Source organism: Devosia sp. Root685, assembly GCF_001427875.1.
Lineage (GTDB): Bacteria > Pseudomonadota > Alphaproteobacteria > Rhizobiales > Devosiaceae > Devosia.
Genome location: NZ_LMHK01000002.1, coordinates 339,335 through 454,677 on the forward strand (window position 1 = coordinate 339,335; position 115,343 = coordinate 454,677).

At 61.8% G+C, this 115,343-nt stretch carries 86 protein-coding genes, 1 pseudogene and 1 riboswitch (2 of these 88 running past the window's edge); of the genes and pseudogenes, 37 read left to right on the forward strand and 50 right to left on the reverse strand.

Annotation, left to right across the window (positions count from 1 at the left end; genetic code table 11):
* The 3 genes in view from ASD83_RS10355 to ASD83_RS10365 are tightly spaced (at most 13 nt apart) and all read left to right on the forward strand, a layout consistent with a single transcriptional unit that may run on beyond the window.
* On the forward strand, nucleotides 1–213 hold the 3' end of the coding sequence (locus ASD83_RS10355; RefSeq protein ID WP_156385915.1) for an ABC transporter ATP-binding protein. Its footprint begins 837 nt before the window's first position; 213 of the gene's 1,050 nt are visible here — the last part of the coding sequence; its start codon lies off the left edge, out of view; the stop codon is at nucleotides 211–213.
* Complete coding sequence (locus tag ASD83_RS21175; protein WP_200946497.1) at nucleotides 210–1,535, forward strand: HAD family hydrolase; 1,326 nt, start codon at nucleotides 210–212, stop codon at nucleotides 1,533–1,535. Before ASD83_RS10355 ends, ASD83_RS21175 begins: the two co-directional genes overlap by 4 nt.
* Nucleotides 1,536–1,548: 13 nt before the next feature.
* Entirely contained in the window at nucleotides 1,549–4,002 is a 2,454-nt protein-coding gene (locus ASD83_RS10365) for a hypothetical protein (protein ID WP_056310591.1), read from the forward strand.
* A gap of 2 nt (nucleotides 4,003–4,004) precedes the next feature.
* Here ASD83_RS10365 and ASD83_RS10370 read toward each other — a convergent pair whose 3' ends face one another.
* From ASD83_RS10370 to ASD83_RS10395, 6 genes are all read right to left on the reverse strand, one after another.
* Complete coding sequence (locus ASD83_RS10370; RefSeq protein WP_056310593.1) at nucleotides 4,005–5,072, reverse strand: ABC transporter ATP-binding protein; 1,068 nt, start codon at nucleotides 5,070–5,072, stop codon at nucleotides 4,005–4,007.
* A gap of 11 nt (nucleotides 5,073–5,083) precedes the next feature.
* Nucleotides 5,084–5,932, reverse strand: a complete 849-nt coding sequence (locus ASD83_RS10375) for a carbohydrate ABC transporter permease (RefSeq protein WP_056310595.1) — start codon at nucleotides 5,930–5,932, stop codon at nucleotides 5,084–5,086.
* Nucleotides 5,922–6,866, reverse strand: coding sequence for a carbohydrate ABC transporter permease (locus ASD83_RS10380; protein ID WP_413813494.1), 945 nt, complete (start codon nucleotides 6,864–6,866; stop codon nucleotides 5,922–5,924). The genes ASD83_RS10375 and ASD83_RS10380 overlap by 11 nt, the downstream gene beginning before the upstream one ends.
* A gap of 60 nt (nucleotides 6,867–6,926) precedes the next feature.
* On the reverse strand, nucleotides 6,927–8,141 hold the full coding sequence (locus ASD83_RS10385) for an ABC transporter substrate-binding protein (RefSeq protein ID WP_056310597.1): 1,215 nt from the start codon (nucleotides 8,139–8,141) through the stop codon (nucleotides 6,927–6,929).
* A gap of 64 nt (nucleotides 8,142–8,205) precedes the next feature.
* Nucleotides 8,206–8,991 (reverse strand): DUF4037 domain-containing protein, encoded by a 786-nt coding sequence (locus ASD83_RS10390; RefSeq protein WP_056310599.1) that lies wholly within the window; start codon nucleotides 8,989–8,991, stop codon nucleotides 8,206–8,208.
* Between the two features lie 32 nt (nucleotides 8,992–9,023).
* Entirely contained in the window at nucleotides 9,024–10,346 is a 1,323-nt protein-coding gene (locus tag ASD83_RS10395) for an alpha-L-fucosidase (protein ID WP_056310602.1), read from the reverse strand.
* A 210-nt stretch (nucleotides 10,347–10,556) separates the two neighbouring features.
* Here ASD83_RS10395 and ASD83_RS10400 point away from each other — a divergent pair, with 210 nt between their 5' ends.
* Complete coding sequence (locus tag ASD83_RS10400; RefSeq protein WP_056310604.1) at nucleotides 10,557–11,564, forward strand: LacI family DNA-binding transcriptional regulator; 1,008 nt, start codon at nucleotides 10,557–10,559, stop codon at nucleotides 11,562–11,564.
* Here the strand turns inward: ASD83_RS10400 and ASD83_RS10405 are convergent.
* From ASD83_RS10405 to ASD83_RS10435, 7 genes are all read right to left on the reverse strand, one after another.
* Complete coding sequence (locus ASD83_RS10405; RefSeq protein WP_056310606.1) at nucleotides 11,561–13,147, reverse strand: FGGY-family carbohydrate kinase; 1,587 nt, start codon at nucleotides 13,145–13,147, stop codon at nucleotides 11,561–11,563. The two genes, ASD83_RS10400 and ASD83_RS10405, sit on opposite strands and share 4 nt — an antisense overlap.
* Nucleotides 13,148–13,203: 56 nt before the next feature.
* Nucleotides 13,204–14,679: a mannitol dehydrogenase family protein gene (locus tag ASD83_RS10410; RefSeq protein ID WP_056312296.1), complete on the reverse strand. Its 1,476-nt coding sequence runs from the start codon at nucleotides 14,677–14,679 to the stop codon at nucleotides 13,204–13,206.
* A 155-nt stretch (nucleotides 14,680–14,834) separates the two neighbouring features.
* Nucleotides 14,835–15,833, reverse strand: a complete 999-nt coding sequence (locus ASD83_RS10415) for an ABC transporter ATP-binding protein (RefSeq protein WP_056310608.1) — start codon at nucleotides 15,831–15,833, stop codon at nucleotides 14,835–14,837.
* Nucleotides 15,834–16,115: 282 nt separating this feature from the next.
* On the reverse strand, nucleotides 16,116–16,946 hold the full coding sequence (locus ASD83_RS10420; protein ID WP_056310610.1) for a carbohydrate ABC transporter permease: 831 nt from the start codon (nucleotides 16,944–16,946) through the stop codon (nucleotides 16,116–16,118).
* A 186-nt stretch (nucleotides 16,947–17,132) separates the two neighbouring features.
* On the reverse strand, nucleotides 17,133–18,005 hold the full coding sequence (locus ASD83_RS10425; RefSeq protein WP_056310612.1) for a carbohydrate ABC transporter permease: 873 nt from the start codon (nucleotides 18,003–18,005) through the stop codon (nucleotides 17,133–17,135).
* Nucleotides 18,006–18,200: 195 nt separating this feature from the next.
* The gene (locus ASD83_RS10430) at nucleotides 18,201–19,511 is read right to left on the reverse strand and encodes an ABC transporter substrate-binding protein (RefSeq protein ID WP_056310614.1); all 1,311 of its coding nucleotides are present in this window, start codon (nucleotides 19,509–19,511) and stop codon (nucleotides 18,201–18,203) included.
* Between the two features lie 314 nt (nucleotides 19,512–19,825).
* On the reverse strand, nucleotides 19,826–20,779 hold the full coding sequence (locus tag ASD83_RS10435) for a sugar-binding transcriptional regulator (protein ID WP_056310616.1): 954 nt from the start codon (nucleotides 20,777–20,779) through the stop codon (nucleotides 19,826–19,828).
* Between the two features lie 173 nt (nucleotides 20,780–20,952).
* On the opposite strand from ASD83_RS10435, the gene ASD83_RS10440 reads away from it, so the two are divergent.
* From ASD83_RS10440 to ASD83_RS10470, 7 genes are all read left to right on the forward strand, one after another.
* Nucleotides 20,953–21,435, forward strand: coding sequence for an NUDIX hydrolase (locus tag ASD83_RS10440; RefSeq protein ID WP_082561106.1), 483 nt, complete (start codon nucleotides 20,953–20,955; stop codon nucleotides 21,433–21,435).
* Nucleotides 21,436–21,790: 355 nt separating this feature from the next.
* Complete coding sequence (locus ASD83_RS10445; RefSeq protein ID WP_056310618.1) at nucleotides 21,791–22,153, forward strand: hypothetical protein; 363 nt, start codon at nucleotides 21,791–21,793, stop codon at nucleotides 22,151–22,153.
* Between the two features lie 28 nt (nucleotides 22,154–22,181).
* A complete protein-coding gene (locus ASD83_RS10450; protein ID WP_056310620.1) occupies nucleotides 22,182–23,585 on the forward strand; it encodes a TolC family protein in 1,404 nt (467 codons plus the stop codon).
* Nucleotides 23,586–23,692: 107 nt separating this feature from the next.
* Nucleotides 23,693–25,837: a type I secretion system permease/ATPase gene (locus ASD83_RS10455; protein WP_082561107.1), complete on the forward strand. Its 2,145-nt coding sequence runs from the start codon at nucleotides 23,693–23,695 to the stop codon at nucleotides 25,835–25,837.
* 2 nt (nucleotides 25,838–25,839) lie between these two features.
* Entirely contained in the window at nucleotides 25,840–27,162 is a 1,323-nt protein-coding gene (locus tag ASD83_RS10460; RefSeq protein WP_056310624.1) for an HlyD family type I secretion periplasmic adaptor subunit, read from the forward strand.
* On the forward strand, nucleotides 27,152–27,775 hold the full coding sequence (locus ASD83_RS10465; RefSeq protein ID WP_056310626.1) for a ribbon-helix-helix domain-containing protein: 624 nt from the start codon (nucleotides 27,152–27,154) through the stop codon (nucleotides 27,773–27,775). Before ASD83_RS10460 ends, ASD83_RS10465 begins: the two co-directional genes overlap by 11 nt.
* Nucleotides 27,776–27,950: 175 nt before the next feature.
* Nucleotides 27,951–42,008, forward strand: a complete 14,058-nt coding sequence (locus tag ASD83_RS10470) for a DUF5801 repeats-in-toxin domain-containing protein (protein WP_056310628.1) — start codon at nucleotides 27,951–27,953, stop codon at nucleotides 42,006–42,008.
* Between the two features lie 48 nt (nucleotides 42,009–42,056).
* On the opposite strand, the gene ASD83_RS10475 is transcribed toward ASD83_RS10470, so the two are convergent.
* Entirely contained in the window at nucleotides 42,057–42,881 is an 825-nt protein-coding gene (locus ASD83_RS10475) for a transglutaminase-like cysteine peptidase (RefSeq protein ID WP_156385916.1), read from the reverse strand.
* A 223-nt stretch (nucleotides 42,882–43,104) separates the two neighbouring features.
* On the opposite strand from ASD83_RS10475, the gene ASD83_RS10480 reads away from it, so the two are divergent.
* Nucleotides 43,105–43,659 carry a diguanylate cyclase domain-containing protein gene (locus ASD83_RS10480; RefSeq protein ID WP_056310632.1) on the forward strand — a complete coding sequence of 185 codons (555 nt, stop codon included), beginning with the start codon at nucleotides 43,105–43,107 and terminating at the stop codon, nucleotides 43,657–43,659.
* A gap of 33 nt (nucleotides 43,660–43,692) precedes the next feature.
* On the opposite strand, the gene ASD83_RS10485 is transcribed toward ASD83_RS10480, so the two are convergent.
* Nucleotides 43,693–45,357 carry a Na/Pi cotransporter family protein gene (locus ASD83_RS10485; protein WP_056310634.1) on the reverse strand — a complete coding sequence of 555 codons (1,665 nt, stop codon included), beginning with the start codon at nucleotides 45,355–45,357 and terminating at the stop codon, nucleotides 43,693–43,695.
* A gap of 285 nt (nucleotides 45,358–45,642) precedes the next feature.
* Here ASD83_RS10485 and ugpB point away from each other — a divergent pair, with 285 nt between their 5' ends.
* The 14 genes from ugpB to ASD83_RS10555 all read left to right on the forward strand — a co-directional run bounded on the left by ugpB (nucleotide 45,643) and on the right by ASD83_RS10555 (nucleotide 61,117).
* Nucleotides 45,643–46,968 carry a sn-glycerol-3-phosphate ABC transporter substrate-binding protein UgpB gene (gene ugpB / locus ASD83_RS10490; RefSeq protein ID WP_056310636.1) on the forward strand — a complete coding sequence of 442 codons (1,326 nt, stop codon included), beginning with the start codon at nucleotides 45,643–45,645 and terminating at the stop codon, nucleotides 46,966–46,968.
* Between the two features lie 93 nt (nucleotides 46,969–47,061).
* On the forward strand, nucleotides 47,062–47,946 hold the full coding sequence (gene ugpA, locus ASD83_RS10495; RefSeq protein ID WP_056310638.1) for a sn-glycerol-3-phosphate ABC transporter permease UgpA: 885 nt from the start codon (nucleotides 47,062–47,064) through the stop codon (nucleotides 47,944–47,946).
* Nucleotides 47,947–47,960: 14 nt separating this feature from the next.
* The gene (gene ugpE, locus ASD83_RS10500) at nucleotides 47,961–48,809 is read left to right on the forward strand and encodes a sn-glycerol-3-phosphate ABC transporter permease UgpE (RefSeq protein WP_056310640.1); all 849 of its coding nucleotides are present in this window, start codon (nucleotides 47,961–47,963) and stop codon (nucleotides 48,807–48,809) included.
* Between the two features lie 3 nt (nucleotides 48,810–48,812).
* Complete coding sequence (locus ASD83_RS10505; protein ID WP_056310642.1) at nucleotides 48,813–49,880, forward strand: sn-glycerol-3-phosphate import ATP-binding protein UgpC; 1,068 nt, start codon at nucleotides 48,813–48,815, stop codon at nucleotides 49,878–49,880.
* A gap of 39 nt (nucleotides 49,881–49,919) precedes the next feature.
* Nucleotides 49,920–50,666, forward strand: coding sequence for a glycerophosphodiester phosphodiesterase family protein (locus ASD83_RS10510; protein ID WP_056310644.1), 747 nt, complete (start codon nucleotides 49,920–49,922; stop codon nucleotides 50,664–50,666).
* Between the two features lie 19 nt (nucleotides 50,667–50,685).
* The gene (locus ASD83_RS10515; protein ID WP_056310646.1) at nucleotides 50,686–51,459 is read left to right on the forward strand and encodes a DeoR/GlpR family DNA-binding transcription regulator; all 774 of its coding nucleotides are present in this window, start codon (nucleotides 50,686–50,688) and stop codon (nucleotides 51,457–51,459) included.
* Complete coding sequence (locus ASD83_RS10520) at nucleotides 51,456–52,247, forward strand: HAD family hydrolase (RefSeq protein WP_056310648.1); 792 nt, start codon at nucleotides 51,456–51,458, stop codon at nucleotides 52,245–52,247. Before ASD83_RS10515 ends, ASD83_RS10520 begins: the two co-directional genes overlap by 4 nt.
* A gap of 81 nt (nucleotides 52,248–52,328) precedes the next feature.
* A complete protein-coding gene (locus tag ASD83_RS10525) occupies nucleotides 52,329–52,916 on the forward strand; it encodes an ANTAR domain-containing response regulator (RefSeq protein ID WP_056310650.1) in 588 nt (195 codons plus the stop codon).
* Nucleotides 52,917–52,932: 16 nt separating this feature from the next.
* Entirely contained in the window at nucleotides 52,933–54,156 is a 1,224-nt protein-coding gene (locus tag ASD83_RS10530) for a CmpA/NrtA family ABC transporter substrate-binding protein (protein ID WP_056310652.1), read from the forward strand.
* Between the two features lie 312 nt (nucleotides 54,157–54,468).
* Nucleotides 54,469–56,916, forward strand: coding sequence for a nitrite reductase large subunit NirB (gene nirB / locus ASD83_RS10535; protein ID WP_056310654.1), 2,448 nt, complete (start codon nucleotides 54,469–54,471; stop codon nucleotides 56,914–56,916).
* Between the two features lie 5 nt (nucleotides 56,917–56,921).
* On the forward strand, nucleotides 56,922–57,257 hold the full coding sequence (gene nirD / locus ASD83_RS10540; protein ID WP_056312298.1) for a nitrite reductase small subunit NirD: 336 nt from the start codon (nucleotides 56,922–56,924) through the stop codon (nucleotides 57,255–57,257).
* A 21-nt stretch (nucleotides 57,258–57,278) separates the two neighbouring features.
* Nucleotides 57,279–58,142: a formate/nitrite transporter family protein gene (locus tag ASD83_RS10545; RefSeq protein ID WP_056310655.1), complete on the forward strand. Its 864-nt coding sequence runs from the start codon at nucleotides 57,279–57,281 to the stop codon at nucleotides 58,140–58,142.
* Nucleotides 58,143–58,163: 21 nt separating this feature from the next.
* The gene (gene cysG / locus ASD83_RS10550; RefSeq protein ID WP_056310657.1) at nucleotides 58,164–59,591 is read left to right on the forward strand and encodes a siroheme synthase CysG; all 1,428 of its coding nucleotides are present in this window, start codon (nucleotides 58,164–58,166) and stop codon (nucleotides 59,589–59,591) included.
* A gap of 101 nt (nucleotides 59,592–59,692) precedes the next feature.
* A complete protein-coding gene (locus ASD83_RS10555) occupies nucleotides 59,693–61,117 on the forward strand; it encodes an MFS transporter (protein WP_056310659.1) in 1,425 nt (474 codons plus the stop codon).
* Here the strand turns inward: ASD83_RS10555 and ASD83_RS10560 are convergent.
* The 5 genes from ASD83_RS10560 to ASD83_RS10580 form a co-directional block, all read right to left on the reverse strand.
* Nucleotides 61,114–61,911, reverse strand: coding sequence for an NAD-dependent epimerase/dehydratase family protein (locus ASD83_RS10560; RefSeq protein ID WP_082561108.1), 798 nt, complete (start codon nucleotides 61,909–61,911; stop codon nucleotides 61,114–61,116). The genes ASD83_RS10555 and ASD83_RS10560 overlap by 4 nt on opposite strands.
* A 10-nt stretch (nucleotides 61,912–61,921) precedes the next feature.
* Nucleotides 61,922–63,595, reverse strand: a complete 1,674-nt coding sequence (locus ASD83_RS10565) for an ABC transporter ATP-binding protein (protein ID WP_082561234.1) — start codon at nucleotides 63,593–63,595, stop codon at nucleotides 61,922–61,924.
* 7 nt (nucleotides 63,596–63,602) lie between these two features.
* A complete protein-coding gene (locus ASD83_RS10570) occupies nucleotides 63,603–64,754 on the reverse strand; it encodes an ABC transporter permease (protein WP_082561109.1) in 1,152 nt (383 codons plus the stop codon).
* The gene (locus ASD83_RS10575; RefSeq protein WP_056310665.1) at nucleotides 64,751–65,734 is read right to left on the reverse strand and encodes an ABC transporter permease; all 984 of its coding nucleotides are present in this window, start codon (nucleotides 65,732–65,734) and stop codon (nucleotides 64,751–64,753) included. The genes ASD83_RS10570 and ASD83_RS10575 overlap by 4 nt, the downstream gene beginning before the upstream one ends.
* Before the next feature lie 62 nt (nucleotides 65,735–65,796).
* Nucleotides 65,797–67,698: an ABC transporter substrate-binding protein gene (locus ASD83_RS10580; RefSeq protein ID WP_156385917.1), complete on the reverse strand. Its 1,902-nt coding sequence runs from the start codon at nucleotides 67,696–67,698 to the stop codon at nucleotides 65,797–65,799.
* Nucleotides 67,699–67,903: 205 nt separating this feature from the next.
* Between ASD83_RS10580 and kdgD the strand changes: the two genes are divergently transcribed.
* Nucleotides 67,904–68,812: a 5-dehydro-4-deoxyglucarate dehydratase gene (gene kdgD, locus ASD83_RS10585; RefSeq protein ID WP_056310669.1), complete on the forward strand. Its 909-nt coding sequence runs from the start codon at nucleotides 67,904–67,906 to the stop codon at nucleotides 68,810–68,812.
* Between the two features lie 329 nt (nucleotides 68,813–69,141).
* Here the strand turns inward: kdgD and ASD83_RS10590 are convergent, their stop codons facing one another.
* Nucleotides 69,142–70,149, reverse strand: coding sequence for a mannonate dehydratase (locus tag ASD83_RS10590; RefSeq protein ID WP_056310671.1), 1,008 nt, complete (start codon nucleotides 70,147–70,149; stop codon nucleotides 69,142–69,144).
* A 220-nt stretch (nucleotides 70,150–70,369) separates the two neighbouring features.
* Between ASD83_RS10590 and ASD83_RS10595 the strand changes: the two genes are divergently transcribed.
* Both ASD83_RS10595 and ASD83_RS10600 read left to right on the forward strand, forming a co-directional pair.
* On the forward strand, nucleotides 70,370–71,092 hold the full coding sequence (locus tag ASD83_RS10595) for a FadR/GntR family transcriptional regulator (protein ID WP_056310673.1): 723 nt from the start codon (nucleotides 70,370–70,372) through the stop codon (nucleotides 71,090–71,092).
* Nucleotides 71,093–71,099: 7 nt separating this feature from the next.
* Entirely contained in the window at nucleotides 71,100–71,957 is an 858-nt protein-coding gene (locus ASD83_RS10600; protein WP_200946498.1) for an SMP-30/gluconolactonase/LRE family protein, read from the forward strand.
* Nucleotides 71,958–72,175: 218 nt separating this feature from the next.
* On the opposite strand, the gene ASD83_RS10605 is transcribed toward ASD83_RS10600, so the two are convergent.
* Nucleotides 72,176–72,907 carry a nucleoside deaminase gene (locus ASD83_RS10605; protein ID WP_200946499.1) on the reverse strand — a complete coding sequence of 244 codons (732 nt, stop codon included), beginning with the start codon at nucleotides 72,905–72,907 and terminating at the stop codon, nucleotides 72,176–72,178.
* A gap of 261 nt (nucleotides 72,908–73,168) precedes the next feature.
* On the opposite strand from ASD83_RS10605, the gene ASD83_RS10610 reads away from it, so the two are divergent.
* From ASD83_RS10610 to ASD83_RS10620, 3 genes are all read left to right on the forward strand, one after another.
* Nucleotides 73,169–74,062, forward strand: coding sequence for a LysR family transcriptional regulator (locus ASD83_RS10610; protein ID WP_056310678.1), 894 nt, complete (start codon nucleotides 73,169–73,171; stop codon nucleotides 74,060–74,062).
* A gap of 78 nt (nucleotides 74,063–74,140) precedes the next feature.
* Complete coding sequence (locus ASD83_RS10615) at nucleotides 74,141–75,058, forward strand: ABC transporter substrate-binding protein (protein ID WP_056310679.1); 918 nt, start codon at nucleotides 74,141–74,143, stop codon at nucleotides 75,056–75,058.
* A 197-nt stretch (nucleotides 75,059–75,255) separates the two neighbouring features.
* On the forward strand, nucleotides 75,256–75,792 hold the full coding sequence (locus tag ASD83_RS10620; RefSeq protein WP_056310681.1) for a cob(I)yrinic acid a,c-diamide adenosyltransferase: 537 nt from the start codon (nucleotides 75,256–75,258) through the stop codon (nucleotides 75,790–75,792).
* A gap of 7 nt (nucleotides 75,793–75,799) precedes the next feature.
* On the opposite strand, the pseudogene metH reads toward ASD83_RS10620, so the two are convergent.
* From metH to ASD83_RS10670, 9 genes and pseudogenes are all read right to left on the reverse strand, one after another.
* Nucleotides 75,800–79,530 (reverse strand): annotated as a pseudogene (gene metH, locus ASD83_RS10625) (methionine synthase).
* 293 nt (nucleotides 79,531–79,823) lie between these two features.
* Complete coding sequence (locus ASD83_RS10635; RefSeq protein ID WP_056310687.1) at nucleotides 79,824–81,713, reverse strand: TonB-dependent receptor plug domain-containing protein; 1,890 nt, start codon at nucleotides 81,711–81,713, stop codon at nucleotides 79,824–79,826.
* Between the two features lie 197 nt (nucleotides 81,714–81,910).
* Nucleotides 81,911–82,105, reverse strand: a riboswitch (cobalamin riboswitch).
* 75 nt (nucleotides 82,106–82,180) lie between these two features.
* Entirely contained in the window at nucleotides 82,181–83,362 is a 1,182-nt protein-coding gene (locus ASD83_RS10640) for an ABC transporter substrate-binding protein (RefSeq protein WP_056310689.1), read from the reverse strand.
* Between the two features lie 2 nt (nucleotides 83,363–83,364).
* The gene (locus ASD83_RS10645; protein WP_056310691.1) at nucleotides 83,365–84,357 is read right to left on the reverse strand and encodes an ABC transporter ATP-binding protein; all 993 of its coding nucleotides are present in this window, start codon (nucleotides 84,355–84,357) and stop codon (nucleotides 83,365–83,367) included.
* Complete coding sequence (locus ASD83_RS10650) at nucleotides 84,354–85,466, reverse strand: FecCD family ABC transporter permease (RefSeq protein ID WP_200946500.1); 1,113 nt, start codon at nucleotides 85,464–85,466, stop codon at nucleotides 84,354–84,356. The genes ASD83_RS10645 and ASD83_RS10650 overlap by 4 nt, the downstream gene beginning before the upstream one ends.
* 137 nt (nucleotides 85,467–85,603) lie before the next feature.
* A complete protein-coding gene (locus tag ASD83_RS10655) occupies nucleotides 85,604–86,623 on the reverse strand; it encodes a LacI family DNA-binding transcriptional regulator (protein WP_413813495.1) in 1,020 nt (339 codons plus the stop codon).
* 67 nt (nucleotides 86,624–86,690) lie between these two features.
* The gene (locus tag ASD83_RS10660) at nucleotides 86,691–87,026 is read right to left on the reverse strand and encodes a hypothetical protein (RefSeq protein WP_056310694.1); all 336 of its coding nucleotides are present in this window, start codon (nucleotides 87,024–87,026) and stop codon (nucleotides 86,691–86,693) included.
* On the reverse strand, nucleotides 87,023–87,910 hold the full coding sequence (locus ASD83_RS10665; RefSeq protein WP_056310696.1) for an NAD(P)-dependent oxidoreductase: 888 nt from the start codon (nucleotides 87,908–87,910) through the stop codon (nucleotides 87,023–87,025). Before ASD83_RS10665 ends, ASD83_RS10660 begins: the two co-directional genes overlap by 4 nt.
* A 9-nt stretch (nucleotides 87,911–87,919) precedes the next feature.
* Nucleotides 87,920–88,669, reverse strand: a complete 750-nt coding sequence (locus ASD83_RS10670; protein ID WP_056312306.1) for an SDR family oxidoreductase — start codon at nucleotides 88,667–88,669, stop codon at nucleotides 87,920–87,922.
* 93 nt (nucleotides 88,670–88,762) lie between these two features.
* Here ASD83_RS10670 and ASD83_RS10675 point away from each other — a divergent pair, with 93 nt between their 5' ends.
* Nucleotides 88,763–89,713 (forward strand): 2-hydroxyacid dehydrogenase, encoded by a 951-nt coding sequence (locus ASD83_RS10675; RefSeq protein WP_056310698.1) that lies wholly within the window; start codon nucleotides 88,763–88,765, stop codon nucleotides 89,711–89,713.
* Entirely contained in the window at nucleotides 89,713–90,750 is a 1,038-nt protein-coding gene (locus ASD83_RS10680) for an L-idonate 5-dehydrogenase (protein ID WP_056310700.1), read from the forward strand. The genes ASD83_RS10675 and ASD83_RS10680 overlap by 1 nt, the downstream gene beginning before the upstream one ends.
* A 28-nt stretch (nucleotides 90,751–90,778) precedes the next feature.
* On the opposite strand, the gene ASD83_RS10685 is transcribed toward ASD83_RS10680, so the two are convergent.
* The 15 genes from ASD83_RS10685 to ASD83_RS10755 form a co-directional block, all read right to left on the reverse strand.
* Complete coding sequence (locus ASD83_RS10685; RefSeq protein WP_162249152.1) at nucleotides 90,779–92,665, reverse strand: LysR substrate-binding domain-containing protein; 1,887 nt, start codon at nucleotides 92,663–92,665, stop codon at nucleotides 90,779–90,781.
* Nucleotides 92,666–92,751: 86 nt separating this feature from the next.
* Nucleotides 92,752–94,365: an HAL/PAL/TAL family ammonia-lyase gene (locus ASD83_RS10690; RefSeq protein ID WP_056310704.1), complete on the reverse strand. Its 1,614-nt coding sequence runs from the start codon at nucleotides 94,363–94,365 to the stop codon at nucleotides 92,752–92,754.
* 38 nt (nucleotides 94,366–94,403) lie between these two features.
* The gene (locus tag ASD83_RS10695; protein WP_056310705.1) at nucleotides 94,404–95,687 is read right to left on the reverse strand and encodes a Zn-dependent hydrolase; all 1,284 of its coding nucleotides are present in this window, start codon (nucleotides 95,685–95,687) and stop codon (nucleotides 94,404–94,406) included.
* Nucleotides 95,684–97,069 carry a dihydroorotase gene (locus ASD83_RS10700; RefSeq protein ID WP_056310707.1) on the reverse strand — a complete coding sequence of 462 codons (1,386 nt, stop codon included), beginning with the start codon at nucleotides 97,067–97,069 and terminating at the stop codon, nucleotides 95,684–95,686. Before ASD83_RS10700 ends, ASD83_RS10695 begins: the two co-directional genes overlap by 4 nt.
* A 15-nt stretch (nucleotides 97,070–97,084) precedes the next feature.
* Entirely contained in the window at nucleotides 97,085–97,585 is a 501-nt protein-coding gene (locus ASD83_RS10705; RefSeq protein ID WP_056310709.1) for a TIGR02444 family protein, read from the reverse strand.
* On the reverse strand, nucleotides 97,582–98,601 hold the full coding sequence (locus ASD83_RS10710; RefSeq protein WP_056310711.1) for an ABC transporter ATP-binding protein: 1,020 nt from the start codon (nucleotides 98,599–98,601) through the stop codon (nucleotides 97,582–97,584). Before ASD83_RS10710 ends, ASD83_RS10705 begins: the two co-directional genes overlap by 4 nt.
* Nucleotides 98,591–99,595, reverse strand: coding sequence for an ABC transporter ATP-binding protein (locus ASD83_RS10715; RefSeq protein WP_056310713.1), 1,005 nt, complete (start codon nucleotides 99,593–99,595; stop codon nucleotides 98,591–98,593). Before ASD83_RS10715 ends, ASD83_RS10710 begins: the two co-directional genes overlap by 11 nt.
* 1 nt (nucleotide 99,596) lies before the next feature.
* Entirely contained in the window at nucleotides 99,597–100,517 is a 921-nt protein-coding gene (locus tag ASD83_RS10720) for an ABC transporter permease (protein ID WP_056310715.1), read from the reverse strand.
* Nucleotides 100,514–101,461: an ABC transporter permease gene (locus tag ASD83_RS10725; protein ID WP_056310716.1), complete on the reverse strand. Its 948-nt coding sequence runs from the start codon at nucleotides 101,459–101,461 to the stop codon at nucleotides 100,514–100,516. Before ASD83_RS10725 ends, ASD83_RS10720 begins: the two co-directional genes overlap by 4 nt.
* A gap of 87 nt (nucleotides 101,462–101,548) precedes the next feature.
* Nucleotides 101,549–102,481 carry an isocitrate lyase/PEP mutase family protein gene (locus tag ASD83_RS10730; RefSeq protein ID WP_056310718.1) on the reverse strand — a complete coding sequence of 311 codons (933 nt, stop codon included), beginning with the start codon at nucleotides 102,479–102,481 and terminating at the stop codon, nucleotides 101,549–101,551.
* Between the two features lie 128 nt (nucleotides 102,482–102,609).
* Entirely contained in the window at nucleotides 102,610–104,226 is a 1,617-nt protein-coding gene (locus tag ASD83_RS10735) for an ABC transporter substrate-binding protein (RefSeq protein ID WP_056310720.1), read from the reverse strand.
* Nucleotides 104,227–104,317: 91 nt separating this feature from the next.
* Nucleotides 104,318–104,899, reverse strand: a complete 582-nt coding sequence (locus ASD83_RS10740; RefSeq protein ID WP_056310722.1) for a UbiX family flavin prenyltransferase — start codon at nucleotides 104,897–104,899, stop codon at nucleotides 104,318–104,320.
* A gap of 2 nt (nucleotides 104,900–104,901) precedes the next feature.
* Nucleotides 104,902–106,335 (reverse strand): UbiD family decarboxylase, encoded by a 1,434-nt coding sequence (locus tag ASD83_RS10745; RefSeq protein WP_056310724.1) that lies wholly within the window; start codon nucleotides 106,333–106,335, stop codon nucleotides 104,902–104,904.
* A gap of 132 nt (nucleotides 106,336–106,467) precedes the next feature.
* Complete coding sequence (locus ASD83_RS10750) at nucleotides 106,468–107,295, reverse strand: metallophosphoesterase family protein (RefSeq protein ID WP_056310726.1); 828 nt, start codon at nucleotides 107,293–107,295, stop codon at nucleotides 106,468–106,470.
* Complete coding sequence (locus ASD83_RS10755; RefSeq protein WP_244489143.1) at nucleotides 107,292–108,218, reverse strand: diacylglycerol/lipid kinase family protein; 927 nt, start codon at nucleotides 108,216–108,218, stop codon at nucleotides 107,292–107,294. The genes ASD83_RS10750 and ASD83_RS10755 overlap by 4 nt, the downstream gene beginning before the upstream one ends.
* Before the next feature lie 75 nt (nucleotides 108,219–108,293).
* Between ASD83_RS10755 and ASD83_RS10760 the strand changes: the two genes are divergently transcribed.
* Nucleotides 108,294–109,022 carry a phosphatase PAP2 family protein gene (locus tag ASD83_RS10760; RefSeq protein ID WP_056312308.1) on the forward strand — a complete coding sequence of 243 codons (729 nt, stop codon included), beginning with the start codon at nucleotides 108,294–108,296 and terminating at the stop codon, nucleotides 109,020–109,022.
* Between the two features lie 57 nt (nucleotides 109,023–109,079).
* A complete protein-coding gene (locus ASD83_RS10765) occupies nucleotides 109,080–109,718 on the forward strand; it encodes a hypothetical protein (RefSeq protein WP_056310730.1) in 639 nt (212 codons plus the stop codon).
* A gap of 2 nt (nucleotides 109,719–109,720) precedes the next feature.
* On the opposite strand, the gene ASD83_RS10770 is transcribed toward ASD83_RS10765, so the two are convergent.
* From ASD83_RS10770 to ASD83_RS10785, 4 genes are read right to left on the reverse strand one after another with little or no spacing between them, the layout of a single operon-like run.
* Nucleotides 109,721–110,857, reverse strand: coding sequence for an iron-containing alcohol dehydrogenase (locus ASD83_RS10770; protein WP_056310732.1), 1,137 nt, complete (start codon nucleotides 110,855–110,857; stop codon nucleotides 109,721–109,723).
* Nucleotides 110,850–111,779 carry a dihydrodipicolinate synthase family protein gene (locus tag ASD83_RS10775; protein WP_056310733.1) on the reverse strand — a complete coding sequence of 310 codons (930 nt, stop codon included), beginning with the start codon at nucleotides 111,777–111,779 and terminating at the stop codon, nucleotides 110,850–110,852. Before ASD83_RS10775 ends, ASD83_RS10770 begins: the two co-directional genes overlap by 8 nt.
* Nucleotides 111,779–112,726, reverse strand: coding sequence for a 4-hydroxythreonine-4-phosphate dehydrogenase PdxA (gene pdxA / locus ASD83_RS10780; protein ID WP_056310735.1), 948 nt, complete (start codon nucleotides 112,724–112,726; stop codon nucleotides 111,779–111,781). Before pdxA ends, ASD83_RS10775 begins: the two co-directional genes overlap by 1 nt.
* Nucleotides 112,723–113,895 carry a sialidase family protein gene (locus tag ASD83_RS10785; protein WP_056310737.1) on the reverse strand — a complete coding sequence of 391 codons (1,173 nt, stop codon included), beginning with the start codon at nucleotides 113,893–113,895 and terminating at the stop codon, nucleotides 112,723–112,725. Before ASD83_RS10785 ends, pdxA begins: the two co-directional genes overlap by 4 nt.
* Before the next feature lie 302 nt (nucleotides 113,896–114,197).
* Here ASD83_RS10785 and ASD83_RS10790 point away from each other — a divergent pair, with 302 nt between their 5' ends.
* Nucleotides 114,198–115,343 carry the 5' portion of an ABC transporter substrate-binding protein gene (locus tag ASD83_RS10790; protein ID WP_056310739.1) on the forward strand. Its footprint extends 357 nt past the window's final position, so 1,146 of the gene's 1,503 nt are visible here — the first part of the coding sequence; its start codon is at nucleotides 114,198–114,200; its stop codon lies beyond the right edge, outside the window.

Consider the following 115,343-nt stretch of genomic DNA (forward strand, 5'->3'; position numbering starts at 1 on the left):
CCGCGCGGCAACCGCACCCGCAAGCGCGTGCCCCTCAAGGGCGAAATCGGCAACGCCGCCAATCCGCCCCCCGGCTGTTCCTTCCATCCGCGCTGTCCCTATGCCCAGGCCAAATGCGCCACCGAAGTACCGGCCCTCCGCACCGTCGCCGACGGACGCCAGGTGCGCTGCCATTTTGCCGAGGAGCTGTCGCTGGTCGGAGCCGTCGCGTGACCGAATTTTCCCTCCTGCCCGACGCAGACCTTGCCGCCCGCTACGCGCCGCAACTCATGCTCGACGCCCACGAGCCCTATAAGCCGCACGCCTTCGGCTACACGATCTTCCGCACCGCCGGCCAATCGCCCTCAAGCAAGTTCGCCATCGAACCCGCCGGCGCCCTGACCGTTGAATATGCCATCTACTATGACTGGGACATCGGCCACCTCTATGACCTCGAACACGTCTGGGTCCACATCGACACAGACGGCCAGATCATCAAGGTGGAAGCCTCTTCCCATGGAGGCCGCAAGCCGATGCAAACAGACGAGGGCCTCCCCGCCCTTGTCGCGAGTGCGCATGAGCTGACGGCTCCTGCGCCTCCCTCCCCCTTGTGGGGAGGGACCGAGGGTGGAGGTATAGCGGGTAACCACCCGACCCACCCCGTCATCTACGCCGAAGCCGGCAAGCACGCCCATTGGGCCAGCCCCGACCATATGACCGAAGCCGATCGGCAAAAGCTGGCTTTTCTCTGCAGCACGCTGGCGGGCATCGAAGGCGTTCACCTCGGCAATCCCTTCGCCAAGCGCGGCGACTATAAACCGACCCCCGAAGACCACCGCCTCGCCCGCCTAAAAATGCAGTCCGACGCCTTCACCCCGAGCCATGTCTATCACCCCCTCGACACGACGCCGCTCCTTCTCCCCTGGCCCGAACTCGAAGCCCTGATCCCCTTTCGCATCACCGCCGCAATGGCCGCGCTCAAAAACACCCAGCCCCATTTCGCCGCCATCTTCCTCGATTGCGGCGATACACTCATCGATGAGCGCACCGAGCAAAAACTCCCGGGATCCGAAGTCGTCGTAAAGGCCGACCTCATCCCCGGCGCCAAAGAGATGATGGACGCCCTAAAAGCCGCCGGTCACAAACTGATCCTCGTCGCCGACGGCCCCCGCCAAACCTTCGTCAACATGCTGACCCATCACGGCCTCTGGGAGCATTTTGACGCCCACATCATTTCCGAAGATGTCGGCGTCCATAAACCCGACCCCGCCATGTTCGACGCTGCGCTCAAAGCCGCCGGCCTCACCCGCGCCGACGCCTCGCGCACCGTCATGGTCGGCAATAATCTCTCGCGCGATATCTGCGGCGCCAATGCATTGGGGATTACCTCCATCTTCATGGCCTGGTCCACCCTGCGCACGCACGAGCCCGCCAACCCATCCGAAGTGGCCGATTATCGCATCAATTCTCCCGCGGAATTGCCCGCGCTCCTCGACCGGCTCGAAGCTCTTATCCAATTCCGCGTGCCGTCACTCTCGACGGCAACAGTCTGCTAACATTAGGCCCACCATGTCCGCCCCTCTGCTAACCATTTCGCGCGGTGATAGCCTCAATGCCTGGGAACTCTCCGCCACCCATGCCGAATACTTCCCCGGCCCCCCTGCGCCGGCCAGCGATCCACAAAACTACAAATATATCAACGGCTTCGTAGACGTCGGCGATCTCCCTTGCCGCACCGCGACCTGGGCGGAAGTCGTCAACCGCACCGTCACCCTCAAAGCCGACTGGGATGTGGACAGTCTCTACCTCCCCGGCTCAAATCGCCGCGTCGAATTCTCCCAGTTCCGCCACCGCCCCACCCGCCTAAGCCGTTGGTGTCGCACACATATTTCCGCCCCGACCGACCGGTACTGCTCCTTCCGCTTGGAAACCCGAGGCGGCATCCACATCTGGGTCGACGGCACCCTCACCGCCCGCTTCGAACCCTTCACCCGCAACAGCACCCAATCGACAATCGTCCATCTCCCCATCAAGGCCAGTGGCAGCGAAGTCATTGTTTTTACTGAAGATATGGCCGAGCGCGACGTCAACTGGTTCTTCGAACTGGTCCTTATCGACGCCGTAGAACTCGACATCTTCCTCCCCGGCGCCGCCCTCGGCCCCAATATCGCCGCCCTCAAATCCCTCGCCGCCCAGGTCCGCACCGCCGAAGAAGTCACCCACGCTAACGGATTGATTTCATTAGCCTTTGATACCCCTGCGACGATAGACGTGGACATCGCGGCGCAGGTCACCGCCACCTCCCACACCCGCGCCCTCCTCCTCGACAAAACCCTCACCCTGCCAGCCGGCGCCACGCAGCTAACCCTCTGTAATTCCAACGATTTACCCGACGGCTACCACACCCTTCTTCTGACCTTCATCGCCGGAGACAGCCGTGTCGAGCGCCATATCGGCTGCGCAGTCCTCCATTCCATCACCCCCACCACCCTGCCCGGCGACCTCGCCGCCCGAAAGCGCCTCGCCCTCCAACATATTGTAAACAATGGCGAATTGCGCATGGGCACCGCCGTCGCTCTCTTCGAAACCGGCCGGGCGGACGACCCCCGCATTCGCCCGATCCTCGAAGAAACCCTCCTCGCCATAGAAGAACGCCGCGACTGCGCCGACTTCGTCTCGGTGCCTCTCCTCTGGTCCTACATCCGCCATGCCGCTGATTTTCCTCAGGATTTACGCGCCCGCGCCGAAAAGTCCCTGCTCGAATTCCGCTATTGGGTCGATGAACCGGGCAATGACGTCATGTGGTTCTGGAGCGAAAACCACGCTCTCTGCTTCCACGTCTCCCAACTCCTCGCCGGCCTAACCTGGCCCGACGCCACCTTCTCCGCGTCCGGCCGAAAAGGCCACGAACAGGCCGCCATCGCCACCGCCCGGCTCCAGCAATGGTTCGATGCCGTCGAGGAAGACGGCCTCGCCGAATGGAACTCCGCCGCCTACTATCCCGTCGATTTCATTGGCCTTCTTGCCCTGGCCGAGCTGGCGCCGGAGCCCATTTCCGCCCGCGCCAAAACCCTCTGCGACCGCGTCTTCACTATGACTGCCCTCCACACGCTCGAAGGCGTCCCGGCCGGCTCCATGGGCCGCGCCTATGACAAAGAACTGCGCGCCGGCCCCCTGACCGAACTCGCCCCCTTCGCCGCTACCGCCTTCGGAAAAGGCTGGTTTAACAACGGCGTAGCCTCCCTCCCCCTCTTCGCCGCCGGCACTTACGAGCCCCCGCAGGACCTCCAGCGCTACGCCGAACCCGATCCCGGCCAAGCCATTCTCGCCAATTACCGGCAAGGCTACGGCCCCGCCGCCCTGCTCTCGCTCTACAAAACCCGGACCGTCCAACTTTCCACCAATGGCGGCGCCCGCGCCGGCGGCTATGGCCACCAACAACACGTCCTGGACCTGCGCTTTGCCAGCCACCCCATGGCCCGCAGCTGGATCAATCATCCGGGCGAAGACGACCCTTGGGGCCAACAGCGCCCCTCCTATTGGGCCGGCAACGGCAACCTGCCCCGCGTCACGCAAGACGGCCCCAGCGCCCTGCTGCTCTATCGCCTCGAAGCCAGCGCTCGCATTGATTTCACACACATTTTCGCCGCCCGGAATGGCGTTGAACACCATCTCCGCGGCGATCGCCTCGTCCTCAGAGCCGGCAAAGCCGTCGCCGCCTACATCGCCACAGGCGAGCTGGAGCCCATCACCAAGGGCCCCGGCAACGGCATCGAATATCGCAACCACGGCCGCATCCAGGGCTGGGCCGTCATCGTCGGCGAGACAGACGATTTCGACGCCTTCACCCGCCATATCGACACCTGCCATCTGACAATGGACAGCGACGGCACCCAACTCACCCTCTCTCGCCCCGACGCCGCAGAGCAAGTCCTCCACTGGGCCTCGTCATCGGAAAAAGACCGCGAAGGCCATGCCTCCGCGGCCCCCGACATTCGCATAGTCCCGATAGCAGGACACTGACATCAGCTCAGCCGCACACCCGTCTGCTGATCGAAAAGCGTAACGCGATCGGGGTCAGCCTCGATCCCCACGGCAGCCCCGACCTCGGCAGCCAGCCGATCGTGCACCACCACCACGATCGGCTGACCGCCCACCTCAACTTGTAGATGTGTCTCGGCTCCCGTCGGCTCGATGTTCAGCACCGAAGCGGCAATCCCGCCCTCGACCAGGCGAATATGTTCGGGCCTGATACCGACCTGCACCTGACGCCCGACATAGGCCCGCGCCTTGCTACCCAGCGGCCAGAGCGTTCCGCCGACATCGCGCAAAACCAAACGCCCGCCCTCCTCGACCACCGTTCCATCGACAAAATTCATGGACGGCGAGCCGATAAATCCCCCCACAAAACTGTTGGACGGATTGTCATAAATCTCCAGCGGCGACCCGATCTGCTCGATCTTTCCTGCCCGCATGACGACGATCCGGTCAGCCATGGTCATGGCCTCCATCTGATCGTGCGTCACATAGATCATCGTCGCCCTGAGCCGGGAATGCAGCGCCTTGATCTCCCCGCGCATCTGCACGCGCAGCTTGGCATCGAGGTTCGACAATGGCTCATCGAACAGAAACACCGCCGGATGCCGCACGATAGCGCGCCCCATGGCCACACGCTGCCGCTGCCCGCCCGAAAGCTGCCTGGGATAGCGATCAAGCAGCGGCTCCAGCGCCAAAATCTCCGCCGCGCGCCGCACCTCGTTCTCGATCTCCTGCTTGCTCTTGCGCGACAATTTCAGCGAAAACGCCATATTGTCCCGCACCGTCATATGCGGATAGAGCGCGTAGCTCTGGAACACCATGGCGATATCGCGCTCCTTCGGCTCAAGCTCATTGACCACGCGCCCACCGATATCGATCTCGCCATCGGTAATGCTCTCGAGCCCCGCAATCATGCGCAAGAGCGTAGACTTCCCGCAGCCCGAAGGCCCGACGAGCACCACAAACTCCCCGTCCCGCGCCGCCACGGAAACCCCGTGCAGCACCTGCAGCGGACCGTAAGCCTTCACCGCATTGCGAATGGTAACACTGGCCATTTCAGGCTCCCTTATCTTCCGCCCATGCCCGCATTGAGGGCGATGGAATTGTAGATGAGCTTTTGCAGCAGAATGGCGAGGAACACGCCCGGCAGCATGGAAAGCGCCGCGCCCGCCATGATGAAATTCCACTGCGTGCCCTGCTGCGTCTGGAAATATGTCAGCCCCACCGGCAGCGTCGCATTGTCCGATCCGGTCATCACGATCAGCGGCCAGAGGAAATTGTTCCACTGCGCAATGAAGGTGAAGAGCGACAATAGCCCGATGGCCGGCATCGAAAGCGGCACGATGATGCTGACGAGGATACGCAGCCGCGACGCCCCATCGATCCGCGCCGCCTCTTCCAGTTCCATCGGAATGGAAAGGAAGAACTGCCGCATCAAAAAGGCCCCAAAAGTGCCAAAGGCCACCGGCAGGATGACGCCCTGGAAGGTGTTGACCATGCCAAGACTATTCACGATCAGGAACAACGGAATGATCAGCATGATCGCCGGCACCATCAGGGTGCCCAGATACGCCATCAACAGCGCATCCCGCCCCGGAAATTTGAGCCGCGCAAAGGCATAGCCCGACAGGCACGAGACGATGACGGTAATGACAGTCACGCTCGAAGCGACAAACATGCTATTGAAGAAGAACCGCCCAAACGGCAACTGCGTCCACGCCTTGGCGAAATTGTCCCATTCGAACACCTGCGGCAGTATGCGCACCGGATAGGCCATGACCTCGGCATTGCTGCGCACGGCATTGGTCACCATCCAGAAGAACGGGAACAGAAACACCAGCGCGACGATGAGCAGGCCGCCATGATTGAGAATGTCGAGCGCCAGAGAAAGCCGCGTACGGGACTTAGTTGTCATAGTGCACCCATTTGCGCTGGAGCCAGAACTGCACGGCGGTGAGCGCCATGATCATGGCAAACATCACCCAGGCGATGGTCGAGGCATAACCCATCTGGAAATTCTGAAAGCCGCGCTGATAGATGGCATAGCCCAGCGTCGCCGTGGCATTGCCCGGCCCGCCACGCGTCATCACGTAAATCTGGTCGAAAACCTGCAGCGAGGTGATCGCCGTCATCACCGTGCCGAAAAACAGCGTCGGCGAAATCAGCGGCAGCCTGATCTTCCAGAACCGCTGCCAGGCATTGGCCCCATCGATCCGCGCCGCCTCGAGATAGCTCTGCGGCACCATATCGAGCGCTGCGTTGAACAGCACCGTATTGTAGCCGACCCCAGCCCAGAGCGAGACGATGATGACAGCCTGCATGGCAAGCGTCTGGTCGGTCAGCATGTTGGGCATGGCAATCGACATCGAGCGCATGACGAAATCGAAGAATCCGCCCGGCGCGAAAATCAGCATCCAGACGATGGCGACAGCGATGCCGGGGGTGAAGGTCGGGAGGAAAAAGACCACCCGGAACCATCGCTGTCCCACCTTGAGGCTGGAGATCCAAACTGCCAGCCCCAATGAAATGACGATGTTCAGCACCAGATATTCGGCGGTGAAGAACAGCGTATTGCGTAGCACCGGCCAGAATTGCGGGTCGGCGGTAAAAAGTCGGACATAGTTGGAAATGCCCACGAATTGCGGCGTGCCGAGCAGCTTCCAGTTGGTAAAACTCAGCACCACCGAAGCGATGATCGGCACCACCAGAAACAGCACCATGCCGATAAGGCCCGGCAGCAGGAAGAAGAAGGCCGTGCGCCCCTCCCGCCGGTCCAGCCGGCTGCCCCAGCGCGAACGCTTCTGGCTGCCGGTCACTTCGGTCACATCATTGATCGCCGTCATGGGCACCTCCCTATCTAGCGTAAGAATGGACCCGGCCGGTTTTGTCGGCCAGCCGGGCTTGGGCGCCTAGAAGGGAAGCTGGTTCTGGATATCGCCAAGCACCGCTTCAGTCGTGGAGTCGCCGTTAAGGGCGAGCGGCATGTACTGGGTGATCAGGTTTTCGAACTCGTTCCAGTATTCGTTGAGGCGGAACGGGGTCGAATGGGCAAACATGTAGTCGAGCACTTCATGCGTGCCGGCGACGTCCTTGGCCGCCACATCATACCAGAACTTCTGCTCGGCGAGGCGACCCGGCAGCGCGCGGCCGGCCGAAGCAAGGATTTCCGCCGCCTTGGGCCCGGTAAGCACCTGTAGCGCCTTATAGGCCTCCTCCTTGTGTGCGCTGGTGGCCGAAATACCCCAGCCGGAGCCCGCGGTAATGAAGCGCGATTCCCCCTCGCCGCGCGGCAACGGCGCGACGCCGATATTGAAATCAACGCTGTCCTTGGTCTGCTGCAACACCCATGGCCCGTCGATATACATGGCCGCGGTACCCGCAGCGAACCGGCCGCTGCCGGTGATGGCGCCGGCGCCCGAGGCAAAGACCGGCGAGGTTTTATCGACTGCCACAAGGTCCACGAACTTGCCCACAGCATCGACATAGCCGGGATTGGTCACGTCGAACTGGTTGGCGTCGTTGAAATATTCCGCCCCAAGCGCCACCGGCCCGGCCACGAAATCGAAGGCCTGCACGGCGTAACCGTAGTTCTCGCCTTCGGTCAGCTTTTGCGCGGCGGCCTTGAAGTCATCAAAGGTCCAGTCGAGCGCCGGCTCCGCAACGCCGGCTTCAGCGAACCGGTCACGGTTGTAGTAGACCATCCACGGGCCGACGTCATAGGGCAGCGCATATTGCGTGCCGTCATGGCCAAGCCCGGCAATGATCGAGGTTTCGAACGCCGACACGTCGAACCCATCCGACGCAAAATGCGCATCGAGCGGTTCGAGAATGGAATAGAAACTCGGCATGCGCATGGACTGCATGGCGACGAGATCACCGATCTGGCCGGACGAAGCCAGCACCGGCAGGCGGGTCCAATAGTCGGTCCAGCCCGAAATCTGCGCGGTGACGGTAATGTTGGGATATTCCTCGGTCACGAGGTCGGCCAGGCTCTTCCAGAGCGCGGCATCCTTTTCATCGCCCCACATTTGCCAGGTCAGGTTCACCTGTTCCTGGGCTTGGGCTGTGGCGATAAAGGCGCTGCTCGCCAGCAAGGCTGCAGCCAGAACGGTCGAAAATTTCACGGTAGTCTCTCCTCAGTAACTACAGGTTGATCGGCTATTTGCTAGGGCTGGTCGGACGGCCTTCTCAGGCCGCGAGTAACACCTCCAGGTCATGGACCATGGCGATGAATTCGGCGCGCTGCCGCCGCCAGGCATCGGCATCGCCGCCCGGCTCCAGCATTTGTGTCATGCGCGAAATGAAGTCCGGCGGCAGGTGTTTCAGCTCGGCCGCCATCGGCAGGTTCCAGCCGTCGCCGGGGTAATAGACGCGGTTGAAGGCAAAGACGACCTGCAGGATCGCATTGGCCAGCTTGCCGCTGAGCCCGACGAGAAACACGAGATCCCGCCGCTCCACCTTGCTTTCGTAGTGATAGTCCTCTGCCCAATAGGCGAGGATTTCACGATATTGCCGCAGCACGGCTGCCCGCAGCGCTTCGGGATAAGAGACCAACTGCGCCTTCCATCCCGCCAGCACCCCATCCGGGTCGGAAACGATCTGCTGGCTCGCGAGATCGGTCGGCAGGTGGTAGCCCCAGATGGTCCATTCAAAGCTCTTGTCGACCGGCGCGCCGTCGATCCAGGCAGCGAGATCCCGATGCACCCCCGCGTAAGAGCGCATCCAGACCCCATCCATGCGAAAGCCCTTTTGCTCCCAATGGCGCATGGTTTCCTCAAACCGGCGCCATTGCGGCGTGCTTTCGATATCCGGCCCGCGATAGGCATGGGCATAGACGCGAAAGTCATAGTCCGACTGCGCATCCGCCCGCCCCTTGCCACGCGATCCGGCAAGGGCAACAGCGCCCCTGCCGTTCTCGGCCAGGTCCGCGATGACAGGCGCCATCGCGGCAATAAGCTCGGCTTCCTGGTTCATGGTACTAACCGGTCTTCTGGTCCGAACCCCGCTCAATCCTTGAGGAACAGTTCGACCACGGGCGAAACCACGTCTGGCTTCAGCACCGGCAGTTCCAGGGTAAGAATGCCATCGCCAACGGCGACACCGATATTGGAGTCGACCTCGGCATCCGGATCGAGCCAGTGCACCTCGCTCGCATCATGCAGGAACTGCGCATACTTCACCTTGCGCCCCAGACCTTCGATATGGACATGGCGGAACGGCCAATTCTGCAGGTGCAGATAGAGACGGTTGCCCTTCTGGGTAAACTTCGTGCCGTTCGGCGCCTTGAACTGAGAGGGCCCAGCGCCGTAGATCGAGCGGGAATTGACGTCCATCCACTCGCCATAAGTTGCGAGCGCGCTATTGGCACGCGCATCGAAAGTGCCGCGCGCCGTTGGCCCGACATTCATCAGCAGGTTGCCACCCAGCGCCACGGTGTCGACGAGGATATTGATGAGCTGGCCGTCATCCTTCCAGGTGCCCTCGTCGCGGTGATAGCCCCAGGAACCAGACAGCGTGTGGCACACTTCCCAGCGCACCGGCTGGCCGTTGATGGTCGGCGCCACGCGCGGCGTATATTGCTCCGGCGTCGCCAGGTCCTTGGGGAAGTTCCCATCGGTCGGCAGGTCGAGCCGGTCCCCAACGATAATGTTGGGTTGTAGCTTGCGCACGAGACCGATCAGCTCTTCGCTTTCCCAGTCATTGCGCCCCTTGCCCGGCATGCCGCGGTGTTCGCGATTGGGGTAGGAGAAGTCGAACCAGATCACCGAAATCTCGCCGAACTGGGTCAGCAGTTCCGTCACCTGGTTGCGCATATATTCGGCATACTGCGTGACATCGCGCGTCTTGTTCATCTCCAGCGCATCAGGATGGTTGCGCAACGGATGGATACCGTCGATCGGGAACTGCGGATGGTGCCAGTCGATCAGCGAATAGTAGAAACCAACCTTGAGACCTTCCGCGCGGAACGCATCGGCATAGGCCTTCAACAGGTCCTTGCCATAGGGCGTATTGGTCGCCTTGTAGTCGGTGAACTTGCTGTCCCAGAGACAGAAGCCTTCATGGTGCTTGGCCGTCAGCACCACATATTTCATTCCCGCTTCGCGCGCCCGGCGCGCCCATTCCTTGGGATCGTAGAGATCGGGATCGAAATTCTCGAAATACTTCCGGTAGTTCTCGGGCGAAATTTCCTCGCGGTGCTGCACCCATTCATGGCGGGCAGCGAGCGCATAGAGCCCGAAGTGAATGAACATGCCAAACCGGTCCTGCGGAAACCAGGCCTTGCCGTCCGTCGCGTCCACAGTACCGCTGGTGATAAGAGCGCTATCCAATTCATCCTCCTTACCGACTTTATCGAACCGGTTCGATCATCATCCTTGAATTATGTCGCCTTGATGTCAACCCCCGCCGCCAGCGCCGCGCAAAAGTAATATTCTCGTTGCGCGAAACGCAGCAAATGCTAGGTATCGCAAGAGAAATGTTAATGAGGAGCGTGCCTCAGCCCTGTGTGCGAGGCATAGAAACGGTTCGAAAAGAAGCCGATGGCAACGATCAGAGATGTCGCCAAAATCGCCGAAGTGTCTGTTTCGACAGTCTCTTTGGCCTTCAGCAGCCCGGGCCGGGTCAGCCCCCGCACGCTTGAAAAAATCCGCGCAGCAGCCTCCGCGGTCGGCTATGTCGCTGACCCACTCGCCCAAAGCCTGGCCCGCGGCCGCAGCCGCATGATCGGCTTCGTCGTCGGCAATGTCGGCAATCCCTTCTTTGGTGACATCCGCCGCGAGCTCGAAAACTACGCGCTCGAGCACGAGCACTTCGTCCTGATCACCGACTCCTCCGGGAAGACCGACAGGGAACGCGATCTCATCGAGCACCTGATCGGTCTCAAGATCGCCGGCCTCGCCCTCGCCCCCTCAAGCTTTGGCCCCGACTACGTCAAGTTCGTGGAATCGATCAAAGTGCCAATGGTTTGCTTTGACCAAAAGGTCGCCGGTATCGAGCGCGACTTCGTCGGCTCCGACAATTTCCTCGCCGGCGCCATGTTGACCGAACACCTGTTGCAGCTCGGCCATCGCCGCATCGCCTTCATCGCCGGTCCGCAGCACATGAACACCGCCTCCGAGCGCTATCGCGGTTTCGTCGAAACCATGGCCAGCGCCGGGGTCGAAGTGAACCCCAACTACGTCGTCGACGGCCAGTTCACCCGCTCGGCCGGCTACGAAGCCGCCATGCGTCTCTTAATTCAACCAGATCGCCCAACGGCTATTCTCGGTGCTAACAATGCGGTAGCATTAGCGGCACTCCAAGCCATGCAAGAGTTAGGCTTTTCGTGCCCCGATGACATCTCGCTGGCCATGATCGACAACGTGCAATGGAGCAGCGTCATCACCCCCCGCATCACCATGGTGGTGCAGGACACGCTGCAACTCGGCAACATCATCGCCCGCCGCCTGCTGCATCGCATCACCGACCCGAACGCCAACAGCGAACCACCGCAAGACTTTGTTCTTGCACCGAAATTCGTCCCTGGAAACTCCTGCCGCCGGCTCTAGTTCATCGCATCGATGGCCTGCCGCTGCTTCAGCATTTCCAGGAAAATCCGATAATCCCGATCAAATTGCCCCCGCGCTACCGCATTAGGCGCCCGCGACATCCCGCCCTGCTGCATGGCCAGACAAGCCTGATCGAGGCTCGGATAAATCCCCGCCGCATTCGCCGCCACCATCGCCATCCCTAGCAAGGTCGCGTCCGGCGTCGACGGCTCCACCACCGTGCAGCCGGTAGCATCGGCGTAAAGCTCCATCAACAAAGGATTTTTTGTGTGGCCGCCGGTGATATGCAGCGTATCGATGGCATAGCCGCGCGTATTCAGCGTCTCCAAAATATGCCGAACACCAAGCGCAATCGAAACGCAAGTCCGCCAATAGAGACGGCAAAGCGAGTCAAAATCACTGTCGAGCGTCAGGCCGGAAATGACACCGAGCGCAAACGGATCGCCCAGCGGCGACCGGTTGCCATGGAAATCCGGCAATATATGCAAGCGGTTAGCAAGCTCAAGCCCCTCAACCACGCGCAATTCCATAACCCTACGACAGATCGCCAGATGCCTCTCGCGCGTCGGCTCGCCCCCTGCCCCGTGCCAACGGATGATGTGATCGAGCAGTGCCCCAGTCGCCGACTGCCCGCCCTCGTTGAGCCAGACGCCGGGCAGGACCGCGCCGAAATATGGCCCCCAGACGCCCGTGGTTGGACGATCTTCGGCCGATAAAGCCATGACACAGCTGGAAGTTCCGGCGATCAGCGCGAGATGGCGGTCGATGGTCTCCACGTCGGGCGCGAAGGCGCCGAGGACGCCTAGCGCACCGGCATGGGCGTCGATGAGGCCGGCGCCGACGTGGCAATTTTGGGTCAGGCCCAGCGCGGTGGCCGCGGCTTCGGTCAGGGGCCCGAGATCGGCGCCTACTGGGCTTGCGACGTCAGGAAGTGCAGCCTTTTCAATGAGATCGCCGAGACCGGCCAGCTCCAGAAAGTCTTGTTGCCAGCCGGGGGTACGGTGGCCGAGATAAGTCCATTTGCAGGTGAGGGTCGATTGCGAACGGGCGAGCGAGCCGGTGGCTTTCCAGGACAAAAAGTCAGCAAGATCAAACATATGGCCGGCGCGGGACCAGCTTTTGGGCAGGTTGCGCTTAAGCCACATGAGTTTTGGCACTTCCATTTCCGGGGACATGACGCCGCCGGCATAATGGAGCACTTCGTGGCCGGTGCGGGTGCATTCATCGGCCTCGTCGAGGGCACGGTGATCGAGCCAAACTATTGTATCCCAACGATCTTCTCCGTCTTTAGAGACGGTGACCGGATCGCCCGCGGCGTCGCGGACGACGAGGGAACAGGTGGCGTCGAAACCGATGCCGACGACGTCGGCGGGGTCAGCTTTCGCTTCGACCATGGCGGTGCGGACGGCGCGGCAGACGGCGGACCAGATGTCTTCGCTGTCGTGCTCGGCAAAGTTGGCGTCGCTGCGCCGCATGAGGATCGGATTTTCGTGTCGCCCCAATAGTTTACCGTCACGAGTGAATACACCGGCCCGGGCGCTGCCGGTTCCTACGTCCACTCCCACCAGGAGGTTTTGCGACACGCCGCTCTCTCTTCTTGGGTCCCCGGCGGGACCTTAGCGGAAGGGAGCAAGCTGGGCTAGAGGCGGTCCGCAAGATAGGCTTCGAGCGTGGCCTTCGTTCCGATAGACCATAGTGAATTCAAGGACTTGCTGAAAGCAGTGATGAAGGATGGGGCCTTGGCGAGGTCGCCGTAGATGTCTGATAATTCGAGCCAGGCGGACGGATTGCCCTTGGCTTTTTTGGCCTGGGCGGTGAGGCGGTCCCAGTTGGGATCGTTGGGTTCGATCACCGCGCCGCTATCGGTCGTGCCGTAGCAATAGCGGCACCACAGGGCACTCACGAGTGCCAATCCGGTTAGCAGACTGTTACCGTTGACCCTATCCAAAGCGGTCGGAATGATAAACTTCGGTTGTCGATTGGAGCCATCGAGCGCGAGACGGCGAATTGTGTCGCCGATTTTGGGATTGGCGAAGCGTTTTTCGCAGAGCGCGAGATAGTCGTTGAGATCGGTATCGGGCACCGGCGGCACGACCGGAATGATCTCTTCGGTCTCGACCTTTTTGAGGAAGGCGGCGACGAGCGGATGCTCCATGGCTTCGTGGACAAAGTGGATGTCCATGAGCCCGGCCGGATAGGCGATGGTGGCGTGGCCGCCATTGAGGATGCGGATCTTCATGTGCTCATAGGGCGCGACATCGGGGACGAACTGCACCCCGACCTTTTCGAGCGCCGGGCGGCCGGCGGGGAAATTGTCTTCGAGCACCCATTGCTTGAAATTTTCGCAGAAGACCGGCCAGGCGTCGTCGATGCCAAAATTTTCGGCGAGGAGGTTTTTCTCGCGCTCGGAGGTGGCAGGGGTGATGCGATCGACCATGCCATTGGGGAAGGCGACGGAGGATTTGACCCAGGCAGCGAGTGCGGGATCGATCAGGGCGGCGAGGCCGGCGACGGCGTTTTCCGTGACATGGCCATTGCCCGGGATATTGTCGCAGCTCATGACGGTGAAAGGTTTTAAGCCGGCGTCGCGGCGTTTGACGAGGCCGGCGAGGATCAGGCCGAAGGCGGTTTTGGGCGCGTCGAAATGGGCGGCGTCATAGGCGATGTCGGGATGAGTCGGATCGAACTTTTGGCTGGCGGGGTCGATATAATAGCCACCCTCGGTGATGGTCAGCGAGACGATACGGATGGCGGGGTCTGTCAGTTGGGCGATGACGGCAGCGCTGTCGCCGGGTTTGAGGTAATCCACCATGGCGCCGGTGACGTGGGCGGAGCTTGAGTCAGCTTCCTGTTCGACGACAGTGGTGAGCCAATCCTGGCCCATGAGCTTTTGGCGCATGGCTTCGTCGGTTTCGCGGACACCGGCGCCGATCAGGGCCCAATCGCGGCCTTCGCCGAGATTGAAAAGCGCGTCGAGATAGACGGCCTGGTGGGCGCGATGGAAATTGCCTACGCCGAAATGGACGATGCCGGGGGTGAGATCGGCACGGGTGTATTTTGGCACCGCGGCTGATGCGATGGTAGGCAACGTGGCGGCGGAGAGCTTGGTGGTCATGGCCATATCTCGAAAGACCTCATAGTGAGGTGCGAGCGAAGCGAGCCTCGAACTACGAGGTCGCTGAGTGGAGGTTTCGGTGCCTGCCGCCCTCGTGGTTCGAGGCCCCGCTGCGCAGGGCACCTCACCATGAGGGCTCTTTGCACGGCGGTCATTTAGATCGCCAGTCCAGCAGCGTCGAACTTGTAGATGCGCGAGGGGTCGGGGGTCAGCCAGACCACATCGCCGTGCTTAAAGGTTTGGTCGCCGTCGGTGCGGACGGTGAAGAGGCCCAGGCCATCGGTTTCGACATGGAGGAACGTGTCGGAGCCGAGCTGTTCGGCAACCTTCACGGTACCGCGCCAGGCCCCTTCGGTGGTCGAGAGTTTGAAATGTTCGGGGCGCACGCCGATGGAATGAGCATTGTGCTTGGTCGCTTCCGGGCCATCCACGAAATTCATTTTCGGGGAACCGATGAAGCCGGCGACGAAGCGGTTGGCGGGCTTTTTGTAGAGGTCGAGCGGCGAGCCGAACTGTTCGACATTGCCCGCGTTCAGCACCACGATGCGGTCGGCCATGGTCATGGCTTCGACCTGGTCGTGGGTGACGTAGATCATCGTGGTTTTGAGCTGCTGGTGCAGTTCGGTGATTTCGAGGCGCATGTTGACGCGCAGCGCTGCGTCAAGATTGGACAGTGGTTCGTCGAAGAGAAAGGCCTTGGGCTCTCGGACGATGGCACGGCCAATGGCGACGCGCTGACGCTGGCCGCCGGAAAGGGCGCGCGGGCGACGGTCGAGATAGGAGCCGAGGTTTAATGTGCGCGCGGCGTAGTCGACCTTTTTGTCGATTTCGGCCTGCGGGAGCTTTGCCATCTTCAACGGGAAGGCGATGTTGTCCCTGACGCTCATGTGAGGATAGAGCGCGTAGGACTGGAAGACCATGGCGAGGCCGCGCTTGGCGGGGGCTGCGTCGGTGACGTCCTGGCCGTCGAGTTTTATCGTGCCGGAAGTGGTGTCTTCGAGGCCGGCGATCAAGCGCAACAGGGTGGACTTGCCGCAGCCCGAGGGGCCGACGAAGACGACAAATTCGCCGTTCTGGATATCGAGCGAAATGTCCGGGATGATTTCGACTTCACCGAAGGACTTGTTGACGTGTTCGAGGGTGATGGAACCCATGGTTTTGGTCCTTTCAGTGTGTGGCGGCTGAGGGGGTTTGGCGCGAAGCGGACCCCCACCTAGCCTCCCCCTGGGAGGGGGAGGGATCTATCGAGTTTGGTGAGGCGGCGGAGAACCACCGGCGAGCCCCTCCCCCTATCAGGGGGAGGTTGGGTGGGGGTTGACGTTGGGCGCCGAGGTTGCCGGAAGGCCCCCTCACCCCAACCGAATTCGCACTTGCGAATTCGGTGAGCTGCGCGCCGACCTCTCCCCCAGAGGAAGAGGTGAAAAAAGAAAGCCGCATCATTTCACCGCACCAAAAGTCAGGCCGCGCACGAGTTGTTTCTGGCTGAACCAGCCGAGGAGCAGGATCGGGGCGATGGCGAGGAGGGAGGCGGCGGAGAGTTTTGCGAGGAAGAGGCCTTGTGGCGAGGAGAAGGAGGAGATGAAGGCGGTCAGCGTGCCGGCGCGGCCCGAGGTCAGGGTGATGGTCCAGAAGGCTTCGTTCCAGGCGAGGATGACGTTGAGCAGCAGCGTCGAGGCGATGCCGGGCACGGCCATGGGCACGAGGACGTGGGTGATCTCGTTCCAGAGTTCGGCGCCATCCATGCGGGCGGCTTCGAGGATATCGACCGGGATTTCCTTGAAATAGGTGTAGAGCATCCAGACGATGATCGGCAGATTGATCAGGGTCATGATCAGGGTGAGACCATGGACCGTGTCGAGCAGTCTTAGGTCGCGGAAAATGAGGTAGATCGGGATCAGGACACCGACGGCGGGCATCATCTTGGTGGAGAGCATCCACATCAGGATGTCCTTGGTGCGCTTCGATGGAGCGAAGGCCATGGACCAGGCGGCGGGGATGGCGATGATAAGGCCCAAGAGGGTCGAGCCGACGGACACGATGATCGAATTGATCGCGTGCTTGAAATAGTCGGAACGATCCTGCACGGCGCTGAAATTTTCGAGCGTGAAGTTTTGGGGGAAGAAGGTCGGTTGGGAAGCGATGGCTTCCGCCTCGGTCTTGAAGGCTGTGAGCAGCGTCCAGAGGATCGGGGAGAAGAGCAGCAGGGCCACCGCCCAGGCGAGGACGGTGAAGCCGACTTTGGTTTGAACGGAGACGCGGCGGGCCATGGTCAGGTCCTTTCACCGGTAAGAGGCGCAGCCTCACCTCTCCCTTCGGGGGAGAGGTCGACCCGGCAGGGTCGGGTGAGGGGGCCTTGGAGAGCCACTGAGTTTGCCGAAGGCCCCCTCACCCGGCGCGTTGCGCCGACCTCTCCCCCAGAGGGAGAGGTGAAGAGGGTTCGGTGATTGCCGCGGTTACGCATCTAAATTCTTCCCCACAGCGCGCATCAGGAAGATGGCGACGATATTGGCGATGATGACGGCCACCACACCACCCGCGGAGCCAGCGCCGATGTCATTGCTGAGGATGCCAGTGCGGAAGACGAGGAAGGCGATATTGGTCGAGGCATAGCCTGGGCCGCCGCCGGTGGTGACGCGGATTTCGGCGAAAATGCCCAGAAGGAAGATCGTCTGGATCAGGATGACGATGGTGATCGCCCGCGCCATGTGCGGCAGGATGATGTAGCGGAAGCGATTGGCGGCGTTGGCGCCGTCCATTTCGGCGGCTTCGCGCTGTTCTTCCGAGAGCGATTGCAGGGCGGTGAGGAGGATCAGCGTCGCGAAGGGCAGCCACTGCCAGGCGACGATGACGATGACCGAAAACAGCGGATATTGATTGAACCAGTCGACCGGCTGCAGACCGAAGAATTTCCACAAATGCCCGAGCATGCCATAGCCGGGATGCATGAAGCCGTTTTTCCAGATCAGCGCCGCGACGGGCGGCATGACGAAGAAGGGCGAAATGACGAGGATGCGCAAAATCCCCTGCCCCCAGATCGGCTGATCGAGCAAGAGCGCGAGGAAGGTGCCGCCGACAATGGTGATGACGAGGACACCGCCCACGAGGATCAGCGTATTGACCAGGGCCTGGGTGAAGCTCGGATCGCCGATGACATAGACATAATTGGCCCAGCCGGCGAAGCCCGTCATCATCGGATTGATGAGGCTGTAATTCTGGAAGGAGAACCACAGGGTCATGACCAGTGGCACGATCATCCAGATGAAGAGCACGATAACGGCCGGTGCCATCATGGTGCGCGCCAGGGCGCGGGTTTGTTTGGTGGCCATTCTTTTGTGACTTCCTCCCAGTGCGACCAAGCTGTTGCAAGCGTCGCGGCGTCATTCCCGCGAAGGCGGGAATCCCTCAGTGGCAATGCCCGGTCCGGAGATTCCCGCTTTCGCGGGAATGACGCGGTGGGTGGAGAGAAAATCCGCCCGGCCAATCGAGGGGTCCAATCGGTCGGGCGGCAGTCCTCAGGAGGTCTACTTGATATAGCCGGCGCGGGTCATGTCGCGGGTGGTGGCGTCCTGGGCCTGGACCAGGGCGTCGGCCGCGGACATCTGGCCGGCGAGCGCTGCCGAGAAGAGCTGGCCGACATTGGTGGCGATACCGGCAAATTCAGGAATGGCCACGAACTGCACGCCGGTATAGGGGACCGGATCGACCGTGGGATGGGTCGGGTCGGCCGCATTGATGGAGTCGAGCGTCATCTTGGCGAAGGGCGCGGCGGCCTGGTAGTCCGCATTCTCATAGAGCGAGGTGCGGGTGCCCGGAGGCACATTGGCCCAGCCGTCCTTTTCGGCGACCAGCGCGAGATAGTCCTTGTCGGTCGCCCAGTTGATGAACTTTTCGGCGGCCTCGGCATTCTGCGAGCTCGCCGGGATGGCGAGGGACCAGGCCCAGAGCCAGTTGCCGCGCTTGCCAAGGCCATTGTCTGGCGCCAGGGCAAAGCCGACCTTGTCGGCGACGGTCGAGTCGGTGGGGTTGGTCACGAAGGACGCCGCGACGGTGGCGTCGATCCACATGCCGCACTTGCCCTGCTGGAAGAGGGTCAGGTTCTCGTTGAAGCCATTGGACGAGGCGCCGGCCGGGCCGGCATCGGCCATCAGCGAGAGATAGGTATCGAGCGTGTTCTTCCACTGCTCGGTATCGAACTGGGGCTTCCAGTTTTCGTCGAACCAGCGGGCGCCGAAGGAGTTGGACATGGCCGTGAGGAAAGCCATGTTCTCGCCCCAGCCGGCCTTGCCGCGGAGGCAGATGCCGTTGATGTCATTGGCGCGATCGGTCATGGCGCGGGCGGCTTCGCCGATGAATTCCCAAGTTGGGGCTTCCGGCATGGTGAGGCCGGCTTTTTCCATCAGATCGGTGCGATACATGATGAAGGAGCTCTCGCCATAGAACGGGGCGGCATAGAGTTTTCCGTCCATCGAGAGGCCGCCGCGAATGGCGGGGAGCAGATCATCGACGTCGTATTCGGCGTCGGCGGAGAGGGCGTCGAGGGGTTTGAGCCAATTCTGCTTGGCCCAGATCGGCGCTTCATAGGTGCCTATGGTCATGATGTCATATTGGCCGCCATTGGTGGCGATGTCGGTGGTGACGTTCTGGCGCAGGGTGTTTTCTTCCAGCACGACCCAATTGAGCGCGATGCCGGTCTCTTCGGTAAAGGCCGAAGACAGGCCCTGCATGCGGATCATGTCGCCATTGTTCACGGTGGCAATGGTCAGCGTCTGGGCCGAAGCCGAGCCGACGAGGGCAAGCGTCATCGCGCCCACGAAAAGGGGTGTCAGTTTCATTGAAGTCCTCCCAAGACGAAGCGAGTTTTTGCTCCTGTCGTGAGCAAATGTTCACCGGCTGGGCAAATATGTCAAGAGGAGTGAAGCACCGGCGGGGGAAGTGCGGGCGTCAGGCTGTGGGAATTTTGGGATGGAGGTCAGGAGAAGGGTCGGGCAAAAGGCAGGGCGGCTGAGCGATTGCTGTGAAATCGCACCCCCACCTAGCCTCCCCCTGGTAGGGGGAGGGATCTGCTGGTGGCTCACGGGAATTGGAGCAAACGCGATGCGTTCCTCCCCCTTTTTTGGGGAGAGGCGAGGGGGGGTATTCTGAAAACCTAAGCTAGCAGCAGTTCAGCCGTGCGCTCGTCGGTGATGACGCCGTTGACCAGCCGGCGATTGAGCGCGGCGCGGATGGCGGGGGCTTTGTTGCGGCCCATGGCGAGGCCGACGACGAGGCTTGATTCGCGCGAGGGAATGGGTGCCGAGGCGACGCGGTCGTTGATCAGGCCTTCGATGAGACGGCCTTCGGCATCAAAGCACCAGCCGCAGATTTCGCCCACGGCGCCAGCTTTCTGCAGCATTTTGTGGTCGGGTTCGGAGATGAAATTGTCGAGCAATAGCGGGGCCTTGGGGCCGAGGTCACCAATGCCGACAAAGGTGACATTAGCCTCGGCGGCGAGAGACAGGGTCGCCTTGATCATCGGTTGGCGATGCAGCATTTCGCGCTCGGCGGCCGAGGAGGCGATAACAGGCAGGGGCATGGGAAAGCTGCGGGCTTTTACGGTGTCGGCGACATTGAAAATGACGTTGTAAAAGGCGGCTGAGCCATCGGGGGCGATATTGCCGGTGAGCGACACGACCTTGTGTTGCGGGCATTCCATGGGCTGGATCTGCTCGATGGCGGCTTTCAGCGTGCGGCCCGTGCCGATGGCCATGGTGATCGGCTCGGGGCGGACCAGCCAGCGCTCGATTTCGGCGGCGCCAGCTTCGGCAACGCCAATGGTGGTGGAGTCGCTGGCGGGGTCTGACGGCACGACCTCGACGAGATCGAGCGCGAAGCGGGATTTGAGGCGCGCGGCAAAATCCATGCAGCGGCCGATGGGGTGGTCGAGGCGGACTTTTATCAGGCCCTCGCTGACCGAGAGTGAGACGAGGCGCTGCGCCGACTGGCGCGAAATGCCCATCTTGGCGGCGATCTCTTCCTGCGTATTGCCCGCGACATAATAGAGCCAGCCGGCGCGGGCGGCGTCGTCAAGCCGGGTCGCAGTGTTCTCTTGTCGCGCAGCCATTGGTGGTCACCTTGTCCGTCGCGCGATTAAGCGCGATTGGCGGGAAAGGGCAAGTGCGGGGGATCGCCGTCACTCTTAAGCAAAAACCTGAATGAACGCGTGTGCATTGCCTTTCCCTGCAATGCGGCGCACTCTGATTGGAGGCATGAGTCGATGCCTTTTCGGGAGCCCTCATGGCGAATACCGCACCCGCAATCCCAGCGTTTTGCCAGCAGGTCGCCGCCCTGCCCTGGCGGCGCGAGGCCGATGGTGCGATTTCCGTCCTGCTCATCACCTCGCGCAGCAATGGCAAATGGATGCTGCCCAAGGGCTGGCCGATAAAGGGCCTGAGCGAGGCGGAATCGGCTCGTCAGGAGGCCCTCGAAGAGGCGGGCGTTGAGGGCATTGTCGACACCCAGGCCGTGGGCTCGTACCGCTATTCCAAGTTCTTCAGCGATGGTTCGAGCACGCCGGGCCAGGCCATCATCTTTCCCCTGACGGTCACGCGCGAGAAAAAAGGCTGGAAAGAAAAGGGGCAGCGCCAGCGCCGCTGGATGTCGCCGCGCGAAGCGGCGGAGGCGGCCCACGAACCGGACCTGGCGCGTTTTCTCGCCCATCTGGCTTCAGGCCGCGTGACGCTGCCGCATGCCAGTCACGCGCAAGCCTTCGCGCTTTAACGCCGTTCTGGCGATCCGATCTTCCATGTCGATTCTTATTGATTAGCCCGGCAAGGGCCAAGCAATCCTTGGCGCAAAGTACGCACAATACTTCTCATTGCGTGCAAAGGCCCATTTTGGCCCGCAAGGCGCCAAACCACCGAAGTACTCGCCGCGAATGACAAAAAGCCATGAAATTACTGATAGATAGCCCGCGTCAGCGCATTTCTTTATGCCTGACAGGGACATATGCCCCGCCCACAAAGTGTGTCGGTTGCGCATCTCGCCTTGGTTAATAAAGTGATGACCGCGCGGGAGAACTTGCGCATGTCCCTGCTCCCAAGTAAAACTTACTGAGTTGGGGGACATAACGAACATGATGGTAAAATCGTTGTTGCGGTCCGTGTTGATCGTCGGCGGTCTTGTTCTGGCGGGGAGCGCCGGAGCCGCGGATTTGAACATCTATCGCAGCGCGAGTTGCACCAGCTACATGCAATCGACACTGCCTTCGCAGCCGCAAGAGATCATCAAGCAGACGCTCTGGGATAATTTCCAGGACGCCGAGGCCGGTATGAACGATCCGCGTGTGCAGGGGTCCCGCCAGCAGGCTTTCACCTGGGCCATGGAAACGCGCTGGGCGTGCACAGCAGCCATAGGTTACCTCAAGGGCGGCAATATCGACGAGGAATCGATCCAGAAATGCGATTGTTTCCATCAGCGTTATGTTTCGCTCAAGTAAACCCGCGGCTTGCAGAAAGTAACATTCGATGAAGAATTCTCTGCTTAAGGCGCTGCTACTTTCGGGCGTTGCGCTCTTTGCCCCTATCGCCGCCAGTGCCATGAGCCTGCGCGATGCCGTGCAGGTCGGTCTTGAGAGCAACCCGCAAATCGGCCAGGCCATTCAAAACCACGATGCGACCGGTTTTGAACTGAAGCAGGCCCTCGGTCTCTACGCGCCGCGCGTCGATCTCGAAGCTTCGACCGGCGTCCAGATGTTGAACACGCCGTCGCGCCGCGCGGCAGGCATCAACGACGATGCGTTGTTCCCCACCCAGATCGGCGTCGTCGCCTCGTTTGACCTTTACGACGGCGGCTTCCGCGACGCCGAAGTGCTGCGCCAGTCGGCCCGGGTCGATAGCGCATCCTATCGCGTACTCGAGCGCAGCGAATTTATCGCCCTGCAGATCGTCCGCGTCTATTATCAGCTTATCCTGCAGCAGCAGATTGTCGACCTCAGCCGCCAGAACGTAACGTTCCACGAGGGTATCGTGAGCGACGTGGCGGCGGCCATCGACAGCGGCCAATTGACCGAGGCCGACCGTTTCCAGTCGATCGAGCGTATGGCCGCCGCACGGGCGCGCCTAACCGAGGCCGGCGTTGAGCTTGCCGCGGCCCAGATCGAATTCAGAAGCTATGTTGGCCTGATGCCCGGCGCCGTGAGCACACCGCCGCGCGCTTCCGGCTCCATTCCATCTTCGCTTGAAGTGCTGATCGCCAAGGCGATCCTGAACAATCCGCGCACCTTGACCGCTGCCGCGGACATCGACGCCGCCTCAGCGCTCGTCGATCAGGCCGAAGCAGGCCTCCGCCCCAAGCTGCTGCTCGAGGGCCGGGCCAATACCGGCTACGATATTTCGGGGACCAGTGATTTCACCTCCGACGCGAGCCTGAAACTTTCCATGCGCTGGAATATCTATGACGGTGGCATCAAGGCCGCCGCGGTTCAGGAAGAAACGCGCCGCGAAAGCGAAGCCAAGCTCGCCTATGACCAGACGGTCCGCGAAGTCGAGCAGGCGATCCGTGAATCCTGGCTGCGCCTCCAAAGCCAGGGCGAACTCGCTTCGGTCTACGACCAGCAGCTTAACTCCTCGGCTGAACTCGTGACCTCCTATCGGGACCAGTTCAAGATCGGTGAGCGCTCGCTGCTCGACGTGCTCGATGCGCAGAATACCCGCGTCAACGTGCAGATCCTGCGCGAAACGGCCCGCTTCAGCGTCATGTTCGCCGAATATCGCGTGCTGGCGGCGAGCGGTACCCTGCTCGGTTTCATGGGTGTTCAGGCCCACAGCACTGCCGTGGCCGACTCGCGTGCCGCAATTAATGCCAAGTCGTGGGAAGATTCAGAGCCACGCACACTGTCGCCGTTAACTATTCCGACACTCGGAAACTAGTTCGGCGCCATATTTACGCCTTTTGGACAGGTCCATGCTAAAATGCTGGACTGTCGTGGGCCTGTCCGGAAGTGCACCATGCTTAACTTGAGAATGGCAGACTAGTCATGTCCGCCGTTTCCCCTACCGACACACCAGGGAATGGGAGCCAGGATCCCGTTCTCGATTGCGTTCGCTTTCTCGCCCGCGCCTGGCGCAAAGCGGACTCGCCGTCGACATTGACCGCGGGCCTGCCGCTCAGGGATGGGCTGATGGATGTCAGCCTGATCGAGGCGGCATTTGCCCGCATCGGCGTGACGGTCCGGCCGGTCAACGAGGCGCTGTCCCGTTTAAAGGACTATGATTTTCCTGCCATTATGCTCCCGGGCGACCGGCCACCGCTGGTGATCCTGCGCAAGGTCGGCTGGCGCATGTATCGGGTCTATGACCCGCTGGTTGGCGTTGAGCAAAATATCGATGCAAGAACGCTCGGCGCCCGGCGCGTTGCGAGCTTTCTCTGCGCTTTTCCCAATTTCGAGAATGTGCAGGACTATTCCGGCCATCGCTTTGCGCGCAGCGGCCACTGGTTCTGGTCGGTGATCCGCGGCCACACGCTGAGCATCTGGTATGTTCTATTGGCCGCGGCCTTCATCAATGTCTTCGCGCTGGCCTTCCCGCTTTTCACCATGAATGTCTACGACCGGGTGCTGCCGAATTCGGCCCAGACCACCATGTGGGTGCTGGCCATCGGGGTGGCGCTGGTCTCGATTTTCGATCTGTTGCTGAAACTGGCGCGTGCCGGCGTGATCGAGTTTGTCGGACGCTCCATCGACTTCCGCCTGTCCTCGGCCCTGTTCGACCGGGTGCTCAACACCCCGATGGCGAACCGGCCGGCCTCGACCGGCGCCTTTGTCAGCCGTATCGGCCAATATGAAGTGCTGCGCGAATTCGTCGCCGCCAGCACGCTGGTCATGTTCGTCGATGCCCTGTTCCTGGGCATTTTTGCCTATATCATTGCGCTGCTGGTCGGCTGGCTGGTGGTCTTTCCGCTCATTGCCGGGGTCATTGCCCTGGGCATGACGCTGGTTGTCGGCATGTTGTCAGGCCGGGCCGTCAAGTCGGCCCTCGCCGAATCCTCTGCGCGCAATGCCGTTCTCGTGGAGGCGCTCACCAGCGCCCAAACCGTAAAAGCCTCGCGCGCCGAAGGGCAATTGCTGCGCCGCTGGGAAGCGGCGGTGCTCGCTTCGTCGCACACGCAGGATCAGTTGCGCATGCTGCAATCGGTCGCCACCAATTCGACCGCCGCGCTATCCCAGCTTTCCCTTGTCGGCATCATTGTCGGCGGCTCCTATGCCTTCACGACTGGCGACGTGACCACCGGCGCCATTATCGCCGCCATGATGCTGTCGAACCGGCTGATCGCGCCGATCGGGCTGATCGCGGCGACGCTGCTGCGCGCCCGCACGGCCATGGAGGCCTACCAGACCGTCGACTCTATCATGAAGCTGCCCGACGAGCGGCCGAACCGGCAGAACCAGACCCAGCGCGTCGTGCAGACCGGGCGGATGTCGTTCAACAAAATTCGCTTCGCCTATCCGGGCACCAAGGTTTTCGTGCTCGATGGCATCTCTTTTTCAGTCAAGCCCGGCGAGAAGGTGGGCATTATCGGCCGTATCGGCTCGGGTAAAACCACGATCGGCCGGCTGCTGGTCAATTTCCATCGCGCCAGCGAAGGCGAGGTATCGATCGACGGCATCGATATCGACCAATATCATCCCGACGATCTGCGCCGCGCCGTGGGCTTCGTGGTCCAGGACCCCGAACTGTTCAACGGCACGGTGCGCGACAATATTCTGATGAGCGATCCCGGCGCCACCGAGGAGCGCCTCCTCACCGCCGCGCGGCGTGCCGGGGTCGAAGACTTCGTCTCCCGTCACCCCCAGGGCTATGACATGCCGGTGGGCGAGCGCGGCATGTTGCTCTCGGGCGGCCAGCGGCAGGCGATCGCCCTGGCGCGCGCCATGCTCGTCGAGCCCAAAATCCTCTTCCTCGATGAGCCATCCAGTTCCATGGATCTTGCCACCGAGCGGCAGTTGATCAAGCATCTCGAAACCAGCATGACGCCCGACCAGACGGTGCTGATCGCGACGCACCGCTATAGCCTCCTCTCGCTGGTGTCGCGGCTTCTCGTCATCGACAATGGCCGCCTGATCGCCGATGGTCCCAAGGATGAGGTCCTGACCCAGCTGCGCAGCCGGGGAGAAGGGGCGTGAATATGCCGGGCCCTGGAAACCAGAAGACGCGGGACTATTACCTGCCGACCGAAAAGCCGCCGCGCTCCTGGACCTATGTCATCGTCATCGTCGTCGCCACGCTCTCGGCCTTCCTCGTCTGGGCCAACTGGGCCGAAGTCGACCAGATCAGCCGGGCGGAAGGCAAAGTCATTCCCTCGGGCAAGACCCAGATCATCCAGAGCGCCGAGCCCGGTGTGGTCAGCGATATTCTCGTACGCTCGGGCGAGCAGGTTTCTGCCGGGCAATTGCTGATCCGGCTCGATGATACCAACACCGCTTCGAGCGCCGGGGAAGTCGAGGCGCGTGTGCTGGCACTGCAGGCGCAGACCGAACGGCTGCGCGTCGAGAGCCAAAGCTTGCCCATCGAAGCCTATCGCTGCCCGAACCTGGTGGCTTTGCAGGCGCCGGAGGTTTGTGATGCCGAGATCGAGCTCCTGAAATCCCGCCTCGAAAACCTGACCAGCACCACCGATGTGCTGGCCCAGCGCGTCGAACAGCGCCAGCGCGAAATCAACGAGCTTGCCGCCAACAAGACCCGGCTGCAGAACAGCCTCGATATCTCTCAGCAGCGCCTCGACCTGATTGCTCCGATGGCGCAGAGAGGCCTCGCGGCCCAGACCGATCTCCTGACCTTGCAGGCTGAAGTTGCTGATATCACCGGCCAGATCGCGGCATCGGCCGAAAGCGCCGGGCGCCTCAACGCCGCCCTCCGCGAAGCGCAATTGCAGGTGCAACAGGCCGACCGTCAGTTCCGCCAGGAGGCCCTGTCCGAACTGACGCAACGCCGCGCCGAACTGGCAAGCGCCGAACAGCAATTGCGCGGCGCGACCGATCGGGTAAGCCGCACCGAAATTCGCTCGCCCGTCGATGGCATCGTCAACAGCATCGACGTGTCGACGATCGGCGCCGTGGTGCAGGCCGGCGCAAGACTGATGGACATCGTGCCCAAGTCCGATTTCCTGCTCGTCGAAGCAAGGCTGAAGCCGGCGGATGTCGCCTTCGTCATTCCGGGCCAATTGGCCCGCATCAAGTTCAGCGCCTATGATTTCTCCATTTATGGCGGCATCGAGGGCATAGTCGACAATGTCGGCGCCGACAGCATCGTCGATCAGAACACGCGCGAAACCTATTATCTCGTCACGGTGCGCGCCGACAAAACCTCGCTCGACTATAGGGGGCAGGAACTTCAGGTTCTGCCCGGCATGGTGAGCACGATCGATATTATCACCGGCCACCATTCGATCCTCCAATATTTGCTGAAGCCCATCAACAAGGTGCGGCAGGAGGCATTGATTGAGCGATAGCCTCGAGGGACAGGAGGGCCAACCGGAAGCTGGCGCCGAAGGCGCGGCGGACTGGGCAGTCCCCGTGTTCCGCACCATCAACACGCCATCCGGCCGGCACGCCTTGAGGCTGGAAGCAGCGTTCTGGGATGGCCTCGCGCGCCTCGCGCAACACGAAGGCCGCAAGACGACCGATCTCGTCCGCGAGCTTGTCGTGCTCGACCGTGGCGTGGGCGCGAACCTGTCGAGCACCATTCGCAGTGCGGTGGTCAAGCGCCTGCTCGACCGCGACGCGGCGCTGGCGCCGCTGACCGCGCCGCTGGCGCTGGTCAAGTTGATGCAATTGGCGCCCCTGCCCTCCTTCGCGCTCAACCGCGCGAAAACCCTGGTGCGGGTCAACGAGGAATTCGTGCGCTATCTGCGCAACGCCCTCTCCAAGACCGGGCCGGTCGAAAAGGCGCAATTAAAGCTCGATCAGGCGGCGGAAACCCTTTTTGCCGAGATTGCCCCGGGCACCGCGGTCGAATGCGGAATTTCGATCCGGCTCGACAATCACGAGCATCGCACGCAGGCCCGCATCGTCATTCCGCCGGCTCTTTCCCACCCCATTCTGGTGGGCTTCATCAGCCACTGAACCGCTTCAAGCAAAATGGCATATCTGGGTATGCCTGTGAAGTTAAGGTTAAGTAAATAACTTGTATTCTAGCATATCGGGATATGTGTTCGACTATTGGTACCAATTGAGGTCAAAAAAGCAAGCCTGTAATGTCGCCCCAAAATAGCAGCACTTTTGCCGCGAGGGGTTCATTATGGTCGAGCGTATCGGGAACGAAGAAGGCATCGAGTTTGGCGCCAACAACGAGGCAGCCGAAACCATCCTTGTAGCCCAGGCAGACACCGGCACAGCGGCCCAGCCGGCGCCCACGCCAATCGAGACGGTGATCGAGGTCAGCGACGGGTCGATCCTCCGCTTGCCCGATGGCGCCAGCATCGATCAGCCTCGGACAAATGGCGCGGATCTCGAATTCGTTCAGCCCGATGGCTCCGTGATCGTTGTGCCAAATGGAGCCATCGAAGGTCTCACCATCATGCTCGGCGCGGTTGAAATCCCGCCCCTGACCGTCGCAGCCCTGTTTGAAGCCAGCAATATCCAGACCGCAGCGGGTCCCGGCGGCGCGGGCGCTGCGAGTTCGGGCGGCAATTTCGAAGTTCCGGTCGGCGGCATCGGTGACGCGTTCGCCCTGGGCAACCTGCTCGACCCTACCGAACTCGCTTTCGGAACCCCCGACTTCGACGAGCTGTTTCCAGCAAACTCGCGCCCGCGCTTCGGTTCGGACATGTTCGGTCTGGCCCTTTCGGAAGAAGGCCTGACCTTTGGTATTCCCGACGCGAACCCGTTTGGATCCGATACCACCGACAACCCCTACTTCCTCGTCAATCTTGGCGCCTCGGATCCTGATGGCGACCCGCTGACATTCACGTTCGGTCAGCCGAACGTGACGCTGTTCTCGAACGGCCAGGAAGTCGTCTGGGAAGGCGTCGGCACTGACCACATCATTGGCCGTGCCGGTGGCCTGACCGTCATCGACATCACCGTCGGTGGTCCGACCGGTATCGTCTTCATCCGCCTGATGCAGCCGGTCGATCACCCCGCGCAGGGCGAAGACGTCCTGACGTTCGGCCTGACGGTTACCGCCAATGACGGTCGTGGCGGCACCGCGACGACGACCATTAACATCGGCATCGAGGACGATAGCCAGATCATCGGCGCTTCGACCTCCGTTTCGGTGGACGAAGACGGGCTGTCCGGCGGCGTCAACAACACCACATCGCCCGGCGACAACAATGATGCCAACCGCACGAGCGCAACGGGTTCTCTCAATATCCGCTGGGGCGCTGATAACGGCGATGCGGCTGACGGCACCAATGAGGACGGCAGTTTTGCTCAGGATACGGTCGGCCGCGCGGTATTCTTCTCCCAGGCCGACTTCGACGCCTTTGTCACCGCCAATGGCGGCTTGAAATCTGGCGGCCAGTCGCTGCAGTTCACGCTGTCCAACAACGGCACCATCATCACAGCCCAGATCGCCGGCAATGAAGGTGCCGCAGGCACGCCGATTTTCCGCATTTCCCTGTCCGATGATGGTGCTGGCCAGTACAAGTTCCAGCTTCTCGGCCAGCTCGATCATCCGCAGAACTCTGACGGCGAGTCGGAGTCCTCGTCCGGCGGCTTCGAGGACGACATCGTCCTCAACCTCACCTTCACCAGCAAAGACGCCGACGGCGATCTCGCTGGCGGCAAGTTCACCGTCGTCATCGACGACGACATGCCGGTGGTGAATATCGTCGCAACTGAATCCAGCGTGACGCACGACGAAAGCGCCTGGCCGCAAAACCCCCTCTGGAGCATCTTCGGACCTGGCGGCGACAAGGACGACAATGACGTCGGTGTCGTTGCCTCCATCCTGCGGGTCTCGCAGTATTTCGCTGGTGTCGAGCACACCGGTAACGATGCGGATGTCTCGGACGCCGCCAAATTCTTCTTCCATGGCGCCATCGGCTATGCCGAGAGCAGCAAAGCCCTCATCTCGGTGGACGTCGCCTTTGGCGCCGACGGTGCAGCTGCGACGAACTCACTGGTCTACTCCCTGGTGCTGGGCAATGCGGTATCGTCTGGCCTCGTGACGACTGAAGGCCAGCAGATCTACCTGTTTGAAGAAAATGGCGTGATCGTCGGCCGCGTCGGTGGCTCGGAAGGTCCTGCGGCCATCGCACTCTATGTCGATGCCGACACCGGCAAAGTGACGATCGCCCAGTGGCTCTCGCTGCAGCACCACAACATCAACAGCCACGACGAATTGACGAGCCTCGTGCAAGGCGCCGTGCTGGTGAAGGTAACGGCAACGGACGGCGACGGCGACTCCGCATCGGCCAGCGCCGATATCTCGACCCAGGTTCGCTTTGAGGACGATGGCCCGACGCTGGAGTGGTTCTCTGTCCGCTCGAAGGTCAGCATCTCCCACGACGAAACTCCCGGCGTCGATACCGATGCCAACGACACTTCGACCGACGTATCGAGCCTCTTCACCGGCATTGCCGGCGGCAACGATCCCCATGTCGCCGGCACCGGCGCCATCGGCTACGCGCAGGTTTCCGGCAATTCTCTGTTCAGCATCGATGTCGAGTTTGGCTCTGACGGCATGCACAGCTCAGGCGGCTATAAGTTTGCGCTGTCCGTCGGCGAGGCCACCACTGCCCTCAAGACCACCGAGGGCAACGCGATCCGCCTCGAACTCGATGCGGATGGCCGCATCGTGGGTATCGTCGTTGGCGGGCCGTTCAGTGGCCAGGCCGCTTTTGCCCTCCATGTGGATGCGGCAACGGGCGATGTGACGCTGGCGCAGTATCTGTCGCTGCAGCACAACAATACCGGCAATCATGATGAATCGACCTGGTTGGCGGCGAACAATATCCGCGTCACGCTGACGGTCACCGATGGCGATGGCGACACCTCGTCCAAGACGGTCAATTTCGGCAGCAAGGTCGGCTTCCAGGACGATGGTCCGAAAGTCACCGAGTTCAAACTTGGCCAGAATGCCGGCCTCGTGCATGACGAGACCCCGGGCAAGGACGGCAGTTCCAACGACACCCACACGACCTATGCTTCGCTGTTCTCGAGCGTCGTCAATCAAGGCCAAGACAATGACGTTCCGCCCTCCGGCCCTGGCGCCATCGGCTATGCCCAGGTCTCGGGCGCCAACATGTTCTCTTACGGCGTCAATTATGGCGCCGATGGCAAGGCGGCGACCGACGGACTGAAATTCTCTCTCGCTATCGGTTCCGCCACCACCACGCTGAAGACGACCGAAGGTCTGTCGATCAAGCTGTTCCTCGAAGGCGACATCATCGTCGGCCGCTATGAGAGCACCGGCAATAACACGATCAACGCCCTGGACAAGGCGGCCTTCGCCATTCACATCGACCCGGTAACCGGCAACCTGACGCTGGTCCAATACGTCTCGCTGCAGCATCCGGACGGTGGCGACAGCTATAATGAAGCGATCTACTTCGCTGCCAACAATGTGCAGGTGACGTTGACCGCCAAGGACGGCGACGGCGATACCCACAGCGCCACAGTTGATGTGGGCGGCACGATCGGCTTCCGCGACGACGGCCCATGCGTCGATGTCAGCCGCGACCGCGGTGCTGATCTCGACAAGCTCAAAGTCGTTCTGGATGAAACCACGCCCGGCGGCGTCCCGAATGACAATACCGGCAATTCGACCTGGTCGCTCAAGACCGATCCGAGCCAGGCAGTGGCCATCGGCCTCGTCAAGACCAGCGCTAATGGCCATGGCACTGTTGCCGGCCTCTTCGACATCGACGCTAATGGTGGTGCAGACGGCATCCAGAGCGTCGTCAAGGCGTTCAGCTTCGAACTGCGCGACGACAATGGCAAGCTGGTGACCAATTCAACCACGGGCGTAAAGACCACTATGGTTGTCACCGATGTTGGTGCCAGCCCGCTAGGCAACATGACGGACGCCGCCCGCACGATCTGGCTCTATCGCCAGGACGACGGCACCATTATCGGCCGTATCGGCAATGGCACGAACACTCCTAACGACGACTATATCGCGCTCCGCATCACCCTGTCTGGCGACCCCAGCAATCCGCAGTTCACCGTCGAGCAGTTCCTGCCGATTTCGCACCCGTATGGTGGCAGCTCGCACGACGAGGGCGTTTCGCTCAAGTTCAGCGACAGCGACGCAAGCCTCTCGGTCAAGCTGACGGTTACCGTGACCGACAAGGACGGCGATGTCGCTTCGGACTCGGAATCCGTCAAGGTCATCGGCGACAAGACCTCGATCGTCGAAATCCAAGACGACGGCCCGAGCATTTCCGGCACCGCGTCCGGCCTGAAGCTCTCCCACGACGAAACCTCGGGCATCGACGGCGATGCCAACGATGTGTCATCCAACCTGTCCACGCTGTTCAACTCGGTCTTGAACAAGGGCAACGACCCCCACGTCAACAACACTTTCGAGCCGGCCATCGGCTATGCGCAGACCTCGGGCTCCGTTCTCAATCTGACGATTGACTACGGCAGCGATGGCGCCAGGGACGGCAAGTCCATTGAATACGAAATCTTCGTAAAGTCCGGCAAGACGGGCCTGCAGACCACCGAAGGCAAGGATATTCAGCTTTTTGTCGAGGGCGGCATCATTGTCGGCCGTTATGACGCGAACAACGGCACGGTTTCCTCGGCGGATCCGGCCGCATTCGCGATCCACTTCGACCAGACGACGGGCAAGATGACCCTCGTCCAGTATGTTTCGCTGAAGCACCTGGATACCGGTTCGCACGATGAATCCGTGTCGCTCAAGGCCGACGACATCCAGATCAAGATCACCGTCACCGATGGCGACGGCGACAAGGCGGACACCACTGTCAAGATCGGCAACATCGTCAGCTTCCAGGACGATGGTCCGGCGATCTCCAACTTCAGGCTCGGTCAGAACGCCGGCCTCGTCCATGACGAGACGCCCGGGCGCGATGGCAGCTCCAACGATACCAACACGAACCACGCTTCCCTGTTCTCGACCGTGGTCAATCAGGGCCAGGACAACGACGTGCCTCCTGCTGGCGCTGGTCCCATCGGCTATGCCAGCGTGTCGGGTTCCAATATGTTCTCTTATGGCGTCAACTACGGCGCCGACGGCAAGGCAACGACGGACGGCCTGAAATTCGCGCTGTCCATCGGCTCCGCCGACACCACGCTCAAGACCACCGAAGGTCTGTCGATCAGGCTGTTCCTTGAGGGCGACATCATTGTCGGCCGCTACGACAGTACCGGCGACAGCAATATCGACGCATCCGACAAAGCCGCTTTCGCGATCCATATCGATCCGGCGACTGGCGATATGACGCTCGTGCAGTATGTGTCGCTGCAGCACCCGGACGGCGGCGCCAGCTATAACGAAGCCATTTACCTCGCCGCCAACAATGTGCAGGTGACGTTGACCGCCAAGGATGGCGATAGCGACACCCACAGCGCCACCGCCAATGTGGGCGGCGCGATCGGCTTCCGCGACGACGGCCCGAGCGTGGATGTCAGCCGCGATTCCCATGCCGACCTCGACAAGCTCAAAGTCGTTCTGGATGAAACCACGCCCGGCGGGGTCCCGAATGACAATACCGGCACCTCCGAATGGTCGCTGAAGACTGACCCGAACCTGGCTGTCGCCATCGGCATCGTAACGACCAGCGCAAGCGGGAGCGGCACCGTAAACGGTCTCTTCGACATCGCCACCAATGGCGGTGCGGACGGGCTGCAAAGCACCGAAAAGGCGTTCAGCTTCGAACTGCGCGACGACAACGGCAAGCTGGTGACCAATTCGACCACTGGCGTCGAGACCAATCTGGTCGTTACACCGGCCGGGACCGACCTCGGCGGCATGTCGACCGCAGCGCGCACCATCTGGCTCTACCGCCAGGACGACGGCACGATCATTGGCCGTATCGGCAAGGGCACTGGCGCAACCACCGACGATTTCATCGCGCTCAGGATCACCCTGACCGGCGATCCGAGCAATCCGCAGTTCACCGTCGAGCAATTCCTGCCGATCACCCACCCAACCGGTGGCAGCTCGCATGACGAAAGCGTATCGCTGAAGTTCGACGACAAAGACGCAAGCCTGTCGATCAAACTGACCGTTACCGTGACCGACAAGGACGGCGATGTCGCTTCGGACTCGGAATCCGTCAAGGTCATCGGCGACAAGACCTCCATCGTCGAAATCCAGGACGACGGCCCGAAGATCATCGGTGTGACCCACAATGCGCTCGGTTCTGATCTGATCACCAATGGCGGTTTTGAAGACGGACACGGCCTGACCGGCAACAACTGGAATATCTTCAACGCCATCACCGGCTGGACCACCGGCAATGGCGTTCCCTTTGAAGTGCAAACCGGCGGCGCCGGCGGCATTTCGGGCAATTCCACCGCCGTGATCGAACTCGATGGCGACACCGAGACCAATGGCTCCAACAACGGCACTGGCGTTGCGAACCCGGTAGGCGCCACCAACGCCACAATCCAGCAGCAGGTCACGGGCACGCTCGAGGGCCAGACCTACCAGCTGACCTTCGAATATGCACCGCGCGGCGAGACCGCCGGGCTCAAAATCTACTTCGGTGGTATCGAGGTTTTTGACGCCGCCAATGGCGACTATGCCGCCAACCAATGGCACCAGATCACCATCACGGTGACCGCACCGACCAACAACGCCATCCTCGCCTTCACCGGCACCGGGACAGCGGACGAACTCGGCGCACTGCTGGACAATGTCAGCCTCAATACCAAACTTGGCAGCTTCGACGATGACAGCCAGGCCAGGGGCAATGAAGGCGGACCGGGCGACGACGCCAATGGCAAGGTCGCCTCGGGCAAGATCAACTTCGATGCCGGCACCGATGGCCTCAAGTCCATCACCCTCAACAAGACCGTCACCGTCACCGATGACCGGGGCAATACTGGCGCCCTCAAGGCCATCTTTGTGGATGACGACGGCGTTGGTCATATCCTCAATGTGACCACGAACTGGGTTGCATCCGGCCAGGGCGGCACACTGACCGGCACCATGAGCTACGGTGGCCACTCGTACAACGTCTTCACCGCCACGCTTAACGCCGCAGGTGAATTCGTTCTCGCCATGCAGGCGCCGCTTGCCCATCCGTTCACGGACCCGGACTTCAGGAACAACGGCTCGGAGACCGAATATGAAGACAATCTCGTCTTCAATCTCGGTTACACCGTCACCGATAACGATGGCGACACGGCCACCGGAACGTTGAAGTTCAACGTCGATGACGACACGCCCGACTTTATCAGCGGTGGCATCGAAGACGTCACCGTCGGCGCGATCAATGTTGCCCAACTCGGCGACCTGAACGTCGCTTTTGGTGCCGATGGCCAGAACGCCACCGGCGGCTTGAAGATCAGCGGCTGGACGGACATCGCCGGCGTGACCGAGGAACTGAGCTCCGACGGCCGTACGCTGACCGGCAAGGTCGGCAATGTAGTTGTCTATGAACTCAAGCTCGTCCAGAATCCCGACGGCACCCACAGCTATAGCTTCACCCAATCCGCTTATGTCTCCGGCACTGTCGGTGGCGGCACGCTGAACAACGTCAACCTGAACCAGGGGTTCGGTCCCACCGACTCTCGCGACTACAACGGCTTCACGCTCTATGGCGTGAATGGCAGCAAACTCAACGGCTCGGGCAGCGGTATCGGCGTCGGCAATAACGGCATCGAGGACGGCGAAAAGCTGAGCATCGAATTCGACGGCCCGATGACCTCGGTGACCCTCGGCATCGATAAACAGGGTAATGCCAGCTGGCAGATCAAGTGGACCGCCTATGACGCACAAAACAACGTCGTTGCCACGGGTTACACCACTCAGTTCAACTCTGACACAACGCGGACCATCGACCCGCCCGGCAACGTCTCCTTCACCAAGCTGGTGCTGGAAGGCGACAAGACCGGCGGTCAGGGTGGCAGCTTCCGCATCGACGGCATCAGCGGCGAAAAGGCCGGCACCAGCATTGATGCGAAGAGCCTGAACTTCTCCGTCACCGCCACGGACGGCGATGGAGACTCGGACACCGACCGCTTCACCGTAACGCTCAAGACCAACACGCCGCCGACGATCACGGTGAACACCGGCAACACGGACAACGCCAACGACAAGGTGGAGGAAGCAGCGCTCTCCACGGGTAGCAATCCGAACAGCACAGCTGAAACCGCGACCGGCACGATCACCGTTGCAGATGCCGATGGTCTTGCTGACATCGTCAGCGTGACCATCAATGGCGGCGGTGCGGGCAGCGAGACGCAATCGCTTGCTGGCCTTTTGAACAAGACCATTCTCGGCAACCACGGCACGCTGACCATTACCGGCGTGGCCAATGGCGTCATCAGCTACAGTTATACCCTGACTTCGGCCACGACCGACATCCAGAACGCTCTGGAAACCGACATATTCTCGATCTCGGTCTACGATGGCGAGGAAACCGCCAGCGCCAGCATCACCATCGAGATTGTCGATGATGTGCCGATTGCCAAGGCCGATACCGGCTATGGCGTCGCCGAAGATAGCGCTACTAACGCAGTCTCGGGCAATGTGCTCACCAATGACGTCTCGGGCGCCGATGCGCCGAAGAGCTTCGTCAACTGGGCAGCAACCGACACCGCGGCCATCACCGCGCTGAACACCTATGGCGTGCTGACCCAGAACAATGACGGCAGCTGGAGCTTTACGCTGGACAACAGCCGTGCGGCCACCCAGGCGCTGACCGCGGCCAGCGACCTGAGCTATACGCTCAATTATACGATGAAGGACGCCGACGGAGATACCTCGTCTGCCACCCTGACCATCACCATCAACGGCGCCGACGATAGCGCTTCGGTGGTGACGGCCGAGGCCAGCGGTGCGGACCACACGGTCTATGAATCCGGCCTCAATCCGAATGGCTCGGACGCCGCCGCCCAAACGGAATCGGCGAATGGCAGTTTCACGGTCTCGGCTACCGACGGCATCGCCTCGGTGGTGATTGGGGGCACCTCATTTACGCTGATGCAATTGCAGGCGTTCGACGGCACCCAGACCATCAGCACCGGCGAAGGCACGCTGACCCTGCTCAGCTACACCGGCACCGCTGCCGGCGGCAGCGTAGCCTACAAGTACACGCTCAACGCCACCATCGATAACGTGAACCATTCCGGGGCGACGCCGACCGGGTTCGACGACAGTGTCACCGTGACCGTTAATGGCATCGGCGGCACCTCCGGCAGCGACACTATCGTCGTGTCCATCATCGATGATATGCCGATCGCGTCCAACGAGGCCGCGCAGAACGTCAACGAAGGCGCGACCGTTGGCGGCTTCTTCGACTTCGTCCAGGGCGCAGACGGCGCAACCTTGACCCACATCAACGGCAACGCTGTCGGTGCCTTCGACGGCACGACCGGCTGGTCAAGCTGGATCGATGTTGGCGCAGGGTCGATCCGCGTCAAGGACACCGGCGAATATGAGTTCAGGGCCGACAACCCGACCTCGGGCGCCTCGATCGACATCGACGGCACCTTTACCGTCACCGACAGCGATGGCGACAGCGCGACCGCGAACTTCGCCTTCGACGTCAAGGACTTCAATGTCCCCACCCCCGGCACCGCCACGGCAAATCTGGATGACGACGGCCTTTTGGGCGCCAATCCAGCTCCGGTATCCGGCGCAGCCACATTCTCGGGCATGCTCGGCGGCAGCGTCGGCGGCGACACGCCCGGCGTGTTCAGCTTCGCTTCGCTGAATGGCCATACCGTCCTCGTCGGTCAGGAAACGGCAACGCTGATGTGGGACGCAAACGTGCTGACCGCCAATGGTCCGCGCGGTGTGCTGTTCACCGTAACGGTGACGGATCCGGCGACGGGTGCCTACACGGTCAACCTCGTGCGCAACGTGCTGCACGCGAACGGCAATGACGAAAACACCGCGTCGATCGATCTTGGCTACAGGATCACCGATGCCGACGCTTCGCAGGCCAATGGCACGCTGACCATCAACTTCAACGACGACGTGCCGACGGCCAATTCGGGCGCCGCGCTCAGCATCTTTGAAACCGACACCGAGAAGAGCGGCGAAAATCTGCTGCTGAACGACGCACAAGGTGCGGACGGCGCCACGGTCACTGCTGTCAGCTTTGACAATGGCAGCAACTGGCACAATGTCGTATCCGGCAGCGCGACCTCGATCGCGGTCAACGGCGTTGGTACGTTCAAGGTCAACACCGATGGCAGCTGGTCGCTGATCCCCACGGTTAATTCGTCGACCAACAATCAATCGGGGAGCTTCATCTACAAGATCACGGATGCCGACGGCGATACGTCCCAGGCCGCACAAGCCTACACGGTCAAGCACAGCAATACCGTTCCGGCCGCAGGGACGGTCTATGCGACGGTGGACGACGATGGTCTAAACGGCGGCAATGCGGGCGGCACGGGCGACGTCAATGTCACCACGCCAGAGACGATCGCAACGGGCTTCCTGCCTTTCGACTTCAAGGCCGATGGGCAGGCCAGCACTGACCCGATCAGTTTCGCTTCGATGACTTCGGGCACCGTTGGCACAGAAGCGGTCACCTATTCCTGGAACGCTGCCACCAACACGCTGACAGCCTCCTCCGTCGGTCGCGGCCCCATCTTCACGGTGCAGGTGGATAATGGCACCGATGCAAATGCCGCCGGCGCTTACAAGGTTACCTTGCTCCAGCCCGTGCTGCACGTTCTTGGCGGAGACGAAAACGATGCGGTTGTCGACCTGACCTATAAGGTCACAGACAGCAACGGTGATTTCGCCACCGGCACGCTGCAGATCACCTTCAACGACGACACGCCAATTGCCTCGCCGGAATCGGTGACGATTGCCGAAGGCACGAACAGCAAGTCGAACGTGGTGCTCGTGCTCGACCGTTCGCTGAGCATGGACGAAGACGGCGATCCGACCACGGACGGCACGCAGCAGCGTATCGACCTGATGAAGGCCGCCATCGCGGACCTCTTCAACAGCGGCAATGTCAACGCGGTGTTCATCGTATCCTTTGCCGGCTCGGGCACCTTCCACAACTCGGGTGCAAACGGCGGCTGGTACACCGACCTGGCGTCGGCCCTGACGGCCGTCAACAACATCACCCTGCAAAGCAGCACCAATTACGATGCTGCACTCAACACGGTGATGACCAACTATACCAATCCGCCTGCGGGCGGTGGCCAGACCGTGGCCATGTTTATGTCCGACGGCCAGCCCACCACCGGCGGCGGCATCAGCACGAGCGAAGAAACCACTTGGATCAACTTCCTCGCAAGCAAAGGCATTGCCGGCTCTTATGCCTTCGGCTTCGGTGGCCTGAGCGCCAGCGATACCGCTTACCTCGAACCAATCGCCTGGAAGCCGGGCGAAACGGCGGGCCTCTATACCGCGACCGATCCCGGCGTCGTGGTAATCAACAACGTCTCGCAGCTCGGCACTTACCTGCAGGGCACGGTGGCCGCGACTACTCAGGGCAATATCCTGACCGGCGGCACGCCGGACAGCTTCGGCGCCGATGGCGGCCGCATCCTGTCGATCACCATCAACGGCGTCACCTATGTCTGGAATGGCGCCGGCGCGATCGACGTCGTTGGCTCACCCAACGACCTCACGGGTTCGGCTCTGACCAACATCGCCACGGCAAATGGCGGCACGTTCTCGATCAACTTCTCGACCGGCGCCTGGAGCTATACCGCTCCGGCTTCGATCACGGACGACGTCACGGACAAGTTCGACTACACGCTGACCGACAATGACGGGGACACCGTTTCTTCGTCGGTTTCGGTGACGGTTGAGAACGTCAACGAATTGCCCACGACCAATGACGCAGTGGCGTCAGGCGCCGAAAACACGAGCATCGCCGTGCTGCTCAAGGGCGCGGATACCGATGGCACGGTTTCCACCTTTGTGATCACCAGCCTGCCGGCCAATGGCAAGCTCTTCCACAATGGTACCGAGCTCGGTATCGGTGACACCGTGCCCGCTACGGCTGGCCAGGCGACCGTCCAGTTCGTGCCGAATGCCAACTACTTCGGCCAGCAGACCTTCCAGTTCGCTGCCAAGGATGACGATGGCGGCGTGGATGCCACCCCGGCAACGGCCACAATCACCGTCACCGATACCGCTCCCGTGGCCGGCGCCGACAACATCATCACCAATGCTGCGATCGGCTCCGCCTTCGTGGTGCCGGAATGGGCCCTGCTCGCCAACGACACGAATGCCGGCAACCAGACGCTCGACATCACCGCGACAAGCAACAATAGCGGTGTGACGACGAACCTGACCACCAATCCGGGCAGCGTGACGATCACGGATAGCAACCCGGCCGGCGGCTCGTTCAACTACACTGTCAGCAATGGCACCACGACGGCGACCGGTTCGGCCAGCGTTAGCCAGGACAATGTCGGCAGCATCGACGGCACTAGCGGCAACGACATCATCGTCGCCGGTCCGCAGACTGTGAGCCAGGTGACCAAGGTCACGTTTGCTTCGTCCTACGACGCAGGTGACGTGGTTTCGATCACAGTGGACGGCAAGGTGTTCAGCTATACGGTCGGAGCGGGTGGCCGTACTGGGGAACAGGTCTACGATGCGCTTCGAGTGGCAACCGTCGGCGGCGTCAGCCTCCAGAGCACGCTAACCGCCTTCGGCGTCAGCGTGCCAGGCGACCTCACCAGCGATGCGGTGACTTTCACCGGCGGCGCGGGGCGGACCTTTGCGGTGTCGTCCGCGATAACGAACGTTGCATCCCAGCCGTGGATTTACAGGGTGGACTTCCATGACAGCCCGAGCCAGTTCACGGATAACAACGAATTCATCCGCATAACGTTTAATGGCTCTCAATATACCGGGTACGCATCAGGATCCGGAAACGCCACTCGTTTCGACAACGCGGCCGACGCTGTGCTCGCGCAATTGAATGCACTCAATGGCATTACCGCGGAGTATAATGATGGCACGAATACGTTCACGATCACCAGCACGTCAGCACTGACGTCGCTGTCCGGGTCCTCAACGTCCAATAACGCCAGCAGCGGCAGCACGAGTACCGTTCAAACGGGCATCGCCGCGACAACACAGGCGCCCCCGGCCATTGACACCTATGTCGGCACGCCGCAGCAAACGACCTTGACGTTCGCTTCATCCTACGACGTGGGCGATAAGGTATCGGTTACGCTTGATGGCGTGGTCTACTCTCACACCGTCGCGTCGGCCCAGACTTCGAGTGAGAACGTCTATGACGCTCTCAAATTGGTGGCAGTTGGTGGCATAACACTCGCGGCGGCACTCGCGGCAAGGGGCGTTGCAGCAGCACCGAACCTGGGCACAAACGCAGTTACTTTGTCGGGTTATCCCGGGCTCTCGTTTGTGGTGACAACCGACATCGTCAACGCGCTCGCCACGCCTTGGATCAGGACGGTGGATTTCGCCGACCCGGCGTCGAACTTCGACAATAACTCCAGCGAGTACATCCGGATCACAATCGGCGGCACGACCTATGAGGGTAAAGCGACTTCCGGTGGCGGTGGACATGACGGACGCTTCGACAGCGCAGCGGCAGACCTTGTTGCGAAACTGGTCGCAGCGAACTTCGGCGCGAGCTACAATACGACGACGAACACCTTTACCATTCAGTCACCGAATGCTTTCACCGTGTCGTCGGCCACATCCACGTCAGGCGACACATCTGGCGACATCAACAACGTCCAGACCGGTACGAACCCAACCAACCACGCCGCCCCGACGGTGACCACCATCCCGGCGACCACTGAGACCGGGTTCACATTGAATGGCAATGACGGCAACGACATTCTGATTGGCAGCAATGGCAATGACATCCTCACCGGTGGTGATGGTGATGACCTTCTGTTCGGCGGGCTCGGAAACGATACGCTAACGGGCGGCATGGGTCATGACACGTTCCGCTTCGCCGAAATGGGCACTGCCAATGCCGACACGATCACCGACTTCGTGGCTGGTGAGGATACGATCGACCTCGGCGCCCTGCTCGATGCAGCGCTGATCGATAGCTCCAACGTTGGCAACTATGTCCGTATCGACAACACAGGGACCGACTCCCTGCTTCAGGTCGATACCTCCGGTAGCGGTAGTAACTGGGTCGATGTGGCGACCTTGGCCGGGCATGCGACCCAAGGCACAATCATCGATCTCAAGATCGACGACGAACATCACACCATTACGATCCCGACGATCTAACCAACGCGATATCGCAAGAAAGGCGGCCTCCGGGCCGCCTTTTCTTTTCTATAGCCCCATCCCCGGCGCCACCGCCGACAGATCCTTCGGCATGTCGGCTACGGCGCGGCTGTTGCCTGCAAAACCGTGGATGTAGCTGCGTTCGCCGGTAAAGCTCATGATCGGCTGGTATTGGGCGTAGGCGGTGTCGGCCTCAAGGCGATTGCTGACATTGTCGAGGACATAGGCGCCCGAGCCGGTGTGGGCGATCAGGACGGCGTGGAAGAGTTGGCGGCGCGTGTCCTGGAGGAGGACGAGCTGGAGCTTTTCGTCCGGTACGCCGAGGCTGCGGAGGGCCCAGTATTTGGCTATGGCAAAGTCTTCGCAATCGCCTGCACCCTTGCGGGCCATTTCGGCGGGCGTTGCCCAATAGTCGCCGACGCCCCAGACGGCCGCGTCCGACTTATAGGTCATGGCGCCATTGACGGTGCGGTTGACGCGGTCGAGCATTTCGCGATCGGAAAGACCGGCAACCTGATCGACCATTCCGCGGATTTTGGTGGCAAATCGGCTATCGCAGCCGGCAAGGCCGCTCTGGGCGCAATTGGCGCCGAACAGCTGGGAATAATCCGTTTGCCGCGCCGCCTGCCATTTGCCGGCCGCCGGCAAACGCGCCGCCGAAATGGCGACGGACGCGAACACACCAAGCTTGGCGGGCGTGCTTGCCGGCAAAGACGGCAGTGGCGTAGCAGAAGGCTGCAATGCCGCTAACAGGACTGTATCGGCCCGCACAGACTGACTATAGACCGGCACCGGCGCAGCAGCTGGTGGACCAGCGGGCGCAGCGGCAGCACTTACTGAAAGAAAAGCAGCAAACGTGAAGTTCAGAAGCAATTCCGCCTCCTGATTGATTGTCAGAAGGCTACCCGGCTCAAAATAAAATTCTGCAAATCGGCATAGTATATTTGAAGTATTCTAATTCGATAAAAATTTATAGATCGGGCCGCGACAACAAAAAAGCCTGGACTTGATCGATAAAATTGCATCCTTTTCTATCAGCGAGGATTGAGGAGTCGGGACTATTGCTAGTGGCCGTCACTCTCAGGGGCATACGCATATGGCGAAGTCTTGGTTCGGCTGGTTTGGTGGAAAGACCGAGGTGGAACGTCGGGCCGAAAGGCCACGGGCGGCCATTACCGTTGGCCCCGACGATATCGATCCGCTGACCGGGGCCCTCTATTGGGACCGCTTTCAGGTGATGCTGGAAGCAGAACAGGCGCAGGAGCCCGGGGTTCTGCTGCTGATCGATCTCAGCGAGCGCTCGATCCGCGTTGGCGCGACCGAAGAGGAAAAGGCCCTCGAAATTCTGCCCTGGCTGGCACAGGCCATCAGGCAGGCCATCCGCGCCGATGACCTCCTGGCCCATGTCGATGGCTACCGTTTCGCGGTGCTGTTGCGCGGCGCTCCGCAGGAGGTTGGTCAGATGACCAGCGACCGCATCCTCGATTCAGTCGACAACACCATTTTCATGACGGCCGACGGCATATCCAAACTCGACATCACCATCGGTGGCGCGGTGTTCGAAGTTGACGACGGCAAGGCGGTCTTTGATACCGCCGCAGAAAATCTCGATCGCGCCAAGCGCCTCGAACAGCCGGCGCTCGTTCAATAGACGAGTGCGCAGCCTCAGCCTTGTCCGGGCGGTTTACTGGCCCGGACTTCTGGCGAGTTTGGAGCCGAGCAGTTCGCCCTGCTCGCTCAGGATCGAATAGGCGACCCCACACAGCAGCGAATTGATGTGACGGAGCGAGCGGACGGTCTGCAGATGCAGTTCGCTCGTTTCAAAGCTGTTGGGATCGCCTTTGCGCAGACGGGCGAAGTGCTGGTTCATGCTGGAGCGCTCGAGCACGCCAACGGCATCTTTTTCGGCCACGAGCTGGCGCGCGGATTCAATGTCTTCGGAAACCAGCACATTGAGCGCGAGCTGGAGATTGCCCAGCACTCTTGCGTGGAGATCGAGTAATTCCTGCCAGCCTTGTGGCGAGAACGTCAGGTGACGATCGGCGAGCTGGTCGGCGACGCGGAGCAATTGGCGCGCGATAATGTCGCCGGCCTGCTCGAGCCCGATGGCAAAGGTGCTAAGATCGGAGGCGCGGCTGACCTGGCTCTCGTCCATATTGTCCCAGTCGAGCTGGGAGAGGAAAAGCTTGATCGAGGCATTGGCGCGATCGACTTCGGGCTCCAGCGCCTTGACCCGGCGGATGGCCGTCTTGTCGCCGCCCTTGAGGATTTCCATCGCCGGCTGGAGCATGACCTCCACCATTTCGCTCATGCGCAAAAGCTCGCGCGTGGCGCTGGCAAGAGCCGCATCGACATTGCCACCGCCGCCCGCGGCAAGAGCGGGACGCCGGAGGCGCGCCAGATCTGCGGTTTCATCGGCGGGACTTTCATTGACCACCCGATCGAGGAGCCGCGAGGCGGGGCCGACAAGCGGCAGGCCGAGGATCATGACGACGAAGTTGAAGCCCGAGTGAAAGAGGCTCGCCTGCAGCCCGACATTGCCCGGCAGGCCGAGCGTATGGACCTGCAAAACTTCGATGATGACGAGGCAGATGATCGCCGCGCCGCCGCGGAACAGCAGGGCCCCGAGGGCAATGCGCCGGGCCCGCACATCCGCGCCGCGCGTCATGCCTAAGGCGATGAGCGTGCCGCCGAGATTGGCGCCGAGCACGAGAGCCGCGGCCACTTCGAACGGGATGGCGCCCGCCGTGCCGAAAGTGATGATGACAAGGACGCTGGCGACGGAGGAATAGGAAAGCCAGGTGATGATGGCGGCGACGATAAAGCCGGTCCAGGGATCGCCGCGCAGATAATCGATGGCCATGGCCAGCATATCGCTGTCGCGCCAGGGCGCGGTCGCTTCGGAGACCATTTCAAGTGAAAGCAGAACGAAGGCGATGCCGAGGATCATGCGGCCGAGCTGCTTCATCTGCCGGTCATTGGCGCGGAGGAACAGCGTACCGCCAAGAATGATCAGCGGCGCGGTGAGGAGCGTCAGATCAAAGGAGAGAACACTGGCGACAAGTGCCGAGCCGAAATAGGCGCCGAGCATCAGCGCCAGGCCCGTGCTGCCAGCAAGGAGACCGCCCGCCGCGAAACTTGAAGCCAGCGCCGCTACGGCCGTCGAGCTTTGCAGCGCCACGGCCATGCCCGTGCCCACGGTCGCGGCCGAAAGCGCGCTGCGTTCAGCATGGGCCAGTGTGCGCTTGAGCTGCGCCGAATAGGCCCGCTCCACCGCCGTCCGCACCATGCGCACGGCCCAGAGCAGGAGGACGATGGCCGCCACCAGATGGACGATGATGAAGTACATCAGGCCTCCCCTGCCCGCGCATTGTTTCGAGTCGCCAGCATGTTCACATGAACGCTTAAGGCGCAACCGCTCGATGCAATCGGGTGCAAAATGCCGTCAAGGAGTGAATTGGTCATAGCCCACATTTATCAGCCAATTTGGACCAGTTTGCGATGCACTCTTGATCATTCGCGCCGTCCAAAATGTTCATTTGAACATTTTTCTGTTGCAAACGCGCATTGCGCTGTTACCAATTTGCGGAGCACGGGGCGGGGAGGCCTCGGCCAAAACACAAAGGGAGTGAGAATGTTCAAGAACGTTTTGTTCCTGTCTGCGGGCCTGGCTGCCGTTTTGTCGGCAGCGCCGGTCGCGGCACAGACCGAAATTTCCTGGTGGCACGCGCTGGATGCCGAATTGGGCAAGAAGCTCGAATCCATTGCTCAGGGTTTTAATGACAGCCAGTCCGACTACAAGATCGTCACCACCTATAAGGGCAGCTATCCCGAAACCCTGACCGCGGCGATTGCCGCATTCCGCGCCAATGAACAGCCGGCCATCGTGCAGGTCTTCGAGGTCGGCACCGGCACGATGATGGCCGCCAAGGGCGCCGTGAAGCCGGTCTATGAACTCATGACCGAGAACAACCAGCCCTGGGATCCCACCGCATTCCTCGCGCCGGTTGTCGGCTACTATTCCGACACCGATGGCAACATCCTGTCGCTGCCGTTCAATTCGTCCACCCCGATCATGTACTACAACAAGACCGCCTTCGAAAAAGCCGGGCTCGACCCGAATGCGCCGCCCAAGACCTGGGCCGAGGTCGAAGACTATATGAACAAGATCGTCGACTCGGGCGCGGCGAAATGCGGGCTGAGCACGGCCTGGGTATCCTGGATACAGCTCGAAAATCTCTCCGCCATCCACGACCAGCAATATGGCACGCTCGAAAACGGCTTTGGCGGCCTCGGCACCGAATTCACCTTCAACGGCCCGGTGCAGGCCAAGCACTGGGAAAACCTCAAGAAGTGGTCCGACGCCGGCCTTTATCAATATGGCGGTCCGGTCGGGGGGCCCGATGCGGCGCCGAAATTCTACTCGGGCGAATGCGCCATCTATATGAATTCCTCGGGCTCACGCGCCGGCGTTATCGCCAACTCCAAGGATTTCGAGGTCGGCTTCGCGCCCCTGCCCTATTACGACGATGTGACCACCGATCCGAAGAACTCGATCATCGGCGGGGCGACCCTTTGGGTGCTCAATGGCAAGGACCCGGACGTCTATAAGGGCGTCGCCGAATTCTTCACCTATCTCAGCAAGCCCGAAGTGCAGGCCGATTGGCACCAGGCCACCGGCTATCTGCCCATCACCAATGCGGCCTATGAGCTCGGCAAGGAACAGGGCTATTACGACGCCAATCCGGGTTCTTCGGTTGCCATCGAGCAGATCACCCGCGGCACGCCCACGGCCAATTCCAAGGGCATTCGCTTCGGCAATTTGAGCCAGGTCCGCACTGTTATTGACGAGGAATTCGAAGCGCTTCTCGCCGGACAGAAAACGGCCCAGGAAGCGCTCGACACCGCCGTCTCCCGTGGCAACGAAATTCTGCGCGAATTCGAAGCCACCAACCAATAGACCGGCAGGGGGCCGGAGACATCCGGCCCCGTTCCATCCGTGACCAGGCGGGGCCGTGAGGCCGGCCTTCGACGGTGGCCCGTGCGAGGACCCATGCAGACCAAACGCACCATCTTTCCCAACAAGCTGCTGCCCTATGCGCTCCTCGCGCCGCAGCTTGCCGTGACCCTGATCTTTTTCATCTGGCCCGCCCTGCAGGCGGTGAAATCCTCGTTCGAACGGGAAGATCCATTCGGGTTCAAGACATCGTTCATCTGGTTCGACAATTATCGCCGGATTTTCGGCGATCCAAATTATCTCGGCTCGCTCGGCCGCACCGCCATATTCGCCCTTTCGGTGACGTTTCTCGCCATGGCCGTCTCGCTGGTGCTGGCGGTTGCGGTCAATCGGCTGCTGCGCTCGGGCAAGGTCTACACCACCCTCCTGGTCTGGCCCTATGCGGTGGCGCCGGTCGTCGTGGGCATTCTCTGGTGGTTCATCTTCAACCCCTCGATCGGTATTGCGCCCTATGTCCTGCGCGGCTTGGGCGTGAACTGGAACCATCGCATCGACGGCAATCAGGCGATGATCCTGATCGTCATCGCCGCCGCCTGGAAACAGATCTCCTATAATTTCCTGTTCTTCGTCGCCGGGCTCCAGTCGGTACCGCAATCGCTCAACGAGGCCGCCGCCATCGACGGGGCGGGACCGTTCAAACGGTTCTGGACGATCACCTTCCCATTGATCTCGCCAACGACCTTCTTCCTGCTGATCATCAACATCAACTACGCCATGTTCGACACCTTCGGCATCGTCGATGCGACCACGAGCGGTGGCCCGGCACAGGCGACCAATATCCTCGTCTACAAGGTCTACACCGACGGCGTGCTGAACCTGAATCTGGGCTCTTCGGCCGCGCAATCGGTCATCCTGATGCTGATCGTCATCGCTCTCACCGTCGTGCAGTTCCGCTTCGTCGAACGTCGCGTGCAGTATTAAGGGGCCGATGCAAAATGGTTGAAAACAGACCCTTTCTCACCCTCCTCACGCATCTGGTGCTGATCATTGGCGTCGTGATCGTGGTGTTCCCCGTCTATCTCGCGCTCATCGCTTCGACCCATGGTCCCGGCCAGTTCGTCAGCGGCCTTGTGCCGTTGCTGCCCGGCCCGCATATGATCGAGAATTACAGCACTATCTGGAACGAGGGGCTGTCGAGTTCGGGTGCGCCGCCGATCTGGGTGATGATGATGAATTCCCTCGTCATGGCCGTGGCCATCGCCGTGGGCAAGATCATGATCTCGCTGCTCTCGGCCTATGCGATCGTCTATTTCAAATTCCCGTTCCGGCTTCTGGCCTTCTGGATCATCTTCATCACCCTGATGCTGCCGGTCGAGGTGCGCATCATTCCCACCTTCAAGGTGGTGGCGGACCTGGGGATGCTCAATTCCTATCAGGGACTGATCCTGCCCCTGATCGCTTCGGCGACCGCGACCTTTCTTTTCCGCCAGTTCTTCCTGACCATTCCCGACGAACTGATGGAAGCGGCGCGCGTCGATGGCGCGGGGCCGATGAAGTTCTTCCGCGATATTCTCCTGCCGCTGAGCCGGACCAATATCGCCGCGCTCTTCGTCATCCTCTTCATCTATGGCTGGGTGCAATATATGTGGCCGCTGCTCGTGACCTCCGACAGCCGCTATTACACCATCGTCATGGGCATCAAGCGCCTCGCCGCAAGCGCCGATTCCGAGCCGCTTTGGCATCTCGTCATGGCTGCGGTGATCCTCGCCATGCTGCCCCCCGTCCTTATCGTCATCTTCATGCAGCGCCTGTTCGTCAAAGGCCTCGTGGAAACGGAGAAATAAGCCATGGCCACGATCAACCTGGTTGACCTCATGAAGAGCTACGGCCCGATTCCGGCCGTCAAAGGCATCAATCTCTCGGTTAAAGATGGCGAGCTCATCGTTCTCGTCGGCCCCTCGGGCTGCGGAAAATCGACCCTGCTGCGCATGGTGGCCGGGCTCGAATCCGTCACGTCCGGCCGCATCGAGATTGCCGGGCGGGACGTGGTCAAAGCCGAACCGGCCGAGCGCGACATCGCCATGGTGTTCCAGAACTACGCGCTCTATCCACACATGACGGTGCGCCAAAACCTCGAATATGGCCTCAAGAACCGCGGCACGCTGCGCGAGGAGATCGACCGCCGCGTCCGGGAAGCCGGCGATATCTTGGAAATTGGCCCCATGCTGGACCGAAAACCGCGCCAGCTGTCCGGCGGCCAGCGCCAGCGCGTCGCCATGGGACGCGCCATCGTGCGTGAACCGGCCGCTTTCCTCTTTGACGAACCGCTCTCCAACCTCGATGCCAAGCTGCGCGTGCAGATGCGGGTGGAAATCAAAAAGCTGCAACGCCGGCTCAAGACCACCAGCCTCTATGTGACGCACGACCAGCTCGAAGCCATGACCCTGGCCGACCGGCTAGTGGTGATGAATGGCGGGCTCGTCGAACAGATCGGCACGCCGACCGAAGTCTATGACCGACCCGCGACCCTCTTCGTTGCGGGCTTCATCGGCTCCCCGCCAATGAACCTGCTGCCGGTTTCGGCGCTCGCTGCGGCATCAGGCTTTGAGACTCTCGACCTGCCCGCTGGCACCGATATGGTGGGTATTCGCCCCGACCATTTTGCACTCGAAACGCCGGCCGAGCCCAGCCTGGCGCTCGCTGCAACGGTGGAATTGCTCGAACCGGTCGGCGGGGAAAGCCACCTCCATGTGCGCCTGAACAATGGCGACCACCCCATCATCCTCAGCGTTCCGGGCCGCCCGGACATTGTCGAAGCCGCGGCGATCACCGTTCACGTAAGGCCCGGCGACATGCACCCGTTCAACCGCGAAAGCGGCCACCGCACCGACACGCCGGCCGCAAAACCGCAATAATCCACTTACTGGCTTGAAAGCCCTCAACAAAGACGCGTCATGACCCTTCCATCCGATATCGGTCCCGCACGGGATGAAGTTCAGGCCCATCGCGGCGCGTCCGCCGTGGCGCCGGAAAACACCGTCGCCGCCTTCCGGGCTGCCGCCGAACAGGGCGCGCGCTGGGTCGAACTCGATGTGGCGCTCCTTGCGGACGACACGCTGGTCGTCATCCACGACGACAGCATCGATCGCACCACTTCGGGCAAGGGCTCGCTCGGCGCCCTCACCCATGCGGACGTCGCAAAGCTCGATGCCGGCGCCTGGTTCGACGCCAAATTTGCCGGCGAGCGCCTGTCGACACTGGCCGAAGTCATCAAGGCGCTCGGCGAATTCGGCCTCAGCGCCAATGTGGAAATCAAGCAGCACAAGCACCACAAGTCGCTCGACCAATTGGTGCGCGCCGTTCAGGCAGACATCAACAAGCGCGACCCGAAAACCCAGATCATGATTTCGAGCTTTGACCCCGAAGCGCTCAGGGCCATGCACGCGCTCGAGCCCGACCTCGAAATGGCCATGCTCTGGGATCGTCCGCCGGAAGACTGGGCCGAGAGGCTCAAAACCATCCCGGCCACCACCATCCACATGCACTACAAGGCGCTGAGCATCGGCCTGCTGGAAGAAACCGGCAAAAACGGTATCAAGGTGCGCGCCTGGACCTGCAACAACCCCGTCGAGCTGGTCTCCTTCTGGGGCGCAGGCCTGACCGGGGTCATCACCGACAATCCCAAGCTCTTTCTGGGATAGCAGAGGCTTTCGGCCCAAAATGCTGTCGCATAGGCAACGTGAAATCCTGAGCCTGATCGAAACCGAGGGCGCTCAATATATCGAGCCCCTGGCGGCCCGCTATGACGTGACCACCCAGACCATCAGGCGCGACATCAATGCGCTCTGTGATCTGGGCTATGCGCGGCGCTTCCATGGCGGCGTCGACATGCCCGTCGGCACGCGCAATATCTCGGTCAATGCCCGCGCCGCGCTCAATAGCCTCGCCAAACAGCGGATCGCCCGGCGAATTGCCGCTGCCATTCCCGCGGGCTCGACCGTGTTCATGGGCATCGGCAGCACCGTGCAATTCGTGGCCGAAGCCTTGCGCGATCACCACGATCTGCGCGTCGTGACCAACAATATCGATGTCGCCCTGACCCTGTCGGAGGCGCCGCAGGTCGAAGTGCATATGACAGGCGGCCTCCTGCGCCACAACGACCGCGACGTCGTGGGCCCTGACGCCCTCAATTTCTTCGAGAAATTCTATGCCTCGCACGCCGTCGTCGGCGCCGGCGCACTCGACCCGGAAAAGGGCATTCTGGATTTCAGCTATAGCGAATCCCAGTTGACCGCAAAACTGCTGGAAAACGCGCGCGTAAAATTCCTCGCCGCCGATGTCAGCAAGTGGTCACGCGACGCTTCGGTGCGGGTCGCGCCGTTCACCGCGATAACCAGCTTTTTCACCGACACCTTGCCCAATGACAAACGCGTCGCCGCGGCATTCGAAAGCGCCGGGATCAGCGTCGAAATCTGCGGCGGAGAGGCCGAATGAGTTTTATCGGCCCCGCCCCCCGGCCCGAGGATCTGCACGATGTCCGCTATCTCCTCACCGACATCGACGACACGCTAACCACCGAAGGTCGCTTGCTGCCTGAAACCTATCAGGCGCTCTGGGACCTGCATGCGGCCGGGATCAAAGTCGTAACGGTAACGGGTGGCTCTGCGGGCTGGTGCGAGCACATTGTCCGAGCATGGCCCGTGGCCGCAGCCATCGGCGAGAGCGGCGCTTTCGTGATGACGGCCGAGCACAACCGGGTCGAGGTCGAATATTGGGAAGACGAGGCCTTGCAGGTGGAACGGCAAACGCGCCACCTGGCCACCGTTGCGCCACTGCTCGGCACCCGCTTTCGCCTCGCCCACGACCAGCGCTTTCGCCTCGCCGACGTCGCGATCGACATCGTCGGCTACCCGCGCGCGGAGGTGGACGCCCTGTCTGCCGAAATCCGCGCACACGGCGGCACGGTTGCGATCAGCTCGGTGCATATCAACACCTGGATCGGCGACTACAACAAACGCACCATGAGCGAACGCCTGCTGCGCCGCTGGGGACTCGGCGATGCTGAACTCGCCCAGCAGGTTAGCTTTGCCGGCGACTCCCGCAACGACGCCCCCATGTTCTCCTTTCTGAGCAAGACCTTTGGCGTCGCTAACATCTTGCCCGTACTGGACGATTTGCCGACAAAACCGCGCTGGATTACCGCTGATATCGCGGGCAGGGGTTTTGTCGAACTGGCCAGTGAATTGATCAGCGCAAAGCGCCTGCCTCCATTTTCAGCATAGCCATCATTCTGCAAAGGAAGTAGACACCACCGCGCCAGTCATGCAGTGACTGAGCCGCATAGGCCCTTGCAGTTGAGTACCATGGCAGAGTCGCTTTCGATTCTGGTGATTGACGACAACGCGATCCGCGCTTCGATCATCGAGGCCGGGTTGCGCGAGGCCGGCCATGCGTCCGTGCGCGTCATCACCGATATCGAGGATGTCGCGCGACGGATCGGCGAGATTGCGCCCGATGTGGTGATCATCGATCTCGAAAATCCCAATCGCGACGTGCTGGAGCACTTTTTTGCGCTGAGCCGCACCATCAAGCGGCCCATTGCCATGTTTGTCGACAAATCCGACCCGGCGGAAATCGAAGCCGCTGTCGATGCCGGCGTATCTGCTTACGTGGTCGATGGGCTGCGCAAGGATCGCATCAAATCGATCCTCGACATGGCCATCGTCCGCTTTCGCGCCTTTTCGCGGCTACAGGGCGAGCTTGACGCGGCCCGCTCCGAACTGCAGGGGCGCAAGGTGATCGACAAGGCGAAGGGCATCCTGATGACGTCGCGCGGCCTCTCTGAAGATGCGGCCTATACGCTGCTGCGCACCACGGCGATGAACCAAAACCGCAAGATCGTCGAGATCGCTCAGGCGGTGGTCACGGCCGCAGAACTGCTGGGACCATGAAGAAGGATTTTTGCTCATGGGCCTGACGCAGATATCAGCCGGATATGTGCCGCTGCTCGATAGCGCCGTGCTGCTTGCCACCGAAGAATTCGGTTTTGCCGAGAGCGAGGGCCTGCACCTTAACCTCGTGCGCGAAACCTCCTGGGCCAATATCCGCGATCGCGTGGCCATCGGTCATCTCGATGTCGCCCATATGCTGGGACCCATGCCCCTGAGCGCTAATCTGGGGTTAACGCCGCTCGATGCTGCGGTGATCGCCCCGATGGCGCTTGGCCTCGGCGGCGCGGCTATCACCATGTCCAATGCTGTCTGGGCGCAAATGGCCGAGGCGGGGGCGCCCGAAGATGGTGCGCCGGGACCAGCTGGGCAAGCGCTGCGAAAAGTGGTCGTGGACCGGACTCGTGCCGGCGAACCGCGCCTCCGTCTTGCGGTGGTACATCCCGAAAGCGCACACAACTACACCCTGCGCTATTGGCTGGCGGCCTCGGGCATCGATCCCGATCATGACGTCGATATCGTCATCGTGCCGCCGCCATTGCAGGCCGATGCGCTTGCGGCAAAGCGCACCGATGGCTTTTGCGTTGGCGAGCCCTTCGGTTCCGTTGCCGTGGCGCGTGGGGTCGGACGGATCGTGACCACCAAGGGCCAGATCTGGCAGATGAGCCCCGACAAGGTGCTGGGCACGCGGCTGCAATGGGCGGAGCGTTTTCCCGAGCAACTGGCCGCCCTGCTTCGCGCCGCAACGCGGGCCGCGCGCTGGTGCGAAGATCCAGCCAACCACGCAGCTCTCGCAGCCATGCTGGCGCGCGAGGATCGGTTGAATATCGATGCCGACCTGCTGCTCCGCGCCCTCACCGGCAGGCTGCAATTTGAGCCGGGTGTGGAAAAGTCTATGCCGGACTTTTTCGTGCCCTATTCCCGCGCCGCCAACTTCCCCTGGGTGAGCCACGCGCTGTGGTTCTATTCGCAAATGGTGCGCTGGGGCCAGGTGGCACACACGCCGGAAAACGCGAAGAAGGCGGCGATGAGCTATAGGCCGGACCTCTACCGTGCCGCGCTATCGGGCATGGGCATGCCGGTGCCCGGCGCCAGCAGCAAGATCGAAGGTGCACTGACCGAACCGACGGAAGTCGGCGCCATAGGCGGACGCCTGATGCTGGGGCCGGATGGCTTTTTTGATGGGAGCGATTTCGATCCCGATCAGCTCGATGCTTATATCGCCGCTCAGGCGCAACGGTGAACACGAAATAAGCAGATTGCCGATCTGCCGTGCAAATGATCACACATCGACAAGTGCCTCTTTCCCGCTACGCACCACCTAACCGTCTGGAAAACATGGAGTTTGGCCAGAAAGTCCAGTTTGGCACGCTTCCTGCAATGATATTCCCGAGCGCTTCGGCGCAGTGAAATCACGGCGTCCAACGATGGGCGCCACATATTGGCAACGCCGCCAACCACAGTTTCTTCGTCCCTTGGACGGAGTTCCTGCTGGTTGGCGGCGTTTTCGTTTTGGTCTTCGGGTCCGGCAGGACCCCGGTTTGATGGGAAGAACATGGCCGAAAAACTCGTCATCATCGGTGCAGGCATGGCCTCGGGGCGCATGCTGGAACATCTGTTCGAGGCCGAACCCGGCCGCTACGACGTCACCCTTTTCGGCGCCGAACCGCGCGGCAACTACAACCGCATCATGCTCTCCCCAGTGCTGGCCGGCGAAAAGCGCTACGAAGACATCGTCACCCACGATGCCGACTGGTACGCCGCCAACAACGTCAATTGCCGCTTCGGCCAGACGGTCACCAAGATCGACCGCGAGGCAAAGTCGGTGTTCGCCGATGGCGTCGAAACGCCCTATGATCGGCTGGTTATCGCGACGGGTTCCGCGCCCTTCATCCTTCCCATTCCGGGCAAGGACCTACCCGGCGTCCGCGCCTTCCGCGATCTCGACGACGTCGAAGCCATGGTCGCAGTGGCCGGCAAGCCGGACGCGAAAGCCGTGGTCATTGGAGGCGGTCTCCTGGGCCTCGAAGCCGCGGCAGCCCTGCGTGGACGGGGCATGGAGGTGGTGGTTCTGCATCTCGCCGGCCACCTGATGGAACGCCAGCTCGATGCGGCAGCCGGCTATCTGCTGCGACGCGAACTCGAAGGCCGTGGCATCAAGGTTCATTGCAAGGCGCAGACCAAGGCCATTCTCGGCACCGACCGTGTTGAAGCCGTGGCGCTCGACGACGGCACGATCTATCCGGCCGATCTCGTCGTCATGGCCGCCGGTATCCGTCCGGAAACGCGGCTTGCGACCGACGCGGGGATCGAGATCAATCGCGGTATCGTCGTCAGCGACGCCATGGTGACCTCGGACCCTGACATTCTGGCGCTGGGCGAATGCGTCGAGCACAAGGGCGCCGTTTATGGTCTCGTCGCGCCGCTCTATGACATGGCCAAAGTGGCGGCCAAGACCCTGACCGGCAGCGAGGCCGCGTTCAAGCCGGTGCAGACCGCCACCCAGCTCAAGGTGACCGGCGTCAGCCTCTATTCGGCCGGCGACTTCGCCGAGGCCGATGACCGCGAGGAAATCGTGCTGCGCGACGCGACGGCCGGCGTCTACAAGCGCGTTGTGCTCAAGGACAATCGCATCCTCGGCGCCGTGCTCTATGGCGACACGGCCGATGGCTCGTGGTTCTTCGACCTTTTGAAGCGCAGCACCGATATCGCGCCGATGCGCGACACCCTGATCTACGGACAAAGCTACGGTGGAGGCGCCAGTGCCGACCCGCTCGCCGCCGTCGCGGCCCTCCCCGCTGAAGCTGAAATCTGCGGCTGCAACGGCGTCTGCAAGGGCACCATTTCCAGTGCCATCACCTCCAAGGGCCTGACCTCGCTCGACGATGTGCGCGCCCACACCAAGGCTTCGGCCTCTTGCGGCTCGTGCACCGGGCTCGTCGAAAAGCTGCTGATGTCCACCTTGGGCGACAGCTACAATCCGGCCGCCATCCAGCCCATGTGCCCCTGCACCGAGCTTGGCCACGACGAAGTGCGCCGCCTGATCGTGGCGCAGGGCCTCAAATCCATTCCCGCCGTAATGCAGGAACTGGGCTGGAAAACCTCCTGCGGTTGCGCCAAGTGCCGCCCGGCACTGAACTACTATCTCGTCGCCAACTGGCCCGGCGAATATGAGGACGATGGCCAGTCGCGTTTCATCAACGAGCGCGTCCACGCCAATATCCAGAAGGACGGGACCTATTCGGTCGTGCCGCGCATGTTCGGCGGCCTCACCACCGCCAATGAATTGCGCGCCATCGCCGACGTCGCCGACAAGTTCGAGGTGCCGACCATCAAGGTGACCGGCGGCCAGCGCATCGATCTTTTGGGCATCAAGAAGGAAGACTTGCCCGCGGTCTGGGCCGACCTCAACAAGGCCGGCATGATGTCGGGCGCCGCCTATGCCAAGGGGCTGCGCACGGTGAAAACCTGCGTCGGCTCGGACTGGTGCCGCTTCGGCACGCAGGATTCGACCGGCCTCGGCGTCCGCATCGAAAAGTTCATGTGGGGCTCCTGGACCCCGGCAAAACTCAAACTCGCCGTCTCCGGCTGCCCGCGCAATTGCGCTGAGGCGACCTGCAAGGATATCGGCGTGATCTGCGTCGACTCCGGCTACGAAATCCATTTCGGCGGCGCCGCCGGTCTCGACATCAAGGGCACGGAAGTCCTCTGCCACGCCAAGACCGAGGACGAGGCGATGGAAATCATCGCAGCGCTGACCCAGCTCTATCGCGAGCAAGGCCGCTATCTCGAACGCATCTATAAATGGGCCAAGCGCGTCGGCTCGGACTCCATCAAGGCCAATGTGGTGGAAGATCTCGGCAAGCGCCGTCAGCTGTTCGAGCGCTTCGTTTATTCCCAGAAGTTCGCCCAGGTCGATCCTTGGGAAGAGCGCGTCAACGGCCGCGACGCCCATGAATTCGCTGCCATGGCCGATTTCCAGATGTTGCAGGCAGCGGAGTGATGGCGATGAACGATTGGGTCGATATCGGGTGCCTCGAAGACGTTCCTCGCCGCGGCGCCCGCTGCATCAATACGCCGCTGGGCAAGATCGCGGTGTTCCGCACGGCCGATGACAGGGTTTTTGCCATCGACGATCAGTGTCCGCACAAAGGCGGCCCCCTGAGCCAGGGCATCGTCCACGGCGCCCAGGTCACCTGCCCGCTCCACAACTGGGTTTTCTCGCTCGAAACGGGCGTCGCCCAGGGCGCCGACGAGGGCGCGGTGCGGACCTATCCGCTCCGCCTCCATCAGGACCGCATCCTTATCGATGCCCAGACTTTTGCGGCCGCCACGGCCGCCTGACCCCCATCAGGAGAACGCAAAATGGACTACGTTGCCCCTACCGACTTCATCAAGAAAATGATCGACGCCGGCGAAGCCAAGGTCTTCATGTCCACGCGGGACACGCTGATCCGCGCCTTCATGGCCGGTGCCATCCTGGCGCTCGCCGCTGCCTTTGCCATCACCATCACCGTGCAGACCGGTCAGCCGCTTGCCGGGGCCATTCTGTTCCCCGTCGGCTTTTGCCTCCTCTATCTCATGGGCTTTGACCTGCTAACCGGCGTTTTCACCCTCGTGCCGCTGGCTCTGATCGACAAGCGCCCCGGCGTCACCATGGGTGGCGTGCTGCGCAATTGGGGCCTGGTCTTTGCCGGTAATTTTGCGGGCGCGCTGACCGTAGCTTTGATGATGGCTGTCGTCGTTACCTTCGGCTTCACCCAGGCGCCTGACGCGGTGGGCGAACGCATCGGGCATATCGGCGAGGGCCGCACGCTAGGCTATGCCGCCCATGGCGCCGCCGGCATGCTGACCCTCTTTATCCGCGGCGTGCTCTGCAACTGGATGGTATCGACCGGCGTCGTCGCGGCGATGATGTCCAACTCCGTCACTGGCAAGGTTCTGGGCATGTGGATGCCCATCATGCTGTTCTTCTATATGGGCTTTGAGCATTCCATCGTGAACATGTTCCTCTTCCCCTCGGGCATCCTGCTTGGCGGCCAGTTCTCCTTCTGGGACTATATGGTCTGGAACGAGATCCCGACCGTCATCGGCAATCTCGTCGGCGGCCTGACCTTTGTCGGCCTCACCCTCTACGCGACCCACAGCCGCACTGCCCCGTCGCGCAAGAAACCCTCTGCGGTTGGCAGTGTTCGCGAAGTCAAAGCCAGCCCCGTCGCGGCCGAATAAGCAAAGCAAGGAGACCGGGAGATGCACATCGTCACGCGCCAGCCGGGTGAAGCACAGCGTCCGCGCCTCGCTGCCCTCTCCACCCTCCCGGTCTTTTACACCCTTACCGGCAAGCGCGTATTGCTTGCCGGCGGCTCGGAAGCAGCGGCCTGGAAGGCCGAACTGCTGGCCGCAACCGGTGCCACGGTCGAAGTCGCGGCACCCGAAGACGAACTTTCCGAAGAGATGCAGGGCCTTGCCGCTTCCGGCCAGGTGACGCTGCTTGGCTGCCATTGGTCGGCCATCGCCTGGGATGGCTATGCCATGGCGGTCGGCGATTGCGAGGACGAAGCGGAAGCCGCGCACTTTGCAGCCGCTGCGCGTCGTTTCGGCGTGCCGGTCAATGTCATCGACAAGCCGGCATTCTGCGATTTCCAGTTCGGCTCCATCGTCAACCGCTCGCCGCTGGTGGTGGGTATTTCAACGACTGGCGCTGCGCCTATTCTCGGCCAGGCCGTTCGCCAGCGTATCGAATCCATGCTGCCCAAAAGCCTGACCGATTGGGCTGGTCTTGCGCGCCACATCCGCGAACGCGCCACGACCATGCTTCAGCCCGGCCCGGAGCGGCGCCAATTTTGGCAGCGCCTGGCCGACAAGGCTTTTCACACCCCCGCAGAAGAGGCCGAACTCGAAAGCTGGATCGACGAGGCCAAGGGCACCGAAGGCGGCCGTGTCACCCTGGTCGGTGCTGGTCCGGGCGATGCCGAGTATCTGACGCTGAAAGCCATGCGCGCCCTGCAAGCCGCCGACGTTATTCTCTTCGATGATCTCGTTTCCGACGACGTTCTGGAGCTGGCACGGCGCGAGGCCAAGCGCATTCTCGTCGGCAAGCGCGGCGGTCGCGATAGCTGCAAACAGGAAGACATCAACCGCACCATGATTACCCTCGCCAAGGGCGGGCGTCGCGTGGTGCGCCTCAAATCCGGCGATCCGATGATTTTCGGCCGGGCCGGCGAGGAGATCGCCGAACTGAACCGGGCCGGCATTCCAGTAGACGTCGTGCCCGGCATTACTACCGCCTTGGCGCTTGCGGCCGAACTCAAACTCTCGCTGACCCACCGCGATTGCGCCCAGTCGGTCCGCTTCGTCACCGCCCATAGCCGCGACGGCAAACTGCCCACCAATCTCGATTGGTCCGCCCTCGCCGACAAATCGACGACGCATCTCTACTACATGGCCGGCCGCACCTCGGGCGAACTGGTAGAGCGCCTGCTCGACGCGGGACTAGCGCCCGAAACGCCCGTGGTCTTTGCCACCAATGTCAGCCGCGCGGGACAGACCATCGTCCACACCTGCCTTTCAGACGCGGGGAACCAGGCCAAAAACCTCGATCTCGATTGCCCGATCATCCTCGCCATCGGTTCGGCCCTCCAAACCACAGCGGCAGCAAAACAGCGCCAGACGGCCTGAACCAGCGCAGCGTCGCCTAAATTTCGAGCGTGATGCACATTTGATTGCCTTCTGCCACGGACAGCATTAAACAAGCTTGTCCTTGGAAAATTGGAGGCAACATGTCGGATGCAGTTGAGGGCCGTTGGGCCGAAATTTTCACGCCGCGCTATGCGACCGTGACGCTGATCCTCTGCCTTGGCGTGGCACTGCTGGCTTTCAATGCCTTCCTGGCCTCGATTTCACTGCCCACGGCGGTACAGGAACTGGGCGGCGTGGCGCTGATTTCCTGGGCGCTCACACTCTTTCTCGTCTTCGCCATCGTTGGCGGCTCCGGCGCGGCACTCCTCAAGCAGCGCCTCGGCGCGCGCACCGCCTTGCTGGCGTCTTCCGGCGTGTTCCTCCTCGGCACAGTGATCGCAGCGACGGCCACCTCCATGCCGCAGGTGCTCGTCGGCCGCGCGCTTCAGGGGCTCGGCGAGGGCGTTGTTTCGGCCATCTGTTTTGCCCTCATTCCCGAACTTTTCCCCTCGCGCCTCGTGCCAAAAGTCTTCGGGCTACAGGCCATGATCTGGGCCATCGCCGCCTTTGGCGGACCGGCCGCTGCGGGCCTACTGACCGAAATGGTGTCCTGGCGCGCCGCCTTCCTCGTCAATGTGCCGCTGGTGCTGCTCTTTGCTTCGATGGTGATCATCAAAGTGCCCGCACATTCGCCTGAAGATCGCGTCGTGGCGCGCTTTCCCGGCCTGAGACTCTTCGCCATTGGCGCAGCGATCATGCTTGTTGCCCTTGCGGGCCTTGCGGCGCCCCTGCCGGCTGCCGGCCTGTTGATCGTTGCAGCCGTGATGCTGGTGGCAACCGTCTGGATGGACGGAAGGGCCGAAGAGCGCCTGATGCCGCGCGATGCGTTTCGCCTCGTTTCCGTGGTCGGAACCGGGCTCTGGGTCGTGCTGTTGATCAACGTCGCTGGTGCCGGGTCGGCAGTTTATCTCGTGCTCGTCGTGCAGGAAATGTGGGGCTATAAGCCCGCCTCGGCCGGCGCCCTCGCCGCCGTGCTGGCCGTTGCCTGGAGCGCCTCGGCCATCGTCGTCGCCAATGTGCGCAGCAAGGAAACACGCAAGACGCTGATCCGGCTTGGCCCGGGCATGATCGGCCTAGGCCTGGTGCTGGTTCTGGCAGGCTTGCAGATCGATCAGGTGAGCGTGGTCATCATCGGTCAGTTGATCATCGGTTCCGGCTTTGGCCTCCACAATGGCTATCTCAACCTGACCGTGATGGAAGCGGCGAGCGACGAAGAACGTGACCGTGCTTCTGGCCTGATCCCGACCACGCAATCGGCCGGCAACGCCATCGGCGCGGCACTGGCCGGCGTCGCAGCCAATTCCGGCGGCATGGCGGCCGCCGCGACTGCGGGCGCGGTCAAGCTTGCCGTGGTTCCGGTCTATCTGCTGGGCGTGGCGACGGCTGCGCTGGCGCTTATCGCTGCCTGGCACATGGTGAGCATGGTCAGACCACAAGACACCAGCTCGAGCTTTGCAGCGCACTAAAGGTCGGACTTGTCGTCCTGATGGCCCCAGACCGAGAAGGCGCCGCCCAGAAGGCGGTTGCGCGGATCGGTCATGTCGAGGGGCGCGTGCGGGTCAGGCTTGCCGAGTTCGGCCGAACCATGCTGTGGCGCCCAATCGAGCCCAGGATCGGGCTGGTTGACCATCATGGCCCGGGGATTGTCGGAAATGCCATAGACGATCCGATGGCCGAGATCGGGCTGATCGAGCCCGGTCTCGATCAGGCTCGCCAGATCATCGCGATTGCACCAGAGCCGCGCTTCGCGCGGGGTGCCGGGATCGCCAGCCGTGCAAATGCGGATGGCGAGGCATTCAATGCCGAACTTGTCAAAGTAGAGTCGGCCCAGCGTTTCGCCGAAGGCTTTTGAGACGGCATAAAGCGAGTCAGGGCGATAGGCGGCGTCGAGATCGATCGGCGTATCGGCCGGCGTCGGATACATGCCGACGACATGGTAGGTCGAGGCATAGACGACGCGCTTGACCCCGGCTTTGCGCGCGGATTCAAAGATATTGTAGCTGCCGATGATATTGGCATCGAGCACCGTCTGCCATCCGGCTTCCTTGGCCATGCCGCCTAAGTGCACGACAGCCGAAATGTCCCGCGCCATCAACCGATCGACGGCCTCGCGATCCGCGAGATCAGCGATCTCAACCGGCCCACCATCCTCGGCGGGTTTGATATCGGTCGCGAGCACCGCCCGGCCCTTTTGGGCGAACCAGCGGCGCATATGGGTGCCCAGCCTTCCGGAAGCGCCGGTCAGCAATATGGTGGACATGGAAGCTTCCTTATTGCGGGGCGTCGGCACGCAGGCGCGGGTCGGGGCGCGGTACGGCGCCGATCAGGCTTTGGGTATATGCATGCTGGGGCCGTTCGCAAATCTGCACCACGTCTCCGACCTCGACTATCTTCCCATTTTTCATCACCGCCACGCGATCACAGAAATAGCGGATGACCGAAATATCGTGCGAAATGAACAGGTAAGAAAGGCGGTATTCGTTCTGCAGATCGCGCATCAGGTCGAGCACCTGATGGCGCAGCGACACATCGAGCGCCGAGGTCGGCTCATCGGCGATGATGAGGCGGGGCCGCACCGCAACGGCGCGGGCAATGGAAATGCGCTGCCGCTGCCCGCCCGAAAAGGCATGCGGATAGCGATCACCGATATCGGGCGGCAGGCCGACGCGCGACAAGAGTTCGGACACGCGATCCATCATCTGCCGCTCGGTCATGTCGGTATTGGTGCGCAGCGGCTCGGAAATGGTCTGATAGATGGTCATGCGCGGATTGAGCGACGAATGGGGGTCCTGAAACACCATCCGCACTTCGCCATAGAGCGACTTCATGCCCTTGCGCCCGAGCGTCGCGATGTCGACCGGCTCGCCATTGCTCGGCCAATACATCACCTGCCCACCGGTCGGGTCATAAACGCGCAGCAGCGTGCGGCCGAGCGTGGTTTTGCCCGAACCGGATTCCCCCACAACACCGACCGTCTCGCCCTGATTGATGGTCAGGCTCACCCCATCGATGGCCTTCAGATAATTGGTGGGGCGGCCCATGAAGCCGGCATTGAGCGGAAAGTGCAGCTCGAGTTTTTCGATTTTCGCGATGGGCTTTTCTGTTGCAGGGCGCGGCGGACGGGGTGCGGGTGTTTCCAGTTTCAGCACCGAACCGAGCAGCGCCCGCGTATAGGCCTGCTGCGGGCGTTCGAAGAGATCGAAAACGCCCGCCTCTTCCACCTTCTCGCCCCGGAACATGACCATGACGCGATCGGCAATCTGGGCGACGACGCCCATGTCGTGAGTGATGAACAGCACCGCCATACCGCGATCCCTCTGCAATTCGCGGATCAGGGACAGGATTTCGGCCTGGGTAGTGACATCGAGCGCCGTGGTCGGCTCGTCGGCGATGAGGATTTCGGGATTGCACGACAGCGCCATGGCGATCATGGCGCGCTGCCGCATGCCGCCGGAGAACTCGAAAGAATAGCGGTCGAGCGCCTTTTCAGGCTCAGGAATGCGAACCCGGCCCAAGAGGTCGGCCGCGCGCTTACGGGCCTCTTCCTTGCTGACCTTCTCGTGCAGCAGGATGGTTTCGATGATCTGGTGGCCAATGGTGTGGACCGGCGAGAGGCTGGTCATCGGCTCCTGAAAAATCATGGCGATACGCCGGCCACGCACTTCGCGGATGGCGAGGCCGCGGCTGCCGAGCCTGACGATATCCACTTCGCCAGCGGCGGTATCGAGGAGGATTTGCCCGCCCGTGATGGCGCCGGGCTTGGCGACGAGTTGCAAAATGGCGCGGGCGGTGACCGACTTGCCCGAGCCGCTTTCGCCCACGACGCAAAGCGTTTCGCCGCGTTTGAGGTCGAAGCTGACCTGCTTGACCGCATGGACCACGGATTTCTGCAGCGGAAAATCCACCGAGAGATCGCGAACCCTAAGAATGGTTTCGTCACTCATGACCGGCTCACTTGGCATAGGGGTCGGCAGCGTCACGGACGCCATCGCCGAGGAAATTGAGGGCCAGCACCGCCACAACGACGCAGATACCGGGCACGAAGAGCCAGGGAGCCTGAGTGATGGCACGCAGGTTCTGCGCATCCTGCAACAGCACACCCCAGCTGACGATGGGCGGTTGCAGGCCGAGGCCGAGGAAGCTCAGCGCCGTTTCCGCGAGGATCATGTTGGGAATAGCGAGCGTGATGGCGGCGATGATGTGCGAATAAAGCGAGGGCATCATGTGGCGCATGATGAGACGGAATTCGCTGACCCCATCGAGCCGGGCGGCGATGACGAAATCCTCGCGCCGAAGGCTGAGGAAGCGACCACGGACCACGCGGGCGATCTCGGTCCAGCCGATCAGCGAAAGAATGATCAGGATGGCGAAATAGATTTGCAGCGGTGGCCAATCCTTGGGCATGGCGGCGGCAAGGCCGAGCCAGAGCGGAATGGTGGGCACCGAGCGGATGAATTCGATGACGCGCTGAATCACCCGGTCGATGAGCCCGCCGCGATAGCCGGAAATGCCGCCCAGGATCAGGCCGATGATGAGCGAGAGCGTCACGCCGACAAGGCCGATCGACATGGAAATACGCGTGCCATGAATGGTGCGGCTGAGAAGATCGCGGCCAAGACGGTCGCCACCGATCAGGAAGAAAGGATCAGCCTTGTCGACTGGCCCGAGAAAGTGCCGGTTTGCCTCCCAGATTCCCCAGAATTTGTAGGGCTGGCCTTCGACGAAAAAGCCGATGGGGATGACCTTTTCCGGATCGGGTTGGAACAGGCGTCGGAAACTCTTCGGATCGACCTGGCTCTTGAAGCCCAGCACATGCGGGGCGAAGCGCGTCCCCTCATCGTCGGTGAGGAAGAGGTGAATTTGCTGCGGCGGCGCGAAGGTATAGCGCGGATCGAATTTGCCGGGATCGTAGGGCGCGAGAAACTCGGCGAAGGCCGCCACGAGATAAATGAGGACCACGACCACGAGGGCGACCATGGCGAGGCGATGGCGGCTGAATTTGTGCCAGATCAGCGTCCACTGGCTGGCAGCAACCAGGCTGCCGGCATGCACCTGCTGGTCGAGAAGATCCGCATCCCCTGCGGTATCGATGGGCGCGCTCATGAGAGACGAATCCGCGGGTCGGAAATGGCGAGGAGGATGTCGGAGATCAGGGTGCCGATCAGCACCAACCCGCCGGTGAGCAGAATGAAGGCGCCGGCGAGGTACATGTCCTGGCTCTTGAGCGCCTGCAATAGCAGGGGCCCAGCCGTGGGCAGGTTGAGAACGGTGGACACGATAAGCTCGCCGGAAATGAGGGCGGGAAGCACCCAGCCAATGGTGGAAATGAAGGGATTGAGCGCCACGCGCACCGGATAGGTGAGTATCAGCCGGCCCTCGGGCATGCCCTTGGCGCGGGCGGCTTCGACATAGGGCTTGTGCAGTTCATCGAGGAGATTAGCGCGCATGATGCGGGTCAACGCCGCCGTGCTGCCGAGACCGATGACGAGAATGGGAATCCAGGCGTGCTGGAGGAAGTCCCAAACTTTCGCGAGGGAAAGCGGCGCGTTCTCGAAGGCCGGCGAAAAAAGACCACCCACCGAAACGCCGAACCACATGGTCGAAATGTAGAGGAGCACGATGGCGACGAGGAATTCCGGCACGGCCGTGGCGAGAAAGGCAAAGGTCGTCGTTAGATAGTCCACGATCGAATATTGCCGCACCGCCGAGATGATGCCGATGGGTAGCGACACGGCCCACATGGTGATCAGCGTCAGGAAGGAGATCAGCGCCGTCATGCCCATGCGGCCCCAGACCAATTCGGTCACCGGCTGGTTCCACTCAAAACTCTGGCCGAAATCGCCGCGGACAATGCCGCCGATCCATTTGAAGTATTGCACGGCGATATTTTCGCCGAGCCCGTAGCGCTCGCGAAGATTAGCCAGAACGGCGCTGTCGACAGCTTCGCCGGTTTGGGCAATCTGGGCCGCATAGGTCGAAACATAATCGCCGGGCGGCAATTGGATGACGGTGAAGGCCAGTATCGAGATCGCAAACAAGGCCGGTATCATCCCGGCAACCCGTTTGAGAATGAAGATCAGCATGGGCAGCGATCCCTTGGTCGAGGAACCCGGCCGGAATACTCGGCCGGGCTGGGAATGGACGCTTAGTTCTTGAAATAGAACTGCTCGGTATTGAGCGTGCCCGGATCGGGGTGGATCCAGCCCGTTGGCGTATCTGCAGGGACGTTGCCGAGATTGTTGGAGACGACCGCCAGACCCGGAATGGCTGTGCTGATGCCGATCTGGTAATATTGGTCGGCAGCGATCTCGAGCAGTTTCTGGAACAATGCGGCCTGTTCGTCGGCGTTCGATGTCGCCTTGATCTGGTCGTAGAGCGACCACTGTTCCTTGACGTAATCAGGTGGCTCGGTGCCACCATCGCCGATATAATATTTCGCCCAATCGACGGCGAAATTGGACTCGGTAGAGAATGGGAAATAGTCGCGCGGATCGATGAAGACGTCGATGCCGCCCGACGTGGCGCCCCAGACGACGATATCGTGCTGGCTGGCGGTCTTCTCTTCGTAGAAGCGCGTGCGATCCTGCGCCGAGAAGCGCGCATCGACCCCGACTGCCTGCCAATATTGCACCAGCAGTTCGGCCGCATCGGCATGGGCGCCGAGCGCCGTCACCCCGGCGACATTGACGACGAGCGGGCTGCCATCGGGCGCAAGGCGGAAACCATTGCCGCCGCGCTTATCGAGACCGATGGAGTCGAGCAGGCGATTGGCCTCGTCCACATCGTATTCGAGATATTGGGTGGCGAGGCGCTCATTGTAAAAGGGCGTGCCTTCTCGTGGCGAGACCTGTTGTGGCGTCCCCTGCCCCAGGAACAGCGTATCGATGATCGCCACGCGGTCGAGGGCATGCGAGAGGGCGACGCGGAAATCCTTGTTGCCGAAAATCCCGGCCTTTACCGCATCATGCGAGTTGAGATTGACCGAAACGGCGAGCGAATTGCCGACGCGGGATTCGCGCGGGGAAATGTAGAAATTGCCTGCTTCCGTACCTTCGGCCAGAACCGGCAGATTGGCAGCATTGGCGATGTGGCGCACTTCATAGTCGATTTCGCCGGCGAGAACGCTGAGCAGTAAGGTCTGGGCTTCGGCATTCACTGAAATGCTGAGCCCATCGATATAGGGCAACTGGTTCCCTGCCGTATCGACCTTCCAATAATAGGGATTGCGCTCGAACGAGACGCGCGTGGCGCCGGCCACATAGGGATCGGTGATACGCCAGGCTTCGAGCGTCGGGCGCTCGGGATTGCGCCAGCGCTGGATGTTCTCGATGCCGACGCCGCACATATTGGTCATGTGCTCGGCCCAATCGGCAACGCCGGCGGCCTTGGCATTGGCGTCTGCATCGGGGTTGTATTTGGGCATGAACTGGCTGCAATAGGCTTTGTTGAGCAGCGCCAGTTGCACGCCATAGACGCTGGCGGCGTTGATGATGAAAAGCCCGTTGGGCTTGGTCCAGGAAATGGTGAATTCGGTTGGCGAAGTCACTGAGATCGTTGGCAGTTCACCTTCGACGGTCAACCAGCCGGGCTTGGTTGGAAAGAGTTTTTGGTCGGGCAGAACGTCTTCGATGAAGAAGGCGATGTCGTCGGCTGTGAAGGGGCTGCCATCGGACCATTTCATGCCCTCGCGCAGGGTGAAGGTGAAGGACTTGCTGTCCTCGCTGGCGGTGTAAGCACTTGCAATGTTTGGATAAACGTCGCCCGACCAATCTGCATCCCAAGTGAGCAGCGGCTCGTAACCGAAATAGGTGAAGAGCATGTTGCGGTCATTGCCGCCCACCATGCCGCCGCGGAACGTGCCGCCATATTTGCCGACTTCGCTGACGGGAGTAACGACGCGCGGATTGGCCCCGACGCGCTCGGCCACGGGTGGCAGATCCAGCCCGTCAAGCACCGGAGACTGTTGATATTGCTGCGCAAATGCTGCGACGCTCGCCAGCGCCACAAACGAGATTCCCGCCAGTGCGGCTACCCTCAAATGTTTCAAATTTCCCTCCCGTCAGACTGAATTCGCCGCTGGGTTTTCCCATTTCGGCGATTGCTGAGGCCCATAGTCTTGTATGACTGCAATGGCTATGTCAATAATCAATCATACTGCTTTTTCATAGACCGCCTTTTGATGCCGTTGACAGGTTGCATGCAGAGAGGCATACAGAAATCAGTATGACTAATTGCCCCGCAGGAGGCCGGACGTGAACTTCGACGAACTCAAGACCAGGATCGGCTCGGGCCTCTTGTCATTTCCGGTGACCGACTTCGATGCCGCAGGCGAGTTCGATCGCAAATCCTACGCCAAGCGGCTGGAATGGCTCTCATCCTATGACTCGGCGGGGCTTTTCGCGGCAGGCGGCACGGGCGAATTCTTCTCGATCGGCTATGATGGCGAATATGACGACATCATCGGCACCGCGGTGAGCAACGCCGCGCCTGATGTGCCGGTGCTGGCCGGCGTCGGCTATGGCACGCGCATGGCCGTGGAGCTGGCCAAGCGCGCCGAAAAGGCTGGTGCCGCGGGCATTCTGGTCCTGCCGCACTATCTGATGTTTGCCGAGCAGGAGGGCATCATCGCCCATATGAAGGCGATCTGCGACGCGGTTGACATCGGCGTCATCTACTATGCGCGCGACAATACAAGGCTGACGCCCCAATCCCTCGCGAAACTGGCAGAGATGTGCCCCAACCTCATCGGCTACAAGGACGGCATTGGCGACCTGCAACTGATGGTGAAAATCTCGAGCCTGATCGGCGACCGCATGGTGCATATCGGCGGCCTGCCGACCGCCGAGGTCTTTGCCCAACCCTATCTCGAAATGGGCGTCACCACATATTCTTCGGCAGTGTTCAACTTTGTGCCGGAACTGGCACTGCGCTTTTATAAGGCGGTTCGCAGTCGCGACACGGCGACGATAGCGGCCCTGCTCAAGAGTTTTTACCTGCCCCTGATCGAGCTCCGCGACCGCAAGCGCGGCTATGCGGTGTCAATGGTCAAGGCAGGTGCGGAACTGGTCGGGCGTGGCGCCGGCAAGGTCCGCAGCCCGCTGACGGAACTGACCGGCGAAGAGCGCGAAGAGCTTTCACAGCTCATTGCGGCCAATCGCTGAGACCAAGGCACCCCTCCCTGCGCCAAAAGGCCCGGATCGCGAGATCCGGGCCTTTTTTGTTTTGGGTTCTCAAATAGTCGCCCAACCCACCAGATGTCACCCCGGCGAAGGCCGGGGCCCAACTTGAGATTTCAGGATGGGCCCCGGCCTTCGCCGGGGTGACAGTCGAGGAGGTGAAACAATCTTATTGATTGGAAAGAGAGATTCCCGCTTTCGCGGGAATGACGCCGTGGGCGGGTGGGATGGGTGGATTGGGGTGGCGGTGATGGTTTTTGGGGGATGAGGTAAAGTGGAGCAAACCGCTTGGCTTGCCCCACCGAACCAAAAACTCACGCCCCATACGGGTCCCAGCCATTCGCCTGGAAGACGCCGATGATGTAGCCATAGCAGAAGGCAAAGGCGGTCTCGAACGGCGCTTCGCCGTCGATATGGGGCACGTGGTCGGGCATGATCATGCAATCGACGCCGACTTCCTTGTAGATTTTTAAGCTCGCCGCCATGTCCATGTCGCCGGCATCGGGGAATTCCTCGGTGAAGGAATAGCGGCCACCCTTGATGTTGCGGAAATGGACGTTGAAGATCTTCTTCCGCTCACCGAACCAGCGGATGATGTCGCCGATTTCCTCGCGCGGATTTTCGAGGCTTTCAGCAACCGTGCCCTGGCAGAAATTGAGCCCGTGATAGGGGCTTTCGGCGATGGATACGAATTTTTTGAGGCCCTCGGCAGAGCCCAGAACGCGCTCTTCCATGCCGCGATAACCGGGGCGCGTCAGCGGGTCGTGCGGATGACAGGCAAGGCGCACTTTGCTCGCCTCGGCCACCGGCACGACGCGCTCGAGGAACCAAGTGATCCGCTCCCACATCTCGTCGGCACTGACAGTGCCGGCGCGGCTGGGCACCGCGTCATCGGTCGTCTGGTCGTGCCGGAAGGTGGACATGATGGCGCCGCCGCGACCAAGCTCGGACGGGGTGCGTGGAATGCCCAGAATATTGAAATTGTACTTTGCCGCCTTGATACCCAAGGCGCCGAGCGTCTCGATCAGCCGGCAGATGCTATCGACTTCACGCTCCCTCTCCGGATCCTGGCCAAGGACGATCGAAGGCGATTTAACCTTGTCGACACCAGCCGAGGACATGGGCAATTGCACCATGTCGAGCACGAGGCCGGCCGCCTCGATGCGCTCGATATGGCGCACGAGGACATCGCGCGTCCAATCATGTGGATTACCGACCGGATCGACGCAGACATGGCGCAGGCCCAGCTGCGCCAGCTGGCGCAGGTGGCGATCCCCGACCTCGTTGAACTTTTCTCCGCTGAGCTGAGTGCCCACATACATGCCACTATTCCTAAAGCATTATGACTTCTACCAAGCTGTATGAAATATCTTGATCTGGTACAAGCCGGAGGCTAGTCACCTGCCGAGGATTTTATTCGATTTTCGGCATTGAGCACGCAAGCAGGATGACAAATCCGGCGTAACATGGCATGCGATAGGCACCGCATTCGGCGGCTAAGTGTTAGCAGACTGTTATCATCGAGAATGCGAAAACCCGAAAATGGCTGAAATCGAAGCGCTGCGACTGACCGATCGCGTGAAAGACGGGCTGGTCCGGATGATCACCGACAGCGGCCTCAAGCCCGGCGACAAATTACCGCCCGCCGACAAGCTCTGCGAAACCTTCGATGTGAGCCGCACCGTGGTGCGCGAAGCCATTGCGAGCCTCAAGGCCGAGGGGCGCCTCCGTTCGCTGCGCGGGAGCGGCGTCTATGTCAGCGAACCGCCCAAAGTGCTCGGCGGCTCCATGTTCATGAAAGCGCCCCAGGATATTGCCGAAGTGCTTGACCTGATCGAATTCCGCATGAGCGTCGAGATCGAGGCGGCGGGGCTGGCGGCGGAGCGGCGAACCGAAACCAATCTCTTGCGCATGGAACAGGCGCTGACCCAATTTGCCCGGCACCTGGCCGACAATTCGCTGGCGACCGATGCCGATCGCGCTTTTCACCGCGCCATTGCCGACGCCACCAACAATTCCCGCTTTCGTCTGTTTGTCGATGAAATGGGCGAAAGGCTGATTCCGCGGCGGGCGCTGGGCGCCAGTTTCAGCGACGAAAAGGACAAGGCGGAGTTTTTGGAAAATATCGAGACCGAGCACCGCCGGATTTTCGACGCCATTACCGATCGCCAGCCCGACGCGGCGCGTCTTGCCATGCGCCAGCATCTTGAAGGCGGCCGGCGCCGCTATCGCGAGTGGAGCCTTGCCCACGATATCGGCCATTGAGGACACCATGATGGAGCCTCATGTCACCTGGGTGATCCGCGAGCGTTTTGGGGTGGGTGAAAGCCCGGTCTGGGACGGGGCCAATGAACGCCTCTTGTGGTGCGATATTCCGGCGGGCGCGATCCACGCGCTCGACATCGCCACTGGCGCGCGGAGCCTCTGGGAGTTTGGCGAGCCAGTGCCGAGCCTTGGCCTGGCGCGGGACGGCAAACTGGTCGTGGCCCTGCGCAATGATGTCATCCTCTTTGATCCCGCGCGCGGAACGCGGGAACGCGTGGCGCGGATCGAGCACGAAAAACCCGGCATGCGGCTCAATGACGGCAAGGTGGGGCCGGATGGGGCCTTCTGGGTCGGCAGCATGGATGGCGAAGCGGGCGATGCGCCCGCGGCAAAGCTCTATCGTGTCGCGCCCGACGGGGAGGTGCGCGTGATTGCCGAAGGGATCGCCATTTCCAATGGTCTCGCCTGGAATGCCGGGGCCACAATCCTCTATCATTCGGATTCGCGCGGCAGCATGTGGCTCGATTGTTGGGATTTTGATAGCACGACGGGCGCGGTCAGCAATCGCCGTCGTCTGCGGGACAATGACGAGGCCAGTGGCCGGCCGGATGGCGGGGCGTGTGACCTGGCGGGGAATTACTGGTCGGCTGGACCTTCGGCGAGCCGGATCAATCGCTTTTCGGCGATGGGTGAATTGCTGGACTGGGTGGATGTGCCGCTGAAGCTGCCGACCATGCCCTGCTTTGGCGGAGCGGACATGAGGACGGTGTTTGTGACCAGTCTCGGTTCAGGCGAAGACGGACGCGATGGGGTCGTGCAGTTCCGGGTGGACGTGCCGGGGGTGCCGGTGGGGGTGTTTGGGTAAAGATTCTCGGCGCCATGGCATCGGGGCACGCCCTCGTGGTTCGAGGCTTTGCAAAGGCAAAGCACCTCACCATGAGGCCTACTTAGCGGGATCTCCGTTTCTAAAACAGGGATTGCCGCTTTCGCGGGAATGACACCGGGGATGGGACTCAAGTTGCTCGGCAAAAAAACGCCGCCGCGATTGTCTCGCGACGGCGCAAACTGATGGTCCGAAACCCCTCAATAGGGATGACGGTCCGCCTTGTTCATCCAGGCCTCGTAAGCCTTTAGCCCGGTTTCCCGCTCAAAGCCTTCGGTCACCGTGATGCGGCGCTCGGTCCAGGGTTTGGCGAAATCCTCATATTGGAAGGCGTCGTCGAAACCGATGGCGCTGGTGTCCTTGAGGCTGGCGGCGAAATAGAGATGGTCGATGCGAGACCAATAAATGGCGCTCATGCACATCGGGCACGGGGCGCCATTGATGTAGATTTCGCAGCCTTTTAGCATCTTGGCGCGCTCGGGCACCGGGTCGGGCGAGCCCTCTTCGCGCGGGATCATTTCGAGGATGGTGCCGGCGCCATAGTCGCTGCCGAGCAGCGCCTTGGGATTGAGCCGGGTCGAGGCATCGATGATGGCGGTGATTTCGGCGTGGTAGACCGGAATGCCGGTGAGCAACACACGGTTTTGGCCGCGCCCGATGATCTCGCCATCTTTAACGATGACCGCGCCGAACGGACCGCCCCAGCCCTTTTCGACCGATTCAATGGCAAGGCGCGTCGCCTCTTCCATGAACACCTTCTTGTCGTCGGACGGCGCGGCGACGGCCGAAACTGGCGAAAAGCCAAACGTGGCAGCGGCGCCCACGGCGACGGCGCTGGCCATGAACATCCGGCGGTTCGGATCGCTGAGTTCGGCCCGCTCGATATGCGTGCAATCGGCCCCATGGCTCGTGTTGCAGGTGCAGCCTGTCATGAAGTCCCCCACATGCTGATGCCGGTGCTGACTTGACCGGTGGGAGGAACGCTACTTTTCAATCCGCTACAGAGGTTTAACGACCGCGTCTTTAAACCCGTGCATCGCCTCCCGCGGCCTCTGTCTTTGTTGGGATCGTTAAGGCTTTGCGCATATGGCGCTGGCGAATGGTGGCGTCAGGCGTTCCGGCCCGAGGATGGTCAAGCCCGGCGCGCCGGATTAGCGTAGCAATCTCGATGCAGTGTTGAATGAGATTCACGAATGGCCCGTAGCCCGATCGACGATCTCCAGGCTTTCCTCGCCGTGGCGCGCGAGCGCAGTTTTACCCGCGCGGCAGCCAGACTTGGCGTAACCCCCTCGGCGCTCAGCCATACGATGAAGGGACTGGAGGCGCGGCTCGGCGTGCGGCTGCTGTCGCGCACGACGCGCAGCGTTTCGCCAACCGAGGCTGGGGAGCGCCTGCTGCGCGCCGTGGCGCCGCATTTCGACGAGATCGAAGCGGAGATCGCGGCCCTCAGCGATTTTCGCGATCGCCCGGCGGGCACCATTCGCGTCTCCTGCGGGGATTCCGTTGTCGCCTCGATTTTCCGGCCGATGCTGCGCGGTTTCCTCAGGCAATATCCCGACATCACCGTCGAACTGGCGATCAACAATGGCTTTGTCGATATCGTCGAGCAGCGAATGGATGCCGGCGTGCGGCTGGGCGAGGCGCTGTCGCGCGATATGATCGCGGTGCGGATCGGCCCGGACTGGCGCTTTTCCGTGGTGGCGACGCCGGACTATTTTGCCCGCCGGCCACTGCCGCAAAGCCCGCAGGACCTGACCAATCATCAATGCATCAATCTGCGGCTGAGCACGGCCGGCGCGCTCTATGCCTGGGAATTCAAAAAGGACGGCCGCGAACTCAATGTGCGGGTGGAGGGGCAGCTGATCTTCAACAGCATCCTGCCGGTGTTCGATGCGGCGCTCGATGGGCATGGCCTTGCCAATGTGCCCGAATTCATCAGCCGGCCCTATATCGAGCGCGGCGAACTGGTCGAGGTGCTGGCCGACTGGTCGCCCACCTGGCAGGGGTTTCACCTCTATTATCCCAATCGTCGCCAGCCCTCCCCGGCCTTCACCGCCTTTGTCGAGGCGCTGCGATACCGGCTCTAGATCATCTGGACGGCTTGACTCCGCCGGGCGACTGCGATTGATGAAACATGACTATATAAGTCACAAAATGGATCGGTCATGATTTCTCGCCGCCTTCTCACGCTCCTTGGCGTGCCGCTTTTGCTTGCCCTCGCAACGCCCGCCTTTGCCCGCGATATCACCCACATCATGGGCGTCACCGCTGTTCCCGATCAGCCGCTGCGCGTGGTCGCGCTGACCAATGAGGCGACCGAGGATCTCCTGGCGCTGGGTATCGTGCCGGTCGGCGCAGTGCGCTCGGCCAACGCCAATCCCTGGTTCGATCACGTTGCCGAAGCGCTCAAGGACACGGTGCTGGTGGGTGAAGAACTGGCGCCGAATATGGAAGTGATCCTCTCGCTCGAACCCGACCTGATCCTGGGCAACAAGAAACGCCATGAGCAGATTTACGAGCAGCTGACCGCCATCGCCCCGACCGTGTTTGTCGAGAACATCACCGGCCAGTGGCGCGATAATCTGGCGTTTTACGCCGAAGCCGTGGGCAAAACCGCCGAGGGCGAAGCCGTGCTTGGGGGCTATGAGGACCGCGTGGCGGCGATCAAGGCGGCGCTCGGCGATCGCGTGCTCGAAAAGGTCGGGCTCGTGCGCTTTATCGCGGGCCAGAATTACGCCTATAACAATGACAGTTTTTCCGGCTCGATCCTCCGTGATATCGGTTTTGGCCGCCCCGCGGCGCAGGACAAGAGCGGCCTTGCCGAGCCGATCACGCTTGAGCGTATCCCCGAACTCGACGGCGACCGCCTGCTGCACTTCAGCTACGAAACCGGCGACGGCGGCGCGACCAAGGAAGCCGACGCCTGGATGGCCTCGCCACTCTGGCAGAACCTCGATGTGGTCAAGGCCGGCCATGTCTATGCCGTGTCCGACACGGTCTGGGCGACGGCCGGCGGCGTGATGGCTGCGCATCTGGCGCTCGACGATATCGAGAAGATTTACGGGATCGCTTCGACGCGGTGAGTGGCCGCTTGACGCGGAGGCATCCGGGCACGCCCTCGTGGTTCGAGGCTTTGCTCTGCAAAGCACCTCACCACGAGGGCTACTGGGGCGGCCGGGGTGACAATCGAGCGAGTGAATACCCTCGTTGGATCGATTGACACTTATGCCCCGGAAGGTCAGGACCATTGGCGAACAAGGCCACGGCTCTGGAGAACTGAATGGGACACCGGCTTTCGAAGATCGTCACGCGGACGGGTGACGATGGCACGACCGGGCTTTCGGACGGGTCGCGGCTGCGGAAAGACGATGCGCTGATCGAGGCTATCGGCACGGTGGACGAGCTGAACAGCGTCATTGGTTTTGCCGAAAGCCAGCAGTCTCTTGCCCATGTTCGCGCCGCGCTGGTGCTGATCCAGCATGATCTGTTCGATCTTGGCGGGGCACTGTCCCTGCCCGGCCATGCGGTTCTGACCGAAGCCCATATCGAGGCGCTGGACGCCACGGTCACCGAATGGAACGCCAATCTGCCGCCGCTCAAGGAATTCATCCTGCCCGGTGGATCACCGGCAGTGGCGGCCATGCATGTGGCGCGGACGGTCTGCCGCCGCGCCGAACGCCGGCTGCTCTCGCTCGATGACGCGCGCACGGCCAACGGGCGGGTCTATTTAAACCGCCTGTCGGACCTGTTGTTTGTCGGCGCCCGGCTCGCGGCCGAAGGCCAGGAACGGAGCTGGAAGCCCCGGCGATTTTCCTGAAAACGCTTTAACCGGCGGGCGTATAGTTGAGGATCGGCGCCAGCCAGCGTTCGACCTCGGCCAGGTCCATGCCCTTGCGCTGGGCATAGTCGATCGCCTGATCGCGCTCGACCTTGGCGACGCCGAAATAATAGGCGTCGGGATGGCCGATATAGATGCCCGAAACCGAGGAGCCCGGCCACATGGCCATGCTTTCGGTCAGGGTCACCCCGGTTGCGGCCTCGGCATCGAGCAGCCGGAACAGCGTCACCTTTTCGGTGTGGTCGGGCTGGGCCGGATAGCCCGGCGCGGGGCGAATGCCGCGATAGGGTTCGCCGACCAGTTCATTGGGCGCAAAAGTCTCGTCGGTGGCGTAGCCCCAATAATCCTTGCGCACCCGCTGGTGCAGCATTTCGGCCATGGCTTCGGCATAGCGATCGGCCAGGGCCTTTACCATGATCGAGCCGAAATCGTCATTGGCGCGCTTAAAACGCTCGGCGATCTCGTTTTCTTCCGGCCCGGCGGTGACGACGAAGCCGCCGATATAGTCGGGCGTGCCGGCCGGGGCCACGAAATCGGCCAGGGCAACATTGGGGCGATTTTCGCGTTTGGAGGTCTGCTGGCGCAAAGTGTAGAGCGTCGCCAGTTCCTCCGCGCGGTCCTCGGACGTGAAGAGGCTGATATCGTCTCCACGAGCATTTGCCGGCCAGAAGCCGACGACGGCGCGCGGCTTGAACCATTTTTCCGCGATGACCTTTGCCAGCATCTCCTGCGCATCGGCAAAAAGCTGGCGAGCCACTTCGCCCTGCTTTTCATCTTCGAGAATGCGCGGATAGACGCCCTTCAATTCCCAGGTCTGGAAGAACGGGGTCCAATCGATATAGCGGGCAATCTCGGAGAGATCCCAATCTTCGATGACCCGCGTGCCGAGGAATTTGGGGGCGTTGACGCTATAGGCCGACCAATCGACCTTGAAGGCATTGGCGCGCGCTGCCGCCAGCGGCAGGCGCTGCTTGGCCAGCTCGGCGCGCTCATGCTTTTCCGCCACTTCGACATATTCGGCGCGAATGCCGGCGACGTAGTCCGGCTTCATCTCGGCCGATAGAAGCTGGCCGACGACGCCCACGGCGCGGCTGGCATCGGTGACATAGATAGCCTGGCCGCGCGTATAGCGCGGGGCGATCTTTACAGCGGTGTGCACTCGGGACGTTGTCGCGCCACCAATAAGAAGCGGCAAGTCAAAACCCTCGCGCTCCATTTCGGCGGCCATGTGCACCATTTCGTCGAGCGAGGGCGTGATGAGGCCCGAAAGGCCGATGATATCGACGTTCTCGGCGCGCGCGACTTCGAGAATCTTCTGCGGCGGCACCATGACGCCGAGATCGACGATCTCGTAATTGTTGCAGGCGAGCACGACGCCGACGATGTTCTTGCCGATATCGTGGACATCGCCCTTGACCGTCGCCATCAGGATCTTGCCGGCAGACTGGCGGCTGGTGTCGCCGCCCGCGGCTTTTTCGGCCTCCATATAGGGGAGCAGAATTGCCACGGCCTGCTTCATGACGCGGGCTGATTTCACCACCTGCGGCAGGAACATCTTGCCCGCGCCAAAGAGGTCGCCGACGACGTTCATGCCAGCCATCAGCGGGCCTTCGATGACATGGAGAGGGCGCTCGGCGGAGAGACGCGCTTCTTCGGTATCGGCTTCGATAAATTCGGTAATGCCATTGACCAGCGCGTGTTCGATGCGCTTTTCGACGGTCCAGTCGCGCCAGGCGAGATCCCTCACCTTTTCTTCGCGCGGGCCGCCCTTAAAACGCTCGGCGATTTCGAGCATGCGTTCGGTGGCGGTACCGCCGGCCTTGGGCTTGCGATTGAGAACCACATCCTCGCAGGCTTCGCGCAGTTCGGGATCGATCTGATCGTAAACCGCAAGCTGGCCGGCATTGACGATGCCCATATCCATGCCCGCCTTGATGGCGTGGTAGAGGAACACGGCATGCATGGCTTCGCGGACGGGCTCATTGCCTCGGAAGCTGAAGGACAGATTGGAGACGCCGCCCGAAATATGGGCATAGGGCAGATTCTTGCGAATCCAGGCCGTCGCTTCGATGAAGTCGACGCCGTAATTGTCATGCTCTTCGATGCCTGTCGCCACCGCGAAGACGTTGGGATCGAAGATGATGTCTTCGGGCGGAAAGCCCATTTCGTCGACGAGGATCTTATAGGCGCGGGCGCAGATTTCGGTCTTGCGCTTATAGGTGTCGGCCTGGCCCTGCTCGTCAAAGGCCATGACCACGACAGCGGCGCCATAGGCCATGCAGAGGCCGGCATAGTGGCGGAACTGCTCTTCGCCTTCCTTGAGGCTGATCGAATTGACGATCGGCTTGCCCTGCACGCACTTCAAGCCGGCTTCGATGACTTCCCACTTCGAGGAGTCGATCATCACCGGCACGCGGGCGATTTCGGGCTCCGAGGCGATGAGATTGAGGAACTCGACCATCGCGGCCTTGGAGTCGATCAGACCCTCATCCATGTTGATGTCGATGACCTGCGCGCCATTTTCGACCTGATCGCGCGCCACGGCGAGCGCGGCGGTATAGTCGCGCGCCGTGATCAGCTTGCGGAAGCGGGCGCTGCCGGTGACATTGGTGCGTTCGCCGATATTGACGAAGACGATATCGGGCGTGAGGACGAAGGGTTCGAGGCCCGAGAGACGCAGATAACGATTCAATTCACGACCCTCGGAGCGACGCCGGCGACGGCATCGGCAATGGCGCGGATATGGTCAGGGGTGGTGCCGCAGCAGCCGCCGACGACGTTGACAATCCCTTCGCGCGCAAATTCACCGACCTGACGGGCGGTGTCTTCCGGGCCTTCATCATAACCGCCAAAGGCGTTGGGCAGGCCCGCATTGGGATAGGCGCAGGTAAAGGTGTCCGCGACGGCCGAAATCTCGGCCATGTGGGGACGCATGGCTTCGGCGCCGAGCGCGCAATTGAGGCCTATGGTGAAGGGCCGCGAATGGCGCACCGAATGCCAGAAGGCGGTCGGGGTCTGGCCGGTCAGCGTGCGGCCCGAAGCATCGGTAATGGTGCCCGAAATCATCATCGGCAGCGCCACGCCGGTCGCCTCAAACGCTTCCATGCAGGCAAAGATCGCCGCCTTGGCATTGAGCGTATCGAAAATGGTTTCGATCAGGATGACATCGGCACCGCCTTCGATCAGGCCATTGACCTGCTGTGAATAGGCCTTCCTGAGGTCTTCGAAACTGACCGCGCGAAAGCCGGGATTGTTCACATCGGGGCTGATCGAGGCGGTGCGGTTGGTCGGGCCCACGGCGCCCGCGACAAAGCGCGGCTTGCCATCGATGGCAGTGGCGCGGTCAAGCGCCCGGCGCACGATGCGCGCGCCATCGACATTGAGGTCGTGCACAGCCGATTCCAGGCCATAGTCGGCTTGCGCGATAGTGGTCGCGGAAAAGGTATTGGTCTCGACGATATCGGCGCCGGCCATGGCGTATTTGAAGTGGATTTCTTCAATCGCTTCGGGCTGGGTGAGGATCAGAAGGTCGTTATTGCCCTTCTGGGGGTGATCGGAATGGTGCCGGCAGGCATGGCCAGAGCCGTGACCGACGAAATCATCCTCGGAAAGACCCAGTCCCTGAATCTGCGTACCCATGGCGCCATCGAGAATAAGGATGCGCTCGCGGGCAAGCCGCTCCAGGGTTTTGCGGCTGGGAGAAGCAACTGCCGACATGGTGACCTCGCAAGTGTTGAGCGCCTTTTAACGGGGGATGCCCCGAAAAGAAAGCCAAGCGAGATATGGTGCGGCAAGGTGTGGTCGTGAAGATGGTTTGGACGCAGGGCTGGGTCGCGCGTCGATTTTGACCCCACCCACCGGCTGTCATCCCGGCCCCCGGGTCGCTTCGCGCCCGAGGATAAACTCCGGCCGGGACCCATCTCGAGATCTCAGGATGGGCCCCGGGTCAAGCCCGGGGTGACAATCGTGGGTGGGGAAGCGGCGGATGCAAAAGCCCCGCTGCCTAGTCGTCAGAACTTGGCGCGGGCGCCAGCATAGAAGGTGCGGCCCTGCGTATTGTAGCCGTAGACTTCCTGGTACTTGGTATCGAAGAGGTTATGGACGCGGCCATAGACCTCGACCTGGTCGCTGACCTGATAATTGAGGCCGGCGTTAACAACGGCGTAGGCAGGCAGGGTGAAGGTCTTTGCGCCAAGCGCATCCTTTGTCTCGCCGCGCAGGAGAACCTCGCCATGCAAAGTCAGCGGGATCTCGGGAAGCGTATAGGCCAGGTTCAGACTGCCCGAATGCTGAGGGCGCCGAACCTCCAGCGCCCCACTGGGGTCACGCGCGTCGAGATAGGTATAGGTCACGCCAGCGGCCAGGCCGTCAAAGACGTTGACCGTTGCCGAGAGTTCGACGCCCTGACGCGGGCTGGTGCCCGGTACGTTGATGGCCGTCGTGATCGGGAAGAAAACGTCCCTGATCTTGTTTTCCAGCGTCTGGTTGAAATAGGTCGCGTCGAGCACGACCATGCCGTCGAGCAAGGTCTGCTCGATACCGATATCCCAACCGACACTGGTTTCTGGCGTCAGGTTCGGATTGGGCGTGAAGCTGCCGGGGCTATAGCCGAACTGCTCCCACATGGTGGGATTGGTCGAGCCCGTTCCGACCGAAGCATGGAGCTTGGTTCCGGTGTTTGGAATCTGCCATGCGCCGCTCACGCTGTACGTCGTCGCGTCGGCAAAGTTCGCGTTGAAATCGTGCCGAAGAGCGGCGGTCAGATAGAACTGATCATAAAATGTGCCGCGATACTCACCGACCACGGAATGGGCGGTGCGCGTCTGACGGTCCATGACGCTTGGCACCAGATGCTGGAAAGTCTCGTAAACCAGGTCGTAGCCCAGCGTCACCGTATGAGTGGAATCAAGGATGCCGGGCGTCTCGAAATTCCGGCCGATCTGATAGGAGGCTTTGTATAGGTCGCCGGCGTAAACCGTCTCGCCCCATACATTGGTCGAGCCGCGCTCGATCGTGCCGCCGCTGACGCGCGCGTTCTGGAACCACACACCGTCTTCGCTGACCCAGCCCAGCCCAAGCGAACCGAAGAGTTCATTGGCCCTGAATGTGTCGTTGGTGTCGAGCACCGTACCGGTCGCAAAATCCTGGTCATCGGAATCGCCCGACATGCGACCATAGCGGACCGTACCGTCCAGGGTCAGTTGCGGCGTGATATTAGCGCTGAACCGCGCATTCGCATCGACGTGCCTTGCGCTATCGAGTTCGCTGCCGAGCGAGGAAATATTAAAGCCATCGGTATGGCGCAGCGTGATGCCGCCTGAGGCCTTGAAGTTGTCCTGGCCGTAAGCCAACGATCCGCTGGTCATTTTCGTGCCATCGGAGCCCATCTCGCCCGCCACGCTGCCATGAAAACCATCATCCTTGGCCGATTTGGTGACAATATTGATCACGCCCGACATGGCATTGGCGCCCCAGAAGGCGCTCTGCGGGCCGCGCAGCACTTCGATGCGCTCGACATTAGCGACCTGCAGCCGGCCAAAATCGACGCCGCCGGTCCAGGTTTCGCTGATCGGCACACCATCGATCAGCACGAGAACATGGTTCGCTTCGCCGCCACGAACGCGCACGTCGGTCAGCCCGCTCTGCGAGCCGCCGCTTGTCACCGCAAAGCCCGGCACCTGCCGCAAAATGTCGGCCACATAAGGCGTGCCGCTCAACTGGATCTTGTCGCCATCGATCACCGTATACGAGCGACCGATTTCCTTCTCCTCAAACGGCGTCAGGCCGGCGGCGGAGATGCGGAGGGTGTCGAGGGTGGTTTGCTGCGCGGTGGCGGGGACGATCGCGGCGAGCATGGCGGTGAGGAGGGCGAGGGACGAAACATGGGGCTTGAAGCGCATGGGTAGGGACTTTCTTCGGCGAGGACTGCTCAGCGGCTCCGGCGGATGCATTTTATGCATAAGCAGATGACGCGCGGGGCGCGGAGGCTGAGTGAGAATTTGGTGGAGCAGGTGCCGCGGTCAGCGGCCCGAAAGAAAGTGGATACGATTTGTCGTCATCGATCTGGTCCTCTCGCCGATCCGCCCGATCAGCCTGAAATGGAGTCTGTTTCCATGGCAGGTCTCCTGGCTTACGGATCAGGCCGAAGTCCCGCCTTCCCAGCCTGACCGGCCAGTGGACTAAAGAAACTTCGTCTCCGCTTACAGTTGCGGGGGCAGCGTCGGACTGAGGATCGCTCCCCCACCGGCTTCCCTATTATCCCCTCGCGGGGACCATGGACGCGGCGAGAATGAACAAGGCCTTAAGCTGAGTCAATGATATAAGGATTTCCTTATATGCCTTTCAACAGCGGTTTTGGGCCGAGCGGTCAGTCCAGCGTGATCGAGCGGTTGAAAACGCGCTGATAGAAGGGGGCCCGATCGGGATGGACGATGGAAATGAGGTCCATCAACACCATATCCGGGCGCATGCTCCCCAGTTCATAGAACTGCACCCCGCCATTGGGGCCCTTTAGGGCATCGGGAATCCAGACTTGGCCGGATTGAGCGGCGGGAAGCGCGGCAAGCCGGGGATCATCGGCCTCGATATCGGCCAGGGTCTGATAGTGGATCGACGCCTGAATCCAGAATTTTGCGTCGCGCGCGGCAACGATCAGCTGCTCAGAATCGCGAATCTGGAAGCTGCCGGTGCTGGTGTCGTTTGCAAAGACATAGCGGCCACCGGCATCGTGGATCAGGCGGGCAATGAAGGATTTTCCGCCAGCGGCAAAGAAGACGCCGTTGAACGATTGCCCGCTCAGGACCAGCGGGCGGTCGCTCTGCGGCACATCGGCAACCAGCGCCAGCGCCGCATCATATTGCGCGACCACATCGGCAAAGGCGGCATTCGCCTTGCTCTCGGCGTTGAAGAAGAGGCCCATGAACTTGACCCATTCGGCGCGGCCCAGCGGCGAGGTTTCCTGCCATTCGGCAAAATTGACCACGGGAATACCGGCTGCCGCAATGCGCCCAACGTCCGCCTCACCGCCACCGCCGGCCATGAACACATCGGGAGCGGCCGCAACGACTGCCTCGACATTGACGACGCCGGAGGTTTCGTATTCGACGACCGAGGTCTGCTGCATGTGCTCAATGAGCGCGGGCGTGGCGATAAAGTCGCGGCGCGCCACGCCGGTCACGGCGTCGACGCCGCCGACATCCACCAGCGCCGGGCTTTGCGAGGTGCTGCCGGAAAAGAGGGAATGCACGGGCACGGTGATGCGCGGGGCATGGGCAAGCTCGGGGCCAAGTTCGGGCTCCGGCGTGCCGCATTGCACCAGCACATAGGCTTCGCTCGGGGCGCCGGGAGAGGGACGCTCCACGGTCACCACCTTGTAGTGATCGAAATAGGCGACCGAGAAATTATCCGCATGGTCCACACTGGACCTGGTTTGGAAATAGTCGGTGCCGGGTTCGAACGCAGTGACGCAGCCATTCGCGTCGAATGCGGCGGAGGCTGGCAGGGTCAGGCCCAGAAGGGCGACGGCGGCGAGGAAGAGGCGAATTTTCACGGCTAAAATTCCGTCTGGAGGCGGAGGAAGCGCGCTAATTCGGCAAAGCTTGTGCCGCGATCTCGCTTGCTGTGGGTCGTGGCTTCCCAGCCGGCGGCGGTCACGATGACACTGACATCGGCCTCTTCGGGCGAATGGACCATTTGAAAGCCTTCGCGCTCCAGCACGGTCCGGGCCATGCCGGCGGCGGCGCCCGGCCCATCAACAAAGGCCCTGCCATGCGGATGGCTGGTGATCTTGAAGGTGCGGTCATCGGCCGAAAAGGCGACGTTGGGGCCGGAAAACGCAGCGGCTATGCTGCCGTCGGTCAGAAGGTCTTCGGGCGCGCCGATATGCAGGTGCCCTGCCCCATCGATCAGCCAGATCGTGTCGGCCATACGCAGGGACAGTTCGAGATCGTGGCTCGAGAGGATCACCGCAACGTTCTGCTCCCGCGCCAAGGTGCGCAGCGTGGCGATCATTTCGACGCGCGCCGCTACGTCGAGGAAAGCCGCGGGTTCATCGAGCAGCAGCACGGCGGGCCGCTGGGCCAGCGCCCGGGCGGTCATGATGCGCTGGCGTTCGCCATCAGAGAGTTCGTTGATATCGCGATGCGCCAGATGTTCCGCCCCGACGGCCGCGATGGCGTCACGGACGATATCGCGGTCTGCCTCGGACAGAAGTCCCGACCAGTTGATATGCGGGTAGCGGCCCAATTCCACCAGCCGAAAGGCCGGCATGGCGCGGACCGCAACGCGCTCGGTGAGCACGACGGCGACGTTGCGGGCGAGATCATAGGACGACATGCCGGTGATGTCGGCACCCCCGATCTCGATCGATCCGGCAAGCGCTGGCTCCATCCGTGCCAGCGTGCGCATCAGGGTGGATTTGCCGATGCCGTTGACGCCGAGAAGGCAAACGAGCTCACCGGGGCCGACCTGCACATTGATATTACTGAGGACAGTCCGGTTGCGGTAGCCGACGGCGAGGTCGCGGGTTTGGAGAAACGGCTTCATCCCGTGAACACCCCGCTGCGCGAACGCAGGATGACGAAGACGACCACCGGCGCGCCGATCAGCGCCGTGACGGCATTGAGCGGCAGGACGCCGAATTGGCTGGGGAGGAGGGATACGAGCTGGGCAAAAAGCGCGGTCAACGCGCCGAGAAGGATCGTGGCGGGCACCAGAACGCGATGGTCCGAGGATTTGAGGATGGAACGGGCCATATGGGGCACCGCGACGCCGAGAAAACCGATGGGGCCGCAAAACGCCGTGACCACGCCGGCCAGCATGGACGCCACCGCCATGGTCACGAGGCGCATGGCCCTGGTGTTGAGGCCCATGGAACGCGCATAGTTTTCGCCCAGAAGCAGGGCATTGAGCTGTTTGGTGCTGAGGCAAGCGAGGGCGAGCCCCAGCCCTGCCACGGGCGCCAGCACCTGCAACTCGGTCCAGGTCACCGCGCCGAACGAACCAAACCCCCAGGCAATCCAGCGCTCGAGCTGGTCCGGCCGCGCACCGGCGACAAGAAGGGTAACGAAGGCGGAAACCGCATAGCCGGTCATCAGGCCAAAGATCAGCACCGTGGATGGATTTTGGAGGCGTGCGGAAATCGCCAGAACCGGCGCCAGCACCAGCAGACCGCCCAGCGTCGCCGCCCCGACAATGGCGAAGCCACCGCCGAGACCGAGGCCGCTCGAGAGAAACGCGCCGATGGCGCTACCCGAGGCGAGAACCACCAGCGCGACACCCAGGCTCGCGCCCGAAGTGATGCCGAGCACGAAGGGGTCGGCCAGGGGATTGCGCATCAGGGTCTGCATCTGAAGGCCCGCAACGCCAAGCGCGGCGCCGGCGAGACACGCCGTGATGGCGCGCGGCAGGCGGATGGACGTGACGATATCGAAATTGGGATTGCCATTGGCGGGCTGGCCGGTCAAAGCGCCGATGACCGATTGCAGCGGTATCGCCGTCGACCCGTAACAGATGGCGGCGACGAAGGTGGCCAAAAGCAACACGGCGGCAAGGCTCAGAACCAGCACGTGATGGGCGCGTATGGACGATGCCAGGGCGGGGATGGCCATATCATAGTGGCCCTTGCCGCCCTGCCCGTGGTGATTGAGTGCCATCAGAAAACTGCCAAGCCGATCGACATGTGCGTCTGTTGGTAAGGCCAAAAGCGCCATCTTGCGATCCGTGAAAGCAGAATAGCGCGAATTTCTGTGAGAAGCGCGACAAATGGATCGGGCTTGGGGCCAGACCGCGCTCAGGCCTCGCTCGACGCACGCACCAGCAATTCAGGCGATATCTCGAGCCGATGGGATGCCTCCGCCGGCGCGAGCCCCAGCGCCCCCAGCACGGCCGCTGCAGTCTGCCGGCCGATTCGTTCGGGGAAAGGATTGACCGTCGTCAGCGGCGGCACACAGATTTCGGCAATTTCGTAATTGCCGAAGCCTGCTATCGCAATCTGCTGGGGCACAGAAATGCCCATGCGCTGACATTCGGTCAGTGCACCAAAGGCCAGAAGATCGGAGACGCACAGCACCGCCTCGGTATCGGGGGCCTGTTCGAGCAAGGCCCGCGTTGCGGCGGCGCCTTCGAGCATGGAGACCGGCGGCACGCCGGCAGCGATCAGCCGGCTGGCGTCCAGACCATGGCGCTGCATGGCGGCAACAAAGCCGGCGCGGCGGTCGGCGCCACGAGAATCGCGTCCGGCTTCGCCACCGATGAAAGCGATACGTTTGCGCCCTGTTGCCACGAGATGATCGACCAGCATTCCCGCGGCGACGGCGTTGGAGAAGCCGACAACATACCCCACGGGCTGGCCGGGCAAGTCCCATATCTCGACAACCGGAATATTAGCGCCTTCGAGAAGGCGCCTGCAGCGCGCCGTATGCTGGCCGCCGGTGACGACGATGGCCTCTGGACGGCGGCGCAGCAATTGCTCGACGAGCGCCTCTTCCTGATCGACATCATAGTCTGTGTAGCCCAGCAGCAATTGAAGGCCAAAGTCCTTCAAGCCGTCGGACAGGCCCCGCACCGTATCGGCAAAATTGGCATTGTTGATCGAGGGAATCGTCACGGCGACAAAGCCGGTGCGCTGCTGGCGAAGGTTCGCGGCGGTGCTGTCAAAGACATAACCGAGTTCGTCCACCGCCAGCCTTATGGCTTCTCGGGTCTGCGCATTGACGGAGGTGCCATCGCGCAGGGCGCGGCTGACGGTCATGGGGGAGACGCCGACCTTGCGGGCAATATCCTGCATGGTCGGCGGTTTACGTGGTGGCATCAATGGTCCCGTCGCGGGGTGAATGGCGCCAAGTGATCAGCAAGGGCGACGCTGTTCAAGCCAAAACCTAAAGCTGTTCATAGTCTTCGGCCGACATCACATGGTGATGGATGCGGCCGGTGAAGAAGCGGGCGAGGACGGATTCGGTGGCGGCGCGGGCCTCGGTACGGATGGGGCTGGCAAGCGCAGCGTCCACTGCGGCGACATCGGGATAGGAAACGGCAAGGATCATCGGGAATTCCGGCGCCCCATCGTCACGCTTGACCGCATAGCTGACGCGGACCGAAAGAGCGCCGGGAAATTGCTTCCAGAGCGGCAGGATTTCGGCGGTCACGGCGGCGCGGAACGCAGCCTCCTGGCCCTCGTTGACCTTGCCTTCGAACAGCGCATAACGGGTAATCACAGAAACTTCTCCTTGCTGGGGCCGCTGAAAAATTCCATCAGCGCGGCCTGATCTTCGCCCCCTAGGCCCGCCGCGGTGAGCAGGCGGTGGATTTCCGCTGCAAGGGCGGTGAGGGGCATGGTGGTTTGGGTCTGACGCGCCAATTCGCGGGCGCCGTCGAGGTCCTTGACCATGTTGTCGATGCGGCCGGTGCGGCGGTAATCGCGCGCGGCAAAGCGCGGCATATATTCCTGCAGCAGGGCGCTATCGGCGCGGCCGCCTTTGAGCGCCGCTGGAATGCGTTCGACATTGACGCCCGCCGCCTCGGCGAGTGCGGTCGCTTCGGCAACGGCCATGAAGCCGAGACCACAAAGAACCTGGTTGACGATCTTTGTGGTCTGGCCGGTGCCGGCATCGCCCATATGGGTCTGATTGGAGGCAACCTGCGAAAGCACGTCCTGCGCCTCCAGCACATCGGCTTCGGCACCGCCCTGCATCAGGGTCAATTCACCGATCTCGGCTTTTGGGGCGCCGCCGGAGAGCGGACTATCGACCCAGCGCAGCCCACGTTCGGCCGCTTCGGATGCGAGGGCGCGGGTTTCCGCCGGATCGATCGAGGACATATCGATGATGAGGAGCCCCGGCGCCGCCCCGGCGGCCACGCCTTCGGGTCCGAAAACTGCGGCGCGAACGATGCGCGGGGCGTTAAGACTGAGGATAATGGCGCGGGCGCCTCTGGCAGCCTCGGCCGCGCTGGCCGCAGCGGTGGCGCCCTTGTCGAGGAGTGCGGCGACTTTTTCCCTATCGAGATCAAAGACGCGGAGCGGAGTGCCGGTGGTGGCGAGCCGGGCACCAATGGCGCCGCCCATGGCCCCGGCGCCGATTAGGCCGATATGACTGTTCATCCAAATTCCTCAGAGCGAAGCCGTGATGCCGCCATCGACATAGAGCGTATGGCCATTGACGAAACTCGATGCCTGGGACGCGAGGAAGACGCAGGCGCCGACCAGTTCTTCCACATTGCCCCAGCGGCCTGCCGGGGTGCGCTTTTCGAGCCAGGCCGAAAAGTCCTTGTCGGCCACGAGCGCGGCGTTGAGCGGGGTATCGAAATAGCCGGGGGCGATGGCGTTGCACTGCAGGCCATATTTCGCCCAGTCGGTACACATGCCCTTGGTGAGATTGCCCACCGCGCCCTTGGTGGCGGTATAGGGCGCGATCGAGGGACGGGCCAGCGCGGTCTGGACGCTGGCAATGTTGATGATTTTTCCCGCGCGCCGGCCGATCATGTGGCGGGCGCAGGCCTGACCGACATTGAAGACGCTCGCCACATTGGTCTGGAGCAGCAGCATGAAGGCGTCGGCCGGAAAATCTTCCAGCGGCGCGCGGAACTGCATGCCGGCATTGTTGACGAGAATGTCGATGGCGCCGGTGCTGGCTTCGAACGCGTCGATGGCAGCGCGGGCGGCGGCGTGGTCGGTCACGTCGAACGCCAGCGTGGTCGCGCCGGGGATTTCTGTGGCTGCGGCGGCGAGCTTGGTTTCGTCGCGGCCATTGAGAACAATGGTCGCCCCTGCCTCGGCCAGGCCCTTGGCCAGCGCCAGCCCGATGCCCTGCGAGGACCCGGTGATCAGGGCGCGGCGGCCGGTGAGATCAAAAATCTGCATTGCATGCTCCTCGAACGAAACGGGCTCGACAAACGCCGTTTCCTCTGTTTTGTTATCGATAACATTTTCTGTCAAGCCAAAAGCCGATTGCCGATGACCAAGCCGCAGATTCTTCAAATGGGTCCCTATCCGGAATGGGACCAGGTGCCGCTCGACGCGCAGTTTACCGTCCATCGCTATTTCGAGGCAGAGGACAAAGCGGGGTTTCTGGCCAAGGTCGGCGGCGATATTCGTGGCATCGCCACCCGTGGTGAACTCGGCGCCACTGCCGAGACCATCGCCGCCTGCCCGAACCTCGAAGTCATCAGCGTTTACGGCGTCGGCTATGACGCGGTGAACCTCGATGCCTGCCGCGCCCGCAGCATTCGCGTCACCAATACGCCGGATGTGTTGACCGGGGACGTTGCCGATCTCGGCGTTGCAATGATGCTGACCCTGTCGCGCGGCATGATCGGCGCCGCCAGCTGGGTGCGCGACGGCTCGTGGGCCGCCAAGGGGCTTTATCCCCTTCGAAGCCGCGTCTGGGGCAAACGCGCCGGCGTTCTGGGCCTTGGCCGTATCGGCTACGAGGTGGCAAAACGCCTTCAAGGCTTTGATCTCGATATCGCCTATTGCAATCCCGCGCCCAAACCCGATGCGGCGCCCAATTGGCGCTATGTGGCCGACCCCGTTGAACTGGCGCGAGACGTCGATTTCCTCTTCGTCACGCTCGCAGCGTCCGCCGCTACGCGCCATATCGTGGGCAAGGATGTCCTTGCCGCGCTTGGCCCTGAGGGCATGCTGATCAACATCTCGCGCGCGTCCAATATCGATGAAGAGGCGCTGCTCACCGCGCTTGAAAACAGGACGCTTGGCTCCGCAGCGCTCGATGTTTTCGAGGGCGAGCCCAAGCTTAATCCGCGCTTCCTTGCTCTCGACAATGTGCTGCTGCAGCCCCACCATGCGTCGGGTACTTTCGAGACCCGCAAGGCCATGGGCCAGCTGCTGCGCGACAATCTCACGGCCCACTTTGCGGGCCGCAACCTCCTCACTCCGGTACTCTGATGAAAGCCATTGTCATTCATGCCGCCGGGGATCTTCGTGTCGAAGATCGCCAAATCGAAAAGCCCGGCCCCGGCGAAGTCTCGCTGCGCCTCGCCACTGGCGGGGTCTGTGGTTCGGACCTGCACTACTACCACCATGGCGGCTTCGGCACGGTGCGCCTGCGCGAGCCGATGGTGCTCGGCCACGAGGTTTCGGCCTATGTGGACGAGTTGGGTGAGGGTGTGACGGGTCTTGAGCCCGGACAACTGGTGGCGGTGTCGCCGTCCCGCCCCTGCGGCACATGCCGCTATTGCCAGGAGGGGCTGCAAAACCAGTGCCTCAATATGCGTTTTTATGGCTCGGCCATGCCATTTCCGCATATTCAGGGCGCCTTTCGGGAGCAGCTTGTCGCCATGGCGAGCCAGTGTGTGCCGGCCGATGGTCTCAGCGCCGGCGAGGCCGCGATGGCCGAACCGCTTGCCGTGACCCTCCACGCGACGCGCCGGGCTGGCCAGCTTTTCGGCAAGCGCGTTCTCGTCACCGGTTGCGGCCCCATTGGCGTGCTGTCGATCCTCGCCGCCCGCCGTGCCGGTGCCGCCGAGATCGTTGCGACGGACCTGTCGGATTTCACCCTCACGATTGCCAGGGCTGCGGGCGCCGACCGCGTCATCAATACCGGCAAGGAGCCGGATGGTCTTGCGGCCTATGGGGCCGACAAGGGCTACTTTGACATTCTCTACGAATGCTCCGGCGCCGCCCCGGCTCTTGCTTCCGGCATCGGCGCGCTGCGTCCACGCGGCATTATCCTGCAATTGGGTCTGGGCGGCGACATGACCATTCCCATGCAGGCGATCACCTCAAAAGAACTCGACCTGCGTGGCTCCTTCCGTTTCCACGAGGAGTTCGCCATCGGCGTCGAACTGATGCGCAAGAAGCTGATCGATGTGAAACCGCTGATCACCCATTCGGTGCCGCTGGCCGAGGCGGAAACAGCTTTCAAGATCGCATCGGACCGATCTTCGGCCATGAAGGCCCAGATCGTTTTCGCGACGGCGTGAATACGCGCTGACCCGCGTCTTGCGCGGGTCAGTCTCCCGGCATTTCGACCGGCGCCGCACCACGACCGGGGCGGAACACGCGGACGAATTCCTGCACGATGATGCGTTCCGCCTCGGACAGTTCGCGGTCCGCCGAAAAGATCACCGAGAGCGCGCCCGAAACCTCTTCCTGGCGGATGGGGATGGCGACGAGATTGCCGGCCTCGATATCTCCGCGAACCGACGAAGCCGGCAGGATGGTGCAAAGCGGGGCCTGCCGGACCATGGCAATGGCGAGGGCGAGCGAGCCGACCTCGACCACCGATTTCACGCGCAGCGAGCGCTCCCGCGCCGCATCGACAAAGCTCTGATGGATGCTGAGATGGTGGCGCCCCAGAACCAGCGGCAAAGCGACGACGTCCTCCAGCCCCAGCTCCTTGCGCCCACCAAAGTTGATCGCAGGATTGCCGATGACGCAGAGCGGTTCGGTGGGGCCGAGGCCAATGCGCGCCACCTGGGCATGCACCATGCCGACGAGGGCCAGATTGAGATCGCCCGAGCGCACGCGTTCATGCAGCATGGTGTTGGAGCTTTCCACGATCTGCAATTGCCAATCGGGATGCCGACTATAGATGCGCGTCATCACATGGGCGATCTTTTCGGTGAGCGCGCTGTCGTGCCCGGAGCTTGGCAGCGTGCCGATGGTTACGCGCGCCTCGGAATGGGCGGCGATGTCATGCGCCTTGCGCACGATCCAATCCTGCCGCTCTTCGATGCCCACCGTTTGCGTGCGCACTTCCTGGCCGAAGGGCGAGAGAGTGGCGCCCTCCTCGGTGCGCAACAGCAGCGGCACGCCGATCGCTTCTTCGAGCTGGCTGATATGCTTGGAGGCGGAAGACTGGGCCGTGTTGGCGACCCGCGCGGCCGCTGAAATGCTGCCGGTTTGCGCGACGAGGTTGAAGAAATGAATCTGGCGCGTCGTCAGGAGCGGGGTGAAAACCGCGCTTTGCTCCTCGCTCAGATTGCGCCGCATCATATCGAGGAATGCCTTGCCGTACTTTCCGGCAGCCCCGCTGGCCTCGCCATAGAGCGACGATACGAACCGCGGCGCGAAGGGGGCTTCCTCGTGCCGCGTCAGGCCCAGGCGGCGCGGCATCAGATTGGCCGGCATCAGCAGGCGGGTCTGGGGGTGATCGCGCAGGATCGCCGAAACCTGGGTCGGCTCTTCGTCGCGATAGCGTAGCCGATCGGCAAAGCCCTGCTCGGTCGCAAAACCAGTCATGGCGTCCATGATTTCCCGACGCATCCGCAGCAGCGTGACGTGATCATCGGGCTGCAACACATCCACCCGGCTGCCCTTGCTGCCGACGACGATCCAGGGATCGTCGTAAAGGTGCACGGCATCGGGATGGGGTTGCGCCACATCGCCGTAAAAAATCCGAAGATGACCTGCCTTGTCGGGCAGTTTCTCGGAGCCAGCCAGGCCCGTCGGATCGCCGATATCGTCATCGTCGAGACCGGCAAAATGCCAGTCGACCAGAAGCTCGGGAAAATTTGCGATCATTTGCTGCGCGGTACGCAGCAGGGCTTTCGACACGCGGCCGATGGCGAAATTCAGATCGAGCTCTACCGAGAGTTTTGCAACGCGCCGGCCCGGCGTGTTGTGGGCCTGGCGCGCGTGCTGTTCGAGATAGAGCAGATGCGAGCCGGTGCGAAACAGCCAGAAGGCCGACGGCAGCAGATCGAGCCCGCCGCTGCGCCGTTCGAACAGTTTGAGGCCCAGCCGTGCTTCAAGGCTATGAAAAGCAATGCTGAGTGCGGATGGGGTCTGCCCCAGCTCCTTTGCCGCATCGGCAAGGCGAGGTGACTGGCAGGCCAGAACGAACTTTGAAAGCAGCGAAAGTTCGAGCCCGGCCTTGTCCATGAGAGGCAGCATAGGGCCAGCCATAGGTCTACTCAAGCGGGCCTTGATAGGAGGAACGGACCCGCGGCCGGGGCAAGCCGCGGGTCCGAAAGGCGCCGCTAGTTCAGCGCGCCGATGGCGGATTCCGCGGCGGCGAGAACGCCGCCCCGGTTGAGCAGCTTGATCATCGGTACGATCTGATCCTGCATGTAGCCATCCTGCTCCTGCAGCGGCACGACATCGGCGATGGCGTCGTAGATCGCCTGGGTGCCCTTGCCGAGCGCGAACTGGCCGAGTGCATCGCGGGTGAGGAAGATCGCCTTGGTAGCGAGGAGGCATTCCACAGCGACGATCTTGGGCATATTGCTCAACACCTGCTGCGCCTTGCGGCAGGACCAGGCGGCCATGGAAACGTGATCTTCCTGGCTCGACTTGGTCGGGATGGTGTCGGCAACGGCGGGGAAAGCCAGCGTCTTGTTTTCCGAAGCGACGGCAGCGGCGGCAGTGGACAGAATGCCATAGCCATAATTGAGGCCGATGGGGCGGCCGGCAAGATTGGGCGGCAGGCCATAGTTCAGCGTCGTATCGCAGAGCGCGAACAGGCGACGCTCCGAAATATTGCCGATTTCGATCAGGGCGATGGCGAGGATATCCATGGCGAAGGCGATGGGCTCGCAGTGGAAATTGCCGCCCGAGAGAAATTCGAGCGCGCCGGCCTCGTTCCAAAACACCAGCGGATTGTCGGTGGCCGCGTTCAGCTCGCGGGTCATCAGCGTTTTGGCATGTTCGAGCTGATCGCGGCAGGAGCCATGGACCTGCGGCAGGCAGCGGAAGGAATACTGATCCTGAATGCGCGGGTGGAAGGTGGGGTGCAGGATATCGTCTTCGAGCCGCACGGCACGCGAGGATTCCGAGGTGCGGCGCGAGCCCTTGATCATGCGGCGGACGTTTTCGGCCGCGTTGATCTGACCCGGCTGCTTGCGCACTTCGTGGATGCGCGCGTCGAACGCGGCCTGCTCGCCACGGATGGCTTCGAGGCTGAGTGCGCCGATGGCATCGACCGTCTTCATCAGTTGCTCCGCATCCCAGATCGTCAGCGAGCCCATGCCGGCGCAGAGGCTGTTGCCATTGATGAGCGCGAGGCAATCCTTGGCCTTGAGGTCGAACTTGGTCGGCGAAATGCCAGCCAGTTCGAGCGCCTTCGGGGCGGACATGCGCTCGCCATTGTAATAGGCCTCGGCTTTTTCGTAGCCGATCAGCACCGAGACCATGTGAGCGAGCGGGGCAAGATCGCCCGAGGCGCCGACCGAGCCCTGGATCGGCACGACCGGATGCACGCCATTGTTGAGCATGGCGACGAGGCGATCGACGACTTCGATACGGAGGCCCGATACGCCGACGCAGAAGGCATTGATACGCACGGCCATCATGGCGCGCACGATTTCTTCGGAGGCCGGATCGCCGAGGCCAGAGCAGTGCGACAGGACGATATTGAGCTGGAACTGCTCATTGTCGGCCTGATTGATCTTGTAATCCTTGAGCTTGCCGACACCGGTATTGAAGCCATAGGTGGCGGGGGCGTTTTCGGTCAGCCAGTTCTCTTCGATATAGGCGCGTTTTCTAACGATTTCGGCGCGGGCTTCAGGGGCCAACTCGACCTTGACGCCTTCACGGGCGATGCGGACGACCTGTTCAATGGTGAGGCTGTCGCCGTCGAGAACTATAGTGCTCATTCTTTTGTTCCTTGGAGAGAGGCGCTGGGCGCCCATGGTCAGGCCGCCGGGGCAAGCGGCCGTTGATCGAGGGTGGAAAGGGTCAGCGCCAGAACGTCAGCGGCGCGAGCGATGGCTTCGGTATCGGTCCATTCTTCGGGGGCATGGCTGATGCCGCTCTTGGAAGGCACGAAAATCATGGCGGCGGGCGCAATGCGCGCGATAAAGGCCGCGTCATGGCCGGCACCGGAGGCGAGCGGGCGGGTAGCGAAGCCGTGGATTTCGGCGGCGTCGCGGATGAGTGCTTGTAGCCGGGCGTCGCAAGCAACGGCGAAGGTGCGGCTCAACCGTTCCGTTGCGGCGACACGGCAGCCTTCTGCGGTCGCGGCAGCCTTGACGAGCGTGGCGATGGTGGCGAGGTAGTCCTCCATGGCCGCGTCATTCTCGGCACGGATATCGACCACGGCTTCGGCCGCGCCCGGCACGACATTGGCGCCGTTGGGTTCAAGCTTCATCACGCCGATCGTCGCGGTGAAATGCCCCCTGCCCCTGTCGGCTTCCGCGCGCGCTGCATCGCGCAGCGCCAGCATCAGCCGCGCCATGGCCATGCCGGCATCGGCACGCATGGACATCGGCACGGTGCCTGCATGACCGGCTTCGCCTTCAAGGCGCAGGCGAACGCGAGCAATGCCGGCTATGCCGCTGACGATGCCAAGAGGAATGTCTTCTGCTTCGAGGACGGGGCCTTGTTCGATGTGGATTTCGACAAAGGCACCGACATCGCTGCGGATGGACTTGGCGATATTTTCGGGCGAGCCGCCCATGCGGGTGATAGCCGTATCGAGACGTTCGCTGTCGGGTCCGATCATGGCGAAATGATCGGCACTGAGCGCGCCGACCATGCCGCGGCTCCCGATGCAGGAGAGTCCCCATTCGCTGGGCTCCTCGGCGAGAAAATCGACGAGGTCGATGCTGTGCTCGGGCTGAAAGCCGGTAAGGCGCATGGCGCGAATGGCAGCAAGGCCGGAGAGAATGCCGGCAATGCCGTCGAAGCGACCGCCGCTCGGCACGGTGTCGCTGTGCGAGCCGGTCATCAGCACCGGGGCTTCGGGATTGCGACCGGCCCAGCGCCCGACAAGATTACCGGCAGCGTCGATATGCGCCGTCAGGCCTTCTTCGGTGAAGCGCCGTGCGAGATAGTCGCGCCCTCTCAGAAACATCGGCGTGAACGATCGGCGGGTCCATGGCTTGCCGGGTTCGGTCAGCGCAGCGAGGGCATCGAAATCCTTCTGCAACTGTGCCCGGTCGACCTTTAGGGGGACGTTTGAACCCAAGGCGTTCATGCCGCAGCACTCACTTTGGCACTGGCGACACGGTTTGGCTTGACGAAACGGCCGTTGCCGGGCTGGGCCAGCACATTGGTGCCATCAAAAACCATTTCGCCGCGGAGGAAGGTGGCGACGGGAGCGTGACGGATCAGGCGGCCTTCATAGGGGCTCCAGCCGACAACGTTGTGGCCGCTGGCGGTGGGGTCATAGTAGCGCGGACGCTCGGTGAAGACTGCGAAGTCCGCGTCGAGGCCAAGGCCGAAACCGCCCTTCTGATCGGCAATGCGGAAGAGGCGTGCCGGATTGGATGCGAGCAGCTTTGCCGCATGAGTGAGCGACAGGTTGCGATCGGTCAGGCCATCGAGCAGCAGGCTCGGCAGCACTTCGAGGCCCGGCATGCCCGAGGCATTTTCGAGCATGACCGGGGACGACTTGCGCTCGATCCCCCAGGAAACATGGTCGGTGGAAACGATGGTGATGTGCCCGGCGGCGAGGTGCTTCCAGAGCTTTTCGCGCTCGGCGGCCGAACGGATCGGCGGATTGCACTTGGCGCGGCCGAGGAGGCGCGAAACATCTTCTTCCTCGCTGCAAACGAGATAGTGGATGCAGGCTTCGATGGTCGCATCGACGCCCTGAGCGCGATAGGCCTCGGAAAGGTCATAGCCGCGGCCGACCGAGCAATGGACGATATGGGCCGAGGCGCCTGTGGCCTGGGCGATCTCGTAGACTTCAGCGATGGCAAGGGTTTCGGCGATGGCCGGGCGGCTTTCACCGTGGGTGCGATAGTCAGTGCGGCCCGTGGCCTTGATGGCCTCGCTCCAGACCTGAACGCACTCGTCGTTCTCGTTGTGAACGCCAGCGATCAGGCCGGTCTTTGCAACTTCCGTAAAGGCGGCGTGCAACAGCGGCGTCGGGATGCGCGGGAAGCGGGTAGAGTCGGTGTTGAAGGTCGAGAACTTGAAGGAAGCGGCACCGGCTTCGGCCATTTCAGCGATATGGATGGGGCCATGCGCCGGATTGATGGTGCCGTAGAGCGCGAAATCGACGCGCGCCTGTTCACCTGCGCTGCGGGCCTTTTCGCGGATCATGTCGCCGGTCGAGATCAGGAGGCCTGCGTCATAGGGCATGTCGACGATGGTGGTGACGCCGCCAGCTGCCGCCGAACGGGTCGACCAGACAAAATCTTCCTGGTCCTTTTGCGAGCGCGAATGGACTTGGCCGTCGATGACGCCCGGCAGCACGATGGCATTGCCGAAGTCATGCACATCTTTGGCGGCAGGCGCCTGGCCAGAACCAAGCAGCGCAATCTTGCCATCGCGGACGGCGGCAAAGCCGCGCTCGACAATGCCGTCTTCGCCGACGAAACGGCCCTGGATTACACTATCGAAATCACTCATCGTTTGTTCTCCCCGTCAGTCCAGCGCCAGGGCAGGCAGAACCTGCGTTTCGTAGGCGAGAGTGAAGGTCTTCAGAAATTCAGTGGCAGCCGGGGCAGCGAGACCCCGCATGGCTAGATACAAAAGCGCGGTGCTTTCGCCATTCGCGGCAGAGGGCGGAAAAGCCTCGGCAAGGCGCTGCACATGGAGACGCTCGGCCTCAAGTTCGAGCCGCTTGATATCGTCGTGGAGGCCGGTTTCAGCGGGCGCATTGAAGCGTCCCTTCATCCCCTGCCGCGCCCGGCGAAGCGGCTCGATGACGGTTTCGCGCCAGCTTTGGCTATCGACGACAAGCGCTTCGAGATCGTATCGCGCAATGCCGTGCCCTGCCCTGTCGGCGAGGCTCAGGACCAGCAGGAGCGGCACATCGGCGCCAAAACGCTCCTGCACCTCAAGGCAGGCGGTGGCAAGGCCCGGGTCGCGATAGACCGCGCACATGTCGGGCCAGACGCGAGGAAGAAATGCGAGATTGATCATCGCTGCGTCCTCACTGCCATTCCCGGCGCGGGCTCGTCGTGCGGATGATGGCACGCCACCATCTGCCCGCGCGGCGCCGGCGTCACGGCCGGAACGGTTTCGGCACAAATCTGAGTGGCGCGCGGGCAACGGCTGCGGAACGCGCAGCCACCCTGCGGCCGATTGCGCGAGGGCATGACCGTGCGCTTGCCATCGGGTTCGATTTTTCGCGTTGCATCAACGACGGGAACGGCTTCGAGAAGGGTACGGGTATAGGGATGAGCCGGCCGCTCGTAGATCTGCGGCCCGGTGCCGATTTCGACGATGCGGCCCATATAGAGAACCGCAACGCGATCGCTGACATTCTTCACCACGGCCAGGTCGTGCGAGATGAAGATCAGTGCCAGATTGCGGTTCTCACGAATATCCTGCAGCAGGTTGATAACCTGCGCCTGCACCGAAACGTCGAGCGAGGCGACCGGCTCGTCGCAGACGATCAGTTCGGGCTCCACGGCCAGCGAACGCGCAATGGCGATGCGTTGGCACTGGCCGCCGGAAAACTGGTGCGGCTTTCGCCCGGCTACAGTGGCGAGATCAAAACCGACAGCCGACAGCGCCGCCTCGACGCGCGACTTGCGCTCGCTCGCCGGCTTGCCCTGAATAACGAGACCTTCGGCAACGATGTCTTCGACATTGCGGCGCGGATTGAACGAAGACAGTGGGTCTTGAAAAATCATCTGCAGCCGATCGCGCATGTGGCGCATGTCGGTGCTTGAAAGCGTATTGAGATAGGTCTTCTTGTAGCGAACGGCGCCTTCGGACTTGGTGTTGGCATCGGGCAAGAGACGCAGAATGGCGCGGCCGATCGTGGTCTTGCCGCTGCCACTTTCACCCACAAGGCCAAGGGTTTCGCCCGCAGCGACAGAAAAGGAAACGTCATCGACGGCCTTCATCTCTTTACCGCCGCGCGAAAAGCTCACCGAGAGATTGCGGACTTCGAGGATTATCTCGTCGTTAAGGGCGATATCACTGGACATGGGCGATTTCCGCGAGCGGGAAGTGGCAGGCGAAGCGATGGCTCGGGTGGACGCCCGCTGACATTGCCGGCATGACCTCGTGGCATTTGGCCTGCGCCGAGGGGCAGCGTGGGGCGAAGGGGCACCCGGCGGGGCGATTGGCAAGGTTCGGCGGCTGGCCGGGGATGGTGCGCAACCGCGTATGGGCGGGCTGGTCCATGGCCGGCATGGCTGAGAGCAATGCCTCGGTATAGCGATGGCGCGGATTGCGAAACACTTCCGAGGTCGGGCCATATTCGACGACATTGCCGCCATAGAGCACCAGGATCTCATCGGTGCGGCCGGCGACGACGCCGAGATTGTGCGACACGAGGATCATCGACATCTGCCGCTGGGCCTGGATGGTCTGGAGCAGGTCCAGCACTTCCTTTTGCACGGTCACATCGAGCGCCGTCGTCGCCTCGTCGGCGATAAGAAGGTCCGGCTGGCAGATCAGGGCCGCGGCGATCATGATGCGCTGCTTCATGCCACCTGAAAACTGGTGCGGATAGTAATTGTAGCAATCCTCGGGATCGGGCAGCCCGACAAAGGACAGGAGTTCGATGGCACGGCTACGGGCCTCGGCCTTGCTCATCCCCAGGTGAATGCAACCGGCTTCCTCGATCTGCCGCCCGATCTGCACGAAGGGATTGAGCGAACTCATCGGGTTTTGGAAGACGATGCCGACCTTACGGCCGATCAGCTTGGCACGCTGCTTGGGCTTGAGCGCGGACAGGTCCTGGCCGTCGAGCTCGATCCGGCCCTTGGTCCGCAAGCCGCGCGGCGCAATGCCCATGATCGCCTTGATCAGCATGGACTTGCCGGCGCCGGATTCACCGACAATTCCGAGGGCGCGGCGGGTATCGAGGCTGAAATTGATATCTTGCAGGATCTGCAGCGGACCGGAGACGGAGTCCATCTCGCAGGTCATGGCCTTGCACGACAGGATCGGGTGGGAAGCGGGTGTAGCGTCCATCTCAGCTCTCCCGCTCGCGATTGTTGAGGCGTTGGGCGAGGTAGTCACCGATGGTGTTGAAGGCATAGACCGTGAGAACAATGGCGAGGATGGGCCCGACGATCAGCACCGGAAAGCGGCTGAGGAGATCGGTGGAGGATGCGATCATGCCGCCCCAACTCGGGGCCGGCGCCGGAATGCCGTAACCGAGAAAGCTCAGTGAACCTTCGGTGATGATGAGGCCGGCCATCAGGGTCGGCATGACGGCGGTAAGCGCCGGGATGAGATTGGGCAGGATTTCCTTGAGGAGAACCCGGCTGTCGGTAGCCCCCATGGCGCGGGCGGCCAGCACATAGTCGCGATTAGACTGCGAGATGACGCCCGCCTTGGCGACGCGGGCATAAGTGCCGATATCGAAAATGCCGAGCACGACGATGATGGTGACGACCGAAGGGCCGGTGACGGCGACGAAGGCCAGCACCACCAAGGTCGAAGGCATGGCGGCGAGCGCATTGGCAAAGAGATCGACGGCGCGTTCGAAAATGCCGCGATAGTATCCGGCAAGCATACCAAGCAGCAGCCCGGACACGAGAGCGATGGTCGTCGAGACTGCAACAATCATCATCGAGGTGCGCGCGCCATAGAGCACGCGCGAAAAGATGCTGCGGCCGATATCATCGGTGCCGAAAAGGCCGTTGAGCGACCATTCCGGCAATTGCGAGAAATCGCCATAGGGCAGTTTCGGGCTGACGAGGCCGGGGATGAAATCGACGAACAGCGCCACAAGGACGAGCAACACGAGGAAGATTGCGGCGAGGAATTCGAAAGGCGTAGCGCCGGGCAATTTCATTTTGCTCGACCAGGGCATGGCGTGGCGCACGATATCGCCGAGTTTGGCATTCGGGCCGGGTTTGAAGGCGGGTGAGTTGCCGATATCGGTCATGATACTTTCACCCGCGGATCGATGAGCGCATAGCCGAGATCGACCAGCATGAAGACGATGACGAAGATCACCACGGTGAGCGACAGGATGGCCTGGACGAGCGGAATGTCGTGGCTTTTGACGGCGCTCAAAATGGTCCAGCCGATGCCGGGCACGGCAAAATAGCTTTCGACCACGAAGGAGCCGGCGAGCATGTAGGTCAACGACAGGCCCATGACCGTCAGGATTTGCGGCATGGCCGGGCGCAGGGCGTGATTGAAAAGAATGTAGGAGAGCGGTAGGCCGCGGGCTCGCGCCACCGCGATATAGTCTTCCTGCAGCGTCGTGACGAACTCGTTGCGCGCCACGCGGTAAAGATAGGCGGTCTGGTGGAGGCTGAGACACAGGACCGGCAGCGCTACATACCAGAGATTGGCCACCGGATTTTCGGTGAGTTTTGCCCAGCCTGTCGCCGGGAACCAGCGCAGGACCATGGCAAAGAGATAGGAAAACAGAACCACGATCACGAAGGTCGGCACGGCGAGCAGCACGGTCGAGATCGAGCGCATGACCTTGTCGGTCAGCTTATTGGGGTGGCTGGCCGTATACATGGCGACAGGAATACCGATCAGCGACACGGCCATGGCGAGGAAGGCGATTTCGAAGGTGACGGCCGCACGTTCAAGCACAACGCCGAGGATCGGTTGCTGGCTGAAAAGGGTCACCCCGAGATCGCCGCGCAACAAATCGCCGAGCCAGCTCAAATAGCGCTGCCAGACCGGCAGGTCATAACCATATTGAGTATTGAGAGCGGCAATCTGTTCGGGCGTCGCGTAGTCGCCGAGGATCAATTGGGCAGCCGAGCCGGGTGCCAGGCTCGAAAGGGCAGTCGCGCTGAACGTCACCAGCAGGAAAACCAGAATGCCGGTGATCAATCGCGTCGATATGGCCCGAATATAGGGCATTGCGTTGGTCAGCACGTCATTTCCCTTTCCTGTTCTGGCGGTGAGTTTGCGCCCACCGCCGCGGTTGCGTGATGGCGAAAGCGCGGGTCAGATGCGCTTCCACTCCTCTTCCGCGTCCATCCAGCCGATGTCGCGTTCGAGTAGGTTCCGCTGTTCTTCCCTGGAATAGCCACCCATGTCGTGATCGTCGGAGTAACGGGTGCTCATCTCGCCGAACACGCGCTTACCGAAATCCATCATGCCGTACATCGAACCCTTTTCGAGGTAGTGCATGGTGACGAGGTTGAAGCCGAGCGCGCCGATGTCTTCGAGTTCGACAAACGGCTTGCCGTTGACGACGGCGATGTCGCCGAACATCTTCCAGCCGGGCAGTGCCTTGTTGACCTTCTGGCATTCTTCGAGCGTGCGAAGGCCATGAACATAGGTCATTTCGGCACCGAGTTCCTCGGCCTTGACGCAACGCTCGATGGCGTCGTCGAGGCCCTTTTCGAGCTTGGACTCGGTACGGGCGATCACGACGCAATCGGTATCGGCGCAGGCATCGAGCGCCGCCTTGATCTTGGCGAGCCAGAGTTCCTGCGAGACGACCGGATGGTCGATATTGCCATCGAGCTTGCCTTCCAGCGTCGCTTTTTCCATGGCGCGGCCGAAGCGGGCATAACCGCGCTCATTGGGCGTGTCTTCGAGAAGGATCGCGGCAGCACCCGCCTTGGCGAGGCGGCGGCAGGTGCGATAGGCCTGCGCCACATCGCCAAAACAATCGTCGGCGTCAATGATCAGGGGCAGCGGCGAATAGTCAGAAATGCGGTCGGTGGCCCACACCAGCTCTTCCTGATTGTGCAGCCCCATGTCCGGTACGCCCGACATGCTGAAGCCAAGCGAGGCGCCACTCAGGAGAATGGCCTCGAAACCGGCCATTTCAGCGGCCTTGGCGGAGTAGCAGTCCCATACGCAGGGAGTGAAGACCTGCTTTTCACCGAAGAGCTGGCGGAAGGTCTTTCTGGGGCGTTTGTCAAACATCGGGTTACCCTTTGGGTATCATGAGGCGGACACGGCATTGGCCGTGTCCAGGAAATCGGCGGTGCCGCAGGGCGATGCGGCACCGCCCACTCCGCCCGAGGGACCGGCGGAGCTTGGTGGTCTACGTCTTATTCCGCAGCGCAGGCGTCTTCACAGACATAGAGATACTGCTTTTGCAGAATGCCGCCGTTGGACGGCACGATGCCGCCGGTATTGTCGCGCAGCAGCAGGAAGCGGGTTTCCGAGCCGAAGATGTAGAGCGGCAGATCTTCCGCCACGACCTTCTGCACATTGGCATAAGCCGCCTTCACTTCGGTCTGGTCCATCGTGGCGTTGGCCGCATTGAGGAAACCATCCATGGCCTCGCTCGAGTACTGACCCCAGTTATCGACGCCGCCGGTCTTGAGCATGTTGGAAATGATCGGCTCAGCGCCGTTCGCCACCAGCACGCCGCCATCGATACACAGGTCGAAATTGACCTGTGTCTGACACTGCGGCTTAAGCATGGCCTGGTCGACCAGCTCAACCTCGACCTCGACGTTTTCGTAGGCGGTGAGCACCTGCTGCAGATAGGACGTCAGGCGCTTGAGATCGGAGTTGGAGTAGCTGACGAGCTTGATCTTGAACGGCTTGCCGTCTGCGGCCAGCGCGTCGAAAAGCTCCTGAGCTTTGGCCGGATCGTAAGTCGGCAGGACATCGGCCGGATCGTAATATGGCGATGCCTGAGTAAAATAGTTGGTCGGCGTGACATAGCCTTCGAGCTGCGTATAGGCCTGCATCAGGCGCGCCGGATCGACGGCATGATAGAAGGCTTCGCGAGCACGGTGATCGGTAAACGTGCCGGCAACCTGGTTGAAATAGGCACGATAAAGACCCGGGATCGGGATTTCGTGCGTCGTCACGCTGGGTGCTTCGGCATTGGCGCCGAACTGGTAGGGATAGCCGGCCATCATCTGCGCGCCGCCCTGTACCACAGTCGAGATACGGCTGTTGGTTTCAGGAATGATCGCGAACTTCAGCGTGTCGAGATAGGGGCGCGGCTGATCCCAATAGTCCGGGTTGCGCTTGAACGACAGCGAGATGCCCTGGTCCCAGCTTTCGAAGAGGAAGGCACCAGCGCCAACCGGCTTGATGGCCGCCTTGTCGGTACCGGCAGCTTCCAGAGCCGCGGGCGAGGCAACGAAGGGCGAGGACTGGGCCAGCGTCGAACCGAAGTTGCGGTTCGGTGTCGGCAGCGTGATCTCGATGGTCAGCGGGTCGATAATCTTCACGCCGTCGATCCAGGAGGACACGAAGGGTTGTGCCGGTGCGAGCGTGTCCGGATTGGCAGCGCGCTTCCAGTTATAGACCACAGCTTCGGCGTCATACGGATTGCCGTCGGTGAACTTCACGTCGGGACGGAGTTTGAGCGTCCAGACGGTCGCGTCGTCGCTGGTGAGGCTTTCGGCCATGCCGCCCTGCACTTTGCCTTCAAGGTCGACGTAGACGAGGAAGCCATAGACCGCGTCGAGCTGGTCCATCGGGCCGCCGGGGAAAGTGCCCGAGGTGATGGCCGGGTCCCAGCTCTTGATATCAGAGCCGGCAATGATGGTCATCTCGCCACCGCTGACGGCCTGTTCGTCAGCCTGAGCGAAAGCGGTGGTGGTCATGCCGATCAGCACCGAGCTACCGAGCAAGAGCGCAATGGCGGCGGCCCGGCCCATACGGACGGCGCTCGACTTGCGGGTAAACTGCGTAAAGGTCATTTGTTTCTCCGTTTATTGGCTCTTTGTTCCCTCAAAGAGCCTGTTCCCTGCTTCTGTGCTGGCTGAGGCAACCAGCAGGCACGTCCCCTGACTAGCTCAGACCTCCTTCTTTCCATCGGCGCACACTGGGGTGGTCGAAATCGAACAGGTCCAGAGCGCGACCAACCGTCTGGCTGACCAGATCGTCGAGTGTCTTCGGACGTGTATAGAAGCTGGGCACGGGCGGCACGATAATCGCCCCGCTGCGCGTTGCCGTGTCCATCAAGGCGATGTGACCGGCATGGAGCGGGGTTTCCCGCACCATCAGCACCAGCTTGCGCCGCTCCTTGAGACAGACATCGGCGGCCCGCGAAATCAGGTCGTCGGTATAGCAATGGGCGACGGCGCTTAGCGTCTTTATCGAACAGGGCGCGACCAGCATGCCTTCGCACTTGAATGAGCCCGAAGCCACCGCCGCCCCGATATCCTTATGCGGATAAACGACGTCGGCGAGCGCGCGAATATCGTCAGCCGAAGTGGCAGCGCCTTCCTCAATCGCGGTGCGAATGCCGGCTGACGACATGATGAGGTGGGTTTCCACGTCCTCGATGTCGCGCAGCATTTCGAGCGCCCGCACGCCGTAGCAGGCACCGGAGGCTCCGGTAATCGCGACGATCATGCGGCGCTTACCCATGCTCAGCGCCCCCTGGCGCGCGCGAGGACGCCGCGCATGCGTTCGTAGGACTTTTCGGGGGGCAGCGCCTTATCAAAGCCTTCCTTGCGGTCCGCAGGACGAATGGTGGCGTCGTAGCCGATCTTGGCGACCATGCCGCCGGCTTCCTGCGGCTCGGAGCGGTCGGCCGGCAGATCGGTAACAACAAGCACGTCGCGTTCGGCGCGCATGCGGGTGGACTTGGCCAGTTCGACCGCTTCGGTATCCCAGGGATCGACGTCGCTATCGACGATCGTGATGTTCTTGATGATGCTCACGGCACCCCAGCAAATGGCCATGGCGCGGCGGGCCTGACCGGGGCGCGGGTTGTGGATCTGCACCACAACATTGTTGCGGCCGGAACCCGAGGCGGTCACGGCCACTTCGCCGACATTGAGGATAGAACGGGCAAGCTGCGCCTTGAGGCTGGCGGCGATCGGAATCGCACCGAGATAGATATGTTCGGCGTGATAGCCCGGCTCGATCACCTGGAACATGGCGTCGGAACGCCGGGTCATGCGGTGGAACGTCGCCAGCACGCCCACGCCATAGTCCTCGTACATGCCGTGATATTCCGAGACATAGCCCTCCTCGATCGGCTTATCCGCATGAATAAAGCCTTCGAGGACGATCTCGGCATCGGCCGGCACCAGAATATCATTGCTGAGGCACTTGGTGACGCGCACCGGTTCGCCCAGCAGCGCGCCGGCGCAATGCATCTCGTCGTCACCGAGCCCAAGGTAGAGGCAGGCCGCTAGCTGGATGGCCGGATGTGCGCCGAGAACCACGGCAAAGGGCAGCGGCTTGCCCATGGTCGCGGCCTTGCGCGCCATGATCGCTAGGTGATGGTTCGGCGCGATGCCGATCAGCGCCTCGGTCGGGCTCAGGATCTTGAGGCGCGCATAGGATGCATTGCCCAGACCCGTTTCCGGATCGACCGCCACCATCATGCCGGCGCTGATATAGGGGCCGGTTTCCTTGGCAAAGAAGGTCGGCACCGGCAAGCGGGCGAGGACGCCATCGGCGAAATCGAGTTGCTGCACCAGGGCATTTTCAACCACGACCGGCGGCACGGGCCTTTTCACCGAAGCAAGCAGCGTATCCTGAATGGTCGCCGGCTCGACGCCGAGCGCCATGCCGATGCGCTTGCGGTCGGACAGAAGATTGCCGAAAGCAGGCATGTCCGAGCCCTTGATGCGATTGGCGCGCACGGCCATCGTGTCATGGGTCAGCGAGAGCAGAGCCGAAAGATCAAAGACCGGATCGATTTCCTCATCGACGATCAGAAGCTCGCCTTGCTCGGCCAGTTGCGCGAGCATCGTCCTGCAGGATTGATCCTGGCGGCCCACCGCCACATCAGCGCCAGCAGCCAGGCCGATCTTCGAGTTGTACAAGGCTGAAGACTGGCTGGCCGACATCGATAGTACCCGGTGCTCGATTGATTATTTGGTGAGCATGCTCGGTACGACGCGGGATGTGTAGCCAGCTACCGTTTAAGACTGGTATCGCGTTTGTTTAAGTGACCGCCAGGAGAATCGCGGCCTGCCGACCTAGACCGGCTCCGTTGCGCGGTCGCGGGTGTGCCAGTTTCCGTCGCGCCATTCGCGCACGGTGACGGTGATCATGTCGGCGGAAATGTCGATCAGGTTATAGGCGTTCGGCTCGCCCCTGAGGCGTGTCGAAATTGCGGAGGAGGCCTGAACCACGAGGATGGGCGCCACCACGGACTTGCTCAAACCCATCGGCTCGCCCTGGCGCGCGGCCGATTTCGTCTCGTGCTTGCGCACGTAGGAGAGGTGGAAATGGCCTGACAGAACCAGTCTGACGCCGAGATTGGCAAACACTTCCAACGCATCATCGGCACGCTTCACCCGCTTGGTTTTCTGGATCATCGGCTCGGTGGGAAAGAGCAGCGGATGGTGGGCAACGATGACGCGGACCGCATCAGGCGATACTGAGGCAAAGCGCTCCGCCAAATCTCCCAGCTGGCCGCGCGAAATTGTGCCGTGGCCCCAATTCCATTCGAGCCGCGCGCGACGCGAGGTACGCATACCGACCAGCGCCACCCCGCCCATCTCGACCACCGGCTCGAGGTCCTTGGCGATATAGCGCCGATAGAGCCCATAGGGGTTGAGGAAGCGCCTGAAGATATTGACCGCCGGCACATCGTGATTTCCCGGCACGGCAAAAATCGGCGCCTTGAGCTTGTCGAGAAATTCGCGGGCTTCTTCGAACTCGTCCTTGGTGCCGATCTGGGTAAAATCGCCACTGGCAACGATCAGGTCGGGGTTCTGTGCATTGATGTCGTCGGCAAAACCCTCGGCCAGAGCGGGGTCGTGATGGCCGAAATGCAGGTCGGAAATATGGAGAAGTTTCACGCGACCTCCACCGAAGCGGTGATTTCAGCCGGAACGATAACGGAAAGGGCCTGCGGACGAATGGCGAATTCCAGCGGTGTGTTCAATGTTTCCACCTCTCCGTCGAGCATCACCTTGATCAGGGCATGGCGGGTATCGATGGTGACGCCGGTGATGCTTTCCATCGAGAGGGCTTCATCATTCTGCCAGTTGCCCAGGATCATTCCAGCGGTGAGCCGGAGAAAATCCCGCACGTTGAGATGCTTCAACGAGTAGAGCGTCAGCGTGCCGCCATCAAGGCATTGCCGGGAAAAGAACTGACCTAGCCCCTCGTCATAGGCATTGCTTGCAACCGCCAGCGCCTGCACGCGCTCGATGCGACGGGCGCCTTCGGCCGTTTCGATAACCACTGCGAGCCGCTTGGCACGCGCCAGCCGCCGGAAAAAATAACGCAGCAATCCGATCTTGGCCGATGCATCCCGGCGACCGCGAATGCGTTCACGTCCTGCAGCGACCCCGGGAATAACGCCAATGACCACCTTGTGCAGAAAAATGCGGCCATTTACTTCGCCTACATCAATGCGATGCTCATGCCCGGTGACGAGGTTAGCCACGGCCTTGGGGAGATCGAGCGGCACATGAAGGTCTTTGGCCAGAGCATTGACGGTGCCGAGCGGCAGAATGGCGAGGGACTTGTTGGTCCCCACCAGCGCCTCGGCCACCGCCGTGATCGTTCCATCACCTCCCGCCGCCACAATGATCGACGCCTCGCTCGCCATGGCGTCGCTCAGCCGCGTCGACAGATCGCAGTCCGTCCTTGCATCTATGGTCGCGGTCAGATCGTTGGCCACGAACAGGTCGCGCAGCGTATCCTCCGATATGCCGGTAGCATTGGCTGTGCCCGCATTGGCATTGAGGATCACATAATATGATTGGTTGCTCACAGGTACCGCCCCGAGGGAGTATTCCGCTGGGGAACGTGCACGGGGCACATGCGTTGCGAGGAAACACGGAAATCCATGTTCGATAAGCTTCAGAACTCCCCCCACTATCGCCAGGTCTATGGCTTCGTCACCAGCGAATCCAAGCTGTTAGCGTCCATCGCGCTGATCAGCGGGCTGGTCCTCGCTTTTCTGCGCATTGCCGACGAAATGGTCGAAGGCGAGATGGAAGCGTTCGACAATTCCATCCTGATGCTGTTTCGCGACCCGGCCAATGTAGATCAGGTGATCGGCCCCAACTGGCTGCATGAAATGGTCCGGGACATCACCGCCCTCGGCAGCTTTGCCGTTCTTGGGCTCATCGTCGTTGCCGTTTGCAGCTATCTCCTTTTGGCGCGTATGCGGCGCGAGGCGCTGCTGGTCGTCATCTCGGTCATGGGGGGCACGATCCTCAGCACTGTGCTCAAGATGACCTATGACCGCCCCCGCCCGGACCTCACCGCCATGTCTCAGCAATTCACCGCCAGCTTTCCGAGCGGCCATGCCATGCTCTCGGCCGTGACCTTTCTTACCCTCGGAGCGCTGCTGGCGCGTCTGGCGCCCACAAGGCCATTGCAGGTCTTTGCCATTGGCGCGGCGGTCGTCCTCACCTTGCTCGTCGGGCTGAGCAGGCTCTTTATGGGGGTGCACTACCCGAGCGACATCCTCGCCGGCTGGTGCCTCGGCGCCGCATGGGCGCTTCTCTGCTTCATCGTCGCCACGCTGCTGCAAAGGCGCGGCGAAATCCGTCCGGATGGTGTTTCGTAAGGGCTCGGCCCGTCGTGTTGAATTGATGCCCGGCGCGGAAGTGCCTATCTATGCGCCATGGCTCCCAAGAAGAAACCTGAAGTCCCCGCAAAGTTCATTGCCGAGTGGACCCTGCCGCCCGCCGCAACGCTGGGCTCGTCGGTTCGCGCCCACGGCATCCTTCTGGAAATACGGGCCAAACTGCCTTCGGCGGTAAAGAAGTCGCTGAGCGTCGTGGCGAGCGCGCTGACATTACGGATGCCCGAGGGAGAGGAGGCTGCGTTCAAAAGCGCCTCCGCCGTCATCGAAAAAACCCTGAAGAGCATCGAAGATCTGCCGGTAATCCCGCGCGAAATTGAAGACATCCTGACCATCAAAACCTCCGAGCGGCACAGATGGTTGAAGGACGGGCGGCTGCCGAGTGCCGGTACGCGTACGGTCAAACTGCGTGGACGCGCGCGGAAAATAACCTTCCACGTCTTCGACCCTCGCCGCGTCGAGGAGATTCTCGACAAAGACCTGATCGACACCTGGCGGGAAGAAGACGCCCTGACCGCTGCGGAAAACCGGCGGAAGGCGGCATGGAAAACCAAGCTCGCCCGATCCCAGAAGGCCACGGCGAGTTCCCCGCCTCCGCAGTCAGCCGACACGGAGGGCGAGGAGCGCAAGAAACTGGCCGGCTGGGCAGAATTCGAGCGAGAAGGCTTGCTGCGCTAGGCTCAAAAAGCGTTCTGGTAGATCGTCAGGATTTCCGAGGGTCCCAGGGCGCGCGGATTGTTGTCGATCAGGCGCTTGATGGCGAAAGCCTCTTCGGCCCAGAGCGGCAAATCGTCCTTATTGGCGCCATGGCGCGACAGCTGCATTTCGATGCCGAGATCCCGGCACCATGCCAAAGCGCTGGCAAGAACGATGCGCTCGTCGGAATGGCTCGGCAGGCCCAGGGCCGATAGAATGGCCGCCGTCTTTTCCGGCCGCGCATTGGCGTTGAAGGCCAGGACATGGGGGAAGACGATCGCATTGGCGAGACCATGCGGGAGTTTTAGGCGGGTGCCCAGCGGATAGGCCAGCGCATGGCCGCCCGCGGTATTCACCGGGCCGAGGCAGACGCCGCCATAATAGGAGGCGAGCATCATGCCGGCGCGGGCTTCGGTATCGGAACCATTGGCGACGGCGCGGGCGAGATAGCGGCCGACAAGCTCAATGCCGAGGGTCGCATAGCCATCGATCAGCGGATGCGCCTTGATATTGGTGAAGGATTCCACGCAGTGCGCCAAGGCGTCGACGCCGGTGGCGGCGGTCACGGCCGAGGGCACCGAATAGGTCAGTTCAGGGTCAAGCACCACGATATCGGCCAGCATATGCCGGCTTTCGATCGCGAGTTTTGCGAGGGTTTCGGGATTGGTGACGAGGGAGCGAATGCCCGCCTCCGAGCCCGTGCCTGAGGTGGTGGGAACCTGGGCCAGCGCCGTACGGCGGCCGAGGACCTTGCCGACACCGACAACATCAAGCACGGACTGTTCGCCATCCCAGAGAACGGCAACGAGCTTGGCGACGTCCATGACGGAGCCACCACCGAGGCCGATCACGAGATCGGGCTTGAAGGCGCGGGCGGCAACGAGCACCGCTTCGACGGCCGGCAGATCGGGCTCGGGCGGAATGTCGATGTAGGTTTCGATAGCGCCCTTGAGACCGATGCGCGAGGCGAAGCCGACGGTGGGCGCCATGGCGACGACGAAGATACGACTAAAACCATCGGCCCATTCGGCGAGGTGCGAAATGGCGCCGGCGCCGATCTCAAGCCGCGCCGGTTGCACCAGCGTGATCGGCCGCGCCATGGAGAGAACGTGTTCAGACATGTTCCTCTCCTTCGAGCGCCGCCATTTTTGCCCAGACGAGATCGAGTTCGGCCGGGGTCAATTCGACGAGCGGCGGACGGACGCGGGTCCAGCCGGCATGGCTGCGGCGCTTGGCGAGCATGGCCTTGATAGTGGGGAGCTGCACATAGGCGTTGGAGAGGTCGCGCCAGGCATTGATGCGGGCCTGGGCGGCGTCGACCTTGGCACTCTGGGCGCCGTCGAACCAGTTGTCGAAGACCACGCGCAGGTGTTTGCCGATCAGATTGGAGCTGGAGGTGATACATCCTGCCCCGCCGGCGCGCAGCAGCGGCAGCATGAAGGGGTCGGCGCCGGCGAGGACGGAGAAATCCTGGAAAGCCCCAGCGAAGGCCTCCATGCTCTCGATCTTGCCCGAGGAATCTTTCACGCCGACGATGACGCCGGGAAAGGCTTCGCGGAGGCGCACGGTCAATTCGAGCGAGATGCCGATCTGGGCGATGGGCGGGATATGGTAGAGAATGACGCGCAGATCATTGCTGCCGACGCCTTCGATCAATTCGGCGTAAAAGCGGAAGAGGCCCTCGTCGCTGACGCCCTTGTAATAAAACGGCGGCAGGACGACGCAGGCTTTTACGCCGGCTTCGACCGCGTGCTTTACGAGCGTAATGCTGTCGGGAACGTTGGTCTGCGAGGTGCCGGGCAAGAGGCGCTGCGGATCAAGGCCTGCCGCGATGACCTTTTCGAGCAGGTCTCGGCGCTGAGCGATGCTGAAGGAGTTGGCTTCGCCGGTGGTGCCGAGGAGCGCGACGCCATCGCAGCCCTCTTCGATCAGCGCCTTGCAGTGGGCGGCAAAGGCGGCGTGGTCCGGTGTGCCGTCTTCGAGGACTGGCGTGGCGGAGGCGCAAAAGACGCCGGAAACGGGGAGGTTCTTGGCGGGATTCATCACTTCTTCCCCGAAACGAGCCGCCGCGCATAGGCGATGGCAGACTGCATATTGGTGTGGTTGGCCTTGCCGGTGCCGGCGATATCGAAAGCGGTGCCGTGATCGACCGAGGTGCGGTCGATGGGCAGGCCGAGCGAGACGTTGACGGCGGTATCGAAGGCGACGAGCTTGATCGGGATATGGCCCTGATCGTGATACTGGGCGACGACGAGATCGAAGGCGCCGGTATAGGCGCGGTGATAGACCGTATCGGCCGAGATCGGGCCGACGACATTGATGCCTTCTGCCTTGGCCATGGCGACGGCCGGGACAACCTGCAGGTCATCCTCATTGCCGAAGAGGCCGCTTTCGCCGCAGTGCGGATTGATGCCGGCGACGGCGATGCGCGGATTTTCGTAGCCGATGCGCTTGAGGTGCTCGTTGCCGGTGCGAATGGTCGCGAGTATGCGTTCGGGCGTGGCGCGATCGATGGCGGTTTTTAGCGACACGTGGGTCGAGACGTGGATGACTTTCAGGCGATCGGAGCCAAGGAGCATCCAGGCGGTCTTCTGGCCCGTCAAATGCGCCAGCATACCGGTATGGCCATCGTAATGATGGCCGGCAAGGTTCAGCGCTTCCTTGTTGATCGGCGCGGTGACGATGCAGCCGATAGTGCCGGCCTCGGCGTCGCGCACCGCTTTTTCGATGAAGCGGAAGGCCGCGTCGCCACCGCGCGGGTCAAGTTTGCCCCATGGGAGCGGACCGCCTTCGATGGGCAGGTCAACGACGACGCCATCGAGATCGACTGTGGCACCCACCGCGTCACGGGCTTTTTCGAGGGTTTCGCGATTGCCATAGATGCGGGTGCGGGCGCGTTCGTCGGCGGACATTTCCGCGACGGCTTTGACCGAAATCTCGGGGCCGACGCCAGCCGGATCGCCCATGGTAATGCCGATGATATCGCTCACGAATGTTCTCCGTCGATCCATCCCGCGGGGAGACGGACATATTTGATGGCGCGCCGGAAATAGGTGTAGGCGAGGTGCAATGCGCCGTCCTCCCCTTCCAGCAGATAGGGATAGGACAATTCCTTGTTCCGTCCGTCGACGGAATTGTTGGAAAGGCAGGTGCCGGGGCTGTCGTCGACAATGCGGCGCAGCGGCCAGGTTTTGCCGCCATCGCTCGAAACGCAGAGCGTCATCGGCGCGCGTGGCACGCCCCAGATCGGGGCACAGCCGCCGGAGGCGTCGGGTCGATCGTCGCCTTCTTCGATCTCGTCATAAAGCGAGACGCGGCGATCACTGGAGGTCACGGCCGAGGTGGGGTTGCAGAGCATCGCGAGACGCCCATCGGCGAGGCGAATGACGTTGATGGACGAATTATTGTTGGGCACATCGGTCGGCGCGGGGGCAGACCAGGTCTGGCCGCCATCGAGGCTTTCGGAGCGATGGACGAAATCGGACTGGCGGCGGCGATAGAAGGCGACCATGTGCTCGCCATCGAGCGGTACGATGGTCATATGGACCGAGCCGATCGAGCCGGGCACTTCGGACATGGCCCAGGTCTGGCCTTCGTCCGTGCTGATCGCCACAGCGGCGGTGTCGTGGCTGCCGTTCCAGCGCTGGCCGGGACGGGAGATGCAGCGGAACACCGGCATCATCCAGGCACCATCGTTGCGCTTGACGAAGCGGCCACGAATGAAGCTCCCGAGCGGCAGGTCTATCGTGCGCGGCTCCGCGCCGCTCAATGCACCATCGAGGACGGAAATATTGCGGGCGCGCAGCAGGCACTCGTCCTGATTGCCCGAGGGCTGCGCCGTGTGGAAGAGCTGCCACTGGCCGGCGCCATTGCGCCAGAGAACCGGGTTCTGTTCGGAGCGATCGGGGTCGTGGCTGAGACGCACCGCCGGGGCCCAGCTCTCGGCGCCCAATTTCAGCGTCGTACCATAGATGGAAATGTCGGACTTGCCTTCGAGCGTGCCGCCGAACCAGAGGCAGGCGAGCGTGCCGTCGTCCAGGCGCTCGATGAAGGCGGCATGATTTTGCACCATGGGCGAGGGCAGATATGCCTCCAAACGCCCATCGGCACCCGCCACTAAACGACCGTCCATACGGGCCGCAATTTCCTCCGGCGACATAGCTCTCCCCTTCGCTTGGTTGCGCCAAACTCCACACCTTCACACATGTTGTCAAGTTCATGTTTCGTGAATTTCACAACACCAGAAAACCAAATGTCATTTTTAATTATGATATTTCAATATGTTATGTCCATTCAATATGTTCATATGTAATCTCTTTCATTTTTGGTTTGACAACTAACACTCGAATAGAAAATAGTCCCAGCCCAAGGAAGGACCCTGTCCGTCCCCGGAGGAATTCGCATGAGCGCTCCCGCAGCGCCGCTCATGGCACCGTCAAGCTGCGATGGGAGGTTACATTGTTGCTCAAACCGATTCTGATCGGCGCCCTACTGGCATCCACGACCATTGCCCCTGCCCTGGCGCAGGCCGATACCGACATCACCGTGGTCCTGAGCGAAGAGCTCGATCTCGTCGAACCCTGCATGGCCACGCGCTCCAATATCGGCCGCGTCGTGCTGCAGAATATCAGCGAAACGCTGACCGAACTCGACGTGCGCGGCGACAAGGGCCTGACCTCGCGCCTGGCCGAAAGCTGGGAAGACAAGGGCGACGGCGTGTGGCAGTTCAAACTGCGCCCCGACGTAAAATTCTCGGACGGCACCGCTTTTGATGCTGCCGACGTCAAGCATTCGTTCGACCGCGTTTTCTCCGATCAGATCACCTGCGAGAGCAAGCGCTACTTCGCCGATACCGCGCTCACCTTTACCGTCGTTGACGATCTGACCATCGACATCAAGGCCGAGCCGGCTCAGCCGGTGCTGCCGCTGCTGATGAGCCTTGTCACCATCGTTCCCTCGGAAACGCCGATGGAATTCGTGCGCGATCCCATTGGCACTGGCCCTTACAAGCTGACCGAATGGACCGCCGGCCAGCAGATCGTGCTTGAGCGCCGCGACGACTATTGGGGTGAAGCTCCGGCCGTGACCAAGGCGACCTATGTGTTCCGCTCCGAGCCGGCCGTTCGCGCTGCAATGGTCGAAGCCGGCGAAGCCGATATTGCGCCACAGATCACTGCGGAAGTCGCCAACAACCCGGCAACCGATTTCAGCTATCTCAATTCGGAAACCGTCTATCTCCGCGTTGATAATCAGGACGCTCCGACCACCGATATTCGCGTTCGCAAGGCTCTTAACGCCGCAATCGACCGCGAAGCCTTTATCGGCACCGTTCTGCCCGAAGGCACCGAACTTGCCGTCGCCATGGTGCCGCCGACGACACTCGGCTGGAACCCGGACCTGAGCCCTCCGGCTTACGATCCGGACCAGGCCAAGAAGTGGCTTGAAGAAGCCAAGGCCGATGGCGTCGATACCAGCCTGCCGATCGAAATCATTGCCCGTACCGAAAACTTCCCCAATGTGACGGAAGTGGCCGAAGCGCTGACCGATATGCTCAAGGACGTTGGCTTCAATGCAAGCCTGCGCATGGTGGAAGTCGCCGAGCACGAG

Bases quoted from the DNA above. Each gene is read 5' to 3' on its own strand.
- ASD83_RS10365 (WP_056310591.1), top strand. From the start codon at position 1,549: ATGTCCGCCCCTCTGCTAACCATTTCGCGCGGTGATAGCCTCAATGCC.
- ASD83_RS10370 (WP_056310593.1), bottom strand. From the start codon at position 5,072: ATGGCCAGTGTTACCATTCGCAATGCGGTGAAGGCTTACGGTCCGCTG.
- ASD83_RS10375 (WP_056310595.1), bottom strand. From the start codon at position 5,932: ATGACAACTAAGTCCCGTACGCGGCTTTCTCTGGCGCTCGACATTCTC.
- ASD83_RS10390 (WP_056310599.1), bottom strand. From the start codon at position 8,991: ATGAACCAGGAAGCCGAGCTTATTGCCGCGATGGCGCCTGTCATCGCG.
- ASD83_RS10400 (WP_056310604.1), top strand. From the start codon at position 10,557: ATGGCAACGATCAGAGATGTCGCCAAAATCGCCGAAGTGTCTGTTTCG.
- ASD83_RS10410 (WP_056312296.1), bottom strand. From the start codon at position 14,679: ATGACCACCAAGCTCTCCGCCGCCACGTTGCCTACCATCGCATCAGCC.
- ASD83_RS10415 (WP_056310608.1), bottom strand. From the start codon at position 15,833: ATGGGTTCCATCACCCTCGAACACGTCAACAAGTCCTTCGGTGAAGTC.
- ASD83_RS10420 (WP_056310610.1), bottom strand. From the start codon at position 16,946: ATGGCCCGCCGCGTCTCCGTTCAAACCAAAGTCGGCTTCACCGTCCTC.
- ASD83_RS10425 (WP_056310612.1), bottom strand. From the start codon at position 18,005: ATGGCCACCAAACAAACCCGCGCCCTGGCGCGCACCATGATGGCACCG.
- ASD83_RS10430 (WP_056310614.1), bottom strand. From the start codon at position 19,511: ATGAAACTGACACCCCTTTTCGTGGGCGCGATGACGCTTGCCCTCGTC.
- ASD83_RS10435 (WP_056310616.1), bottom strand. From the start codon at position 20,779: ATGGCTGCGCGACAAGAGAACACTGCGACCCGGCTTGACGACGCCGCC.
- ASD83_RS10440 (WP_082561106.1), top strand. From the start codon at position 20,953: ATGGCGAATACCGCACCCGCAATCCCAGCGTTTTGCCAGCAGGTCGCC.
- ASD83_RS10445 (WP_056310618.1), top strand. From the start codon at position 21,791: ATGATGGTAAAATCGTTGTTGCGGTCCGTGTTGATCGTCGGCGGTCTT.
- ASD83_RS10450 (WP_056310620.1), top strand. From the start codon at position 22,182: ATGAAGAATTCTCTGCTTAAGGCGCTGCTACTTTCGGGCGTTGCGCTC.
- ASD83_RS10455 (WP_082561107.1), top strand. From the start codon at position 23,693: ATGTCCGCCGTTTCCCCTACCGACACACCAGGGAATGGGAGCCAGGAT.
- ASD83_RS10460 (WP_056310624.1), top strand. From the start codon at position 25,840: ATGCCGGGCCCTGGAAACCAGAAGACGCGGGACTATTACCTGCCGACC.
- ASD83_RS10470 (WP_056310628.1), top strand. From the start codon at position 27,951: ATGGTCGAGCGTATCGGGAACGAAGAAGGCATCGAGTTTGGCGCCAAC.
- ASD83_RS10480 (WP_056310632.1), top strand. From the start codon at position 43,105: ATGGCGAAGTCTTGGTTCGGCTGGTTTGGTGGAAAGACCGAGGTGGAA.
- ASD83_RS10485 (WP_056310634.1), bottom strand. From the start codon at position 45,357: ATGTACTTCATCATCGTCCATCTGGTGGCGGCCATCGTCCTCCTGCTC.
- ugpB (WP_056310636.1), top strand. From the start codon at position 45,643: ATGTTCAAGAACGTTTTGTTCCTGTCTGCGGGCCTGGCTGCCGTTTTG.
- ugpA (WP_056310638.1), top strand. From the start codon at position 47,062: ATGCAGACCAAACGCACCATCTTTCCCAACAAGCTGCTGCCCTATGCG.
- ugpE (WP_056310640.1), top strand. From the start codon at position 47,961: ATGGTTGAAAACAGACCCTTTCTCACCCTCCTCACGCATCTGGTGCTG.
- ASD83_RS10505 (WP_056310642.1), top strand. From the start codon at position 48,813: ATGGCCACGATCAACCTGGTTGACCTCATGAAGAGCTACGGCCCGATT.
- ASD83_RS10510 (WP_056310644.1), top strand. From the start codon at position 49,920: ATGACCCTTCCATCCGATATCGGTCCCGCACGGGATGAAGTTCAGGCC.
- ASD83_RS10515 (WP_056310646.1), top strand. From the start codon at position 50,686: ATGCTGTCGCATAGGCAACGTGAAATCCTGAGCCTGATCGAAACCGAG.
- ASD83_RS10520 (WP_056310648.1), top strand. From the start codon at position 51,456: ATGAGTTTTATCGGCCCCGCCCCCCGGCCCGAGGATCTGCACGATGTC.
- ASD83_RS10525 (WP_056310650.1), top strand. From the start codon at position 52,329: ATGGCAGAGTCGCTTTCGATTCTGGTGATTGACGACAACGCGATCCGC.
- ASD83_RS10530 (WP_056310652.1), top strand. From the start codon at position 52,933: ATGGGCCTGACGCAGATATCAGCCGGATATGTGCCGCTGCTCGATAGC.
- nirB (WP_056310654.1), top strand. From the start codon at position 54,469: ATGGCCGAAAAACTCGTCATCATCGGTGCAGGCATGGCCTCGGGGCGC.
- nirD (WP_056312298.1), top strand. From the start codon at position 56,922: ATGAACGATTGGGTCGATATCGGGTGCCTCGAAGACGTTCCTCGCCGC.
- ASD83_RS10545 (WP_056310655.1), top strand. From the start codon at position 57,279: ATGGACTACGTTGCCCCTACCGACTTCATCAAGAAAATGATCGACGCC.
- cysG (WP_056310657.1), top strand. From the start codon at position 58,164: ATGCACATCGTCACGCGCCAGCCGGGTGAAGCACAGCGTCCGCGCCTC.
- ASD83_RS10555 (WP_056310659.1), top strand. From the start codon at position 59,693: ATGTCGGATGCAGTTGAGGGCCGTTGGGCCGAAATTTTCACGCCGCGC.
- ASD83_RS10560 (WP_082561108.1), bottom strand. From the start codon at position 61,911: ATGTCCACCATATTGCTGACCGGCGCTTCCGGAAGGCTGGGCACCCAT.
- ASD83_RS10565 (WP_082561234.1), bottom strand. From the start codon at position 63,595: ATGAGTGACGAAACCATTCTTAGGGTTCGCGATCTCTCGGTGGATTTT.
- ASD83_RS10570 (WP_082561109.1), bottom strand. From the start codon at position 64,754: ATGAGCGCGCCCATCGATACCGCAGGGGATGCGGATCTTCTCGACCAG.
- ASD83_RS10575 (WP_056310665.1), bottom strand. From the start codon at position 65,734: ATGCTGATCTTCATTCTCAAACGGGTTGCCGGGATGATACCGGCCTTG.
- ASD83_RS10590 (WP_056310671.1), bottom strand. From the start codon at position 70,149: ATGTATGTGGGCACTCAGCTCAGCGGAGAAAAGTTCAACGAGGTCGGG.
- ASD83_RS10595 (WP_056310673.1), top strand. From the start codon at position 70,370: ATGGCTGAAATCGAAGCGCTGCGACTGACCGATCGCGTGAAAGACGGG.
- ASD83_RS10600 (WP_200946498.1), top strand. From the start codon at position 71,100: ATGATGGAGCCTCATGTCACCTGGGTGATCCGCGAGCGTTTTGGGGTG.
- ASD83_RS10605 (WP_200946499.1), bottom strand. From the start codon at position 72,907: ATGACAGGCTGCACCTGCAACACGAGCCATGGGGCCGATTGCACGCAT.
- ASD83_RS10610 (WP_056310678.1), top strand. From the start codon at position 73,169: ATGGCCCGTAGCCCGATCGACGATCTCCAGGCTTTCCTCGCCGTGGCG.
- ASD83_RS10615 (WP_056310679.1), top strand. From the start codon at position 74,141: ATGATTTCTCGCCGCCTTCTCACGCTCCTTGGCGTGCCGCTTTTGCTT.
- ASD83_RS10620 (WP_056310681.1), top strand. From the start codon at position 75,256: ATGGGACACCGGCTTTCGAAGATCGTCACGCGGACGGGTGACGATGGC.
- ASD83_RS10635 (WP_056310687.1), bottom strand. From the start codon at position 81,713: ATGCGCTTCAAGCCCCATGTTTCGTCCCTCGCCCTCCTCACCGCCATG.
- ASD83_RS10645 (WP_056310691.1), bottom strand. From the start codon at position 84,357: ATGAAGCCGTTTCTCCAAACCCGCGACCTCGCCGTCGGCTACCGCAAC.
- ASD83_RS10650 (WP_200946500.1), bottom strand. From the start codon at position 85,466: ATGGCACTCAATCACCACGGGCAGGGCGGCAAGGGCCACTATGATATG.
- ASD83_RS10655 (WP_413813495.1), bottom strand. From the start codon at position 86,623: ATGCCACCACGTAAACCGCCGACCATGCAGGATATTGCCCGCAAGGTC.
- ASD83_RS10665 (WP_056310696.1), bottom strand. From the start codon at position 87,910: ATGAACAGTCATATCGGCCTAATCGGCGCCGGGGCCATGGGCGGCGCC.
- ASD83_RS10670 (WP_056312306.1), bottom strand. From the start codon at position 88,669: ATGCAGATTTTTGATCTCACCGGCCGCCGCGCCCTGATCACCGGGTCC.
- ASD83_RS10675 (WP_056310698.1), top strand. From the start codon at position 88,763: ATGACCAAGCCGCAGATTCTTCAAATGGGTCCCTATCCGGAATGGGAC.
- ASD83_RS10680 (WP_056310700.1), top strand. From the start codon at position 89,713: ATGAAAGCCATTGTCATTCATGCCGCCGGGGATCTTCGTGTCGAAGAT.
- ASD83_RS10685 (WP_162249152.1), bottom strand. From the start codon at position 92,665: ATGCTGCCTCTCATGGACAAGGCCGGGCTCGAACTTTCGCTGCTTTCA.
- ASD83_RS10690 (WP_056310704.1), bottom strand. From the start codon at position 94,365: ATGAGCACTATAGTTCTCGACGGCGACAGCCTCACCATTGAACAGGTC.
- ASD83_RS10695 (WP_056310705.1), bottom strand. From the start codon at position 95,687: ATGAACGCCTTGGGTTCAAACGTCCCCCTAAAGGTCGACCGGGCACAG.
- ASD83_RS10700 (WP_056310707.1), bottom strand. From the start codon at position 97,069: ATGAGTGATTTCGATAGTGTAATCCAGGGCCGTTTCGTCGGCGAAGAC.
- ASD83_RS10705 (WP_056310709.1), bottom strand. From the start codon at position 97,585: ATGATCAATCTCGCATTTCTTCCTCGCGTCTGGCCCGACATGTGCGCG.
- ASD83_RS10710 (WP_056310711.1), bottom strand. From the start codon at position 98,601: ATGTCCAGTGATATCGCCCTTAACGACGAGATAATCCTCGAAGTCCGC.
- ASD83_RS10715 (WP_056310713.1), bottom strand. From the start codon at position 99,595: ATGGACGCTACACCCGCTTCCCACCCGATCCTGTCGTGCAAGGCCATG.
- ASD83_RS10720 (WP_056310715.1), bottom strand. From the start codon at position 100,517: ATGACCGATATCGGCAACTCACCCGCCTTCAAACCCGGCCCGAATGCC.
- ASD83_RS10725 (WP_056310716.1), bottom strand. From the start codon at position 101,461: ATGCCCTATATTCGGGCCATATCGACGCGATTGATCACCGGCATTCTG.
- ASD83_RS10730 (WP_056310718.1), bottom strand. From the start codon at position 102,481: ATGTTTGACAAACGCCCCAGAAAGACCTTCCGCCAGCTCTTCGGTGAA.
- ASD83_RS10735 (WP_056310720.1), bottom strand. From the start codon at position 104,226: ATGACCTTTACGCAGTTTACCCGCAAGTCGAGCGCCGTCCGTATGGGC.
- ASD83_RS10740 (WP_056310722.1), bottom strand. From the start codon at position 104,899: ATGGGTAAGCGCCGCATGATCGTCGCGATTACCGGAGCCTCCGGTGCC.
- ASD83_RS10745 (WP_056310724.1), bottom strand. From the start codon at position 106,335: ATGTCGGCCAGCCAGTCTTCAGCCTTGTACAACTCGAAGATCGGCCTG.
- ASD83_RS10760 (WP_056312308.1), top strand. From the start codon at position 108,294: ATGTTCGATAAGCTTCAGAACTCCCCCCACTATCGCCAGGTCTATGGC.
- ASD83_RS10765 (WP_056310730.1), top strand. From the start codon at position 109,080: ATGGCTCCCAAGAAGAAACCTGAAGTCCCCGCAAAGTTCATTGCCGAG.
- ASD83_RS10770 (WP_056310732.1), bottom strand. From the start codon at position 110,857: ATGTCTGAACACGTTCTCTCCATGGCGCGGCCGATCACGCTGGTGCAA.
- ASD83_RS10775 (WP_056310733.1), bottom strand. From the start codon at position 111,779: ATGAATCCCGCCAAGAACCTCCCCGTTTCCGGCGTCTTTTGCGCCTCC.
- ASD83_RS10785 (WP_056310737.1), bottom strand. From the start codon at position 113,895: ATGTCGCCGGAGGAAATTGCGGCCCGTATGGACGGTCGTTTAGTGGCG.